We start from the raw sequence: 115,343 nt of genomic DNA on the forward strand, positions 1-115,343 counted from the left end.
GAGAAGAGACTCTGTCCAATCCCGTCATGCAGTTCACGCGAGATCCGGCGTCGTTCCTCTTCCTGAATATTCATCACTTGGGACATCATCTTTTGCAATTCGGCTTCGACGGATTTCAGCTTGGTGACCTCGCTGCGTACAGCTAGGTATTGATATGGCTCCCCGTCGTTATCAAGGAAAGGCACGATGGTGGTGTTGACCCAATAATGACTGCCATCTCTGGCACGATTGAGAATTTCCCCGTTCCATACCTTACCTGAGGATATCGTTTCCCACAGGTTTTTCATAAAGCTTTTGCCATGGTATCCGGAATTAATGATTCGATGATCCTTACCGATCAGTTCCTCGCGCTCATACTGCGAGATTTCACAGAATTTATCATTCACATACTGGATTTTCCCCTTGCGGTCTGTCAGGGCTACAATGGAGGATTCATCCAAGGCAAATTTCAGATCACTCAGTTGATGCAGGGAACCCTTCAACCTGCTGCGAAATTCATTATCGGTAATGTGATCATCGATTTCGTTCAGCAGGAGGCGTACGGGCTGGTCTGCGAGTCCACTTAATCTGTTCTTGCGTGCACTACTCAAAGTTCAGCAACCCCTTTTTCATGGCGAATTTCACCAGTTCCGGTCGTGTACGCAGGCCAAGTTTCTCCATCAGATTGCTTTTGTGGGATTCAACCGTTTTGACACTGATGATCAGATGTTCGGCGATTTCCTTGTTGGCGTAACCCTTGGCAATCCAGGACAAAATCTCTTTCTCCCGCTCGGATAACGTGTCATACGGTCCGGCGTTTTCCTGTTTGGCTTTGTCCAGGTATTCACTCATCAGCCGCTTGGTTGCACTGGGGTACAGATAGGCGCTACCCTCTGCTACGGAACGAATCGCAGCAAGCAATTCTTCATGCGGCGCACTTTTGAGTATATATCCGGATGCTCCCGCGTGGATGGCGCGGAACAGATATTCTTCATCGTCATGCATGGTTAGTATCAAAATGGAGACATCTGGCATCAATTTCTTCAATTCAGCCGTAGCGGTCAGACCGTCTTTGCCTGGCGGCATGCTGAAATCCATCAAGACCACATCTGGTTTCAACTCTTGAGCCTTGGCAATGGCTTCATCGCCATCTGCGGCATCTCCAACGATATGTATATCATTCTTTCCTTCAAGTAAGGCGATCAGCCCGGAACGCACGACAACATGGTCGTCTACAACTAATAGTTGAATCACATGATTTCCCCCTGTCCGCTTCCTTAGTTCTATCTATATCATAACAAAAAAAGAAGCCATTCAGAGCTTTAATCTCCGAATAGCTTCTCTCACGCTCTAGTTCAAACTTTTATCCAAACACCTTCGGCTGAAGATGTAGAGCGATTTGCTCCGTCTGCCGGATCATGTCCGGTGAGAAGGTGCAAGGCAATCTGCTGCCAACGAGCAGCACGGCGCCAGGCACACTTCCTTCCTGGAACACAGGTACCGCTATGGCACATACCAGCCGCTCAGCAAGCATTAACGGGCAACGACCGGGTGTATGCTCCCCGGTGGATTGTGCATCAGATCGGGCTGTGCGTCCAGTCCGAAGGGCTGTGCCCACCAGATCTTGTCCGGCGCGCATTTCCATGCGTTTCACCCGTTCATTACTAGCCCCAGAGGTATACTTCCAGCGTAGCATCGTCCCGTTCAGACAGGCAAGTCCACAGAAGTCGCTGGATGTGTTCAGGCGCAGGCCGTCGATCATCTCCTGAATGCCAGATGGCAGTTCATCATGCATGAGAGGACACTTCCTTTTTCAAAATTATAACGTACGTGACGTGTAATTATTATCATTAACCTTTGAACAGGATCATCTTAAAGTAAGGGTATTACAATGTTAATTCTATTGTAGACCCTTTCTCGTACGTTGTAATTCAGGGAAAACCCCTATTTCCGTTCTATAATCTACTGAACTTGGGCAGTGGAGGGCTCCTGAGTCAGGTGCACCAAGGGATTGAAGAAATGCGAAGGATGAGGCATATCGGTGAAATGTGACTTTTCTCACAGCAAATTCAGGGAGTTTCTCGTTAATGATCAGGTAATCCCCCGATAACCCTCGCGCTACTTTCGCGGTATGATGGATACATAAGGAATCACCGAGGGGGACGAAGGTTATGGGTACAGTATTTGTAGAAAGAACAACCCAAAGAGCAGAGCAGAAACAAACGGAGGCGGGCAAAATGACACGAGAAACAGGCGGAATCCTTTCGTTCGTTACATCTGAGCAATGGGGCCTGATTGAAGCAAAAATGCAGCCCAAACGGGTGAAGTCGGGGTATAGTCTCTTTCTCGAAGGCGATGAAGCCGGATATCTGTACTACATTCGTTCGGGACGAGTGAAAATGACCAAGTCGACGGAGGATGGCAAGGAAATTATTTTATCCATTCAGCAAAGCGGCGATCTCATCGGTGAATTCGGCGGCATCGGCGGATTGAATCATAGCTACAGTGCAGAGATGGCGGAAAAAGGGGAACTGGCCATTATCTCGCTTAGCGATCTGGAAAGTATACTCAGCAAACATGGCGACCTTGCCTTGAAATTCTTGCAATGGATGGCACTGTCGCAGCGGATCACCCAGTCGAGATTCCGTGATTTGCTGCTCTATGGCAAGGCGGGTGCGCTCGCTTCGACACTGATCCGTGCCAGCAATTCGTATGGCAGGGTTACACCGGATGGTATTGTGCTGGACATGAAGCTGAACCATACCGATCTTGCCGAGATGATTGGAGCGACCCGGGAGAGCGTAACGCGGATGCTGGGGGCATGGAAGGAACAAGGTACGCTGGATATGATGGACGGCAAACTGATGATTCGTGACCTGGCAGCCCTGCGCTGTATGTGCGGATGTCCGACATTCCCAAGCTGCCCGGTAGAGCTCTGCCGACTGTAAAATAACTTGTTCCGGTGTTCCGAGTTGAGGGAAGAACAACGGTTGCATCCCTGAGGAACAAATTTGATTTGGATTCCAAATGAGGCTTCAAGGCTTCACCTCCATTGGCGATTGGGGTCGTTACGGAGTAAAAGAAAAGCTGGCGTCCCATATATGGGAGTCAGCTTTTTGTGTTTCTTTGTAATTGTTCACCTGCATATTCCTTTGCAAGAATCGAATAGATCACAGAGTCATGAAAGGAACCTTTGTAGAACCAGTGCTCCCGCAGCAGACCTTCACGCTGCATGCCGATCTTCTTCATGACATTCTCCGAAGCAGTGTTATGCGGACGACATTTGGCGTAAATCCGGTGATTGCCCAGTTCGTTGAAACCGAAGCCTAGTAGAGCACTGGCTGCTTCGGCGGCATAACCTTTCCCTTGGTAAGCGGGGTTAAGGACATAACCGATCTCTGCATTGGTTTTCTCCATCACGTGAATACCGACTCCGCCAAGGAGAGTTCCATCACTTTTCAAACATATTGCAAGTTCAAAGCCCTCTCTTGGATGTGCCTGCTGTGTGTCCAATACAAACTGCACGTATGCTCGTGTATCTTCTTCGGTATTCGGCCCCCACGCTGTATGCTGTGTAACTTCCGGCATGGAAGTATAGGCATGAATCCTCTCCCAATCGGTCTCAAGAATATCCCTAATGATGAGTCGTTCGGTCTCCAGTTGCAACGTTGTTCACTCCTTCACTTTTGAATAACTTTACTGTACATTGTACAACAAAAATAGCCCATAACAGATTCAACGAATGAATCGGTCATGAGCCATAATGTAGATCTATGATGTATGTGGCATGCTATTGTGGTTGTTTACATTGAACTGCGGGATAAGTATAAGCCAGCTTACGGATAATTTCCTTTTGCCATCTCGTATCACCCAGGTTGGTTGCCAGGTTCAGAAGATCCAAATAATCGTCAAGCTGCAGATCAGCCTTTTGCAGAGTTGTATTCATTCGATGTTCGTTCCCCTTTATCTATAAAATCGTAAAATCATATGCAGTAGAAAGTTACAAAGAGACAAGTTCAAGAATGATAATCATTATCATGTTTATATATTCATTATGCAATGAACGTTGGTAAAATGCAATCCCAAGTCCGCATCGAATTTAACTTTTTTCTGAAAATAGGCTCATCCACAGCACATAGGGAATGTATACTCCGAGATATGCAGACGGATACAGGAACCAGCCATTCAACAGGAAATGATGAATCTCGGTGGTGAATGTGGTCATATGAGCATTCGTCGCATACACATCACCAGCAATGACGGTTGCCGCACTATAGAAACAGAGTAGCGCAAGAATATGAAACAATCGTCTAACCATCCGGGAACGAAGAGCAACATAAGCCATAATCAGCGGGACAATCAACAAGAGCAACAAAAATACCAACTTCATCATCGTTTTACTCCTTCGGTAAATGGAATTCTAATGATAATCAGTATGGGCCAATAGACTCAACTTCTAAACTTTTTCATAAACTTTACAAAAAGAAAGAGGAATTCAGCATATGAACAATTAAATTAAAGGAGGATAACCCATTATCAGGTAATTTGGAGGAGGAGAAAGGGAATATGAAGAAGGCGTTATGGCAGCACTGGATCGGGGCATTCCTGGTCTTTATCATGATGGCAACCGCACTGCTGGGGCCGGGTTCGCAAAGTCCGGTACAAGCTGCAGCACCACTTACGATATCTCAGGCCATCGCTGCCCAGAGCGGTGGAGGCACAGCAACGGTTGAAGGAATCATTGTTGGACATGCTACCGGGTCGCTTACCGCGAAGTTTACATCTCCCTATGCCAATGATTTTAATGTTCTGATTGCGGATTCAGCGTCAGAGCGAACCAACGCCAGATTATTGGATGTACAAGTTCCCTCATCTTTCCGTTCGCAATATGGATTGGCGTCCAACCCCAGTCTTGTAGGCAAAAAGATCATCGTAACCGGAACCTTAGGTGCCTACAACAGCTATGCAGGAGTCAAAAACCCAACGTCCATCACACTTTCCTCCGGAACAACCAATCCTGATCCAGAACCAAACCCTGGCACAACACTGCCGGACGGTACCGGCAAGAAAGTATTGTTTGATAATACCCACGCCCAGACAGCAGGTGCTGCCGACTGGATTATTGACGGGGCATTTTCGGATTTTGCCAATGGTTTGCGAAACGCAGGCTTTGCCGTGGATCAGCTGGAACGCAGCATCCCGTATACATTCGGTGAGCAAGCTATCACCTATAATAAATTGAAAGATTACGACGTCTTTGTCATCGGCGAAGCCAACGTGCCGTTCAAAGCGACTGAGCAGGCTGCGCTGGTGCAGTACGTGCAGAACGGAGGAAGTATCTTCTTCATCTCCGACCACTATAATGCAGACCGCAACAAAAACCGCTGGGATTCTTCCGAAGTATTTAACGGCTATCGCCGCGGTGCCTTCCTGAATCCGGCCAAAGGCATGTCCTCGGCTGAAGCCGAATCACCAGCGATGCAGAGCGTGACGAGTTCAGACTGGCTCGCGACGAACTTTGGTGTCCGTTTCCGCTACAATGCCCTTGGAGATGTGAACGCATCGGATATCGTTGCACCTGCACAATCCTTTGGCATTACGACTGGTGTTAATTCTGTAGCCATGCATGCGGGATCGACCATTGCGATTATAGATCCTAACAAGGCCAAAGGCTTGGTGTATGTACCAAGTGGTGTGTCCAAGTGGGGCAATGCCGTGGATCAGGGCGTATACAATGGTGGTGGACGAGCTGAAGGAGCCTATGCTGCCATTGCAAAGGTTGGTGCAGGCAAAGCCGCATTTATCGGTGACTCTTCACCTGTAGAAGACGCGACTCCGAAATATTTGCGTGAAGAGACAGGTGCTACCAAGAAGACCTATGATGGATTCAAAGAAGTGGATGATGCAACGTTCCTTGTGAATACTGTGAAATGGCTCGCGGTCAAAGAGAGCTACACGAGTCTGGCACAAGTGCCAGGACTGACATTGGATACGGCCACAAGCCTGCTTCCTATCGAAGCTCCGGCCGCATCAACCGAGCCACAACTTGAGCCATGGGCTGCACCTGCGGCAGGGTACAAATGGTATGATCCGACTACGTTTAAGGCAGGTTCATACGGAAAAGCACAATAAGTAAAGTAGACAAACACCAAATCATTATGCAAATAGAGTCTGACCGTGGAGTTTTGCGGAGAGGCTCTTTTTTTGCTTGTTATATCAGTTACAATGAAGCTCGTGATTAGCTCCTACAGCCCCGCCATTGCATAAATATGTGCTCCAGAGGGGAAGGTATGGGTACTAATGATGCGGCGTGAAGCCCAACCCAACCAAGGAGGCGGCGAATGATGACCCAGCAAGCAGACTGTGACAGTTCCTCGATGAGGCAGAAGCTTAAGGCAGACCTCCATCGTGTAGCAGAGCGTATGAATCTGACGTTATCCCGATTTGACAATGACAGTGCCTGTCTGCTGGGGCAATTTGCAGAGATTCGAGCGGAGATCAAGCAGATCGAGGTGCTCGCCTCTTCGTTTTATCTGGATTGTTATCTGTCACCCTTTACCGAGAAGTTTGCCGAATTAACATCGAGCGTACAGCATCTATCTGACCGGAGATATGGGGCGTTGATTGTGATTGAACGGGAGATTCCGTTGGAGTCGATCATTCACTCAGGCGTGACTGTGGATGCGAGAGTGACGCATGCGTTGTTGGAATCGCTATTCATTCCTGGTGCGCCATTACATGACGGGGCTGTGTTGATTCGTGGCAATCAGATTGTATCCGCTGGTAATGTGCTGCCGTTGTCGCAAGCGGAAGTGCATGAACGAAAAATAGGCACTCGTCATCGGGCAGCACTGGGACTCAGTGAATTGACGGATGCGGTTGTATTAGTTGTCTCCGAGGAGACAGGACAGGCTTCATTTGCTGTAGATGGCGATTTGCATCCAATCAATGTGGTTGAGACGCTCCCTTAAATGTGAACGATTAATTGGCCTACTCGGGGCGAATAGGTTGATGTAGTTGAGAGAATTGTACCTTTCTCCTGTAAGGGAGAGAGGTTTTTCCATGGATAGACGATAAAATTATAATCTGAAATTCGACAGCTTTGCTCCCGCCATATGAGAAACATCGATCGATGCTTCTCTGACATTGCGATGTGATTTTGCACAAACTGGGTATTCATGGGTACAATAGAGGATGGTCAATGAATAGAGAACAATGCGATTGGATCGCAAAAATGGTTGGAGGAGACGGTTAGCACATGAGTTGGTTTGAAGCAATGGAGCATCACGATTATGAGGAACTGGTTCTGTGCCAGGATCGAAATTCAGGGTTAAAAGCTATTATCGCCATACACGACACAACACTCGGCCCTGCGCTGGGAGGTACGCGGATGTGGACTTACGCTTCAGAAGAAGCAGCCATTGAAGATGCCCTGCGCCTTGCCCGTGGTATGACATATAAGAATGCGGTATCTGGCCTGAATCTGGGCGGTGGCAAAACCGTTATCATCGGAGATCCGCGGCGCGACAAAAACGAAGCGATGTTTCGGGCGTTTGGACGATATATTCAAGGGTTGAACGGACGTTATATCACTGCCGAAGATGTGGGAACAACGGAAGAGGACATGAACCTGATCTATCAGGAAACCGATTATGTGACAGGCATCTCGGCGAGTTATGGTTCATCCGGTAACCCATCGCCTGCAACGGCTTGGGGTGTATATCGGGGGATCAAGGCAGCAGCCAAAGAAGCATTTGGTACCGATCTGCTGGAGGGTAAAACGATAGCGGTCCAAGGTGTCGGCAATGTGGCGATGCATCTGTGCAAATATCTGTATGAGGAAGGTGCACATCTGATCGTTACGGATATCCATAAGGACTCGGTGAAACAGGCTGTGGACCGCTTCGGCGCAACAGCAGTTGATCCCGCAGACATCACGAGTGTGGAGTGTGATATCTATGCACCATGTGCACTGGGCGGCACGATTAATGACGATACGCTCAGAACGCTCAAGGCAAAGGTTGTAGCGGGCTGTGCCAATAATCAGCTGCTGGAGACCCGTCATGGGGATCAGCTGTATGATATGGGCATCGTATATGCGCCTGACTATGTTATCAATGCAGGTGGCGTAATTAACATTGCGGATGAGTTAAACGGTTATAACGCGGATCGGGCGTGGAGCAAGATCGGAGAGATCTATTCCACTCTGGAGAAAATATTCGAAAGCTCACGTACCGAGGGCATCGCAACCTATGTTGCCGCAAATCGTCTGGCTGAGCGACGGATTGAACAGATGAAGAATACGCGCAGTACATTCTTGCAGAATGGTCATCACTCATTGAGTTCCCGGAGATTGCGCAAGTAAACTTAATAGATTCATAAAAAAACTTAAAACGGTCTGTTAGATAACGACAACATCCATTTCCAAGATGGATAGTCGATCTGACAGGCCATTTTTTATGTTGCTATCAGAATTTCAAAAAAGAAAAACAGTGGCAATATCTCCCTAATTGATCAATTTTATTATGGATTTTTCCGATAATGTATGTACATCGTTCAGATGCAGATGGTTCAGGGAAGTGGGGAGAAGGAAATGGGGAAAAGAAAAGGTGTAGGACATAAGATCAAAAATATGTCGCTTAAAATCAAGCTGCCTTTCATGATCAGTGTATTGGTTGTTTTGGTTCTGCTTGGTGCAACGACCACAAGTTATATGATTTCATCTGATGTTGTGGTCAAGAAAAGCAAGGATGAAATGAATGTGATGGCTGACCGCCTTGGGGAAGGGCTTTGGACAGCTATGCAGCTTCAACAACAATTGAGTCATGCGATATCCGTACATAGTACTTTTAAAGAACTCTTAAAGTTGCGTGATACAACTGACATGACGGATGAAGAATTTTTATCGGATGAGAACCCGTATTTCAATAAGGCCAATACGATCTTGACCGACAGTATATCGGAAACGGAAGGAAGTAAGCCAGATCTGTTCGTTTTTGATAAGGAAGGAATCATGGTGGCAGGAACCATGCCAGAAGTCATTGGTCAGTCACGGGGAGATCGGGAATATTTTAAGGAATCTATACAGGGGAAATCCTTCATCAGTGACGCGGTCGTCTCTAAGACTGGCAAGAAGCTCATTATTGTATTCTCGGAGCCTATCACCGATGAAGAGGGGAATAACCTGGGTGTGCTTGCTATGTCGGTGGACAGCAGCTTCTTCCTGGGGCAACTCGGAGACATTAAAATCAATGGTCAAGGCAGAGTTGAAGTACTGAGTCGGAGCGGCATCATTATGTATGATTCACTGGACCCTTCCGTTGTGGGACAAACGCTGGAAGAAGATAAGGACGCGATGGGAATTATCGAGGCTAGAGCCACCGACAAAGTGAAAATCACTTCGATGGATCGAGAAGATACCTACTATCGTATTAATCAGATTCCGGGTGCAGATCTCTCTGTGCTCATTATTGACGATTATGACGATATCAAGCGTCCGATAGAGGATATGCAGCGCCAGATGGTTATCGTGATATTGATCGGGATTGCTCTGGCTATTGGTGTGGGATTGCTGATTTCTCGCAGTATTACAAGACCTATCATACGTCTGAGCGGTTTGTTCCAACAGCTTGCTCAAGGCAATCTGACCGTTAAGGCCAATGGCAAGTATAACAGCGAATTCAAGGATCTGGCGGAGAGCTTCAATGGTATGGTGGAGCAGAACAGGAACCTTATTACCGATATGAACAGTTCGATTCATGTCCTTCAGGCCAGCACTCAGGAGTTGGAGGAGACATCCAGACAGACGGCAAGATCCATTGATGAGACATCGGCAACGTCCATGGGGATTGCCAAAGCCATGGAGGCTCAATCGGAAGATACCGAGCAGATTGCAGGCAAATTCAACAGCTTTGGCGATAAAGTGGCTGCCATGAACAACAGTGCACAGGATGTGAAGGCAAGAGCAGATGAGATCGAAACGGTATTCCACAATGGGAATGAAGTCGTGAATGAACTGATGCGTATCAACGAGGTGAACGAACGGGAAGTGGAGAAAATCTCGGAGATTACCGTCAAACTTCAAACCAGTTCGGGCAGTATTAGTCAGATCACGGAAGCCATCAGCCAGATTGCGAAGCAGACCAATCTGCTTGCATTGAATGCTTCAATTGAAGCATCAAGGGCAGGTGAGCATGGCAGAGGATTTGCGGTTGTGGCCGAAGAGATCCGCAACTTGGCAGAGCAGAGCTCCCGCCAATCCAAGGAAATCTCCAGCATTATCGAGCAGAATCTGGCCGATGTCGCCGAGAACAACCAAAGTGTTGCCGAAATTCACACCATCTCGTCCAGACAGGATGAGCTTGTCTTGCAGACTCGCCAGGCATTTGATGTGATTTTGGAGAAGGTAACGGTCATTAATCAACAGATCGCTACGATGGCAGGACAGATGCAGGAGATGTTACAGAACAAGGATGACGTACTGGAGTCTGCCCATAGTTTGTCGGCTTCAGGAGAGCAGGTATCCGCTTCAGTTGAAGAGGTAACAGCAACCATGATGGAGCAATCTTCAACAGTACAGCAGTTGGCCAACATGGTTGATACGATCGATCAATTGACGCAAAAGCTGGCCGAATCGGCTGCGCGATTCAAGGTGGAGTAAGGGTCTCAGCTTCATTAAAACAAAATAACACGAACAAGGGATGTCCCCTGTCATATTCATGACTTATAGGACATCCCTTTTTTTTTATGCTCTCGATCAATGTGCTCTAGTCCATTTAGTGATCAATGAGATGCAACAGTTGAGGGAGAGGTGTGCGAGGCTTGGGCATAGGCTGATCTTCAGCGTTAAAATACCCCATGTGTAGTGTACCTACTATTTTTTCCTCTGATGTCACACCAATGGCTTCACAGAATAGCGGATTTTCGTTGAAAGGGCTTGTCTTCCATACGACGCCAATGTGTTGTTCCCAGGCCAGCAACTGTATGTTCTGGATCAGTGCCGAGGTTGCAGCAAAAGCCTCTTCCCACGCCTTGGAGGGCAGGTTGGCTGTCATAACCACAACCAGATGCACAGGTGTCTGTGCACAATAGGCCGCTCTGATTTGTTGTCCATACTTTGCTATAAATTCAGGATTGCGTGTACTCAATACAGCGCTTGCGAATGTTTCTCTGCCCTCATTCATAAACAGAATGAAGCGCCAAGGTTCCTTTTTGGAGTGAAAAGGAGCCCATATCGCGTCCTCCAGAATCTCATGAATCGTTTCCAAGGGAATGGGTAGGCCATTAAATTCCTGAATCGTACGTCGTTCGATCACGGTCTGCCTAAGACTTGTTTTGGGTTTCATCATGTCCCTCTATAACTCGAAGGAAGCAGCGATCTCATCAATAATTTTGCTAAGACCGATGGGACCGTATCCTGCAAACCACAGGTTGGCATCACCGATATATACATGATCGTTCTTAACTGCATTCAGATTTGCCCAGATGGATGTATTCATGATGTTATTAAGCACTACCTTGTTTTCTTCCCCTGGACGCAGAATGATAAACAGTCGATCCGGGTTCAGCTCAGGTAGAATTTCCTCGGAAATTGCCACATTCCATGATCCCTCGAAATCTACACTGTCTACTGAAGCAGGGGTTAATCCCAGAGCACCAAACAGAGTGAAGTTATCATCAGGTTTAATCAACTGGAGCTGTTTATCCTGCACACGCATGTAGGCCACCGTTTCGTCTTTGGCTTTTACGGCAAGCTCATCATGGGTTTGGGTCACTTTGGCATCATAGGCATCTTTGACCGCTTGCGCTTCTTTTTCTTTGCCAATAACGGTTGCCGTTTCCATGAATCGCTCCCAGTCTCCTTTTTCTTCATTATCAAAAAGGATCGTTGGAGCAATCTTGGAGAGTTGCTCATAGTTTGCTTCATTTAACGTTTTGGAGGCCAGAATGAGATCCGGCTCAGCCTGGAGCAATGCTTCAAAATTGGGAGACTCGCCGGAACCTACGGCAGTGGTATCTTTCATCTGATCTGCCAGATATTCAGGGAATCCGAGATCGTTATACGTTACCATGGCTGTTGGTTCAATGCCGAGAGCGAGTAACTGGTCAGCAAAGACGTAGAGCATACCCGCAATTTTTTGGGGTTCAGCAGGAATTTCGATATCCCCTTTAATCGTAGAAATGGTGCGTGTATTCTCACTTCCCTGTTCAGCGGTTGATGGCTCTGCCCCACTGGATTCGGGTGAAGGGGAATTCCCACTGTTCTGGGAAGTCCCACAGCCCGCAAGCATGCTGCATAGAACAAGAACGGTTATAAGGAATCGTCCTGATTTGAAAAAGGTAGAGAAGCGTTGGTTATTAGGTAAAGACACGTTGTACACACCCTTTAATTGATTTTGATTATCATTATCAAAATAATTATAGGTCCATTCCAAATCGTAATCCATGGATATTCCTGTTTAATGCATGGACGTTTGGCTCAGGAACAATTGACTAATCCGATTCAGAAACAGATCATGGGCCAAGGAAGTATAACAGGAGTAGGGGGAGGAATCGCCCAATTCATAGACTTGATTCATACGAACCGCCTCCCATTGCTGCCAAATTGAATTTTGCATAAGCGATGCTACAGTGTGCGCACGCTCGTCTGCTTGGCCACTTGTAAACAGAATGAAGTGTTCAATATCCGATTGAACCAGCTGTTCCAGTGACATTATACGGGAATGGGATACGTGGTGTAGGGCTTGGGGTACGGATAACTGCAAATCATCATAGAGTACCGTCCCCAGATTACGGTTGCCGTAGACCCGGAACTGTCCATCTTCGTATTGCGCCACAGCCACAGGTCGGTCATCGATGGCATGCTGTATACTGGAGATTTTTTGTTTGACCGATAGATCATAACGTTCCAGCCATTCTTCACCAGCTGTTATTTTGCCCACGGATTGTGCAATGGAGTACAACTGTTTACGCCAATCTCCTGCAAAAGATATGGTGCAAGTGGAGGCAATATGCCGAAATAATTCGGCTTTTTTGGGCTCTTCATAGTCGGTTCCTTCATACCCAATGATCAGTTCCGGGTGTGCGTTCATTAATAGTTCCAGATCAGGCTGATCTCTGCCCACTTGAATCACATTTTTGAATTCATATGATGTCCTATGGACCGGATTAATCAGTGCCGCATAAGGTTCAATACCAAGGGCAAGCAGATGTCCCGTATAGGGATGGGCAAGTGAAGCGATACGTGTTACGGAGCGATGCTTTTTAATATAAACCATGGGAGACAATCCGGTGGTTGCTTTGAATTTTCGGCTAAAATAGAATTCATCTTCATACCCGACCTGACGGGCTGTTTGTTTGATCGTGTTGTCCGAGGCCAGTAGCAGATCACCGGCTTCCCGGATGCGTAAGGCGTTCAAGTATTCAATGGGGCCTTGTCCAATCATTTTTTTGAACAATCTGGAATAACGGTTGACACTCAGTCCAGCCATTTCAGCCAGTTTTTCGCGTGTGAAGTTATCCTGATAATGTGTATTGATATATTTTTGGCTCTGCCTTACCGCTTCCATGGCGGTACCTTCCTGGGATTTTTGCTTCTTTTGCTTCAATAGGACAAGACAAAGTTCCTGAAAGAGGATCTGACGTGCCATTCCAGCCCATGGATCTTCCTTCTGCCCACCTTCATGGATTTGAATGGCGAGAACGGGAGCTGAGGGAACAACAGCGGCAATGAATTCAAGATGTGGATCAATAACTTGTTGCATGTTGCCATCTAGTTCTTCGTTGTAGACATTGTAGGTTAAGGTGACACATTCAAAATCATGCTGTACCTCGGTGGTTGCGATACAGGTGTGAGAAGGCGGGACGGAAAGGACTTGAGGAGCGCATAGGGAGATGACTTTGTCTTCGACTTTGACGGTTAAGATCCCTTTGATCACAATAAGCAGCGTATGATGTGGACGGGATGGAAGGGACACTTGTTCAGCATTGTTGTCGACACGCCGGGCATCAATGAGCCTATATAAAAGATTCATGAGTTTCATCTGATCTTCTCCTGACTGCTGTGAATGTACATACTATACTGTTGCTTATAAAAGTTCTCTATATCAAAATGTAATGCACTTCTGATTCAGCAGCTTGATGAATTGATCCAGCGCACTACTGACATACCGATCCTCACCGCGGACAAAGGTTGTCGTGGTATGGGTAAAACGATCTGCCAGATCAAATACGGAGAAATCATCCGGTTTCTTGTGAATAACGTTGCACGGCATAATGGTAAATGCGATTCCTGACTCCACACAGCTAAGCAGGTTTTCCATCGTACTCACTTCGATGATATTACGTGCGGACAACCCTTCTTCCTGCAGAAATTCTTCGGTCATTTCACGATACGGACAGCCCTCGGGGAAAACAACCCATGATACTTGGCACAGACTTTCAGGTGGTGTATCCATCTTCTTGGAGATGATATGAACCGTGTCCTGCATCTCATATTCCACCTTCAGACCTTCTTTCACACAAGCCCCGCTGATAAAAGCACCATCAATCTCATCGTCCTGTATTTTCTTGCGTAGTACTTTGGGTGAAGTGGCGTTGACGAGTGAGATGGACACCTTCGGGTAGGTTATCTGATATTCATTCAGGATCTCCATAAAACGGCTGGATGCCGCCGTTTCTACAATGCCGATTTTCAGCGTGCCAGAAGGCTCACCGGGATCGGTCATATCCTGCTTTAGATCATGCAAAAGGTTGTGAATCTGTGTGGCGTACTGGACGAACTGTTCTCCTTTGGAGGTCAGTACAACACCTTTGGGAAATCGGTTGAACAACTGGATTTGATATTCCTGCTCCAGTTTTTTGATACGTGTAGTGACATTGGATTGTGCGTAATTCAGTTCTTTGGCGGCCTGTGAGATTTTGCCTGAACGTGCCACCGCGAGAACAATATCGATATCGGAAAGTTCCATGCTGTCCCCTCCTGAACGTGGATTAACTTCAATTAATTCGGCAAATGGTGATGTTAGGTATCTCTCTGAGAGATACAACTATATATTTAAATCATTTTACGATATATCGGAGCCGCCGTACAATATCCTTAATGACAAAGAGAGTAGGGATATGACATGGATAACATGAATACACGTTCAACATTATTAAGCCCGGTAACGATTCATCAGTGGCAATTAAGGAACCGAATTGTGATGGCACCGTTGACCCGGGGATTTGCTGATGATCGGGAGGGGACCGTGACGGATGAGATGGTGGCGTATTATGAGCAGCGTGCGCGAGATGGTGTGGGGCTGATCATTACCGAGGGCATTAACCCCAATCTGGCAGGCAAAGGCACTTACGGCATCCCCGGTTTATATACAGAGGAACAGACGACTTCTTGGAAAAGGGTAACGGATGCTGTCCACAAACATGGCGGCACCATTATTGCTCAACTGTGGCATGTCGGCAGGTTGTCCCACTCCGATCTGATCGGAACCGCTCCACTGGCACCTTCCAGCCTTGCGGCAGAGGGAAGAGTTCATAAGCTGCATAAACCGTATCAGGTTCCTCAAGCGATGAGTGCACAGGATATAGCGGATACAATTCAGCATTTTCAGACGGCCGCCCGCAATGCAGTTCTGGCAGGGTTCGACGGGATCGAGCTGCATGCTGCGCATGGGTATCTGATCGACCAGTTTATCAATGAGAAGACCAACCAAAGAACAGATGAATATGGAGGAGACACAGCAGGCAGATTGCGGTTCTTGCGGGATATTATTGTGGCTGTGAAAAAAGAGATCAGTGTAGATCGCATATCGGTACGATTTTCCGAGAAAAAGGATGATGATGCATCCTATGCATGGGCAGATAAAGCTGGAATGATCGATGCATATCTTAATTTGTTCCGTGAGACGGGAATTACGATCTTGCATCCTTCAACAGATCAATATACAAAAGCGTGGGAAGAGGAGCAGTCTTTTCACGAGCGGATTCGTAGTCGGTGGGATGGAATCATCATAGGTGTGGGGAATTTGGATGTTCAGACCGCAGAGCACGCGATTGGTAAGGGAAGCATAGATCTGGCTGCGTTCGGCAGACCGTTTATCGCCAATCCAGATCTGGTACAGAGACTGCATGCGGGTCAGCAATTGGTCGAGTATAATGCGAATGCACATTTGCCTGTTTTGGTGTGAAAATAAAGTGGAAAAAAGGGCAGAACAGGCTGCCCTGAGGTTCAGATATTCTTTGAGTGATCCAGCGGTTTCATTTCGTTTCTTCTTGTTGAGCTTTTTTCGATATGCCAGAGAATAATCATAGACAACGCATAGAACAGACTGACAGCCAGAATAATGATCCATACACTTTCCATGTCCATGCTTTTGATGAAAATGCCCGTCAAATATGGGCTAAGTGTATAACCCAGGCAACCTACGAATAACAGCAAGCCATTAAACCGGCCCTGATGTGTATCGGGTACACGCGAAGCAATATACAGATTGATATTGGTCTGCACGAGAATCTCTCCAATGGTCCACAGCACCGTGGATAAGGCGACGATGGAAAAATGGGGGAAGGTTCCGAGCAGGTTCAAGGCTCCAAATCCGATTCCATAAAAGAGTGCGCCTGTGGCTATGGAGTTTAGGGCAGTTAATTTGCGTGTAGCGGACAGGATCACGGTGGTAAGAATAATGACGCTAATGGCATTGATGGTCATGACAGAGCCGTAATATGCTGCTCCGTTCTCGCCAAATGAGTGATTCATCTGGAGTGGGAGGCTAAATGAGTATTGCATATAGATAAAATAGTTAAGAAATGACACAACGATGAAGAAGGCAACAAGTGGATTTTTCAGCAGTAGTCTGAATAACGGCGAAGGTGGTTGGCTCGATCGTTGTTGTTCTTGTTGTCCAGCATGTTCGCTGTTTGTTGATGCCAATTCCTTGCGTGTGCCGATCTTAACTTGGTTGATGATGATAAAGGTAGATATCAGAAACACGGTACCGATACTTATAAAGACAATGTTGACGTGGTCCTTGATAAAAAAACCGGCGATCAGTGGTCCGATGGCTATACCCAGATTGGCCCCCAGATACATGAGGGAAAAGGCGGACTTTCGCTCTTTCTCCTCCGTACACAGTTGAATAATCAGTGCATTATAAGCAGGCCGGGTAATACTGATGAAAAACATGACTGCAATCAGTAGATAACCAACGGTAATGGTGCCTGACCAAAAAGAGCAGCTTATAATCAGGATGGCAGACAACAGTTGCCCGATGACAATAATTGTTTTTTTGCCCATAAGATCGCTTAAATAGCCGCCGAGCAGTACACCGGGTCCGCTAATCAGGGCTGCCATGGACACAAAGATCCCTGCACTGACCACATTCATACCCATCTGCAACGTAAGCACCAAGGTAATCAGGGAGAATACAAAATCTCCCGTGCTGTTAATCGTTCTGGCTAAACAGAGATAATAGATATCGCGGCTCAGACCCGCGTACGTTTTGAATAAAGACAATAATTCCAGCCCTCCCCAAGATAACCGTCACTCCAGACCAAAAACAGTGAGGATCATCCGTACATCTTATACGGTTTCAGCAACCGTTACTTCAATCTTGAAACGATCGTACATATCCAGCAGGGTTTGACGCAATTCCTCGAACGAATCACCCTCCACGATAGCATAGCCTGATCGGGTCATGGTATCGTTGACGTTCCCGGCGCGCTGCCCCACTTGATAGGATACATTAAACTCAATGATGCCAGGGATATCCGCATAATCCTCTATCCCGGATATGTGTTGAATTACCCCTGCGCGTGAAGGGAAGCAGATCATGCCTGTGAATTTATGGCTCGTCTCCTGTTGATTGAATTCATATATTCCAACTTCCAGATCAGTGACGGCTTCGAAGAAATCAACGCCATGGGTGTTCTTGATACAAGGAGGCATAACATGTGATCCCCCGATTCTTGCACCAATTTCTCCAAACACCACTTCTCCTTCCGGAGTCAGAAAAAGTTCGGCATGTGTTACGGATTGATTGATACCCAAGGCAGCAATGACCTGTTCATTGAGTTCTTTGATGTGATGGATAAAATCAGCTTCCGTGCCTTCAGGGAACGTAATACTGGCTGGAGGTTTCTGCTTCGTCGCAATATCCAGGCAGTTATACAGGTATTGGGAAACAGATGCAAATACAACTTTGCCCTTGGACACAATGGAATCACAATGAAACTCCGTACCGTGGATGAATTCCTCCAGCAAATCCCTTTGCTGTGCTTGTCTTGTATGGTGTAGATAATGTACCAGTTCATCCATGCTGGATAATTTGAACGTATTGATACTTCCATATCCGCTGAGTGGCTTCACAATAATCGGAAACCCGTGTACAGCAGTGAAACGAATATAGTCCTGTTCATGTAGAGCAATTGCAATTTCGGATGTCCGAATTCCGCGTTGATGCAGCATTTGTTTCATGATCCATTTGTTGCGAACAGCCTCAGCCTGATTGCGCTGCATACCGGGGATCCCGAACTCGGAACGGAGCTGACCACCGATCTCAATCGCATTCTCACCCGGCGTTAACAGAGCAGAGATGGAATGGGATTCTCGGATCTGCATCATATGCTCCCGGATGGCATCTACGGACTCCAGATGATCGACATATCTAATTTCGTCAAAGAAGTCCCTGAGGACCTCATCATGATGCAAATTATGCCGTTCAATAATCAGAATTTTCTTGTGATCCGTCAATTTTTGCAAAGGTTTAACGAAGTTTAATCCAGTTGGAAGCCTAAAATCAGATATGTATACAATGGTTTTCATACGTTCTCGTATATCCCCTTTCAACAAAATACTAAAAATAGTAAAAATTCATTTCATAACATTATAGCTCAATATTTTCCATTTTGAATACACCTTTTGGTTAAAAATATGAACCAAAATACATATTTATGTTGCGTTAAAGTGTTAATTGACAATAGGAAATTTTTGGTATACGATCTTTAGCGGATTAGAAATAAAAAGGAGGAAATAGAAATAAATGGAGATCGTTAAAGAGAAATATGCCATACTGGGAACGCTGGGAGACGATGAAGGATTCCTGACTTGTAGCATGCATATCGCGAAAAAGCTAGGCAACTCGGAACGTATCAAGCCATACCCTGAATTTGAAGCGGCTGCGGAAGACTTGAGATCAGGGATCATATCCTGCTTGCTTGTCCCCGGGGCGTATCCCAAGCTCAACAGCTTCATCATGGATTCTGAACTAGCTGTGTCTGAGAGCTTTGTGGAGAAAATTCCTGCGCTGGTTCTATCCGGCTTCCATGCGGTATGTCCCGATCAGATCGATATTATCTATCATCATCCAGCAACCACATACTTGTTATCTGAACTTGATACAACCTATAGAGAGAACAGCACCGTATCGTCCAACCCTGAAGCTTGCAGGAAGGTCATGCACAACACGGAGAAGTCCATTGCGCTCACGAATCAGCTATGCGCTGATCATTACGGGCTTGTGACCTACAAAGTATTGCGCGAGGGAATCAATATGCCATGGGTATGTTTTACACAAAATACACAGAGGGTGAATACAGTCATATGAAAAGAATTGCTATTATACTGGATAAAAATCTGGAACCTGGCGCCGCCGCTAATGTGGCTGCCCTGTTAATGGGACAAGCAGCCCTGAATGAGCCGGGGTTATATGCTGATCAACCTGTGCTGGATCATAGCGGCGTTCAGCATGCGGGCATCCGATATAGCACTGTCATTCTGAAGGCCGGGGAGAATCAACTGATCAATCTGGCCAAACTCTGCTCAGATGACAGCGGGGGACTGAGCCATGTTGTTTTTTCACAGACAGGTCAGTCGCTCAACAATGCCTTTGAACAATATGCAGTTGAGATTGCTTCGATGGAATTGGAAGCTACCAAAGTGGTAGGTGTCATTGTATGGGGCGAGGATGATCAAGTTAGGGCAGCGACCAAAAAATTCAGTGTCATGAAATAAGGGAAAAGGGCAGAAGCGGATCTTTAGAGATCACTCTGCCCTTCTTTATATATGAAAGAATTGTTATAGAGGTTGTTCAAAAGTCCGATTTTGATTAGGAAGGATGCCTGAAGGCATCGCACTTATAGATGTTTGCTGACAACGGCAGCTTTCTTTTCCGTAAAGTAATACACCAAAGCGAGCAGCGGCATAATCAGGCCAATCAGCGTTGTGAGACTCCAACCTCCGTTAGCATAAGACCAGCTTCCAAGAGATGAACCAATCGCACCGCCGACAAAAAAGATCGACATGAATATGCCATTCACACGTCCTCTCGCTTCACTTCCTAAGGAGTAGATAATGCGTTGACCCAGCACCAGATTTCCCGAGACAGCCATATCCAGTGTGATCGCGACGATCACAAGCAGTATCAGTGCTAACGTGGAGTGACTCTGGAACGCATAAGCAAGACCAAACGAAGCAGCAGCGATCACCATGGCAGCACCTGTCAGAATACGTGTTAGTCCGCGATCAGCCAGTCTCCCGGCAATGGGAGCGGCAATAGCACCACCGACACCAGCCAGTGCGAACCAGGCAATCCCTTGCTGTGACATATCAAAATCGTTAGCGAGCCTGAGCGGAACCGTAGTCCAGAACAAGCTGAAAGCACCAAACAGACTGGCCTGATAGAACGCCCGGCGGCGCAGCAGCGGCATCGTTCTGAACAGTGTGCCCAAGGACACGATTAATTGCCCGTATTTCAAGGTCGGTTCAGGCTGGCGAGCAGGAAGAGCACGTGATAGGAGCAGCATTAGAAGTGTTATGACAATGGCGGAGAATACAAAGACCGTCTGCCATCCGAAGAGGCTGGTGATAAAGCTTGCGACAGGACGAGCCAGCATGATGCCCAGCAACAGACCACTCATTACATTGCCAACAACCCGTCCGCGCTGTTCCTCGGAAGTAAGATATGTCGCATAGGGCACCAGAATTTGAGCGACAACAGAACCTATACCAATGAACAGAGAGGCAGTCAGAAATACAACAGCAGTGGGCGAGAAAGCCGCAGCAATCAGGGCAACAACCAGTACGATGAGGAAAAGAACGACCAAGCGTCGATTCTCGGTAATGTCACTGAGCGGCACGATAAACAGCAAACCAATGACATAACCAATCTGAGTCAACGTTACGATCAATCCGGCAGCGGCAGAAGACAGACCCGTTGTCATGCTGATCGGACCGATAACGGTCTGTGCATAATACAGATTTGCCACGATCAATCCACAAGCGGATGCCAGCAAAAAAATAATCCAGGTGGGCACAGGTGCCTTCTTCACTTGTTGTCTCATATCCATCATAATCATCCTCCACAGTTCTAAATTGATATTCCCAATAAACAGGTGATATTTAAAAACGTTAATTACTAAACGGTGTGTTCACTAATTACAAATATATAATAAACTAAACGTATAGTATTGTAAATGGGCTCTACATATTTTAATGAGAAAGTTAATGAGGATGAAAAGGTGAGCGTAGGATGGAATTGTGTGTACTCATGGCAGTTTAGTATAATGAACGTATCGTTTTTATGAAAAATACTGATGATTAAATATATTTTATACATCCAGGAGGGTTCAAGATGACTGCCAAAAGAGGACGTCCGCGTAACATGGAAACCCAGAATGCCATTCTTACAGCATCGTATGAGTTGTTGTTGGAGCACGGATTCGGGGCAGTTACAATCGAGAAGATTGCTGAACGTGCACAGGTGAGCAAAGCCACTATCTACAAATGGTGGCCGAATAAAGGCGCTGTCATCATGGACGGATATATGTCTGCTGCAACGGCAAGATTGCCAGTGCCGGATACAGGCTCGGTATTGGAGGATATACGCATACATGCGAGTAATCTGGTTCGTTTTTTGACCAGTCGGGAAGGAAAAGTGATTACACAGATTATTGGGGAAGGGCAGTCGGATGCAGGGCTCGCCGAAGAATACCGTACAAGGTACATCCAACCACGTCGGCGTGAAGCTCGGGGAATTCTGGAGAAGGGTGTGGAGCGCGGCGAATTAATGAGTGGGACGGACATTGGATTATATATTGATCTGATCTATGGGCCGGTGTTCTATCGTATGTTAGTGACGGGGGAAGCGATGGATGATGCGTTTGTAGATGTGATGCTTCGTTCATTGTTGGAAGGCATTCAGTCCAAGTAGATATAGGGATAGTCGCGATACAAGTGGGAGTAAGAGGGAAGAGGGCGATTCGTAGGAATCACCCTGGAAGGAGCACATGTATATTGTACGTGGGAGATTGTTAGACCTGGAATATAGGTGAGATGGCTGTGGGCCACGAATCTGTAGCATTAGAGGAAAGGAAGGATGAGTGCTGGGTTAACACCGGGGGTTCATTCCATACCGAACTGGGCAGTTCGCGGCGTAATACAGGGGCAACTTCCTTGGCAAAACGCTCCACTTGCTCCAACTGCTCGCTATGGGTCAGTCCATCTACGCTGATACTCAGCACCTGATGTCCGTAAGCGGCATGGTAGTCCAGAATTTTCTCAATGACCTGCTCCGGACTGCCGATTAACGCAGGGCCTCGTGCAATGTTATCCTCCAGATCGGTGAAGGGCGATTGGTTATGTTGTGCGGCGGCGGTGGCATGGAACGCTTCATAATATGGCTTATAGCGGCGAATGGCTTCTTCGCCCGTATCCGCAAGATAGAGACTGCCGGCACCAGAGCCAATCACTGCTTGCTGCGGATCATGACCATAATAATCGAGTCGTTCCCGATAATGATCAATTAACGCTTTGTATTTGGCTTGCGGATGAAAAGAATTCGACGTAAAGAGCGGCTCGCCATATTTAGCAGCGAGTTCGGTCGAGACCGTGCTCGACGCGCTGCCATGCCAGATGGGGATGGATTGCTGAAGCGGCCTGGGCCACGTGGTCACTCCATCAAGCGGAGGGCGATACGTTCCCTGCCAGGTTACATTCTCTTCAGACCAAAGCCTTTTTAGCAGATGGTAGCGTTCATCGAGTGAGTCCCATTGTTCCTCTTCGCTTATGCCAAACAGCGGATAGTGCCGAGGGTCATTGCCTTTCCCGATGATCATCTCCAGCCGTCCGCCCGATAATTGATCCAACGTGGCATAATCCTCGGCAACCCGGACTGGATCAAGTATACTAAGAACAGTGACGGTAGTTAGTAACCGAATGCGTGTGGTTGCTGCGGCTATTGCCGTTAATACGACAGGTGGCGAGGAAGATAGAAACGGCGCACCGTGTCGTTCACCGATTCCATAGGCATCGAAACCCAGTCGTTCAGCCAGCTTTGCTTGCTCTAATATATTATGGAATTTCTGCTGAGTTGTCAGAGCTTCCCCGGTTACGGCATTAGGCAGATTCATCATGAGACTAAACAAGGCAAATTTCATCTGACCTTCTCCTCGAACTGAATTGATAGTATCTGTGTCGTATAATCCTATTGAAATAGTAGGATATGTAAGTTGAATTAAATGTATCACGTTCTCACGGATTCTTCTAATGGATTTTTTCTATAAGCGGGAACAGCGAGACCTCCTTGCATAAATGTGAAGGAAATTGCCACGATTTTTATTGACCGCTGTAAAATTTAGGATTAAAATTGTGCTTATCATATAAATTCAAAATTATGGATTTTCATTGTGGAGGTGGGATACATGGAACCTACAACTACGATACGCTCATATATTGAGGACTACATCAGGAAACAGGGGTACACCCTGCAGTATTTTGCCGATATATCGGGAGTTAACGCTGGAACGCTTAGCGCAATTATTAAGGGGACTCGGCCCATCGCTATGGCGCAACTGGATCTGATTACCCAAGGCATGAAGCTGGAAGAGGGGTATTTCTACGAGATTTATGGGGCTGAATGTTTCGTGGAATCGGCACCTCATTGGAGGAGACTGGAACCTTTCCTGCAACGCTGTGCTGAATTGGACAAGCTGGAATGTATTCATAAAGTTATCCAGGAAGTGACGGATGATCGCTCGTATATCTCCGAGTTGTTCGAGATGGCGGAAGGCATGCTTGAACGTGGACAGACGAAGGCTGCACGGATGTTGTACGAATGTGTGTCGGAGTGTGAGAAATACCAACATTCGGAACGTCTGGCTCTGTGCCAGTATCGCATCTTCACCCTCTCGCTTGGTCAGAATCAACATGATAACCTGCGGGCCGCTGTGCACTTTGAGCCATATATTAATCGGCTGGATGAGGAGAGGCAGCTGGATGCGATTAGGGAGCTGGCTAATACATATAGTGGGTTGTGTTATTGGGATAAGGTATTTCAATTAGCCGGTGAACTGGAACAACGAGTAGAATTTTTAGAACAATACAAAAAAAAGAAAAGGGGTTTGGATCAACAGAGGACTTCCAAACATCCTTTATTCACCTATAAATCTTATGCTTATTTATTGATGTCTAATGTGTGGGGTGAGCGTAGGGATTACCAAAAGGCCTTGGATCAGACCGCTCAATATACGAATTTTGAAATTGAAAAACCTACTTCAGAGGATCTTATATTTATTAAGCGGTTTCAAGGTTGGGCTGAAGTTAATACCTATCTCTATAAATTGATGATGGGTGATTACGACGCACTAAATACTTATTTAGATTTTATTGAAGATAACGATAATGAAACCTTACTTGGGTTAGTTAAGATTATGGAAGCTGCCAATTTATACAATCTGAATGTAGACCACGCTCTTAGAAGATTCAATCTATATATTAATATGTTATTTGAGGATCATTATGACGAAAGTAGCTATATTACTCAAATTAAGGATGATAGGTACACTAAATTTTGGGCGGAATTAGCTTTTTATCAGTTGTCTAAGGAACGATATGAAGAAGGATTTAGAAGTCTATTAACTTGTTTAACATCTGCTCATAAAATCAAAGATGATTCTACAATAATATATTGTGTGGGTTTATTTGAAGAGTACAGAGCGCAAGCGACCGAATCAGTAATGTTAAAGTACAAAAGTATTATCAAGGAGGTCTATGGTCGATATGCTAAAAAAAGCAATGTTAGTAGTAATGCTTTGTAGTTCATGTCTGTTGTTCTCTGGGATTAATAGCGGTGTGGAATCTATATTAAATTCTTTTTTTAGTCACGGTACGGGTGGATATTAAAAAGATTTTATATGAATAAACGAACTTCGACATATATTGTTATTATCCAATGTTCTATTTCCTTATCTGGAAATAGAACATTTTTTTGTATTTAATGTTTGACGATTGTTAAATAGAGGATTAAAATTACATTTATTGAATTATGAAGATACATATATACAAATATGGGGGTAAAAGAAGTGATCCTTACACCTACGATAAGCTCACATATAGAAGATTACATAGAACAACAGGGTTATAAGCTTCAGCAGTTCGCTAATGTTTGCAGTGTTAATGTTGGCACGATAAGTGCCATTATTAATGGAACCAGACCTATTGCAATGAATCAATTGGATCAGATTACTGCTGGTATGGGGCTCGAAAAGGGATATTTTTATGAAATGTATGCTGTAGAGTTTCTAGTGAAAACAGCACCAGATTGGAGGCGTTTGGAACCCTTCCTTTATCGTTGTGCGGAACTAAATAAACTTGATTGTATAAAGAAAGTAGTTATAGAAGTGACTGAAGATCGTACATATACTTCTAAATTGTTTAAAGTAGCTGAAAATATGTATAACAAAGACATGAAGTCAGCGGCTTTCGTTTTATACGGATATGTTGCAGATGGTGAGAAATATCAGCACTCTGAACGCTTGGCTTTATGTCAGTATCGTATGTTTTTGCTCAGCTGCTGCAGTGATCAGAAAGCCTCTGAGCGTGCTGCTGCTCGATTTGAACCCTTTGTTGATCGATTGGAGGAAGAGTATAAGCTTGATGCACTCAAAGATTTAGGGGAGTTATATTCGGCTTTGCATGATTTTGATAGGTTGTACCCGTTAACTCTGAAATTGGAGAAATTATCTAAAGTAATGAAAAGCTATAAAAATCAAGGTGAAATTGATGGTAAAAGAATTTGCAAATATCCTATATATGTATATACAGGATATTCATTGCTTATGAGAGCTTCATGTTATTCTAGAATTGGAAAATATAAAGAAGCTTTGCAGTGTACACGTAATTATTATCAATTGGCGGTGCCTTATCCAACAGAGGAAGATATCTTATTTATAGATAAATTCAAAAAATGGAGTGAATTAAATACGTATTTATTCAAGTTAAAGATGGGGCAAAACAAAGGTCTGCAGAATTACATAGAGTATGTTGAAGGTGATGAGGAAGAACTTGTAATTGCCTTATTTAATATATTTCAGGCTGCAAACCGATTCAAATTTGATATTAATTTTGTGCTTAGGAAATATAAGGATCGATTCGAATCTCTTAATATAGATTCGAATCGTAATTATTCTAAACTAAGTTGGGGTACTATTCTGGTTGGTTTTTTCTATGAACTGGCCGTATATCATTTAAGTAGGAGCAATTATAATTCGGGTATGATTTCATTAATAAGAAGTATAGAAATCTCGAAATTTATCAATAATGACTCGGTTTTAATTAAATGTGTGAGTTTGTTTGGTGAGTACAGAACGTTTGCTTCTGCAGAAATAAGAAAAAAATACAAACACATATTACAATAAAATCCTTATGTGTATTTTTGGGTAACAACAACAAATTGTGTTTTGCTTGCTATATAGAGAATCAATTCAAAAAATTTAAATTAGTTTTCCGAAAAATTGATTTTTCGAAATTGCGCAAAAAGGAGTATATTTCTATAAAAGGTTATTATTTAATTTATTAAATAAAATATGTATTTTTTGTTTTATCAACCATTATTATCGAAAAAACAAATGTCTAGGGTTGGGAATAGATCATTGTTTTGGTATTTCCTGAGAAACAGTAGGAGGATAAATTTAATGAAAAAAATTATTTTGCTAATAGCAATTGTTCTTATAACAACATCTTGTAGCAACAAGGAAAGAACAGAAAATAAAACGATTAAAATTATGTATAGTTCTTATGTTGATTTTAAACGAGACTATGGGAGTGTAATTGATGAGCAATTTAGCAATACCAACATCGAAGTAATAGAATACAAGAGTACCATGGGAGAAGGAATTTGGGATGCTATGAAATATGTTCCCGCTGGAGACCGTGATTGGGATATCAAAAAATACATAGACATTATTAAAACGGAGAATCCAGATATTTTGTTTTTTCCGTCCGAGGCTTTTCCAGAGTTACAAAATGAGAATTTGTTGAAGGAACTCAACGTCTTTCTTACAGAGGAAGAATTCACTGCAGGAATAGATGACAATTTACTCGCACTACTTAACGAAATCGGAGGCGGGAAAATATATGCTTTTCCTCAATCCATGACGGCACAGGCTTTATTTTATAACAAGGATTTATTTGAAAAAAATGGGATAGCTGAACCGTCAGACAGAATGACCTGGCGTGAGTTGTTGTTATTGGCCCAGCGTTTCTCTGGTAACTCTGACCTCAAAGGTCTTTATACTCCCTATTATGATTATGCTGATCTTTTAATCGAAATGGGCAAGGCAGATAAACGTAGGTGGTATGATGCTTCACGGCAAGAAGTCCATTTTGGAACGGATTCTTGGAAAGGCTTGATTGCTGATGTAGTCGCTGCATATTCAAGCGGGGGAATGGATGACAACGGAGGTATCCCAATTGACTTATTCAGTCAAGGAAAAGTCGCGATGATTTTAGAAACGCCTTATTTTATGAAGCAAATCCAGAGTATGAATCCGGAGTTGAATTGGGGTGTTGTAACCGAACCCGTGGGTACGGAGAATTCAGATGTCAGTACCACCATAACATATCCAATCATGAGCGGAATAAGCACCAACTCTCAAGACTATGCTACATCTTCTGAAGTTTGGAAGCAACTGAACAATAAAAGAACTGCAGAAATGCGCTTTAATTCAAGCATTGATAAATTCACCACTCCTATAAGAAAACTGAAGCCAGAAACAGATCAAGATGTCTTTTATGTGTTGAATCCAGCAGTCAATATACTTATGGAAAGAGTATCTTTAAATAGGGAATTAAAGCAAAAGACAGATCAGGTTGTGAACGATGGCATACAAAGTGCAATTGTAAACCCAGATTCTCTGAATTCGATTATTGATAAAATGCAGGAGGAATTAAGACATGTACTATATACAACAGAACAAAAGTAATATATTTGCTGTGTTATGGATGGGACTAATGCTCAGCATACTGACGGGTTGTGATTTACTTGGTGAGTCTGTCGATAAAAAAAGCGAACCCGTAATGAATAAGGAACTCACTGTCCTTACTCCTCAGAGCGAGGAGACATTTTATCAATACTACGGAAATCATATCATGAGTAAGTTTCCGGGTTTAACCTTTAACGTTGTTTCATCTAACAATGATAACTTATATGAAGACGAAAGCTTTTTTGAAAATAATCATCCCGACCTTATTATTTCTTATCTGCCAACGTTCCGAGATTTACGTGATTCGGATCGTATAGAGAGCATGAGTCCTTATGTGCAAGATTCCAAAAATATAAAAATTGATGATTATTACGATCAAATGAAGGAGGTATTCTCTAACGAATCAGGAGATCTTATGGGTCTTTCTCCTCAAGTTGTCGTTTCAGGTATTTTTTACAACAAGGATTTATTTGATTCTGTACAAATAGACTATCCAACAGACCAAATGAGTTGGGAAGAGCTTTTGTCCCTTTCCAACCGATTTGCAGATGATGACAGATTCGGATTTGAAGGCGGAGAGGCCGCTCCTCAACATATGATTATGACAATTATTGGAACGAATAAAATTCGGTTACTGGACGATCAAAAAAAAGAACTTATCTTTACTAAGAAAGATTGGCTACCGATGATTGAGCTAGTGATTAATTTGATGAAGCAAGGGAGTTTAATTGAGAGTACTGGAGAAAAATTTTTAGAAGGTGAATCAGCTATGTTATCTTCCAATATCAGTACTATTTCAAAACTACAACAAAAAGGTGATTTTTCATGGGGGCTTATAAGTTATCCGAGTGATCCGCTGAATGCTGATATGAGCTCAGGTTTGCAATTTAATCAGGTGCTTTCCATAAACAAAGAATCAGCAAACAAAGAAGATGTATGGAAAATTATCAGTTACTTAATGAGTGAGGATTCTGTGGAGCATCTTCAATCGCAAGATTTCATAGGGAACACATCAACCCTGAAATCTAGGATAGGAAGTTATGGCGGGATTGATATCAGCAATTTAATCAATAAAAGAGTTGATACAAGAAGAGGCTATTACGATGACCTCTCCCAGGAATTCCAAGGGAAATTTAGCGAAATGCTGAAATCAGTTTTAGAATCCGGTGTGGCTGATGCAAAAAGTGCAGATCAGGTTTATGAAGAAATCGTTACTCAGGGGAGTAATATTTATCGTGAGGAGAGGTTAAAGAATGAGTGATCACAGAAGGTTCCTGAAAAGTTCAACTACCTCTTATGAAGTTGGAGATTACGTCCCTAAGCAAATTCAGCTTTTTCAGAATGAAGTTCCAGTGGACTTGTCTTGGATTTATAAATCCCGTCAGGGTAGTGCTCTCTTTTTTTTAAGTGGTGGTTGCGAAGCTTGTGATATTAACCCTATAAAAAAAACGATAGAGAATTATCCTGATTTTGACTATGCAATTTTTTATGAGGGTCCAACACGGGAAGACGAAGAATATTTTAATGAAAAAAAGGTTCGATATTACTACTGTGATTTAGCCAAAATAGAAAAAGAACTCTTTGTGAAAGTTGCTCCCTTTCAACTCGTAGTAAACAAGATTGGACAGGTTGTCACTGCCGGTGTCTGCAATCACGAAGAGCATATTGGAAATCTCTTGTCACCGCTCATGCGGGTATCAACCAACAATAAATTATGAAATCATTTTGGGAAATTACAATTGTAACACTTAAGGCCTTCATGAAGCTGATTCGTTTTGATCCCGTTTCCTCCATAATAATTATAGCCATTATTTTATATGGAGCTTTCGAATCATATTTAAGCATATTGATTTCAAAACAAGTAGTGGATCAAATATTTGAAAAAAATAACTCTTATTTCGTTGTTAACATTCTCATTCTGTTGGGGATACAGTTATTAAATCTATATTTACAAGCAATATCCTCTTCTAGAAATAGTAAGCTACAGATAGAATACAGTAATCATACTGATGAGACGTTAATTCATAAAATATCTAAGATGGACTTAACCAGCAAGGAAAACCCAGCATTTAATGCAAATTTTTCTTTTCTAAGATTTGCATCAGGCAGAACATATGAAATGTTCCTTCTTTGCAACCAACTCTTGCTAAGAATTATTACCTTAGTGCTAGGCTTGCACTTTCTTGGATCTACGTTAACTATATTTGCTCTAATTGCGGTAAGTGTTGGTGTAATTAAAGGGTTGCTTTACTACAAAAGTGTGAATAAAAGAACTACATTAAACGAAAAAATAGAGTCTGGTTCAGTAAAGTATCAATATTATTTTAATTTGATTACGGGTGCAGAAGCCCAGAAAGAAATCTCTGCATATAATAGTTACTCCTTTTTGAAAACGAAGTGGAAAGAAGAAAAGGAGTATATAGATAAACAAAAGGTATCGCTAGAAAAGTTAAATGTTACTACAAATCTACGCAGCGAGATGGTTACTGTGGTTAGCACAGCATTGATTATGTTTATGGTCGCCTCACAAATTAGAAACAGTACAATGACTATTGGTGACTACGTAGCCGTAACGATGGCAGTGTCTGTTACGATCATGAATATCTCCCTGTTAATGCAAGATGCTTCTCGTTTGATAGAGAATTATCGTTATATGAATCGTGCAGAAGAGGTGGGTAAGGAACAAGCCAAAGCAGAACTAATTTCTGATGAGAATAATGAAGGTAAGCCCTTTGTTTTTCAGGACAGCATATCTGTAAGGAATATCTCATTTTGTTATCCAAATAGCACCATGAATGCAGTAGATAATCTTAGTATTGAGATAAAAAGAGGAGAAACAATAGCCATTCTTGGAGAGAACGGTTCTGGTAAGTCAACATTTATTAAACTGCTGTTGGGATTATATGAAGCTAATCGGCAACAAGTTTTCTACGATGGTATTCCAATTAGTGAATTGGATATGGATGATTACAGGCAACGCACGGTTGTTGTATTTCAGGATTTTATGAAGTATCACATGACATTAAGAGAAAACGCTGGAATGGGTGATATTCAAAATATGAATAATAACGACCAAAAGATGATAGCAATTTTTAAGAGATTAGGTATTTACGACAAATTCACAAACGGGCTGGATACTAAACTAGGTTACATGGATTCAGATGCAATTAATCTATCAGGTGGTCAGTGGCAACGAGTAGCCCTATCTAGGTTTTATGCAAAAGAAAATGCCGATCTCATTATTTTTGATGAACCAACAGCATCATTGGACCCAATGACAGAATATTTAATATTCAAAGATATTCTAGAACTTTGTAAATCAACTACCTCCATTATTATATCTCACAGAGTGGGGATAGCCAAACACGCCGACAAAATTGTGCTTATGGAGAAGGGAAAAGTCACGGAGTTCGGAACTCATGAGGAGTTAATGCTGCTGAAGAAATCATATTACATGATGTGGAAAACACAAAAAGAATGGTATGAAGATGAGGTGCAACCAAATTATGCGGTCTGATACTCATAAAAAACTTAGGGATCATTTGCAGGATGAAATTTTTTTTAATTGGGATGGATCAGAGTTTAAAATTGCTCCACAAAAGTTAACTGCATATTTTTTTATAACCCTTCATTGTGTTTACTGTATAGATCTGATTCCTTGCCTCAACGAAATTAAAGAAAAATATCCTGCTATCGATATCGTTTTAATCTCTTCGGGTTCACAAGAAGATCACAAGGAAATGGTTGATTATTTTCAGTGGACCTTCCCAGTAGTAGAGATGGAGAAGTTGGAAATGCATAAACACTTTGATGTTACAATGCAGCCTTACATGATGATCGCCGATGCTTACAGAACGATTCACTCTTCTACTGTAGTCTACAACACTGAAGATGTTCTTCGGATTTATAGATCCATAACCTAGAAGTAATATATGTGTCTCATGAAAGGAGGTGAAAAACAATGGCATGTGGATGTTCTAGCGGAACGGCTGCGGGTCTGGTTGATCTGCAAACCTATTGTACTACAGGAAGTTGTCAATCTGGTTCTACCATTTATACCAAAACATTGTATGCAGACAAGAAACAATTCTGCAAACAAAGCAATGGTACAACTACAGAATCAATTTGCACTATTAAAGCGGGCTGCTGCAATTAATCTGAGATTTTTAAAAGAGGGGGATATACATTCACCCTCTTTTTTGCTAGGAGGAATTAATTTGTGGGTTAATATGCTTATTTGTGACAAGATACATATAAATAATAATAAATTTGTTCTGGGGGGGATTATAAACAGGATTGAGGTTCCTACTTATCCATTTATCATCAAATTCTCATGCCTCATAAAGATCGCAGGTCTCCCTGAGTTTAATACTGTGCAGACCGAGCTAAGAATTATCAATTCCGCTCACGAGATTTTAGGAACCACTATGCATATACACAGGAATTATAGGGAACGAAACATGGTTCCTGGTGTAGACCAATATTTTGATTTTAAAATTTTAATGGAGAAAGATGATAATATTTTTATTGAATGTATTGTGGATGGTGAACTGAAATCAAGTTACCCCATTAATATCGATCTCGTTGATATTTCTTGTTAAGAAGGGGGAATCTTACAATGTTTAGATTTATCCTAGATGTCATACTTTCTTTTATTTTCTTTTCCTCTTTTGTAGCCAAGGTCATATCTTTCGGGAATTTTAAATATGAAGTACGCGGATACAAGATATTGAAATTAAGCAATTTTCGACTATTACCCATTCTGATTTTGAGTGCGGAGTTCGCACTCTCTATTCTCTTTTTATTACCAATTAATATAGAAGTTTTTAAAGAGTGCCTTGGGATTTCTTTTTTAATTGTTCTTACCATATTGACTATCAGAAAAGATGGCTTTTCAAAGGAATGTTCCTGTTATGGAAAGAATCATCTACTCAGTAGTTTTCCAATACAGAGGAATATAATTTTTATCTTGATTGTTACTTTAAGTTCTTTTATTCACAAAGTTTATGTGGTTGATTGGTTCCGTTCTTTTCTAGTTTTTTCCATTGTTCTGTTGGTAACATTAGTGTTAGAAAACATACGTCAATTTCAAGAAGTTAGAAAGGAGGGGTAGTACAGTGTTGATTTTTCTTATAGTGATTTTATTGTGCGCGATCAATTATTATATGATTTTGATCAGTAGACACAAAAAGTATTCTTTTTTTAAAAAGAGTTTTGAGCAAGTAGGGAACAGCGTGTTTGATCAAAAATTAAATGGTTTACTATTCCTAAATACAGCGGACCTTATTAAGATTGAAGACCACATTGCTTCGTTGCCTTCGGACTGGGTGATTATATTTAATGGCCCAGAATGGTTGTATAAGGTTAAGTTTAAGAAATGGAGTGTAAGAGTTTTGCATGCTCCAGTAATCGATATTCCGTCCTTAAGACTCATGAAGGATTCTTTTATTGTGATTCGCGAACCTTCAATGAAGAAAGACAGATATACAATCATATACGAGTTGAGAGAATATATTGATTTTCAATTATTAGGTGAACAGTCAAGTATAATTTCTGTTGCACGATAATGATTATTTCTACAGAAAATATGTAATAAACTGATCGTTAAGCAACTGATCCCCCATAAACTCGATATGTAGGCGAATGAAGCAGTACATATCTACATATTGTAGTTATAGCTATTTTTAAAGGGTTAATGTAACAAGCTTGTTTTATGAAAACTACCTTTGTAAACAATCATTTTATTCTGCAAAGGAATATAATATAAATTTTTTGGCAATGTATCCTAAAATGTTATACAAAGAGGGGGTGCATGCTGTGAGTGAACCGGTACAGATCACAGATAAAATCGAACGGAACAGGCAAGAGTTGAGTCGTTTGGCGGAGAATCATGGCATGCAGGACAACAAAGTCCTCCGACAGTCCATGGTACTGGACGAGCTTATTAATGAATATAATCGATTCAAATATAAAAGCCATCTCAGGAACAGACAACCGATTGCATAATGCAGTCGGTTTTTTGGTCTAATTAGTGTTCTAAAGAAATAGCGTAGTCGACTGTAGCGATACAGTCGGCTTTTTGGCGTTCACCCTGAAACCTATGCGGATAACTTGAAATTCCGTACCAATTCCAGGATTGGCAGGATAGCGGATGATCATTAAAACTGGATATGATGACACCAGTTATATCCAGATTGATCTGCGAAGGGGGCTCATACAATGATCGGGAGAGGGAGGGTTGAACGGAAATGATGGACAAGGTACGCATTTTTTTCGGAAAAAACGTAAACCTGCGCACCAAGTTGCTCCTGTTGTTCCTGGCGCTGACGTTGCTGCCGCTAAGTTTACAGGGAGTGATGAACTACAAGCATTTCTCGCAGACGATGGATCGCAAGACCGAGCAGTTCACCATTGAACTGGTTCGCCAGATTAACGCCAATCTGAATCGGTTGCTGAAGGACTTTGAGCGGTTGTCGCTCTTGCCGCTTTACGATCAGATGGTGCTTGGCATTCTAGGGAAATACAACGCTTCAATGGGGTCGGGAACATGGGCGAGGTCGGAGGATTATCTGAAAATGAAGCTTTACACATCGGGTCAAGCTTATGACCGGCCCGAGATTCGGGGAATTCACCTGATCAGCAACAGCGGCATTTTGTTCTCCAATCTCGATTCACTGGCGGTCAAGCCGGTATGGGACAGCAGGCAGGATGACTGGTTTACAGAACTTAACGACTCCGAAGGGACATGGCGCCTGCTTCCTCCGCATGAACCCGGCTATTACACGGGCGGTCAGCAAGAATCGTATATATCGGTGGGCAGAGTGCTTCGAGATCCGGGAACGCTCCAGCGATTGGGTTACATTTTGATTGACATCCGTCTGGAGGCCTTCGGTCAACTGTTATCCAATCTGAATTATGAGCAAGATGCAAGCCTGATGATTGTAGACAGCAAGCAGCGTCTGCTGTTCGAACGGACCTCAATCGGAGGAATGTCTGCGTACGACCAGTTGCTAATGCAGGGACAGCTTCAAAGCTATGCAGGAAACCAAAAAGTTGTTCTGGATGGGCAGCCCTATCTCTATGTACAACACCATTCCAGCTATTCTGGGCTTTCGGTGATCAGTCTTACACCTATTGCTGTGATTCAAAAGGAGTCGGGTGAGATGCTCACCTTCACAATATGGTTCGCAGTGTTGTGTATGGCGGGTATAGCGATTCTGGCGGTTCTTTTATCCTATCGCATCACCCGGCCACTGATTCGACTGAAGCACCACATGATTCGGGTGGAGCAGGGAGATTTTAGCCAGCGTGTAGCATACTTCAGCAGTGATGAATTCGGGCAGATAAGCCGGGGCTTTAACCGAATGATGGAAGAGATTCATCGACTGTTCAATGAGGTGTTTCTGCTGGGCATTCAAGAGCGGGAGGCAGAGTTGTCAGCGTTACAAAGCCAGATGAATCCCCATTTTATATACAACACGCTGGAGTCCATTAACATGATGGCCATTCGCCAGAAGCATGCTGAGGTGTCGGACATGGTGACGGCGCTTGGCAAGCTGCTGCGCTATACGATTGATAAGGTGGACCGGATGGTTCCATTTGGGGAAGAACTTGCTTTTGTACAATCCTATGTACGCATTCAGCAGGTACGTTACGACGGCAAGTTAGAGATTATCTATGACATCGAAGAAGGGATAACGGAGTATTTGATTCCCAAGCTGGTACTGCAACCGCTGGTGGAGAATGCAGTCTACCATGGCATTGAAGGGCAGGAAAATGGAGGAGTAATCTGGGTATCTGCCTTGAAATTTGATCATGAGCTGCTGATTAGCGTGCGAGACAACGGTAAGGGTATGACTCAGGCAAAGATTGACGAGTTAAATGAGTCCATATCAAAACAGCCTTCCAATGAGGCATTACGTTGCCATGCCGGGGACAGTTTGGGGCTTAACAATATCGCTCAGAGGCTTCGCCTCATGTATGGAGAAGGCGGCAGCCTAAGCATTGATGGAAGTCCCGGGCAGGGACTGGTGGTCACGATATCCATTCAACTTCTACCGAAAGGGGATTGAAGCGCATGTATAAAGTATTGCTTGTAGAGGATGAGACAGTCATCCGTCAGGGACTGAGGGAACTGATCGTACAAGTGTCTTCTCAGTTTCAGGTAACGGGCGAAGCATCGAGCGGTACCGAGGCGCTAGATTTTCTGAGATGTGAGGTGCCGGACGTGTTAATCACGGATATCCGCATGCGTGAAATGGACGGACTAACTTTGGTAAGCAAAGCCAGAGACATGTACCCTGAATTGTTAATGCTCATCATTAGCGGCTACGGCGAGTTTGAATATGCACGCAGAGCGATGGGGTTTGGAGTGTTGAACTACCTGTTGAAACCAATCGATCGTTATGAACTGGCATTATGCATACAAAAGATTCAATTGCTACTGGATCGCAGATACGGTATTTCAACCCTTTCTATCCCTGAGCCATCTGGGAAAACAGAACACGCTGCTGGAGATACACGGAAGATTATCCGAGATGTGAAGGAGCACATCAAGCAACATCCCGATGGAGATCTGCGACTTCAGACGATAGCAGATCTTGTTAACTTGAACCCTACTTATTTAAGCCAGTTGTTCAAGAATGAAATAGGCATCAATTATTCCGAATACATCACGGAGGCACGTATGGAGCGGGCCAAGTGGTTGCTGATCAACACGGGTCTCAAAATCTATGATGTGGCACGGTTATCCGGGCATCAGAGCCCCAAACACTTCATGTTGGTGTTCAAGCAGCAGGTGGGATGGACCGCGGGAGAATATCGAGACCGATTCAGTATCTCTTGAAAAACCATACCATTTCTGTAGTTGACGTGATTTTAGGGGGAACGACGCTTTCGTTATACTTTGGTTGCACATGTATACCACGACGTCCATAAGGGGGATTTCCATGAAAAAAGCAGGACTGATACTGGTGTTTATACTCATGATGATGGCTTCAATCGCGTGCACAAGCTCCAATTCCGGCAGTGAATCTGGCAGTTCAAGCGGAGAGAATGGAGAGGTCGAGCTGAAGTTCATGATGTGGGGCAATCAGGCGCATATGGATGTATACAACAAGTTGATTGATGACTTCACAAAGGAAAATCCAGGTATCAAAGTAACGATGGAATCCGTACCTTTCGCAGAATACCAGCAAAAAATCTCGGTGCTTGCTGCCGGAGGCTCTCTTCCCGATCTCGCATGGGTATCGGAGCGAATGGTGCCGCAATTCAAGTCCAATCACATTCTGGCTGATGTATCCGAGTTCAAGGATGATGCACAGTTTAAGCTGGATGATTATATTCCAAGTACATTGGATTTGTTCCGTGATGGCGATGAACTGCTGGGACTACCTTTTTCTACACCTCCGGTGGTCATGTTTTACAATAAAACGCTGTTCGACAAGGCCGGCCTGACTGATCCAAACACACTTGCCACCCAAGGACAATGGACATGGGAACAGTTCGAAGAGTCCGCCAAAGCCATTACCAGCAAGGATGCGACCAACCGAGTCTATGGTGCCAACTTTTTTCGCGACTGGAAGACCTGGGCGGTGCTTTCCTCCTATTCCTGGTCCAATGGAAGCGGTCCATTCGACGAAGGCATGACAACGTTCACCTGGAACGATGCCTATGGCGTACAGACCCTTGAATTGCTGGAACGCATGATGTTCACTGATGAATCACACCCGAAGGCGGGTGAGCAAGTCAGCTTCGATGCGGGTAATGTGGGCATGTTCTTTGATAATTACAGCTATGTTTCCAAAGCAAGAGAAATTACGGATTTTGAATGGAGCATCGCTCCTATGCCTTCCGGTTCTCAAGGCAGTGTGCCGATGCTGGGGCAGGCCGGATATGCCATGTTCAACGACAGCAAACATCCAGAGGAAACGAAGAAACTGTTGAAGTATTTTGCCAGTGAGCAGGGGATTCAGGCGACAGCCACCTACTTTGTACCTCCGCGTACCTCTGTTCTGAACTCAGATGCATTCATTCTCCAGCCAAATAATCCGAGCAAAGAGCATATCGTGCAGGCCGCCATTGATGAAATGCCAAAAGCGCGCTTAATTCCCGGTCATATCCGTTGGCAGGATATCGACAATGCGGTATTGCAGGGATTTGACCGACTGTTTGCCAAGACAGCGACAGCTGAGGATAACCTGAAACAAATGCAGGAAGAGATCCAAAGCGTGTTGCAACCCTAAATCATTCGATCGAAACCGGAGGTGAGAACGATGGGCAAATTCAAAGAATTACTTGAACGGAAACCGCTGTCGCTGGTGGTCAGCCTGCCTGAGAATGATATTGCTTTGGCTCGGGCAGCTATGGAAGAGGGCGCTGATGCACTGAAGGTACATTATAATGTCGGTCATCGCGCCAGCGGGAATCATTTTGGTCCATTGGACATGTACGCCGAGGTGTTTCGGGCGATCCGCAGTGAGTTTGGTGGTCCGGTAGGGGTCGTACCTTCTGGCAGTATAGATGGAGCACAAAGGGAGGATGTGGAGGGGCTTTCCGGGCTGGGTTTTGACTTCTATTCCATCTATGCACATCACTTGCCATCCTTCATGTTGAATGACTTGGGGCTGGACCCAACGTTTGCGATCAATGAAGAATATGATGCTTCCCTCGTAACATCGGCAGCGCACTTCGGCTTCACCGCTCTGGAGGCATCCATTGTGCCTGGAAAAGAATATGGTACACCGCTCAGCTTCGCGGATGTGCTTAAGTATCGCCGTCTGGTCTTGCAAGCCCAGGTACCGGTATTGGTTCCTTCCCAGCGAAAGCTGGTGCCGGAGGATGTTCGAGTGCTGCGCAATACCGGGGTCAAAGCGATTATGCTTGGGGCGGTCGTGACAGGCAACACGGAGGAGCAGTTGCGAAGGGCTGTGAACGGGTTCCGCAATGCGGTGGACAGTCTGAACCGTTCGGACTATATAAGTTGAACTAAAGAATATTTACACTTGCCACTCCGATGCCAGAACAACCTTCCGATCGCTGTTATCCCCAGATTTTTTTGAATCCCATATATAAAGGGGAAATCCGGGGATAAGCATATGCTTCCGATGCAGCTTTCTTCCAGAAAGCTTTTAGGCGACCACTTCGCTTCTTCAGGTTTTTTCTGTCCTCTACGTTCTTGTGTAAATGTATAGTTCACCTTATATAGAATCGTCGCAGAGTTCAGCTTCGGAGGAAATTGGATTAAAAGGGGGAGGCCTGATTGACCCATTCACGCAAGCGCAAAAGAGGGGGGCCGCTCGCCAGAGAGGCCCAGATCGCGGGGTGGCTGTTTGTATCGCCGATGGTGCTTGGGTTTACCCTGCTGCTGTTATTTCCCATGGGTCTCGCGTTATACATGAGCCTGACCGATTGGCCACTGCTGGGGGATCATCATTTTATTGGATTGGATAATTACCAGAATATTATGACAGACGCGATGTTCTGGAAAGTGCTTGCCAATACGGTTTATTTCACAGCGGGGCTAGTGCCGCTTAATATTGTGCTCGCCCTACTGCTCGCGTTGCTGCTATCCAGAAATCTGCGGGGTATCGGAATTTTCCGAACAGCGATCTTTGTTCCGGTCATGACCTCGTTGATCGTATGGGCCATCGTGTGGAAGCTGATGTATGCGACAGAGTCTGGATTGATTAATCAGCTTCTGTTGATGCTGGGCATCAAAGGTCCGGCCTGGCTTTACAATCCGGATTTGGCAATGCCAGCGATTATCGTGACAAGTGTGCTGAAAAATGTCGGTCTGAATATGGTGCTGTTCATTGCAGCGATTCAGCAGGTACCGCGTTCACTATACGAAGCAGCAACATTAGACGGGGCGGGCAAAAGGGGAACCTTCTTTCACGTCACGCTGCCCATGATCACGCCAACCGTGTTTTTGACCGTAGTCATGACCGTGATTGGTTCACTCAAAGTATTCGGGCAGATCTATGTGATGACACAGGGCGGGCCGAGCAACAGCACCAAGGTATTGGTTTATTATATCTGGGAAAAAGCATTCAAATTATTTCAGTTTGGTTATGCTTCTGCTCTCGCATATGTACTGTTCTTTATCGTGCTAATTCTGACGCTGCTGCAATGGCAGCTCCGAAAGAGGTGGGTATTCAATGAAGGCGATGCCTAGTCCTTCGGGGCGGAAGATAGGAAGTACTCTGGGGACGTACTTGTTGCTGACTCTGATTTCCCTCATTATGATTGTGCCATTTATTTGGATGATATCGACATCATTCAAGGAACCCCAGAGCATATTCACCTATCCACCGCAGTGGATACCGGAACCATTCCGATTTCAGAACTACATCGATGTCTTTCGATTGATTCCGTTTCACCGTTTTTATTGGAACAGTATCTACATTTCTGCGTTGGTTGTGCTAGGAACAGTATTTTTTGCTTCCCTCGCCGGTTACGCATTCGCCAAAATTCCGTTTAAAGGACGTAATGTGGTATTTCTCATCCTGCTGAGTGCGATGATGATTCCCCATGAGGTGACGGCGATACCGATGTTTCTGTTCATGCGGCAACTGGGGTGGATTGATACCCATCTTCCGCTAATATTATTGCCGATCTTTGGCGCGGGTGGTGTGTTTGGCATCTTTGTGATGCGGCAGTTCTTCATTACGGTGCCAACGGAACTGGAAGAAGCGGCGATGATTGATGGTTGCAACCGATTCCGGATATATGCGCGAATTATGCTGCCCATTGCCAAGCCGGGTATGGCTACGCTGACGATCTTCACGTTTGTGACGATCTGGAATGAGTTTTTTGATCCGTTGATCTTCATTAACTCGCGTGATCTAATGACGCTGCCGCTTGGATTATCCCTGTTTACAGATGAAGTGGGTACAGCCTGGCAATATCTGATGAGCGCCACCGTCATGGCAACCTTGCCACTATTAGTTGTTTTTTTCCTGGCACAGCGGCGCTTCATTGAAGGGGTTGCCATGACGGGACTGAAAGAGTAAGCCGTGTAATACGTGCAATAGAACGAAGGAGGGACAACATTTGCGTGAACGGATAAGCATGAAAAAGGAAGAAGCAGATGTCGTTATTGTGGGAGGGGGCCCTGCGGGTATAGCGGCAGCCATTGCGGCTGGACGACTGGGTATACGAACAGTGTTGGTGGAGCGATATGGATTCGTGGGCGGGATGTCAACCGCCGCTATGGTCTATCCCTGGATGACTTTCCATACGGAGCGCGGTGAGCAGGTTATTAAAGGTATTGCGCAGGAGATTGTAGATCGTTTGCAGGCACGTGGCGGCTCCCCGGGGCATCTGCGCGATACGGTTGGATTTGTGCATACTGTCACGCCGTACCATCCAGCCATCTTTCAGGTGGTTGCAGCAGAGATGTTGCAGGAGGCTGGTGTCCGGCTGTTATTGCACAGCTTTGTGGACGAGGTGGTCGTTGTAGAGGATCGGGTGGAAGCGGTGCGAGTGACCAACAAATCTGGAAGAAAGGAGTTCCAGGCGAATGTATTTGTGGATGCAAGCGGTGATGCGGATCTGGCTTATCTTGCGGGTGCTTCTGTGGCAAAAGGACGAGACGGCGACCATCAGTCACAGCCGATGACCATGAAATTCCGCATGCGTGGTGTCGATCTTGGACGAGTGAAACAATACATGCTGGAGCACCCGGAGGACTTCTATGTGAAAACTCCTTTTGCTGAACTGGACAGCATTCCGTTAACCGGGGTGAGTGGTTTCTATTCCCAGTGGAAAAAAGCAGGTGTGCCGATTAATCGCGACCAGGTGTTGTTTTTTACCGGACCGGCAGAGGATGAAGTGCTGATTAATTGTACCCGGGTGCAGGGGCTCGATGCGACGGATGCCGAGGATCTGACCTCTGCGGAGCAGGAAGGCCGGAAACAGGTGCTGATGATCGCTGAGTTTTTGCAGCGTGATGTGCCTGGATTCGAACGGGCTTCGATCTCGGCAGTAGCGCCGCAGATTGGTATTCGTGAATCGAGACGGATCATTGGGCAGTATGCATTGACACAAGCGGATGTAGTTGCAGGACGGAAATTTGACGATGTGATTGCCAGAAGTGGTTATCCGATTGATATTCATGACCCTTCGGGTCAAGGTGTTGTGGCTGCCTTTATAGAGGGGGATGGGGCGTACGATATTCCGTATCGCTGTCTGATCTCTCGCAATATCCGCAATCTGCTGGCGGCAGGACGCTGCATCTCCACCACACATGAGGCGCATGCAACGACAAGGTTGACTCCAAGCTGTATGGCTACCGGGGAGGCGGCAGGGACAGCGGCTGCACTAACAGTGAAGATGATGCTGGACCCGGTGGAACTTCCGATCGAGCTTTTACAGGCGGAATTACGTCACAACGGAGCAGCGATCTAGCGGATGAGCTGATTGTGGACGAATTGGGCGAATCGGGCGAATCATTAATAGTGGGAGTGGGTGTTAATTTAATTCGCGGTGGCGTAAGTTTTAACGAACCTGAGACGACTAATATGGGGCTATAAGCTGAAATGAAAAATGTAGCGAATCTCAGTGAAGTTATTTTACTCAAAATCTTGTAATAGGGGGTAAAAGCGGGGTGAATCGGAAGAATAGAGCGTCTACGATTCGTTAGATTAGGAAATGTCCCGAAAAAGGCTAAATAAGCTTCCCTCAGTTCGTTAGAAATGCGTGGGAAGCTCGTGAATTGATGAGCATAAATGTAGCCCCAAAGGCTCCATATCCACTGCATAGGTGGGTTTAGAGTCTTTGGGGCGCTTTCATTTTTTTCATCTATTAGGTTCTTTCCTTCAAGTTCATTTCTTCATATCTGATCAATCATGGGGTCTCGGTTCCGTCATGCTCCTTCATGTTTCGTATTATCTCATGCCTTATTCTCAGCGCTTCATTCATTCAGTCATTCAATTCATCCGTGCCTCAAGTCGTCTTGCGACAATGGATAGCGCGTAGTTGATGGCAAAATACAATACGGCTGCGAGCAGCAGGGCCGGGATAATGTAATCAAAACTTTGACCGCCAAGGATCTGCACGTTGTGCATCAGCTCCGGCAGAGAGATGATGATCGCCAGTGAAGTATCCTTCAGGAGTGAGATGAACTGGCTGACCATCGGCGGGGACATGCGGCGTAGCGCCTGTGGCATGATGATGCCACCGAGGGTCTGCATGTAGCTGAGGCCCGAGGAGCGGGCAGCTTCCACCTGACCGCGCTCAACGGATTTCAGACCGCTGCGGACGATCTCGGCGATCATCGCGCCTTCGAACAGACTCAGTCCAACAACTGTGGACCAGAAGACGGACATTTTAATCCCGAGCTGTGGAAGTACCATGTGGATGAAGAAAATGATGAGCAACAGCGGCAGATTCCGGATCGTATCCACGATCACTGCGACGATCTGTGACAGAACAGGGATACGGGTAAACCGGATCGTACCCAGCACAGTGCCAAGCACAAAGCTGAATATAATGGATAGCCCTGCTACCTGCAGGGTAATCAGGAATCCATGAAGCAGGAAACGAAGGTTGGGCCACGCATAGGCCCCGCTAAAGTCCATATTTTATTAGCCTCCTTCTGTGTGCAGGAATGGAATATCGAAGATCAATAGATGGGGCATGGACAAGCCAATATATTTCCCTAAAAATCTGCGCAGGTACAAGTCAATCTGTTACATGGTGACCTGACCTGTCGGTTTGTTCTTTTTCGGTTTGCCTTTGGTGCTGCGCGCTTCTGCATCGCTCTGTCCAAACCTGCGCTCCATATAATGCACCAGGAAGCTGAGTGGTAGTGTCAGCACCAGATAGAACAGCGCAACAATGGTGTACACACTTAGCGGCTGGAACGTATCCGAGTTAACCAGGTCGGCAAAATACATAAGATCCATACCAGCGACAACGGCAAGAATGGATGAGTTTTTGACCAAATTGATGAACTGATTGCCGATGGACGGCAGTACAATCTTGATGGCCTGGGGCAGAATGATCAGGTTCATGGCCTGTACATAGGACAAACCTGAAGACCTTGCTGCTTCCAGTTGTCCACGCGGCACGGTCTGAATGCCCGCTCGGATTGCTTCGGCAATGAAAGCGGCGGTGTAGATGGTCAAACCCAGAGTACCGGAGACAAATCCATCCAGCGAGATGCCTAGTGCAGGCAGTCCAAGATAGAAGAAAAACACAACCAGTAACAATGGGATGTTTCGGATAAATTCCACAAAAGCCGTGCCGATCCAGTTCAGCGGTTTCACAGGGGATATCCGAAAGATAGCCAGGATCGCGCCAAGGATAAAGCTGCCAATGAGAGCCATAATGCTCACTTGAATCGTATTCAGGAATCCTTCCAGAAAACGATCCGAGTGTCGCATTAGTACGCTGAAATCCAATGTGCCCATATAGGCGAAGCCTCCGTTCTCCAGATGTAGAAACGGCGATTACGTCTGCTCATGCTTCGCATCCAGCAGACGAATTCGCCGCTTACCTATCTTAATTCGGGTTACTCGGGCTTCGCGCCCAGCCATTTCTCATGTAAAGTGTCATATTCCCCACTGTCTTTCATGCTTTTGAGCAGTGCGTTGACTTCCTCCACGAAGGCAGTGTCACCTTTGCGAATGGCCATACCATAAGGTTCGCTTGTGAAATTGCCACCAACCAATTGGAAGCTGTTATCCGTCTGTTGCATACCGATGAGGATGATGTTATCTGTGGTCAGCGCTTCGCCTTTACCTGCTTTGAGAGCAGTGAATGCATCCTGATAGTTATCGAATTCAAGCACCTCAGCATCCGGGGCTTTCTCGCGAATATTCTGAGCGGATGTGGAGCCTTTCACCGCGAGTACTTTTACCCCGCTGAGGCTTTCCAGGCCGGTAATCGCACTGTCGTTTTTCACCAGCAGGGATTGGCCTGCCTCGAAATAAACATCACTGAAATCTACTTGTTCCTTACGCTCATCCGTAATTGTCATCGTGGCGATGATGATGTCGATGTCTCCATTTTGCAGCATGGGAATACGCGTCTTGGAAGTGACCTCTTTCAGTTCGACCTTGGTCTCATCTCCAAGGATCTGTTTGGCGAGTGCTTTGGCGATATCAATATCGAATCCTTCAACGTTGCCACTTGCAGGATCTTTCAAGCCAAACAGCTTCGTATCGTATTTCACACCGGCGATGAGCTTGCCACGTTCCTTAATCCGCTCAATCGTGCCTTTCGCCTCGGCGTCACCACCACCGCTCGCTGAAGGTGTATCTGTACCTGTACTACAACCTGACAATACAAGGGAGAGAATGAGGACAAGCATAAATGATGGCCATTTCAATAATTTCTTCATGAATAAAAGACCCCTTTCAAAATGGAATAGTGGATTATTCTCAATGATGAATCAGACGGCTCAGGAATTGCTGTGCTCGTTCTTCTCTGGGGTTGTCAAAAAATTCTGCAGCGTTGGCCTCTTCAACAATTCGGCCTTCGTCCATGAAGATGACCCGGTCCGCAACTTCGCGGGCGAATCCCATCTCATGGGTAACGACGACCATGGTCATGCCATTATGGGCAAGGGAACGCATAACATCGAGGACTTCCCCGATCATCTCGGGATCGAGAGCAGAGGTAGGTTCGTCAAAAAGCATGATTTTGGGCTCCATGGCAAGTCCTCTGGCGATGGCTACCCGTTGTTGCTGTCCACCGGACAACTGGGAGGGATAACTGTCTGCTTTGTCGGCAATGCCCACCCGGGTCAGATACTTCATTGCTGTTGCGGCTGCCTGTTCTTTGGGTTGTTTGCGCACCTTCATGGGTGCAAGGGTAATGTTATCGATGACTTTTTTGTGAGGATAAAGATTGAAGTGTTGAAATACCATGCCGATGTCACGGCGGAAGAGGTTAATGTCCACCTTTTTCTGATGTAGAGGAATCCCACTGACGACAAGTTCACCTTCGGTAATGGTCTCCAGGCGGTTAATACAGCGGAGTAACGTGCTTTTGCCGGAGCCGGAAGGTCCGATAATGACGACGACTTCTCCTTCTTCAATGTGAAGATGGATATCCTTGAGGACATGAAAATGACCGAAATGTTTCTGGACACCCCTAAATTCAATCAAGAGTACACCCCATCCTTTCTGCAACGTCTGTGTGTAAAAGGAATAATAAGGAATAAATTGAAACTAGTTATTTAATCATACATAGTCATCCTGCTTATGGCAATTGGTTTGTGATAAAACATGACATAAGTAATGGGTTCCCTAGGGCTATAGCCAGAAAATATGTTATATATCTGTCATGTTATTAAACTCCTTGTGACGAATCCTGACAGAAAAATGAATCTATTCTCCTAGTTTCTTTCCAACCTTTGGAATAGTTGTATAGAGTATACTGAAAGTGATGTTTGATTTATGACTCTGATTAACAAAACAAATAGCATCAAGTTCCACGTGTACATGGCAAGAAAGCTCAACCCTACACGTCATGCCATTGATATCATGGAGTGAGAGAGCGTCCGTATGAACGTTAAGTAAGGAAAGTAAAAGCGATGTATTGACCCTATAACAATTCCATTACATGTAGAGAGGATGATTCTGCACGATGAATACATATCACTCCCCAATGTCGACAGGAGCAAGTGCCCAGTCCGATGTTCGAGCTTATGAAGCCAATTTGCCTGTCATTCCTGTACAGGATTTTCAGCTTACAGACTATGGAGCTGTTGGAGACGGCGTAACAGATAATACGGAGATGTTCCGACTTGCCATCGCTTCATGTGCTGAAGCAGGAGGTGGGAGAATCGTAATTCCTGCCGGGGTATGGCTCACAGGTCCGATTGTAATGCGCAGCCGGATCGAACTACATGTGGAAGAAGGGGCACTGGTTACGTTTAGCCGAGATTTTGATCAATACCCATTAATTGCATCAAGCTTCGAAGGTTGGCAAGTGGTACGTTGCCAATCCCCGATCGATGGTGATCAACTGGAGGATATTGCGATTACTGGTGAGGGGATATGGGATGGTGGCGGGGAGGCATGGCGTCCGGTAAAACGCTCCAAAATGACCACTTCACAATGGAACCAATTGATCGCTTCCGGTGGTGTTGTAGAGCAATCCGGCGGAGATGAAGAAATCTGGTGGCCTACCACAGCTGCACTTGAGGGCGGCGCCATCGCAAATCGATTGCATCAGGAGCAGGTGCGTGATGTCGTTGCCTATGAAGAAGTCAGAGACTTTTTACGTCCCAACATGGTCAGTTTACGGAGATGCAAACGGGTACTGCTGGACGGTCCAACGTTTCAGAACTCGCCTGCATGGAATCTGCACCCCTGGGCATCTGAGCATGTCACCATTCGTAACGTGAGTGTGCGGAATCCGTGGTTTTCTCAGAATGGAGATGGGCTGGACGTTGAATCCTGCCGTCATGTGGTGGTCGAGAAGAGTGTATTCGATGTCGGTGATGATGCGATCTGTCTGAAATCAGGCAAGGATGCCGAAGGTCGTGAACTGGGTCTTCCATCGGAGTACATCACCATTCGGGATTGCACGGTGTATCACGGTCATGGCGGGTTTGTAATTGGCAGTGAAATGTCCGGTGGTGTGCGGCATGTGCGTGTGTCGGATTGTACGTTTATCGGCACGGACATTGGACTTCGCTTCAAAAGCGCACGTGGGCGCGGCGGATTGGTTGAGGACATTCAGATTGAGCGCATATATATGAAAGATATCATTATGGAAGCGATCTCGTTTTCCTTTTTCTATGCAAATCAGGAAGGGTCTGCCCGGGGCAGTGATCTATCTCAGGAGATTAGCGAAGAGACGCCAGTGTTCCGAGATATTCGAATATCGGATGTGGTCTGTGCCGGTGCCGACACTGCGTTGCTTGTGAGTGGATTGCCGGAACAGCCTTTGGATGGGGTGATCATCCAGCGTTACAACGTGCAAGCTCGCAGTGGTATCCAATGTGCTCATGCAAAACATCTGCATATCGCTGAATTGCAGGCGCAGATCACTGAAGGTCCGCTGGTTCATTTGCACCAGTGCAAAGGGGCAGAATTAGAGAGCATTCAGGGCAAAGGTGCAGATGGCCGACTTCTGATGGTGACCGGACACGAGTCCGCAGGCATTGTATGTCGTGAAGGCGATGCTGACACAGACGGTCGTCAGATATCTGTGGGTCCCGAGGTGCGAAGTGGCGTGATCATTCGTAGATAAAAAGTATGTAATAGGGTTTATACAAGTTGGTCCAATTCAGCCGTAGTGGTGCAGCCTATAGATCCAGTAATCGTGATGCCTTTTGATATAAGGAGTACGTAATCTCTGGAGCAAGGCTACCCACTCGGCTTTTATATGAAGTTATCTGAAGATCTACCGGTGTTCCTTGCGATAGCGTAGCGGTGTTGTACCGGTAACCTGTTTGAATGTTTTGTTAAAATGAGCCGTATGTTCAAATCCTACCTTCTCAGCGATCATCTGGACACGCTCTTGTGTGGACAGTAATCTTCGTTGTGCTTCCCGGACACGAACAACCCGCAAATATTCGCTAAATCGAAACCCGGTAAACCGGCTGAACATTCGGCTCAGATAGGATGGACTGATATAAAAACGATTGGCTGCACCCTCCAATGTAAGTGGTTCGGTATAGTTTTTATTCACATAAGTGACAATTTCACTGATTTTGTCCTGCATCGGATGCAAGGGACCGGGGCATGACTGCCGGATGTCCTCCTCTACCCGATGGATACGGATCAAAAGTTGGGCAAGCAGACTTCTTACGGCGATCTCATAGTGAGGGCGTCGCTCTTTGCATTCTTGCAGCATCTGCCACAATATACGCTCCATCTCAGGCTGTTCCGCTTCAGGCAGGCGAAGGAGTCTTGAACAATTAAAAGGCAGCAGACCACATATGCCAAGTTCCATCCCCGTTGCAAAAGCAGGAGAAAAACCGATTAATATCCGTTCGAAGCCGGGAATACTTCCTTTGGAGGTGGTATGTACATCGTGTGGATTAATCAGAATAAAATCACCCTTGCGGGCGGACAGAATCTGACCATTCATGGAATACACTCGTTCACCTTCAAGTAAGTAATACAGTTCGTAGAATGGATGAGCGTGAGGTTGTGGCATACCATTCCCATCATGTCTGCGCATATGTTCAATGGTAAATGAATGTTCACCGATTCGGTATTTGGGTCCAATCCGGTCCTCTATGAGACTCATGGTACAGCTCCCCTCTGCTTCACGGATTAACAACGATATCCATATCATAACGGAACATCCATCTTTTTGTAAACGCTATCATTGGAAATGAAATATTTCTTTAATCCTATCGTTAAATACCGAGAGAATGAATTTGGCATGGTACTTATGTGCTGTCAAGGTGACAAAACTTGAATGATGTTTTAGAGTAGGGGGAGAGAGGCGAAACTCTGGTTAAGGAGTGCCTTCAATATGATTTGGAAGGAAGGAAACAGGTTATGACGACACATGAATTATCGCCATTGGTTGCTGCGCTCAATATGCAACCTCACGTTGAAGGCGGTTGGTATAAGGAAGAATGGAAGGCGTCTTATCAGATTCCACAGTCCGTTCTGCCGGATACATACTCCGGTCCACGATTCTCGGCAAGTTCCACGTATTTCCTGCTACACGCACATGAAATCTCCGAGTGGCATACGGTTCTGTCCGATGAACTTTGGCTGTGGCACAGCGGCAGTCCAGTTGAACTGAAGCTGGGTGGCAATGGGGAGAACCCGGAGAACGAGGAAGTTCTTGTTCTGGGGATGGATATTGCTGCGGGGCAATCACCACAGGTGCTCGTTCCTGCCGGCGTATGGCAGACAGCGCGTCCGCTGGGCGATGAGCCTGTACTGGTAACTTGCGTAGTAGCGCCAGGTTTCCACTTTGATGATTTCAAGCTGGTATCCAAAAGCGAATAGGTTTTAATATGTGAAAATCCCGATCCGAGATGCTCAGTGCATCCGAATCGGGATTTTTTTGGATCGAGCGTATAAAGTATGCTGAGGTCTATGCCTAGTTCAGGGATAGATCATTCCCTTTTGAATAAGCATCACTTTTGGCAATGACTAATCACTTCGGATTCTCGTTACTCATCCAGCTGTCCACATAAAACTCCTCATGATAATCCGGTTGCTGAGCGAGTTCTTTGAGCTTCTGTTCAGCTTCTTCAGCGGTAAGATATTCTCCAATAACTGCTGTAAACTCACCAGTGGACGTTTTGAGGAAAGAGATGTCCTCATCCGGATAGGATTCTTTAATTATACCCATCGATTCTCCAAAAGGCATTGATTCTGTGCGGAGAGAGTATACCTTCCGAGGTGTGACCGGTTTGCCGTCGGAAGTCAGTTTCACTTCCAGGTATCCAGGGTTCTTGAATTCCGTTACGGCATACTGTACCCCTTCTTTTAAAACAACTACGAATCCGACGGAAGAGTCGTCTAAAATCATGGAACCATAAACATCTTTCACTAAAGGCTGGGTCATGAAGTCGGCTTTGACTTTCTCTATATCCATGTAACGTGCACCGCTAAAAGTGAAGAGGATGCGATTCGGTGCTTCTTTGTGTACCACATTATAATGGGGTGCATCATTAGTCTGATCTTGCTCGTCGGTACTAAAATTGATTTTAAGCGTATTTTCGGTTGCTTCCGATCCCACAGTTACACCATCTGTAACTTTGCCTCCATCGCCAAATTGCAACACCTGAACAATAGATCCAACCACAGGTATTTTGACCATGGCGTTTGCGACAGTAGGAATGTTGACTATGAACAGAAAAGCGGCACATGCTGCCAGAATGGAAGCGTAGCGAATGATACGGGAGGAGCTTTTGCGAGCGGCAGCCTTTTGCTGGGCTTGACGAATAACGTCAGTAAGTTGAGCAGGGATTTCAATATTTTCGTAACGATCTTTTCCTGTCATACGTTCTCAACCTCTCCTTCAATCAAATAAAATTTTAATTTTTTGATAATACGATAGAATTTGGACTTAACTGTATTTTCCGGTATGGAGAGCACTTCAGCCATCTCTCGAAAAGGCAGATTCACAAAGAATTTTAATATAATATAGGCTCTTTCCTCGGGGATAAGCCGGTCCAGTGCGTCATATAGATCCATTTTTTCTTCTAGCGACGCCCCTCGCTCTGGAGCTACAAACTCCTGCACATGATCCTCCATATAGGTCACTCGCTGGTTGCGTCGAATATGGTCTATCGCTGTGTTAATCACAATTCGTGACATCCAGGAATCAAAATAAGTCATGGACTCCATCTTTCCATAAGCGATGAACCCTTTATAGACCGCTTCGGATACGATATCCAGCGCTTCTTGTTCATTTTTAACATAGCAGTATGCCAGTCGATATAATTTATTTTGAATCTCTGTTATTTTTTCGCTGAACTGTTCTTCTTTTGTCTTTCTATGGTTCAGTCTAATCACTCCTGATCCCCCCTGATCAACCTAAATATTCAAGTCACCGCTCGTTCCAGGCCTGGATTCTATAGAAGTGCTTGAGTTCGCTTGACACTCGTTAGACTGGTGAGGAGAAGAAATAGTTCTAAACGGTCAAAAAAACTTTTTTTCTTTTGGCCCTGAATAGGATAACGAGCCTCGCCTCCATTCTTAACAACGAATAGTTTGCCTATAACATCACATACCAAAACACCCGCTCTTCTAAGATCGAAGGCGGGTGTAATCGAATTAATTTGCTTATATTAGAAGTTAAAGTTGTCTGGATCAGAACCAAATCGTTTATTCTCGTTCAGACTGTTAATCTGCTCTATTTCTTCCGAAGTTAACTCAAAATCGTAGAGATCGGCATTCGCGTGAATACGCTCAGGCGTAACGGATTTCGGTATGGTCACGATGCCGTTCTGCAGATCCCAGCGCAGAATTACTTGTGCGGGGGACTTGCTGTATTTGGCGGCGATATCCTTCAGCAACGGATGATCCATCAGATGACCTTGTCCGAGCGGAGACCAGGCTTCGATCTGAATCTGATGTTTGTTGCAGTACTCACGAAGCTCTGACTGAATCAATAGTGGGTGAAGCTCCACCTGATTAACTGCTGGTTTTATCGTGGCATCGATCATCAAGTCTTCCAGATGGTGAATCTGGAAGTTGCTCACACCGATCGCGCGGATGCGTCCTTCTTTATGGAGTTTCTCCAGCGCTCGCCATGTGTCTTTGTACTTGCCCTTAACCGGCCAGTGGATAAGATAGAGATCCAGGTACTCCAGTTCGAGTCGTTCCATGCTTGCTTCGAAGGCAGCCAGCGTGGATTCATATCCCTGATCACTATTCCAAACTTTAGTGGTAATGAACAGATCCTCACGAGCTACTCCAGATTCACGAATACCCTGAGCGACACCTGTTTCGTTGTTATACGCTTTGGCTGTGTCGATGCTGCGATAACCAGCTTGAATGGCTGTTTTGACAGCATGAACGACTTCGTCTCCGTCTTTAACTTTGAATACCCCAAAACCCAGCCATGGCATTTTGACTCCGTTATAGAGTGTGGTTGTGTCCTGCACGTGTTTCATGGTCCGAAATTCCTCCTCTTATTGATTCATTGTTCCACTATGTAATTACCCTGCTGTTCAGTAGCCAATCGATATCGAAGGGCCGTCTTGATTGATTATACTAAAATCTGCCTGGTCTTGGAAAAGGGAGCGATCCATTTTACGAAGTAAACGCCGCTATTATCCTTTTTCTTCAACCAGAGGTTTGGTTTTGACGCTTGTGGGTGATAAGATGAAGTATACGAAACATGGAAGTCGAGACTTTGCTATGGAGAATTTACATAAGAAACGAAGAAGTGCGGAATCGGGTACAGATCGGACCGTACGATTAACGATAAAGGAGCAAGAATACAATGGCTAAACCTAAACAAACCAAAAAAGCAGCTGCCTGGTCTCTCGTGGTGATGGGAGCGGGATTTGCTGCATCCTTGCCGTTCCAGGGTGTTCCGGTTGGCAAGTTGCTGGTAGGATCATTTGAAGCGGGACTCGTGGGTGGACTTGCGGACTGGTTCGCCGTTACCGCACTATTCCGTCACCCGCTCGGCATTCCCATTCCACACACAGCATTGCTGCCGAAAAATCGCGATAAAATGACGGAAGGTCTGGTCTCCGCAGTAGAGAATAACTTGCTCAACAAAGACAGCATTACCGAGAAAATTGCAGATTTCAAAGCAGCAGAAACGGTGCTCGATACGTTGACCCGTGAGCTTCACAGTGACGGGATCAAGATCATGATTGATACGCTCTGCAAACGAATTCTGGCTGGTCTGCCGTTAGAGCAGATTGCTCCGCTCGTGGCACGTGAGATCAAGTCACAAGCGGGCGCCTTTGATCTGGGTCCAATTCTGGAACGGGCTGCCCACCAGATGACAGAGCGGGGCTACGACGCCAAAGCGCTGGACTATGGACTGAAGCAAGCCGAGGAGTGGCTGGTTAAACCCGAGACGATCATGTTTTTGGGTGAAAGCGGTATGAAAGCCATCAGCGGCATTCAGATGAACGGATTGATGCAGTTTGCGATGAATGCGTTCCTGGGTTATATGAACGAGGAGCGTCTGGGTGGCATTTTACAAGGATATCTCTTCGATCGGGTAGAGGATATGAAACGTGAAGGCAGCGCTCTAAGATACAAGGTGCTTGATATGGTACGTACCCAGACGGTGCGTTTGGCAATGAGTGAGGCTATGCAAGATGGAATCAACAGCTGGAAGAACAATATGTTGGAGGGCTGGAACGCAGAGGAAACGGTGCTGAACAAACTCACCGACCTGAGAGACAAGGCGCTCGCCGCGATGGAAGATGGACAGTATGTAGATACGTATGCATTGCCTGCCATTGAGCGGGTATTGGTTGATCTGCGGGCAGATGACGAGTTGATGACAGGCATGAATGCCAAGATCGTAAATGGCGTCACAACACTGCTGGAGAAAAATCATTCCAAAATCGGTAAACTGGTACGCGAAAATGTGGACAAAATGGACAATGCCACTTTGGTTTCGATGATTGAGGATAAGGTTGGACAGGATCTGCAATGGATTCGGATCAACGGAGCCGTTACCGGATTTGTTATCGGGATTGCGCTGACTGCGCTGCAGATGGCATTGGCATAACCTAAAAGAGCCACCCTTGAAGTAATGGGGCAAGGCTCTTTTTGTTATGCAAATATCAATGGAGATATAGATACGCATCTTTTTTCTATTTAGAGGTTAACTGCTTGGCTTGCCCCGGCAGATCGTCCGCTGTGACCTCTTCCCAGTGTGTAACACCACGCAGCGTGGATACATATAGTTTCAGATAGGCCCCATTTTTGAGTAGCTTACTGGTGGAGAAGCTTAGTGTTTTTGATTTTCCTTCGTCTGTATAGCCGATCAGTTCATAAGCATATCTGCCATTGTCATCCTTGTTGACTGTAGTCTGATTCACAGTGGTATAGTAGGTTGTTTTGCCGGCAGGGTTATCGGGAGTCAATTTAGCAGGGTCCATGAAGAAGAGCCACAGGCAAGTCAGAATAACGAGTACCAATGCGAGAATAGTGAATGCTTTTTTCATGTTCTTGTCCTCCTTTAATCTCGGTAAATTTAGGACGATGCGATGTCTTTATATTTCAGGCGGCGGATCGACCAGGTAGCAAACAGAAGGATAAAGAGACTGTTCATGAAAAGAAAGACGATATTCTCCGAGGATGTCAGTCCCTTTTGACTCAGAACGCCCATACCTATAGTTAACAAGGAGTAGGGGAATAACATGCCGATTTTCAGCACATACATGCCTAGTCCCAGAAAGACTGCACAAAGGCTGATGCCAATTGGCGTCGCAAAGCTTCTTATCCGGATCGACAACCCTAGTTGCAGTGCAGCAATAGAGATAGAGGCAAACCATCCTCGCAGGCTCCATACGACGGTCTCCATCGGGAACGGACCCGGAATGACGAACAGTTTGCCTGCTGCCCAGTACATGAGCATGAAGAAGGCTTGAGCCGAGAAGATCAATATGCCAACAATGACCAACTTGGCAACAAATAGGCTGGTGACTGACACTGGAGAAGCCAGAATCATATTCCAGTTGCGATTGCTGTGTTCCAGGCGGCATACAAAGGCACAACAGATAGCGATCAGGATGGGCAGGAAGAATTCTCCGTAAAACAAACTGACCTGTGTCCACAGGCTGTACCACCCGTTTTGTAAAGCCGCTTGATTGAAATAAAAGTTAAAGCATCCGATAAGCAGACTGATAATAGGCAGAATGGCCAGTACCAGGCTGATCAGGGAATGCCGAAGTTTAAGCCATTCTGCGGAAATGCTCCTCAGCATGTGTTCCCCTCCTCAAATCTCTTGTCTTGAAGCATGAATATTCCCTGCAAAATAGAAGATGGCAGCCATCAACAAGGCGGCTAAGAAAAGACCGACAGGCAGCATACCCGATACATAGGTACCCGAAGATGCGCTGTAAATATAAGTGACTGGATTCAGATCCATGTAGTAAGACCAGATGAAAAGGTGACGTACACCTGCTGGAAACAACCCCGATGTTGTTCCGATGAATCCGCCCAGCATACCCAGACATAATGCAAAAGCCTGATTGCGTACTGTAAGAGACAACCATTGCTGAAGAGCGGTGATGGCGAGTGTAGTTAGCATTGTGCCTATAGCGAACTGCACAAGCAGGGAAAGTGGCAGCGGACCAGAAATATTTTTGGATAAACCGAAACCGACAATGAACACAGCTTGCGCAAGGATACCATAAAGGATCAGGCTGTTCGCACATATGTATTTGGCTGTGTAGACATGATTACGTCCGGTGTTGGTCGTCATTAGCATCTTCCAGGTGTTCCCCTTATGCTCCATATCACAGATGCGGGATACAACGATAGCCGATATAATGGGCAGAAACAGACCGTTCATGGAAGCGATGCTGAAGATCAAGGCTTCCCAGCTCGCATTGGTTGCACTTCGGGAGATGGAGATACTCATGGACATGGAGGCCCAGATCATCTCAGCGGCTAGAAAAAGAGATAGCATGACCCAGATCTTTTTGCGGCGGATTTTAAAATACTCTAGGGATAGAGCTTTCATTACAGGCTCCGCTCCTTTCCGGTCAGATCCAGGAATATACCTTCCAAACTTTTCTTGTATTCCTCGATACGAATCACAGGAATATCGTGTTGTACCAGCACTTTATTCATCTGCGAGACTTCTTCGTCACGAAGGTAGTCGAACACCAGTTGTTTGCCCTGGACTGTAGGCATGTAGCCTTGAGTCAAAAGGATTTTCTCTGCTCTTGCCGTATCCGTCGTCTGAAAACGTATGGTAGCCTTGTTATTGGCCTGAAGACTCTGCATGCTTCCCTGAAACAGAAGTTTGCCATCACTGATAATGCCGACTGAGGTAGCAATCTGTTCGATCTCTGATAACAGGTGGCTGGATAGCAGGACTGTTATGCCGTATTGACCAGGAAGGGACTTGATCAATTCCCTGATCTCACCGATCCCGGACGGATCAAGTCCGTTCGTAGGTTCATCCAGAATAAGCAGGCTTGGAAAGGCAAGCAGGGCCATGGCAATACCGAGTCTTTGCTTCATCCCCAGCGAATACTGATCGGCCTGTTTATGTTTTTGATTTTCAAGTCGAACAATTTTGAGAGCTTCATCAATATTTTTATTCGGTACGTTCCGTAGTCGCTGCATGACTTTCATATTCTCAAGTCCAGTCAAGTGGCCGTAATAAGATGGAGATTCGATCAGTGAACCTGTCTGATTCAGAATGGAAGGGCGATGTTTATTCAGATCTTTGCCAAACACCTTTACAGTGCCTTCGGTAGGTTTGATCAAACCCAACAGCATTTTTAATGTGGTTGTTTTGCCTGCTCCGTTAGGACCCAGGAAGCCAAAAATCTGTCCCGTCTCAACTGCCAGATTGACCTGATGTACGCGGTTAGTACCGCCATAAGATTTGGACAGGTTATGCGTTTCCACGATGGGGGAACTGTTTATCATTGATCTCAACTCCATTTCACTAATGTCTCTGTTGCTCTAAATATAGATCAGGCTTCTTGCTCGTAGCTGAAGATAACCTTACAATTACCTTAAATGGAAATGGAAGATATAGGATTAATGCCTTTATGATGTATAATAAAAAGGGTGATATCAATGGAATTATTGAAGAATAAGAAAATATTGATCGTAGATGATGAGCCCGAAATACGGGAAATGATTGAACGTTTTTTACGGAAAGAAGGTTTTTTTCGGATCTATACGGCTGGTAACTTCGTGAATGCCTTGGCGGTATGCAGACTTGAAAAGCCGGATGCAGCTATTCTGGATGTGATGCTTCCGGATGGAGATGGGTTCTCTCTGCTCTCTTCGATCCGGTCATTCTCGGACATGCCTGTTCTGTTCCTGTCTGCACGTGGTGAAGATGAGGATCGACTGCTCGGTCTGGGGCTTGGAGCAGATGATTATATGGTCAAGCCCTTTCTGCCAAGAGAGTTGATTCTCCGGCTTATGGCTATTCTGAAGCGGGTATATGCTTCCAATACGGTGGAGAGATTGCCTGTATTTCGTTTGGGTGGACAAACCATTGATCTGGAGAGCGCTGTTGTACAGAGGACAGACAGGGAGCTTCCATTGACAGCTAAGGAGCATGCCATACTGATCAAGTTGTATGAGAATCAGGGCCGAATTGTAACCAGTGATGCTCTGTGTCAAGCCGTCTGGGGAGACGAGAGTTATGGGTATGAGAATACCCTGATGGTGCATGTTCGGCGAATCCGGGAGAAGATTGAGGAAGATCCATCCAAACCGATATTTCTGCTGACGGTACGGGGACTTGGTTATAAATTGATGGTTCAGGAGTCTAGGTAATGGATGGCGTTGTTCGAATTCTAAGAAGGTTCGTCGGATCAACCATTCTGGTATCTGTGGTGCTGTTACTATTCAATCTGATTCTGCTAGGTTCGCTGATCTTCAAGGAAATTCATGAAGGGCCTTCCCCTGGTGCGGTTGTGAAGCAGATGGCTAGTGGCCTGAGCAAGGGAGAGCAGGGGGAATATGCGCTGGACAGCGATGGAATGCAATTGCTGGATACATATCAGGCTTGGGCGATGCTGCTTGATCCCCAAGGTAAGGTACAGTGGAGCGAACAGCTTCCGGCTGAAATCCCGCGCTCTTATAACGTGACGGATGTTGCGAAGTTCTCCCGATATTATCTTATGGAATACCCGGTGTATGTGTGGGAGCGTAAAGACGGATTATTGGTCGTAGGCTACCCCAAGAACACGTACGGAAAATACCAGTTCGACTTTTTGGCAGAGTGGCTTAAGTCATTACCTGTTCGGATCATCCTATTATTGGTGTGTAATGTGGCTCTTGCTCTTCTGGTCTCCGTATTAATTGGAACACGGGTAATCCGTAGTATTCGACCGTTGATCAATGGCATTCATGCGCTGGCAAAGGAAGAGCCTGTTCATGTCGAGACCAAGGGTATATTTAATGATCTGTCTCAAAGCATCAATTCAACATCTCGCATGCTTCAGGATAAGGATGATGCTCTTAAAGCGAGAGATGAAGCTCGATCCAACTGGATCGCAGGCATTTCTCACGATATACGGACGCCATTGTCCATGATTCTGGGTTACGCGAGCGAGTTGGAAGAGCAAGTGGATTTGCCAGCTGAGCAAAAACAGCAGGCATCCATTATTCGTCGCCAGGGTGAACGTCTGCGGTCACTGGTCAGTGATCTGAATTTGGTGTCCATGCTGGAGTATGAGATGCAGCCCTTGCAGTTGAAGTCGATTCGACTCTCTGTTCTGGCAAGACAGGTCGTGTCGGATTTTCTGAACAATGGCCTGGATGAACGTTATCCGATCTCGCTTCATGTTCAGGACGAAAGTCTTCAGGTTATGGGGGATGAGCGATTACTGTATCGTGCAGTAACGAACCTGATACATAACAGTATCAGGCATAACCCGGATGGATGTGCAATTGTGCTGGAAACGAGCCGTTCAGCGGAGGATTTATGTTGTGAGTTTGTGGTATCTGATGATGGGATAGGAATTCCAAAAGAGTATCTGGACGATGTGGTGGTACTCCCTTATGCCGCAGGACGTGTACGGCCCTCCCGCCAGGGACATGGCTTGGGGCTTCCAATGGTATCAAGGATTGCAAAGGCTCATCGGGGAAGGCTTATTCTCACGAGTGACAGTGGGGAAGGGTTTAGAGCTGTATTGCAGTTGCCTGCTACTTAGAAAAACACCTGCCTTGGACAGGTGTTTAAAACTTTATACATGTAACAACGAACTATCGCAATTTTGTCATCGTCATAGTAAAAGTAATGTTTCATGTCAAAATGACGCGAAAATCCAAAGAATGGATTTACAAAAAATAGCAAATTGTGCTAGGATGAATATAGTAAATAATTACATAAATTAAATATTTTGGGATTGTAAAGACTTGAATTCAACCTTGGTGTTTAGCTTTTTTTAAGCTATACATATAAAAAAAATTGAATGGAGGTTTTTTCAATGAAACAATTCAATCTCGAAGCATTGGGAGCAATCGAGGACATCAGTGATGATGAGCTGATGGTCATTACAGGTGCGGTATCTGTAATTGATGTTGAAGCAAGCGGCGGTGTATTCTGTACGGTAAGTCATGAATGTCATTATAATTCGGTTTCGCCTTCTTCTTGGCTGACTTGTTGTTAATTTTTACTCTTATCTTCGGGCACATAGCTGATTTCAGTTATGTGCTTGATTTTGTTATATGAGGTTTTGGGCACGAACCATCCAATAGAAGGGGAGATAAAACGATGAGCATACAGGAGCGGTTACATGACTCCCGGTGGAGTGATGCACTCTACTTAACGGAGAAATACAAGCAGTTTGTGCAGCGATATGCTGCCCAAGTTCCCAATGATCTCTTATTTAGCGAGGAAATTGCTGTTGATATAAATGAAAAAAATATAACTGCTGACGTTCAGCATGGGGACATGCCTGTGGAGCACACTTCCGAGTCGGAAAGGATGCAGAAATGGCTTGAAAAGTTTTTTCAGGACCAGGAGCTATTGTCCAATCGCTTCCGGGCTGAATCCATGAATATGGAGACGGTGCAGGCTATGTTTAACGATACAGGCTTCATGTACGACTTTGTGCAGATGCCTTGGCATCAGGAACTCTGCAGCACATTTCTGGAGAATGAGCATTTGGAGATCGAATATTTTATTGAGGGGAATACGGAAGAAATCCCGTTCTTTGAGTTTTCTAGACCCTTCCTGCAACGATCCATTCAGATCATGACGGACGGCTTGAATGATGGATATGAATGGCTGGACAAACGACGTGTTACTGGGCTTGTTCTGAAGACCGTCTCGGATAAAGTGTTCCACATGTCTGCCAAGACACTAATCTATGAATTAAATAAAGCGAGATTGCAAGATGAATTGAGAGGTGAGGATTCCCGGCAGCGGTATCTGCACTTTGTGAACCAGAACATGCAGTCCAGAGATCAGATTCTCTCCTTACTACTGGAATATCCTGTTCTTGCACGAGGACTTGTCGAGCACACTCTTCGGATCAGTCTGAATATGATGCGTGTTCTGGAGCGGCTGACAAGAGATCGTCGTGAACTGGAATCTTTTTTTGATTTCAAGCTGGATAAGCTGGAGGATATCGTATTTCTCGGGGATTCCCATAACGGTGGAGCTAGTGTATTGCGGTTGGCATTTGCCGAAGGGGTCAATGTCATGTACAAACCTAGGAACATGGCCATCGACACCGCTTTTGCCAGTCTGTTGCAATGGTTTAACGATCAGCGAATAGGATTACCCTTCCGTATTGCCAAATCGCTGGATCGCACCGAATATGGCTGGCAGCAATTCATTCCCTATGAGGAAGTCACCAGTCTGGAGGGAGCGGAACGCTTTTTTGAACGGCAGGGGCAGTATCTCGCTATTTTGTATGCCGTTAATGCAACAGACATGCATATGGAGAACATTGTTGCTCAGGGCGAGCATCCCTTCTTCGTCGATCTGGAATCACTGTTGCATAATCAACCTTTCAAATATGAGGAGGAGAAGGCACACTATACAGCACTGGAGAAGACCCTTTCGATATTGAATGATTCCGTGTTAAAAACGAGCATGTTACCAACGTTGGATTCCAACGCTTTGTATCACAGTGATCTGAGCGGACTTGCAGGGGATGTGGATCAGGTACTCAATACGTATGAGATTCATGATAAAAACACCGATACCATGAGAATCCAACGAAGCAAGGTGAGTGTGAGTCGATTTAGTCATTTGCCTTCATATGAACATACACCCATTAAACCTGAGCGATATATCCAAAGTTTGAAGGAGGGTTTCTATCGCATATACAGTGCTATTATGGAGCAAAAGGAGTCATTTATCTCAACAGTCCGCAATGACTTCCATGGTTGTGCTGTACGTACCATTGTTCGTCCGACCGTTACGTATTTTACGCTGATTGAAGCCAGTTCCCATCCGAAATATCTCAGAGACGGGTTGGATAAGAATCTGTTGTTCGACATGATGTGGATGATTGTGCGGCAGGATCGTGATCGTGAAAAACTGGTGAGATATGAGTGCCATGATCTATTGCACGGCGATGTACCCATGTTCCAGACGTTTATCGGTGAGCAAATGTTGTTCCACCACTACGACAACCAAGCGATTGACGGCGTGTTTTCCTCCGATATTTTAACGCAGACCGCGGATAAAGTGCAGGCGATGAATCCCAAAGACATGGATATGCAATGGGAGTTTACCGAGCGTACAATTCAGACTAAATATGTCCTGGAACGCTCATTCGCCATGGAGAAAAGCACGGAAAGCGTCCGACCGGAAATATTGAATGAACATCAAATACACATGACCAAAGAAGAATATTTGCAAGAAGCCGTGAGGATTGGGGAGTACATAAAAGATATTGCTATTATGGGAGATGAAGGTCTTTCGGTGTCATGGATCAGTATGGGTATGGATGCAGACGAGAAGCTGATCTACAAATCTTCCGAGTTGGGGTTATATAACGGGGTAACCGGTATTGCCTATTTCTATCTGTATCTGAGTCAGGAGACAGGTGACCACAAATATATGCAGATGGTTAATCTGTGCATTCAGACTGCCTGGGAAATGATTCGCAAAAACATCGACAAAAACATCTCATTGTTCACTGGCTACGGGTCGCTTCTCTATCTGCTGGTGCATAAAGCTAACGTATGTTCCGAGCCGGGGATCAACCCGGATACGCTGGAATTACTCGATATCTTGGACGATATGATTGATAGTGATCAGCAATTGGATGTGATCTCAGGTTGTGCGGGCACATTGATGGCATGTGTAGACATGTATACGAGCTTCCAATCGCAAAAAGCGCTGGATGTGGCTGTGCGATGCGCAGACCGATTGCTGGATCTTGCCCAGCCGATGGATCAAGGTATGGCTTGGGTGACGTCAGCGATCAATAAAACGCCACTTAGCGGTATTGCACATGGCAACGCAGGTATCTGTCTGAGTCTGGCTCGTCTATACAGTGCTACAGGCAACAAAGCCTATCTTGAAACTTGTATGGAAGGACTGAAGTATGAGGAAGCCCTCTACAGCCCTGAAGTAAACAATTGGAAAGATCTGCGGTTCACCGATGGCAACATGCCGGAAGAACACTATGTTATGTACTGGTGTAATGGCGCACCCGGTCTAGGGATCGCCCGCGTAGGGATAGCGCAGCAATTGAGGTCATTGGGAGCTATGGATACGATAGAGACAGATATCCGCAGGGCGTTAGCCAAGACGATGGAAGAAGGGTTTACAGAAGTTAGCTATTCGCTCTGCCATGGGGATATGGGCAATCTGGAGCTGTTCCTTCTCGCAGCCGATTACTTGCAGGATGAAGAGTTGAAAGAGTTCTCGGTTCAGATGGCAAATTACATTGTGACACAGGTGAGACGTGATAACCATCATTGGAGATGCGGCATTCCGGGTCGTCAGCAAATCCCAGGACTGATGCTAGGGCTTGCCGGAATTGGATATCAATTGCTCCGACTGTACAATCGTGACCTGCCTTCAGTACTGATGATGGAAGGACCAAAGGGCAAGGGGATAAGGGATATGGCTCAGACATACGCTATGGAAACGGCGTCCGCTCAGCAGCAGATGACTACTATGGAGCAGTCATCCCATATGGGGCAACATCATGCCTGAACGGCCTGTATTCCGTCTGCGCCGGAAGAGACAACGCAAAATCCCTGTCAAACTGCAAATGAATCAATATGATTGTGGTCCCAGTTGCTTGCACATGTTACTCGCATATCATGGCTATGAAGCTGATTTCACCGATCTGAGGGAACGTTTTGCAATGCTGGGAAACGGCAGGGATGGTAGCTCCATGCTCAAAATGAAAGAGGTTGCTCAGACCTATCACTTGAAAGGGATAGCCAAAAAAGCGCCTGTTGAATCACTTAACAATGATTTTCTGCCAGTCATTTGTTTCTGGGAGGACAATCATTTTGTCGTGCTTGAGCGGATCAAGACGAGTGGGCACTTCATTATTGTTGATCCGGCTTTGGGAAGGCTGGTTATCAGTGCGCAGGAGTTTGCGGAGAAATATTCAGGTATTTTTTTGCTCGTATATCCGGATGAGGGCTTTGTACCCTTGTCCGAGAAAAAGATTAGTAAAGTGGCGTACTTCAAGGATTTGATTCGCAGTAACAAAAAATATTTTGGTTGGACCGTTCTACTTGCTCTGGGGCTGCAATTGGTTTCGGTGGCCTTTCCGTTCTTGATGCAGGTTTCGATTGATGCGGCCACTAGCGGTGAGGGCTACTCGTTATTTCCTGTCCTGATCACCAGCATTGTGCTGTTAACCCTATTTCAGATCGGTTTCAGTTATATGAAGGATATGTGCATCGTACGGCTTCAGGAATTGTTGGATTCCCAACTGACGACAAACTTTGTCTCTCATATGCTCAAACTGCCTTATCAATATTTTGAAATTCGTTCGCGCGGGGATTTGATGCTGCGGATTAATAGCAATACGACCATTCGAGAGATTTTGTCCCAGAAGATGATCTCTACGCTGATCAATCTATTTTTAATTGTTGTGACCTTCACGTACATTGTAATCCAGTCCCGTTTGATCGCTTTTACACTGCTTGGTGTTGGACTGGTTCAAATTCTTGTTTTTGTATACACACGTAGCAGATTCAAGAAACTGACACAGACCCAAATTGTTGCCCAAAGTTTGGCTGGATCATTCATGACGGAAGTGTTGGAAGGCATCTCGACCATCAAATCACTTGGGATTGAAGAGCGTACCGGGGAAAAATGGAGAGCACTATTCATGCGTCAGCTTGCAACGGTCAAGGAAAAAGCTATTTTTCAGACAAGAGTAAATACCGTGACGAATACGCTGAGTTTTATGACTCCGATGCTCATTCTGCTGGTGGGACTATATCAGATTATGCAGGGGAATATGACACTTGGTATGCTCGTTTCATTCCAGTCCCTGGCCGCGCTGTTTCTGGGGCCGCTGAACTCGCTTGCTTTGATGCTGAACGAGTTCGTGATGGCGGATGCGCTGCTGGATCGTATCTATGATGTCATTCAAGCCGAGGAAAGTAATAAATTCAAGAAGAAAACACCGACCCTCCGAGATGTAAAGCTGAATGGGGATATTACAATTGATCAGGTCAGTTTCAGGTATACCGACTACGGGGAAGATGTGCTGAAAAATATTAATATTACGATTAAAGCAGGCCAAAGGGTCGCTCTGGTTGGCAAATCAGGCTCAGGAAAGAGTACCTTGGCGAAATTGCTGGTAGGGCTGTATACGCCCACACAGGGTAATATCTATTTTGACGGCGTGGTTGTAGAAGAACTGGAGCAGCAGGATATTCGTAGCCAGATCAGTATCGTGCTTCAGGATAACTTTGTGTTTAACAACACCGTGTATGACAACATCAGGCTACATGCAGAGGGTTCAACGCTGGAGGATGTAATGTTCGCAGCGAAGCTGGCGGATATTCATGACGATATTGAGAAGATGCCAATGAAGTATAACACACTGATCTCTGAAGCGGGTTCGAATCTTTCTGGAGGGCAGAAGCAACGTGTCGCTCTCGCGCGAGCATTGGTAAGCAGACCCAAAGTTCTTCTGTTGGATGAGGCAACTAGTGCTTTGGATACTGTTACAGAAGCGACGATTGCCCATAATCTGAATATGTTGAAATGCACCCAGATTATCATTGCTCACAGACTCAGTACCATTCGAAGCGCGGACACCATATATGTACTGGATCAGGGTGTACTCGTGGATGCTGGAACACATGATGAATTGATTGGACGGTGTAAATCCTACAATGGTCTCGTGTGTGAACAACTGGACGAAACCGGGGCCAGACAGTATGGATGAGGCTAGTGAGGATGATGTTGACGGAAGACAAAAGGCTTTCTTTTCTACACAATATGTGTTGAAGAGAATGCTTTTTTGTTATATATGGAAAATCCGAGAAGCTAAACTGATGCAAAATTCAGGAAATCGGGTAATATACACGCGAACACGCGTATGAATCATATTAGGAAGAAAGATACATAAAAACGATGCTCTCAGCCGATGTGGTCATGTTGATTTTGTACTATGATTCAGTTAACAGAAGCAGAAGGCATGGGTGAATGATCCTGATTCATTGGGTGCACATATACATTGAAATCATAAGAAGAAGGTGATTGGTATGAGGCCAATACAAAAAAAGGTATGTGTATTCTTACTAATTGTGCTATCTATCTTTATTTTGGGAGGCTGTCAGAACATGAAAGAAAGTGAGAAACAGGCACTTTTTCAAGAAGCAGAAGCAAAAGCGGTCAAATATTTCAAAGACAAGTATGAGATGAACGTTGTCATTACAAGCAAGGAGTTGCTACCCGAAATGGCACTGGACTCGATTGCAATGGAAGGGCATGTAGTAAAGCAGGAGGATCAGGAGTTCACTATTTCCTATGACTATAATGATAAAAAAATCAAAAATTTTGGAATGAGCCCTGCCATCAAGGCAGCCATCATTGAGAAAGGCTACGATCCTTTTGCCAAGTAGATTGTATTGAATTTTGGGAGGTGAACATAACATGGTGGATACACCAAGAATTGATGATGAAACATACCGTCTGATGTCGGAACTGGCTTATGAAAATGCCAAAGCAGGTACTGAATATGCGAATCTACCAGGCTGGCAAGTGCTTGAGGATACGCATGGCAACGGTTATTCCGGGTTTGACGCAGTGACTTTTTACAATCCGGAAACGGGGCAGGCGGTCATTTCTTACCGAGGAACAGAAGGAAGTGCCGGATGGGATCGTAAAGGGCCTGATTTTCTGGCGGATGGTCAGATTGCGATCCCCGAACTGGGCAGAAAAATTGAACAATCTACCGATTTCACACCCGATTGGTTGTCAGGTGGAATTCAAAAGGTAAAAGACGTCACCGGGCTGACTCATTTGGATAATGCGGTGGGTGAGCTGGATAGACAGATTGATAAAAAGCTGAATCCTTTTCCAAATCAAATGTACGAAGCAGAAGACTACGCGAAGGATATGCAGAACAAATACAAGAATTTAGACTTCTCTCTGACAGGGCATTCATTAGGCGGCGGAAATGCTCAGTATGCAGCAGCGCATACGGGAATGACGGCAGTAACCTTTAGTGCGCCATCTGTAATATCCAGCTTGACTCCATCACTGAAACGCAAGGCAGAAGAGGGTGGATTCGATAATCAGATCGTAAACTTTGGTCACCCGGGTGACTTTGTCGCCAGTGGATTCTTTGGTGGCTATGATCGTCATGTGGGTTCCATGTATTACATCAACTCTAATTACAAGGACATGAATGACAACATGAGCATGGGAGATAAGATGGGTAACACCTTTGGTGGGAAGGAATACCACGACCTGAAGCAGTATCAGTTCGAGAATGGTTATATTTCCAATGATCTATACGACCCTACCACTGGTGAGAAAATCAATAAAACTCCCCGTGAACCTTCCAATATCATGACGGAGCTTGCGGATGTTATGCGTAGCTTTGGTGTGCAGACTAGCAAGATGGTTGCAGGTGTTGGCTCAGTGGGGGGAGCTTCCGGACTAATTCAGGTAACGCCGGAAGAACTGAAAAGTGTCGCTTCACGGTGGAAGCAAAATGCACAACAGTGCAATGCGGAGCTGAATCAGGTGCGAACCCGCATGGCCCAATATCTGCATACGAGCCGCAGTCGCAGACTGGAGCCAATTGTCACCCAATTGGACGCATCCATTCATGAGCTTGGCACATGGCATATGAAACACACCAGCCAGTTCCTGAACTTTATTGATGAGAAGGCGGATGCTTTCCGGCAGGCTGACGAGAGTCCGGTTCATTTTTAATTAGGATTTCTGGGTGGCTAGCGTTGATATCACGTACATAGGGGAGGGGAACACGAGTGGGTGGACAATTGCTGGTGGAATTGAATGATCTTCGGATTGCGGAAAAAGAACTGACACAGCTGCTTGCCCGTCTGCAAGCCGATGAACAGGAAGCGCGGGCGCTATATAGTCGGCTGAACGATTGGAAAGGCCAGTCCGCAGATCATACAAGACAGCAGATTGAAGAGTTTTTTGCGGGCCTGTCCAGACGTATTCAATCCATTGAACAGCAGAAGAAAAGCTTGCTGCAATACATTGAGATCATGATCCAGACGGATCAGGAACGCTAAAGGGTGGTAAGGCTGATGCCAAATTGCGGATGGTAATCAGCGTGGATAAGAGTGTGACCGTGGAGCGGCATGATTAGTGCCTTAACCACGGATTGTAAAGAACATGGGTAGCCAATCAAAATGATGATAGCTAAAAAGCCTACGGCATATCGGGTTTGAACCCGTATGCCATAGGCTTTTTGTTATCTGAATTTTTCTCAGGTTTTCGTAAAACTGTAAGTTAGTTCTTAACGTTTTTTGCGACGTGTAGCCAACGCAATCCCCAAGAAGGACAAGATCAGGGCCAGAATGGATACGATCAATGTTGCTTGTTGAAGCTTCAGCGTACCCGGGTCTGTATCCGTGTTGTTTGGTTCACCTGTAACGGTGTCATTGAGTGCATCGCCCAACGTAGTGTCATCGTTTGCTTTGCTATCGTCGGTAGCTGCATTATCCCCAGTGGCTCCTTCTGTACCTGCACTATCATGTCCTCCACCTGCCGTAGCATTATCAGCAGCAGCCGGATCTTCACTAATCGTTGTGATACTGTGCGGGTTGGCATCACTTGGTTGGCCTGTCCATTCTACGATGCTGCCGTCGCTGTAGTATTGGAAGGCATCCCAAGCTACTTCAGCTTCCGCCTTAGGGTTCTGTGCAACGAAGTTGAACTGCTGGAATTGTCCTGCCAGAATGCCTTCGTTATCGCCGTCAATCTCCCACGTAATCGATGTTACTTCATTGGAATCGTTCTTCTCTGTAGTGATTTTCCAGCCTGCCAGTGGTTGATATTGCTTGAATGCAACACCTTCTGGAACTTTCATCGTGATTTTGGTTGTAGGCAGTTCTTTCTCGGATGGAATCTTAATGGTGTACGTCTGCCATGCACTTGTCTGTGCAACGGATGGGCTAACGGTAACGTGAGCGCTCGCGAATCCGGCGAATAACATGAATGCTGCGGTACCTGTTGCAATAGTGGATGTTAGTTTGGAAATCCATGATGTTTTCTTCAAAATAAATAACCCCTCTCAGTTCTTATCATATATGATGCGGCCCATTTTCTTAAATGAGTGTCTACGTTCTGCAAAGACACCGCTTCGGTTACGATTGGTTCTTTCGAGTGATTAAAAGCTTACACTTGCTACTTCGATGACAGAATAACCTTCCGATCGCTGTTATCCCCAGATTTTTTGATTCCCTTTTCTTAAAGGGTAAAATCTGGTGATAGCATATGCTTCCGAAGCAGCTTTCTTTCAGAAAGCTTTTAGGCGAACGCTTCGCTTCTTCAGGTTTTTTCTGTCCTCTCCGTTCTCGTGTAGATCAGAAAGCTTTTAGCTTCGCTTCTCCAGAATCAATTCGTTCCCTTTACTACATTTGCAGTTTGTAGAAACACTCATTTTAGATTGGGTCACTTTTCAATATAAACGTTGTGTAACTATGGCTTGGCGGTATCGATCTCAAATTCGGCATCCAGTGCATCCAACGTCTTGGTCAGGAGATGTACCTTGATATTCCAACGTCCAGGCATGGAGATGTAATCTTCAGCCTTGTACACACCGGTGTCGTTTTTCGGAATGGTAATCTCATAGATCCCCATATCCATGTCCAGATGTGTGAGTGACAGTGTGATCTGTTCCAGATCGTTAACGATACTTCCATCTGCCCGTTTCACATCAACTTCGAATTGGTTCTCTCCCGTTATATTGGGACTCGCCTGAAGTGTGATCGCCGAGCCGTCTTCTGTAGTCTTTGTCTCCTGATACGGTCCGACCGCAGCGGGTTGTCCTGGAGACAGGTGTGTCAGTACGGCAGCAAGAGCGAGAATGACAGCACCGGTGGCAAGTTCCGCTTTCAGGCTGCCGGATAATCTGCTTCCTGTTGCTGCTCTTGCCAATCTGGCATGACGCCAGGCGAAGACAAGCATTACAATAAGCAGGACGATCTTGCCGATCAGGACAAGGCCATAAGCTGTAGTGAACAGGGAAGTCAGCACAGGTGCTGGTAGAATAATCAGACTGCTGTATATCCCTGTAGCAACCAGAGCGGCTACGGCGCCAATTCCCCAGGCGGTAAACCTGCGAATAGCAACCCAGTAGACCTCTCCTCGCACCTTCGATGGCAGCTTATCCGCCAGTGGAGGCAAACATATCGCCATGGCGGTTAGTGCGCCAATCCAGAAAGCGGCACCGATCAGATGCACGAAGTCCATGGCAATCGCGAGAGCACGTTGATCCGCCGCAGCCGGATGTCCCGTCATGGCATGCGTGAACAGCCATCCAAGCACGAGCACAAGTGAGCCATAGGAAGACCAGATGCGAGCACGGATGGATCGATCGCGATCATATCCGGAGAGAATCGTGACGGCCAGCAACATTACAATGAGTATTTGTAACATCCAGATCTGACCAAAGGATGTCAGCTTGAGCGCACTTCCGATCAGTGCCCAGCTTAGTTCGTTCAGAGCCACACCAGATTCATATAACGTATTCAGTGGCAGGCTGACCAGAGCGGCAAAGGAAGCAGCAGCATAACTGATCCATAACAATCTGTAGCTGCCCGGAACGTCCATAGGTTCTCTTGTCATGGATGTCGGTGCGATTCGCAGCAGTAAGAATGCAAGTGTCCCCAGAATGACAGACAATCCGAGATACTGAATCCAGTCTGTCAGGGATACAATCCATTTCAGCGGCCCACCTGTTGAACCGGAACCGGATGTAAGATCACTCAGTCCGGCAGGAGAACCGGATGGTTCACCGATATGGAAAACATACGCCCCTTGAATTGGGTGTCCATCGGCAGATACAGCTTTCCAGTTAACGGCATAAGTCCCGTTCCCGAGTCCAGCTTGCAGGCCAGTCTCCAGAATATGAGGGCGATCCACATCAATCTTTACATTTCCATCGTCTGCCTGATTGCCGTCAGGGCCGGTTATTTTGATATCATAAAAGGCCGTCTGCAAGGATTCGTTGAACTCCAGCGTCAGCCGCTCCGGAGCAGCTACGAGGATCTCATTTTCTCCTGGCGAAGCCTTAACAATATAAGCATGGGCAGATGCCCACTGTGGCATAACAAGGCAACATACGAGCAACAGACAGGTGACCAATGCCCAGTGCCGTTTGCCCCATTTCAGGGTAAAGCGTGTAAAAATCAAAAAATCATCACCCTCAGGTTATAGATTTGTAGTCATTCATGGTCCTTAAACACAATCTAAACCATTATAACTTTGTCCAAAATGACTGCGTATGACTACATTGGGCTATAAAAAAACGGTTTGGTCTACATAATTGTGACAAAAGCATGAATGCTATGTCATTTCTCACCTATGTCGGAAGCATCATTGACTCCGAATTAACAATGTTTATTTGCGAAGTTTACGTCCTGCAAGCCCGCTTTCTAGTGCGTAGCGGGTGAGTTGTACCCGGTTTTCAAGCTGGAGCTTCTGCAAAATGTTTTTGAGATGATTCTTCACCGTCTGGTCTGAAATACCGAGTTGATCGGCAATCTCCCGATTGGTATATCCCGCAGATACCCATTGCAGAATCTCAAGTTCCCGCGCCGTTAGCGGGTTATCTTGCACATCTTCACTGCGTGGTGCGGGGAACTCCTGCAAAATCCGGTAGGCCAGTTCTTTACTGAGCGGTGCGTCGTCACTGACGATGGCGCGCAGGTATTCAAGCCAGGTGGAAGGCGTTAGATTTTTGAGCAAATAGCCTTGAGCGCCTTGTTTCAGTGCTTCGAACAGAAACGTCACATCATCCGATACCGTGACCATAACAACAATAACATAAGGGAATCGCAGCTTGATCTGACGGGTGGCTTCCAGCCCATCCATGCCCGGCATCTGCACGTCCATCAGGATCAGGTCGGGCATCCATTGTCCGGTGAGCTCCAGCGCTTCCTGTCCATTCGAAGCTGTACCAATCACTTCAAACAGGCTGTCCTCGGATAAAATGCTACAGATCGCTTCACGCGCATGCGCATGATCATCAACAACCAATACACGTACATGTTCCATATTAAGCATGCTCCTTTCCTATCGTCATTCGTGTATGCCCCGGTCTTGAATCGAGGGTGAAAGACCAACCCATCTCGGCAGCACGCTCCTTCGTAATTCGCAGTCCGTACCGATCCTTCAGATGAAGAGGATCTCCACTTAGTCCATTCCCATTATCCTGAATATAAATGAACCAGGCAATTGGGTTACCTTCCGCGTGAACCTGAACGCGGGTAGCCTGCGCATGTTTGCGTACATTCAGTAGTCCCTCCCGGATACAAGCGAGCAGTTCCACTTGTTCCTTGGCAGAGAACGTTACACCCTTGAGGTCCCAATGAATCTGTGCACCAGGTACCGTTTCCTTGACAAGCACTTCGACCTGCGCATGCAGTGAAATAATTTCTGATGTTACCGTAGAGGCAGGAACAAAACGCAACTGGGCAATAGCTTGCCTTACATATGTATTGACTTCATGCACGGTTTTTTGAATCTCCTGGATCTCATGCTCATGTCCGCTGCCTGCCAAACTACGGCCTGCTTTATCGGTCTTCACTGAGAGCAGGAAAAGAGACTGAGATATGCCGTCGTGAAGTTCTCTTGCCAATTGGTCACGAGCTTCCAGCGCTGCTTTTGCTGCACGTTCCTGCTCCAGAGCAGCCCTGGCACCTTCGAGCATGTGGAACAATCGGCTGAGCAGTGTCACGCTGACGAGGTAAACGATGACGGGTGTTAACCAGTTTCCAGCATCCATCGAAAGGTATGGCATCAGAAACTGATGGCGAATGTATTCCCAGATGCCAACCGTGAATGTGGGGATCAGCAGAATCATCCATTTAATTTGTTTATAGGACATGAATGCAGAACTCCTTTGATCTAGGATTAGCTTATTTAGGTACTTTAATTTATACAGGGATGGGATCATTATAACCCAAGCTTGTCCAAGACCCTAGTCTGTGTCTTTGGAGAAAGCTGGGGAGGATCAGGGAGTATTTAGAAGGATATCTAAGAACGACAAGGGGTGAAATGTTGTCACGCTAGGTGAGGGTTGGTGTGACCAGCTGAGGAAGGCTGAGTCCGTTTTCCCTATCGGAGAAGGTCCTCTATACTTAATATAGAACGTGAATTCATTACAAAACATGTTAAGGAGTGAAGCAACAACATGAGTCAAGAAGTATTGGAACGTCGCAGTGAATTGCTCAAAAAGAACATTCATCAGATGCTTGTTCAAGACAATCAGCACGGTATCAGTCGCCAAGACAACATGTTTTTGCAGCAGATGATTAAAGAGCTGCATCAGACCTCACATGAGCTGAATACCAAATCTTAATGTAGAATCTGCACGAGAATGAAGTTGTCTGGTGTACGATTCATTCCATGAAAATGAAAATGGCGCTATCTCCGATCAGACCGGGGATAGCGCTTTTACTTTTTCTGGGCTTATAGAAGAAGTTCTGTTTATTTTACTGCAACTGTTGCTGAGCGGTTCTTTTCTCAATATATTGAATGAACAACTCGGCAAGCTCCGGATCAAACTGTGAACCCGAACATGAGCGTAGCTCCCGAATGGCTTCTTCCACGTTCTTGGTTTCCTGATACGGCCGCTCTGTCGTCATGGCATCAAAGGAGTCAATCACGGTCAGCATCCGGCAGAGCCGGGGAATCTCGTTACCCTTCAGGCCGTAAGGATAGCCTTTGCCATCATAGCGCTCGTGGTGAAGTTCAATATAAGGAATCAGATCGGCGAAGCGATCGTTCGTGATCACCATTTTTTTGCCCCAGGTGACATGTCCTTTGATCGTTTCCCATTCTTCTGCGGTGAGCTTGTCCTTTTTGTTCAAAATGGACCAAGGAATCTCCAGTTTGCCGATGTCATGAATCAGTGCTCCCAGGACGAAACGACGTTTTTCCGCATTGTCCAGTGCGAGCAATTCACTGATATCCAGTGCATATTTGTAGACCCGTTTGGAATGTTTAAACGTATCCATATCCTTGTATCTGAACAGATTGAGTTGCTGTTCGATGTCACGAACGTCCTGTACCAGATCAATCTCGTGTTCCATGCCATCATTGCTGCCGTGGCGGTGCACGTTGTTCTTGCCCTGTTTCTTCGCATAATATAGTGCTTTATCCGCCTGATCCACAAGCTGGGATTTGTTATACATATCCACCTGATAGGGCGCGACGCCAGCAGAGAAGGAGAGACAACCGTGTGGAAACACTTCAACGCCTTCAAACGGCGTGTCGTTCAGTTGTTTACGCAGCTTGTTCATAAACCTGTAGGATTCGTCCAACTCCATGCCTGGCATGAGCAAAGTGAACTCTTCTCCTCCATAACGAAAGGCGGTAACAGGTGTGCCTTCCGTCTTTCGCATTAGAAAATCCCCCAGCAGGGCTAGCAGACTGTCACCTTGAAGGTGGCCAAACCGATCGTTATACTTTTTGAAATCATCAATATCAATAAGCCCCAGACAGAGCTGGGTTCCCTGCGTTCGAGCGTTAGTCAGTTCGCTTTCTAACATGCTTTCGAAATAACTATGGTTGAACAGACCCGTACGTTGATCCGTGTTGGCCTTTTCCTCAATCGTCTGATACATCACGAACAACTGCCTGAATGCATGGGAGAGCAGAATGCTAAGACTTAGATACAACAACAGGCCAAGTACGCCATTGTGCACAACCAGAATTGTCAGGACCAGCGCCAGAATCAGCGTACACAGATAAACCAGCAGGGATTCGGTAACGAATGCCCGCTTCATCTGCTGTAATGCATCCTTTGTTGAGAAATGAAAGAATAAGCCAAGTGTGATTGTGTTGATGATGAAGTAGGCTGCGAGTGCTGCAAAATAAGGAATCAAGTTATAGTCGTCCAGAGTTCCCGATTGCCCGCCAGTCCACTCAAACACGGCTGCTGCTCCCGTAATCATGATACTGTAGATGCTGAAATTGACAATATGTTTCCACCAGGTGAGCTTGCGCTCTTTGATTAACAAAATGATGGAGACAGGTAGCAGTACAGATAAACTGAAAGCTCCGCCAAACATGAATATACAGGCAAGGTATACCGATGAATCCATGGATTGCTGATTACCTTTGGGTGGAATCTGGAACGTGAAATAATCCAGAATTAACGCCGCACCCAGCATGGTGTAGACCATAACCCAATCCGCCGTGGTTAGATGAAGGTAAGACCACTTGTTCATGTATAAAAAAACACCGATCCCGGTACAACTAAGCAAAATAACATACATACTGCTTCGATCTGCCTTATGGATAAGGTTACGAATAAAGTTCATAAAAAATCTCCTGCTTGAGTTTAGTCTACTCTTGATGTGTATATAGTTGGTTTTCTTCTATAGGGATATACTATATAGATGTATAACATACCAAGTTGCCTGCCAAAAATCCAGACAGAAAAAACAGGCCGCTGGCAGCCTGTTTGTCTTGTTTGGCGGTATGGATACTAGCCGCCCAGCTTGTATCCCGAAGTTAATGCTACAACGACAGAAGCCACGATGATTGCGTTGATGACAATGCGGGAATATTTCACACCTTCAAATTTTTTCATGGAGAAGACCTCCCTTCCTTGGAGTCTACCTGTTTTCTTCAAGCCTGATGAGTTTTAGCAGGTTGCACAGCCTTTTTGTCCCGATTCACCATCATGTATTGAATAAAAAGGAATATGCCAATATTCATGACCACATCACCGATGCTGATGACCTGAGTCCGTGGATAAGGGCTGGAGAGTGGGATGATATCACCGAGAAAAGGCAGATTTGTAGATGCATCCATCATAAAATGCTTTGATACGGCGCCGCCTTCCCTGAGCATGTCTACATAGTAGGGGCCCAGTACAGCGGAGGCTTCCACAGAAACAGGCATGCGCCCACCGTTTACAGCCATAACGGCAAAATTGAGAAATACCCCAATCCAGATGAGCATGAAACCGGTATGGTGTCTGTTGAGCCACAGGAAAGCGAGCCCTGTAATGTAGACGGCAGCAAAGAGATATCCATTAATGGATGCCACCCATTCGAATCGTTCCTGGAGATAGAAAATAAAGAACTGGATTAGTAGCAATACAGGGAAAATCCAGCCACTTCGCAGCTTGAGTGCTGCAAACTGGTTGAGCCCATGCCGCAACCCGCCCCGAAAAAATCCAACGATCAAGCCTAGTAGAATACCGTCATATACCATGGAGTAACTCCTGTTCGTGCGGAGATATGCAATATGATTGCGTGTTTGTGTACATAAAGGATTCGACCTTATATTGGTAATTCCTGCATGAGAAAAATGATTTTGTAGAAGAAATTTGCAAAATGCTGAACAAAAAACCGCCTTTACGAATCTAGGGGTCGAACCCCTGTAAAATTCGGTAAGGACGGCTACTTATGGTGCCAAAATACGAGCTTTAATTCGGTTGAAGACGGAATTTATTTTATTCAGATCCACCGTTCAGATAGTTGAAGAAAGGCTGGTCCACCCAGAAGTCATACGTCGTAATGTCCGCATCAGGTGCCAGTTTCAGGAAACCTTCCCGAATGGATTTGGCATTTTCTTTCAGAGAGAAGGACTGAGCATAGTAATTGCCAAGCGCGATCTTATTATTGGAAATGACAGGGTAGTTCGCCAATGCGGTTGGTGAATAATACAGCGGTTGCCACCAGGAGCTGAGAATCAGTGGAGATGTACTGTCACTATTCTTTTTGGCATATTTCAGCACAATGTCGTTGAAGCGAACTTTGTCTGCCACATTGTTGAACTCGAACTGAATATCATATTCCTTCGCAGAAGCAATATAGTTACCGTTCTCGATCTGTGTCACTTTATAGTCTGGCGTTTCCTTCGGCTCGCCCCATTCCTTCAAATAAATGAAGGCAGATGTCTTCGGCTGGAATTGCACATCAGCATCAATACCTTCGCTACGCAGCAAACCAACCAACTGTACAGCATGTTGAATATTATCGTGGCCGTAGGTAAGTGTCAGTTCATCGATAAAGTTGGAATCAAAGCGGCTATCCTTCAGATTGTAACCTGTTACGAGATCATCTCGCAGCGCCTGATCCACAATCTTTCTCAGCTCAGGTGATTCGATCAGATCCGCTGTGCGATATGCAGCATACAATTTGGAATAGATGTCCGCATCGCCGGAACGCCCAATCTCATGTTTGTATTTCCCTTGACTGACCAGTACACGTCCAAGCAAAGTATTAGCGAAATCTTTACTTGCTACGCCACCCTTAAGGAGAGCGGGGTATAGGCTTTCAGGAATCAGGCCTGTATCGATCGCAGCAGCCAGCTCCTGTGCGGCTTGTCCCTGAACACGGTTTGGGCTAATGCCAGCTTTGGCAAGCGCTTTGGCTGTTTTCTCTGCAGGATAAGTATAAGCCAGTTCCTTGAATCCGGCTGCTTTCACCGCGATGAAGACCGCTGCATAAGTGCTCAGTTGATCCTTGGCACGTACTTCTGTACCCGTAAGAACCCCATTATTGTATAAGGATACGGCAGCATCATATGAAGAATCACCAGAAGACAGATCGGTAAAGACAGGAGCTTTGGCTTCACTGTCACTTGCTTGAGTTGCTTCCGTGATGGCTGCAATGGCTTGAATGAAATCACCTTTGGTAATCTGTTGCGGCAATTGAATGTTGTATTTCGCTTGCAAGAATTGAGCAAAATCCGCTGCGCTTTCCGTATAGGCAACTGGCGCCTGAGCTACCGGTCCTTTGACACTTTGTGAGGTGGCGGGTTTAGCCGGAGTTGCAGATGCTGCAGAAGTGGAAGCGGGCAAGCTAAGGCTGCCGAGTGTTACCGGAGCGGCGAGTAGGGCCGCCAAAGTGATCTGGGTGATTTTTTTCAAATGAATAGCCTCCTTAAAATGGGTTGGAAAATAATCAGCTTTGGGTCATAATTCTGACAATTCCTATAAGAATAGAATAATTGGATTGACTTTAGCACGGAGACGCGCTGGATGTCAACGAAAAAAAGCTTGATACAGAACGGTTTCCAAAGCTTGGTAGAAAGCGAATTGTCAATTATATTCTATTTGAGTGTATACGCTCAAAGATTTATTGACAAGGATCGACAGTATCCGCTAGGATAAGAAAAAAGAATGTTGAAAAGGGGTATTTTCAAAATGAAAAGAGGTTTATCGTTCGTCTTATCGATCATCATGTTGGCTATTTTGTTGGCAGCTTGTGGGAATTCGGCTTCCAAAGACGAACAATCCGCCCAAGGCAGTGATTCGGAGAAATCTCTTCGGATGGCCCTCGTACTTCCCGAAAAAATAGGGGTTAACCCTTTCTTTGTACAGATGGATGAAGGTTTCAAAAAAGCAGGCGAAGAATTCAAAGTAGATACCAAGACGATTGAATCGACAGACCCGGCAGCATTTGAACAAAATCTGCGTGCTGCGGTTGCCGAGAATTATGATCTGATTATTACAGCAACTTTCCAGGCAGAAGATGCATTGAAGAAAGTCGCAGCAGAGAATCCGGACAAGTCCTTTGCGATTGTAGATACAACCGTTGATCTTCCTAACGTTCGTAGCGTTGGTTTCCGTGAATATGAAGGGGCGTACCTGCTCGGTGCAGCTGCTGGATTGTCCACCAAAACAGACAAAGTCGGCATGATCGCAGCAATGGATGTACCATTGATCAAGAAATATACGGAAGGTTTCAAAGCTGGATTGGAATCCGTGAATCCGGGTGCAGAATTCCTCGTGAACTATGTAGGTGGATTTAATGACCCAGCCAAAGCAAAAGAATTGGCGCTGGTACAATTCGGCAAAGGCGCTGACTTCATCGCTGGCGCATCCGCTGTAGGTGATCTCGGCGTGTTCGAAGCAGCCAAAGAAAAAGGCTTCTACACTTCCGGTCAGGATACGGACCGTACTGTTGAAGACCCGGAACATATCGTATTGTCTCAATTGAAGTCAACCGATACGGTTGCTTATGAGACTGTGAAAGATTTTGTAGAAGGCAACTTCAAAGCAGGCGCAGTTAACTACGGTTTGAAAGAAGACGGTGTAGGCCTGACGTACGTTACACGTGACAGCGAATCTCCATTGAATGCTTTTGTCGGACAAGAAGTGATCGACAAGGTTAAAGCAATCAAGGATGATATCGTATCCGGCAAAATCGTAGTCAAAGATCCATTGCAACAATAGTTTTGAATGTTCTTTTCAATGAATGAGTGATGGAAATGATCAGCCGGCTGCCCGATCAGGCAGCCGGTTTTGCTGCTATTAAATGACCGAGACCGAGAGGAGCGAACGCAAGATATGCTGTTGGAGATGGAGCAGATTACGAAGAAATACGGCAGCTTCACCGCTAATCGTGACATCCGTTTTAATTTGCGTGAGGGAGAGATTCATGCCCTTGTCGGTGAGAACGGGGCCGGTAAAACAACCTTGATGCGTATGCTGTATGGTATGGAACAGCCCACGTCAGGCACAATCAAAGTCCGTGGACGTGAGGTGAGCTTTGCCACGCCGTCCCAGGCGATGGCAAGTGGCATCGGTATGGTGCATCAGCATTTCATGCTGTTCCCTTCCTTTACGGTGGCGGAGAACATCGTGATTGGACGCGAACCGGCTAAGGCATGCGCATTTGACCGCAAAAAAGCAGCGGCTCAGGTGAACGAGCTTGGCAGACAATATGGCATGCCGGTTGACCCATGGAAAAAAGTGTCCGAGTGCCCACTTGGCATGCAGCAGCGAGTTGAAATTCTCAAGGTGCTACATCAGGGCGCAGACATCATTATATTGGATGAACCTTCGGCGGTACTGACACCGCTGGAAGTGAAGGAACTGCTGGCGAACATGAAATCGCTCGCCAAGCTGGGCAAAACCTTTGTACTGATCACGCACAAGCTGCAAGAAGTCATGGATGTAGCAGACCGGATCACGGTGCTTCGGGATGGTCAGGTGACAGGTACGTTGGAAGCCAAAGATACACATGTGGAGGAATTGTCCCGTCTGATGGTTGGTCGTGAACTTGTGCGTATGGACAAGCAACCATCGGTACCAGCGGAAGCGGTGCTTCAGGTGGAAGGGGTTAATCTGTCCGGAGCGAAGGATCGTTCGGCGCTCAAGGACATCCATATGGAAGTTCGTAAAGGTGAGGTCGTTGGCATAGCAGGCATCTCAGGTAACGGCCAGTCGGAACTGATTCAGGTCATTGCTGGACTGCGTAAGGCGGATAGTGGTCGCGTTGTACTCTCCGGGCAGGATACAACCAACTGGCCGGTACGGCGCATTCGGGAGCATGGACTTGCTCATATCCCGGAAGATCGTTACATGTGGGGAGCGGCCAAGGATGCGAGTGTTCGCGAGAACGGGCTGATGGGACACCATCATCGCTTGCAGTCACGCGGTATTATCAAAGCCAAAGCAGCAAGAATAATGGTAGAGAGTTGGATCCAACAGTTCAGCATCAAGACGGGTTCTGCGGAGACCAAGGCACAGTTTCTGTCTGGAGGAAACTTGCAGAAGCTGATTGCTGCCCGTGAATTTGCACAGGATACACCGTTTCTGATTGCAGCCGAACCGACTCGTGGTGTGGATATCGGAGCGATGGAGACAATCCATGCTGAATTGCTGCGCAAACGTAGCGAGGGCGCGGGTATTCTGCTCATTTCATCGGAGTTGTCCGAAATTTTGCAATTATCTGATCGGATTATTGTCATGTATGAAGGCGAAATTGCCGGAGAACTGAGAGCAGAGGAAGCAACTGAGGAACAGATCAGCTTGTTAATGGCAGGAGGGAAAGAGCGGATATGAATCGGGTAAAAGAAACACTTCGCGGACTCGTGCAGCCGCTGCTTGCCGTATTCATCGGTCTGATTGCAGGGGCTGTGGCAATTCTGATCGTTGGCGGTAATGTGGTGGATACGTATGCGGAGATGTGGAAAGGGGCCTTCGGCAACTTCTACTTCTTCACCAATACGTTGGCTCGTTCCACACCAATCATCTTGGCGGGGCTTGGCGTAGCATTGGCATTCCGTGCCGGATTCTTCAATATGGGAGCCGAAGGCCAGATGATTCTTGGCGGGCTTAGTGCCGCGCTCACGGCGCTCTATCTGCCAGGGCCAGGCTGGTTTGTGTGTATTGCTGCGATTGTGGCAGGTATTATTGCCGGGGGAATCTGGTCCCTGTTTGCAGGCTGGCTGGATGCACGCTTCGGGATGAACTTGTTGATCACAACCTTACTACTTAACTATATTGCCATTTATTTCGGGGGCTACATGGTCTCCTATCCATTTAAGGACCGCACAGGATCTGCAGCAATGGCTCAGACACCCATGATTGACCAGAGTATCTGGTTGCCGAAGTTGTTCCAGGGCATGGGGCTGCATGCAGGCTTCATTATTGCCATTGTAGCGGCCATTCTGATCTACTGGTTCACACATAAAACGGTGACCGGTTACGAGATCCGCATGCTCGGAAGCAACCCGTCCTTTGCAACCTACGGTGGTGTTCGCCGCATTCGCATGATGATGCTGTCCATGGTCATCAGTGGTGGACTTGCTGGACTCGCGGGTGCGGGGGAAGTGCTCGGTACACAGTACCGTTTCCTTGATGGCTCATTGTCATCGGCAAGTTACGCATGGAGCGGCATTATGGCCACGTTGCTTGCCCGCTCGCATCCACTCGGTACAGCTGTAGCAGCTATTTTGCTGGCTGCGCTACAGACGGGTGCCATGGGGATGGAACGGAACACGGATGTACCGCTGGAAGTTGGCAGTGTCATCCAAGCTGTATTGACGTTATTTGTATCAGCTCAGATCGGTTATTCATTCCTGAAGCGGAGAAAGGAGAAAAAGTCCAATGCAACAACTGTTTGATGCAGCCATGTTTGGCTCAACCTTGCGGATTATGACTCCAATCCTGCTTGCAGCGCTCGGTGGGGCTTTATGTTCTCGTGTCGGTCTGTTTAACGTGGGTCTCGAAGGACTGGTGCTGATAGGTGCGTTCTCCGCTATTGTCGGTAATTATCTGTTTGGCAATGTGCTGCTGGCGGTACTCTTTTCCATTATAATTGTGATGTTATTCTCGGCGCTCTTTGCCTTTATAAGCATTAATCTGAAAGCCAACGCCATCGTGGTCGGGATCTCGCTTAACTTCCTGGCTGCGGGGGTGACGACCTTTGCATTGCGTGCGATTTTTGATGTAAAAGGTGCATACTACGACAAAGACATGGTGGGACTTCCCAAGTGGGATATTCCGCTGATTAAGGACATTCCGTGGGTCGGCGATGTAATATCGGGACATAGTCCGCTGGTTTACCTCGGTATTGTGCTCGTGATTGCACTACAATTTTATCTGTTCAAAAGTGTATCCGGCTTCCGCCTGCGCTCCGTCGGTGAGAACCCGATTGCAGCACAGAGCATCGGGATCAAGGTACGTGGCATCCAGTATGGTGCCGTTCTGATGTGCGGTGTGTTGTGCGCTCTGGCTGGAGCACAGTTGTCGCTCGGTCAGGTGACGATGTTTACCGAAGGCATGACTGCTGGTCGTGGTTTTATAGCGCTGGTGGCAACAATGTTAGGACAAGCGAATCCGCTTGGCGTGATGGGCTCCAGTGTACTGTTTGGTTTCATGGAAGCATTGAGTATTCGTCTGCAAGGATTCTCCCTGCCAACGCATTTCACGTTGATGCTGCCGTATATTGTGACGCTGGTCGCGATGTTCTTTTTCAAAGACCGTACCTATGCACAGGATGCACTGAAAGCGGGCGGAAGCTCGCGTTAATTCTGAATGTCTATGTTAGAGACAGTAAAAGAAGGAGGAATTCCACTTGCATAACAAGGCTGAACGTTTGAAAAAAAGTAAAACCCCGGCACCCAAAACAGGTAACGATCACGGAGATCGGCTGCCGCCAGGACAGATGCTGACGGAGAAATTCCCGATTCTGCATGAAGGGGAAGTGCCGGAATATGACCTGTCCACCTGGGACCTGAAGGTATTCGGCGAAGTGGAAGAGGAAAAGGTGTTCTCCCTGGCTGAGTTGCAGGCGATGCCACAGGTGAACACGGTGAGTGATATTCACTGTGTTACCCGTTGGTCGAAATTCGATACGCCCTGGGAAGGTATACGCTTCTCCGATTTTGTGAAACTTCTGGGGGTTAAGCCAGAGGCAAAATACGTCATGATCCATGCAGATCATGATTATGAAACAAATGTACCGCTCGAAGAATTGATGCATGATGATGTATTGCTTGCATTCAAATATAACGGTGAGCCACTTACTCCCAAGCATGGTTTTCCACTGCGTATGGTTGTGCCACAACTTTACTTCTGGAAGAGTGCCAAGTGGATACGTGGTCTGGAGTTTATGACAGAAGACCGTAACGGATTCTGGGAAGTGAATGGTTTCCACCATTTTGCCGATCCGTTCAAGGAACAACGCTTCTCGGGTGAAGATCTGCCGATTCCGGAAGACGAGTGGACGAAGAAGGAGTTTGATTGATATGTTGATGCCTATTTTGCAGATTCATTCGGAAGACATGCCGGCATATGCCATCGTCTGTGGTGATCCGGCACGTGCGGAGAAGATTTCCCGTAAACTGGAGCAGGCGAGAGAACTGGCGTTCAGTCGGGAGTATCGTACATTTGTTGGATTGTATGAAGGGGTACAGATCGCTGTGGTCAGTCATGGTGTAGGTTCGCCTGGAGCAGCTGTGTGTTTCGAGGAACTGATTCGGGCGGGTGTAACAACTCTGATTCGTGTAGGTACAGCGGGATCGTATACAGCGGATTATCCGGCAGGCAGTGTGCTTGTGAGTACAGCCGCTGTTCGTACGGACGGGTTGACTTGCCAACTGGTGCCGGATGGTTTTCCAGCGGTAGCGGACATTGGGGTGACACAAGCGTTGATCGAAGCTGCTCGTGAGCAAGAAAGCGCGGATGCTGCAACCTTTGCAGGCAAAGTGGGCGTTGGTATTACCGTAACACTGGATGCATTCTTTGCAGGCGTGGAAGAGATTCCACACCGCAAGTACAAGCAGGCTGGAGCACTTGCGGCTGAGATGGAAATTGCGGCACTCTACATCGTCAGTACCTTGCGTGGCGCTCGCGCCGGAGCCATTGTCGCGATCGATGGATTCGCGGACAGTGACCTGGCAGCCGAGTATGATCCGCATACGGATGCGGTTGGACAAGCGGTGGAGCGCGAGATTAATGCAGCGCTACGCGCACTAGCCGCGCTTGCTCGCCAAGATCAGGCGTAGGTTGGTTAAGGCAAGTATACATTTTTGCTCATTGTTACAAGCAAAACAGTAGATGATGTCCATTTGAGGTGGACAATATAAAAAGGGCGTCCCGTAAGGTCATGAATATGACCCAAGGGGCGTCCTTTCCTTTTTAAGAGGGGGATGCAGGTACAGTGGCGAATTGTATTTGCATGGCATGTCATTAAATTAGGAGAGTGATTAAATATGGGCTGGAGTGAATTACGTGAAATTCCTAATGAATACAGCGATGAGGTACAGCGGATTGATGAGCAACTTTTGAAACTGGTTGCAGCCAGAAAGGACATAACCGGAGCAGTCCAATACCAACCCCCTCAAAATACCATCGATGAATGGGTGAGCTTACTGGATATGAAGGAGGAAGATATCCGATATGTTCTCCGTAGCGTGCAACCGATGCCGCAAAGACACTACTTTCCAAGTGAACCTCTTCAATTGACGAGTGTGGTGCCGATTATGAAGAAAATGATCAAAGATTCGTGTGAGTATATGATCACGCATTCGATGCAATATGAAGGCGAAAGCCTCGTTTATGTGGAGATTCAATATAAGGGGAATGAAGCTGAGCGTATACAAATGGTTCCACATTTGGCTCTGGAAATATTCAGCGAACAGAGACATATCACCATGAGACATGGCAGTCGTGGAGGAGGTGGGGAGACGCAAATTAGTTTCCGAGTGATTCCTGCTCTTCCTTCTTCTCTGGAAAACGTTCGATTCTCCTTGATTCCCTCAATACCAGAGATGGAATACAAAGTAGAGGAAATCATTTTGGATAAACAGGTTGATTTCGATTAACGAAAGGGTTTAGAGATAGATTTAGCTTAACTTGGGGAAGGCCTGATCCTCGAAGAGAATGATAATGCAGAAAGTGGGCACGTTATATAAAGGAACATCAACATGAATACGAAAAAAGGGAGGACTCTATGATGACACAGAACAATCAACCTCAGGACGAGGCGGAAATTCGCAACAAGCTGGATGAAGACGGGGATTCCTTGATGGAGAAAAAGAAGATTTTGAGCGGAGTAGACATTGAGCCGCAGGCGGACGAATGGGCAGCGAAGCCATCACCTGTTGCTTTTAATGAAGGAAATACTTCTTCGAAAAAATAAACAACATGAGCATCATATTCGCTTTGTGGAATGAAAATAAATTAAGCGAAGCAGGTACCCTTATGGTATCTGCTTTTTGGTTGTATAATAATGTAAAATTCAGTAGACGAAAGAGTGATTGGGATGAGTACAGGTACGATTAACATCCGAAAGGCAGAAATGAGGGACTACTCTGGCGTGTCATTGTTGATGGATGAGCTGCACCAGATGCATGTCGAGGCGCGGCCGGATCTATACAGAGCGTTGGAGACTAGAATGGAGAAAAAGGAGTTCATCGAACTGCTGGAAACGGACAAGCGTTACCTATATGTTGCCGAGTCTTCCGAAACGGGTTTGATTCTGGGTTACGGGAGTGCGCAGTTAAGTGTCATTCAAGATAACTCATTGATGGTGGATCGCAAGATGTTATACATCCATGAACTTGTAGTGGATAACAAACATCGGGGCCAAGGAACAGGTAAACAGTTACTACAAGCATTCATCGAGTTAGGGAGAGAGCTTCAGGCAGATAGCGTGGAATTGTCCGTGTCGACGTTTAACTCTGGGGCACAGGCTTTCTATGAACAGATGGGTCTTGTTGTCCGCAGTAGCAGGATGGAGTATACCTTGTAAGATGCATCGCTCTATTTAATTAGGATGGATTCATCCATTTTTATCAAAATATCAGAATACTCTTGAATACCCCCATGGGGTATGTTACTCTTAGAAAAGAACGAAAGAAAAGGGGTGTTCATGATGGATCATCAGAGCCATCCCGAGGAACCTTTGCAATCCTCCAAGTCAGATTCAACGGAAGCTTTGGCTACAGTCCAAGAAGAGGTATCCTGTCATGCCGAGGGCAGTGATGGGAAGCATGTGCGCAAGAGTCACCATTCGCAGGAGATGAAGAGTAACCTGGTTTCTCGTTTGAACCGTGTGGAAGGTCAGATTCGCGGGATCAAGGGATTGATCGAGAAGGATACGTACTGTGATGATGTGCTGACGCAGATTGCGGCGGCTCAGTCTGCTCTTAATTCAGTAGGTAAACTTTTGCTTGAAGGCCATATGAAGAGCTGTATCGTTGAGCGTATTCAGGCTGGTGAACATGAGGTTGTGGATGAACTGCTGGTTACGATGCGGAAGTTAATGAAGTAATCTGAAATTATTTACCAAATAAAGTTATCATTTTAATATACCCCAAGGAGGAATTTACAATGTCTAATGTTACATTGAACGTTACGGGAATGTCTTGCAATCACTGCGTGAAATCAGTTGAAGAAGCTGTGAAGAATACCGGTGCGAGTGGTAAGGTTGATCTGGCAGCGGGAACAGTAGCTGTGGAATATGATGAGCAGACGGTGAACGTGGATCAGATCAAAGCTGCGATTGAAGATCAGGGATACGATGTAGTCTAAAGGGATCACAGGCTTAAACCGAACATGCTCATGGGCGAAAAAGAGGTCAGAGTACCTTTTCCCAAGAGTCAGGTTTAAGCCTAATTTTCTGTCTGGTATATACCCCTTGGGGGTATAAAACAATAAATTGAATTGACATGAAAGGAGCTGACATGATGGATAACTCAACGAATAAACCAATGGATAGATCATCCGAACCCACACCAATGCCACCTATGGCAGACGCACCAGGACTAAAGACAACACTGCACATCACGGGGATGACCTGTGCTGCATGTTCGACACGAGTGGAGAAGGGATTGTCCCGCATGGAAGGGGTGCAGCAGGCCAATGTGAATCTGGCCATCGAACAGGCAACCGTATCTTATGATCCAAAGACAACCAACGTGAATGCGTTGCGAGATAAGGTGGAAGCATTGGGCTACGGTACGTTGTCCGAATCCGTTGATCTGAACATCACAGGTATGACGTGTGCTGCCTGTTCTGCCCGGATTGAAAAAGGTCTTTCCCGACTACCTGGGGTATCTCAGGCGAATGTGAATCTGGCGCTGGAAACAGGGCATATCGAATATGCCGCTGGTACATTGAAACCTTCGGATATTACCGCCAAGATCAAGCAGATGGGCTACGGTGCTAAACTACAATTGACACAAGAAGAGACCACATCGGTTCGTGAACGTGAGCTGCAACGCAAAAAGTGGAAATGGATGATATCTGCGTTGTTATCGATTCCTTTGCTGTGGGCAATGGTGGGGCATTTCTCGTTCACATCCGGAATCTATGTCCCCGAACTATTCATGAACCCTTGGTTCCAGCTACTGCTGGCAACGCCGGTACAGTTCGTGATTGGATGGCAATTCTATGTGGGGGCGTACAAAGCCTTACGTAACCGCAGTGCCAATATGGACGTTCTCGTCGCATTGGGTACCAGTGCAGCGTTTTTTTACAGTCTCTATCTGACGTTATCCAGTGGGTACTTACCTTCTACAACCATGGATCATGGGGCAATGGGAACGAGCACAGCCGCCATGCCTTCGGTAGAACTCTATTATGAGACAAGTGCAATTCTGATTACGTTAATTCTACTTGGAAAATGGTTCGAAGCTGTGGCGAAAGGTCGCTCTTCACAGGCGATCAAAAGCCTGATTGAACTGGCTCCACGTGAAGCCCGTGTCATCCGTGATGGACAGGAAGTTATGGTTCCTGCCGCATATGTTGCGGTGGGTGACTTGGTTCTGGTGAAGCCGGGTGATAGCATCCCGGTGGATGGTATCGTTGAAGAAGGGCAATCCTCAGTAGATGAATCCATGCTTAGTGGAGAGAGCCTTCCCGTGGATAAAAAGCCAGGAGATCCCGTTACAGGTGCTACGCTGAACAAAAACGGGGTATTACGACTGCGTGCGACCCGAGTGGGCTCGGACACGGCTTTGTCCCAGATTATTAAAGTAGTCGAGCAAGCTCAGGGCTCCAAAGCACCGATCCAGCGGATCGCAGATGTCATTTCAGGCATTTTTGTTCCGATTGTTGTCGGCATAGCTGCGCTGACATTCCTGATCTGGTATCTGTTTGCAAGTCCAGGTGACTTCGCTGGTTCCCTTGAAAAAGCGATTGCCGTGCTTGTCATTGCCTGTCCATGTGCACTGGGGCTGGCAACGCCGACCTCTGTCATGGCTGGATCAGGACGTGCGGCTGAATATGGCATTCTGTTCAAGGGGGGAGAACATCTGGAGTCGGCACAACAGATTCAGACCGTGGTGCTCGACAAAACAGGTACAGTAACCCAAGGTAAACCGGTCCTTACCGATGTTGTTATGGCTCCGAATTGGACGGAATCCGATCTGCTTGAGCGAGTGGGAGCGGCAGAACAGAGTTCAGAGCATCCGCTGGCAGAGGCGATTGTTGCTGGTATCCTTGCCAAGGGTCTGGAGCTAACCCCAACAGAGAAGTTCGAGAACATACCGGGATACGGCGTGCGAGCTTCAGCAAAAGGGCAGGAGATTCTGGTCGGCACGCGTCGTTTGCTTGCAGATGCACAGGTGAATGTCTCTGAGGAAACCGTTCAGCAGATGAACCGTCTGGAGGAACAAGGGCGTACAGCGATGCTGGTAGCGGTAGATGGTCAGTGGGCAGGGATCGTGGCTGTGGCTGACACCATCAAGGATACCTCTCGTGAAGCCATCGGTCGTCTTCAGGCGATGGGGATCGATGTCATCATGATTACGGGAGACAATGAGCGAACAGCTCGCGCTGTAGCTGAACAGGCAGGGATCGGTAAAGTACTGGCTGAGGTTCTGCCGGAGGGTAAAGCTGCGGAAGTGAAGAAACTTCAGGAGAGTGGCCTGAAAGTCGCGATGGTAGGTGACGGCATTAATGATGCTCCGGCACTCGCTACAGCGGATATTGGGATGGCGATCGGAACAGGAACGGATGTAGCGATGGAAGCGGCGGATATTACGTTGATGCGTGGTGATCTGAACAGTATTGCAGATGCCATTGAGATGAGCCGGCGCACGATGGGGAACATCAAACAAAACTTGTTCTGGGCACTCGGATACAACGTGATTGGTATTCCCATTGCGGCAGTTGGCTTCTTGGCTCCATGGCTGGCAGGGGCGGCAATGGCGTTCAGCTCCGTGTCGGTTGTACTGAATTCGCTGCGTCTGCAACGCATGAAGCTGAAGAGAAATGACTGACCGACCTTTGTTTGGAGATATATTCAACGCCTCAATGTCAATGAAGTGAGGATGAATAAATACGCGGTTCGCTGCGGCGGACCGTGTTTTTTGTTGAGAAAAATACAGTTGAGCCGCCAGAAAATAAGCCTGAATCGTTGGTATAGATGTTCTTTTCTACGGAGAAAGGATAGCATAATGCTCTTTTGTGAAAATGGATCGATTGTATTCATGAATAAAGCTTACGTTTTCTGAATTTTTCAAAAAATGAGTTGACAATATGGACATATTCACATAAAATTTAAACGATCGTTTGATTCAAACAACTGTTTAAATCAAATTAGAACTATTTGAGTAATGGAGGACACCTTTTATGTTACAGGCTTTACGTACATTGTTTAAAAAACCGCCAGTGATTGTAGGGATCGTAACAGCACTTATGTTCCAAGTGATCTTTAGCGTGATCTGGATGACCGCATATTCTGGAGTAAATGACCGTGCGAAAGAATTGACGGTTGCGATTGTGAACGAGGACGGCGAAATGTCCAAAGGAATCGCGGATTCGCTCGCAGGAACACTGCCTTTCCATACCGTATCCAATCTAAGCGCGGCTGAAGCGTTGGATCAGCTGAATCATCACCAAGTACACATGGTGCTGGATATCCCGGCTGGGTTTAACGAATTGCTTCAGACGGCTGGCTCAACCGCCGAGATTAAATACACCATTAATGAAGCGAACCCGGTTACGATTAAAAGCATGATGCAAGGTGTATCACAAAGTGTGACAAACACGATTAACAAACAAGCTACAGCACAAGGGGTACAGACGGTATTGACCGCTTCAGGTGCACCTGCCGATCAGGCTGCTGAAGCCGCTACAAACCTGACTACCCGAGTGGAGGGAACGACAACGTCCATCAACCCGGTTAACGGGATGAATAATCAGATGGTGCCAATGATGATGGTACTGGCTTCCTATGTAGGTGCCATGATCATGGGGATGAATCTCCAGACAGCCATGGGTATGCTGTCATCCACTTATTCCCGATTGACTTTGTTTGGCGCGAGAGTAGTCATTAATGTGGGTTCCGCATTGGTTGTTTCCTTGCTGGGATCATCACTGATCGTGGCACTGGGAGGACAGATTGCACAAGGATTCGTTGCATTCTGGTTGTTCCAGGCGCTCTTCCTGTGCACGTTCATGTTCTTCTCCCAGTTCTTCCTGATCTGCTTCGGACCAGCGGGAAGTCTGTTCAACATCATCTCACTGTCCTTGCAACTGGTATCCTCCGGTGCTATGGTACCGCGTGAATTGCTGAACAGCTTCTATAGCGGCATTGGGCAGTACCTGCCTGCAACATACGCCGTTCAGGGTATTCTGAGCGTGCAGTTGGGAGGCCCAGGAGTTCAGTCTGCTGCGGGCTCTATCGTGATTGTACTGTTGGTTGCCGTTGCGTTGTCACTGGTCGTGACGTTGTTGAAAAAACAACGCATGCCAGCTATGGCTCCAAGCCCTGCTCAAGCAAACAACTAATACAGCAGATGTATACCATTGCATCATAGGATAGGACAAGCACCCCGATGATTTTCATCGGGGTGCTTGGTGTAATATAATAGACAGATGATTCGCTGGCTACAGTCCTTGAGCTGGAGCGAATGAGATGAACGGACAAGAGGGAGCGGGACGGAATGACTGAACCGGAGTTGGATATCAAAACGAGGATATTGCTTGCAGCCAAGAAGCTTTTTGCACAGCAGGGGTATGACGGGACGAGTGTTCGTCAAATATGTGATGAGGCAGGTGCCAATGTGTCGCTGGTGTCTTATCATTTTGGGGGCAAAGAAAAGGTGTTCGAAGCATTATTTGAGCATTTCTTCCCTGGGTATATGATGAACGCGCTGGCTGAAGAGTCCATGTCCTCGCCTGTGGAAGGTATCCGACGAATTATTGGTGAAGTTGTGAAGTTCACGATGACGGATCGGGAGATGAGCGATATTGTGCAGCTTGAAATTACACTGCGTACACATCGTACAGCAACCGTATTTCGTTTTCTAGACCCTGTATGGACCCGAGTGAGGGACCTGTTGCAAGAAGGAAAAGACCAGGGATTGTTCCAGGTCGAGTCCGTATCTTATGCGATGCTTCAGGTTATGGGTGTGGCTTTGGCGCACAAACGGGCCAAGAATTCACGATTTGGCTTTGATTATCAGGATATGAATACAGACGAGCTTGCTGAGCAGACAATTGAGTTCGTACTACGAGGATTGGGAGTGAACAGCCATGAATGAAACCATTGAGTTGATGATGAAACACCGCTCTGTACGCAAATACAAGCCAGACCCGGTAAGTGATGAGCAGCTTGCAGCTATCGTAGCGGCTGGGCAGATGGCTTCCTCTTCAAGTAGTGTGCAAGCATATACCGTAATTGCTGTGACTGACTTAGAGCAAAAAGCCAAGCTGGCTGAATTGGCAGGTAACCAGGCCTATGTCAATGAATGTCCGGTATTTCTTGTATGGTGTGCTGATCTGTATCGGCTGAGTGATGCTGCGAATCGTCATCTTCCTGAGAAGGAATCGTATGCCGATTCAACCGAGAATTTCATGGTAGCCACGATTGATGCTGCACTTGCTTCCCAGAACGCCGCTCTTGCAGCGGAGTCACTAGGGTTCGGAATCGTATATATTGGCGGGCTTCGTACCCGGATTGAGGAAGTTGCTGAGCTGTTGGAATTGCCGGAAGGGGTATATCCGGTGTATGGCATGTGTATTGGTGTTGCAGATCAGGAAACGGGAATTCGCCCGCGTCTGCCACTTAATGCAGTTCTGCATCGTAATCGTTATAATGCCGAGCAGAGCATCAAAGGTGTTGAGCAGTATGATGAGACAACGACGGCGTACATGAAAGAACGGACTAATGGTGAAAGAACGACTCCATGGTCCGAACTGATGGCGAAGCGCCTGACTGAGCCGACACGGTTGCAAGTGAGACCGTTCCTGGAAGGCAAAGGATTCTTGAAGCGTTAAGTTGAACTGAAGGTAGTTACACTTGCCACTCCGATGACAGAACAACCTTCCGATCGCTGTTATCCCCAGATTTTTTGATCCAATTTTTGTGAAGGTGAAAATCTAGTGATAGCGTATGCTTCCGAAGTAGCTTTCTTTCAGAAAGCTTTTAGGCGACCGCTCTGCTTCCTCAGGTTATTTCTGTCCTCTACGTTCCTGTTTAAAAATTTAGTTCAACTGATATATAATAGTAGACTAGAAGTCAGTCGGGGCGAAGCCGACTGGCTTCTTTGTGTTGTGCTGGCAGGACAAGCGATAGTACTTGCTGTTACCTGATTGTACTCAAGTTAAGCCATAGAAACGCTTTGTGTTCTGATAAAAGAGCCGGGCGGCCCGCTCGGTTCCCATGCCAGTGATTTCGCTCCATGCCTGGATGACCTGTCTGGTCATGGCCGGGTGTGTCATTCGTCCCTGAAATGGTCCTTCGAAGGGCCACGGTCCGTCGGTCTCGGCCATCACTTGTTCCGATGGATATTGCCGGGCGAGTTCACGAATCTCTTCTTCATACCGAATATCCGGCGTGAAGGAAATGAAATAACCGTTGTCCGCCATGCGCCTTACGGTTTGGCGAGAACCTTTGAACCAGTGGAAATGAGCACGTCGGAACTGATATTGCTCCAGCAAATCACAGACGATATCCGCATCATCGTATACCGCATGAAGGACAAGTGGTTTGTTATGCTTTTTGGCAAGTTGGATGAAACGTTCAAGCAGTTCAATGTACCCGCTCTGATCGAATCGCTGCCCTGCCTGCTCAGCTTCCAAACGGTTGTAATAGGGAAGGCCGACTTCTCCGATGGCTGTGGCTTGTCCCATGTGCTTCTCGATCCATTGGAAGAATAGGTCCATTTCTGCAATGGACAGCAGTTCCTGTTCCGGATGGAAACCGAAGGCCGGATAGATATTACGTGGATGTTGTTTGGCAAGCTCTAGATTGGCCTGAGCAGAAGCGAGATTCATTGACACGGCAATGACTGCCTCGACTTGCTGAGACGGGAAAGATAGCAGCATCTCGCGTTGTTCGTCAGGGGTATACTGATCGAAGTGAATATGAGCATCAATTAATGGTGCAAAAGCTTGAGAATGCACGAGGGAATTCCTCCTTGTGTTCAGTTATATTCTAACTATGTTACGCAGAATTTCTTATGGCGGATCACCCATTAAAGGAAATAAATAACTTAAAAACCCGCACTATCAAGATAGGCGGGCTTTCTGCTGTTCTTCTCGCATCCACTGTGCAATCTGCCGTTTACGCTCCAGGAAAGCGGATTCCTCCGTAATTTCTTCTCGTCTTGGGCGATCAAAAGGAACATGTACCTCGTGCAACACCGTTGCAGGTCGGTTGGATAATACATAGACCCGATCTGCAAGTAGCAATGCTTCTTCGATATTGTGGGTGATGAACAGCACCGAGCGGCGGTTCTGTTCCCAGATATCGAGCAGCCAGCGTTGCATGTCGCTACGTGTCAGTGCATCCAGTGCGCTGAAAGGTTCGTCCAGCAGCATGAGTTCCTGCGGACTGAGCAGGGCACGCAGAAATGCAGCACGCTGCTGCATTCCGCCCGACAGCATATGAGGATAGGCCTGCTCGAACCCGGCAAGACCCACGCTGCTTAACCACTTTCGAGCCTCTGCAAGTGCTTCGGCCCGAGGTGGAGCACTTGAAGCTACTTCACCAGCAAGCAGTACATTATCTTCAATGGTACGCCACGGGAAAAGGGCGGGCTGTTGCGGCATATAACTAATCTTGCCACGCTGTCCCGTTACATTCTGACCGTTCATAAGCACTTGGCCTTCCTGTGGCTTCAGCAGACCGCCGATGATATGGAACAGGGTGCTCTTGCCACAGCCAGAAGGTCCAACGATAGCAACAAACTCGCCTTGCTCCACAGTCAGGGACAGGCCGTTCAGAACCGGTAGCTTGCTACGCCGTTCACGGAATGATGCATGAACATTAACAACGTCCAGTGCAGGTGGAACCGGAGCAGGAGTCGTGTTGGCAGGTCGATCAGGCGTAGCCGAGTTAAACTTTTCACCGTGCGTTGGCTCCATTACACTTGCTCCTCGTCCAGGCTGGACTTGTTCATCCTGTTGCAGATTCATATGGTCATCACTTCCTAATATACAGATTACTTCTTTACTACCGCTTTTGTGGCCGCCAGCGCACGAGCAGCTTCTCCAGCAGGGCAATGAACAGGAAGAGCAGCAAGCTGAGCGCGACAATAATCATGATCGCCACGAATAGGCGGTCCGTACGATAAGCCGACTTTTGCAACATCATATAATAACCAATACCCTTGTCTGCACCAATCCATTCGGCGATGATGGCGCCCATCACGCTATAGGTAGCGGCGATTTTGACACCGGAGAACACGGATGGCAGCGCATGGGGGAGCTCCAGCTTCCAGAAGATCTGATGACGTTTCGCACCAGCCATGCGCATATAGTTCATCATCGCCGCGTCAGTACGGGTCAAGCCATCCATGGCCGCCACTGCAACGGGGAAGAAGCAGACCAGAATGATCGTAATCAGCTTGGGCAGTAGCCCGAATCCGAACCAGATTAACAGGAGCGGCGCGAGCGCGATGGTCGGAATATTTTGACTAAGAATAAGTAAAGGATACAGGGCTGACTTGAGAAAAGGGACTAAATGTAGCACCATCGCAATCAGTAATCCAACCGCTGTTCCAGCGGCGAATCCAATCAGCGTTAACTGAATGGTTGCGGAAGCGTGCATGCCAAGCCGTTCGGCCTGGGTTGCCGCTTCGCGGGCGATGTCGGACGGTGCAGGCAGCATCCATTTCTCAATATGGAAGAGGGAGACGGCTCCCTGCCATATCGCTATAAAGAGAATAACCGCCACAATGGGCGGCCATACACTTTTGAAATAGGCAGGCATTAGCGATACTTCTCCGTCAGGGTATCCATGCTGAAGCCGGTAGGGCTATGGGCGATTTTGATCTGGGAGATGATGCTTGGGCTGCCAGCCTCCACGAGTACCTCGTGCATTTTACGGACAACTTCCAGCAGTTCCTCTAGTTCCCCCTCCATCGTGGTGTCGAGCGCGTTCACCTGATATTTCAGGCCGGATTGCTGAATAACTTCAATGGCGCGATCAACGTAAGGATAAGAGTTCTCGCCATTTGGCGTTTTCGGGATAACCTGAATACTAAGTAGTGTGCTTGCCATGAGAGATCACGGCTCCTTTCGTGATATATAAAATGAACTAATGACTGTTACACTTGCCACTTCGACGACAGAATAACCTTCCAATCGCTGTTATCCCCAGATTTTTTTGATTCCCTTTCTCTAAAGGGAAAATCCGGTGATAAAGGCGACCGCTTCGCTTTTTCACGTTATTTCTGTCCTCTCCGTCCTCGTGTAAAATTTAAGTTCGTTTTATATGAGAAATTTTATTGGGGTAAAAACTCGTTTGTATATGCTTTGCTCACATCGATCTGTTCATCAAGCAGTTTTTTGCTAAACATCCAGTCGGTGTAGTTCTGCCACACTTCCTGTTTTTGCTCACCCCAGCGCGGGGCGTCATCCGTGTATTTCGGACTGAGCCATTTCTGGCTTGCCAGTACGAGGTCTTTGTCCAGATCCGGTACGGCCTTGATCAGAATGTTTGCTGCGTCTTCGGGATGATCAATTGCGTATTGATACCCTTCGGAGGTGGCTTTCAGGAATGCTTTCACCAACTCAGGGTCGTTTTGGATCGTCTGCTCGTTTGTTACGAGGACAGGCGTGTAGTAATCCAATGCATCTGAATAATCCTTCACATATAACATGTCGATGGGCTCCCCGCGCAGTTCGGCTTCAATACCCGTCCAGGCGTAGAAAATCCATGCAAAATCAATGTCCCGTTTTACTGCGGTGAAAAAGTCGGCGTCACCCATATTAATGTTTTTGACTTTGGATACATCGGCTCCGTCGCCTTCCATAATGGATTGCATCACGGCTTCTTCGACTGGGGAACCCCAACCGCCATAGGTTTTACCTTCAAAATCTTTCGGTGACTTGATATTCCGATCCGCCGGAGCAGCGAACCCGGATGTATTATGCTGAATAACTGCTGCGATGGAGACGAGTGGAACACCCTGTGTGCGGGCTTGAGTTACACTCTCCTGATAACTTACGCCAAAAGGTACTTCATTGGAGGCAACCATTGTATCTGCGCCACCGGCACCTGGTTGTACAATCTCCACGTTCAAGCCTTCGGCTTTATAAAAACCTTGATCTACAGCTGCATACAGGCCTGTATGATTCGTATTTGGTGTCCAGTCGAGCACCACTTTAATATCTTTCAGGGCGGCAGTGTCACCTTCGTTGCTGCTTTCCGCATTAGTGTTGTTGTTCTGTTCTGCCGGGGCAGCTTCTTTACCGCCACATGCGGCTACAGTCACCATAAGCACGCACAAGAGCAACAATCCCATCGTTTTACGCCATTTCATCTGTGGTTCTCTCCTTCGGTATGTCCGGCCGATTGGCACGGGGTACTCCTTGGCTTCATATCCAATCATCTTGCATAAATCGACAGATTTATACCAGTTGAGATCCGGATGACGTTATTTTTGAATAAGTAAAACGTCCATCGATGTCATTCAAGGAAGCCAGACTGCGCTTAGCGGCAGTTTTTCTTGCAATATCAGGAAGGTGATGCTTCCAAACTTATACTTTCTGATAGTAACAAAAAAAGCGCCCCGTATTCCGGGACGCGTGCAGGCGTTAGAGAGGTGGCGTTCAGCCATAGGGCTGTGCCATTTCGATATACTCCGATTCCTACGCTGGCATGATCCAGATCAGGTCTAAGGGTTAGTATCTTGGTGGGATACACTCTCAGCCGGCCAATTCCGACTCCCCTGGGAAACTATGAAGTTACGGGCATTACTAGGTGTAATTATAGGCCAGAGGGTAGGACCTGTCCAGTCATGAACTGGATAGGGACACGTATAAGTTATAAACAGGCCGTTATACATATGTATAACAGCCTGTTTGGATGTGTTATTTTCAATAATTATCGTGGGGAATCATATAAGGCAATCTGACTGAGTGCAAAAGCATCGGATTTTGGGTCATAACCTACCTGTTTCTGAGTGGTTTCCAGATTTAATCGTTTAAACCGATTATTCGAGATCCCATGCAGTATGGTGAAGGGTTCCAGATCGGTAGTTGTAATTGCTTTGAACATCAAATCACACAAGTCAGCCGGACTAATATACGCGCTCATATCCCTTGCCTCCAGCACGGGTCCGTCCGGTTGAAAATCATCATATGCACCTATACGTATTGCTACACTTTGTAAACCTTCGGTATACGCAAAATAGGAAGCGAGCGATTCTCCAAAACATTTGCTAACCCCGTACAAATTCCGTGGGCGTGTCGGCATGTCCGGATAGACCTGAGCATCAATGGGATACCCCTCGATCGTCTGTGCACTGCTTGCCAGAATGACTCTTCGTACACTTTGGTCCTTGGCTGCACGGAATACATTAAATGTGCCTTTGATATTGATGTCCAACAACGATTCATAAAATCCGGCATGCGGGGAAGGATCTCCCGCCAGATGTACAACCACATCCATGCCTTCGCAAGCATGCTGACAGGCTTCGGGGTCTGTCACATCCAGTGTCATGATCTCATGGCCTGTCCCTTGATACGTATGCAGTCTGTCGATATTCAAATCCGTTAGTCGCAGGTGAAATGTCTCTGACAAGTGTTGGGACAAGTCACGTCCAATTTTTCCGGCTGCGCCGGTAATTAAAATGTTCATGAAATCAGCTCCATTTCTTAGCGCTGGAAGAACTCAATCCATTCCTTTTCAGGTCCATAGATGAAGAAATAGCGGTAACCGTTAGGCAGTGTAATAATCTCTCCATCGATAAATTCGGCTTCGGTGGATTGAATGCGTTTGTACTCAGAATCAAGATCATCCACGTGGATCGCAAAATGGTGCACCGTACCTTCGGAAGGCAGCTTGTCGCTGTATCCTTGAATTAGCTCAATCTCAGTCTCGTTACTTCCATTGAAGCCGAGAAAGGCGAGCTGAATGACGCCGTTAGTATGGGTTACCCGGTCTTTCAATTCAAGACCAACAATCTCCGTATAGAAACGCAACGTGGTCTCCAGATCACGCACGGCAATGCCGACGTGGTCAATGCGTTTTTGAAAACTCACAATCAAAAACCTCCTTATGTAGTGAATGTTTCTACCATTTTAAGGGATATCATAGGGCTGTACTACATGGTTGTCAAATATAGTTTTAATTTGGAAAAATCAGATTTGTTCACAAAATGTTCACTTATGTGAAGGGTTTCCTCATCTCTATAATTACGAAGGTAAACAGAGAGGATGAGAGAATTGCCAACCAGCAAGAAGGAACAAATTATTTTCGGATTAATGATGTGTATAGGAATGGTCTTGGTCATGATGTTCTTCAATCTATGGCACAGTGGGTTACTCGGCAAGATGTCCCCGCTTGAAATACTGCTTCAATTCATATTATGTTTTGTCATTGCGTTTCTGGTGGAGTCTTTCATTGTTGGTCCTGTGGCGAGAAAGATTGCATTCTCCTTGCCCTTCGACAAGTCCAATAAGATTTTAGGTGTGCTCGTCATTTCATTTTTCATGGTGATTGGCATGGTTCTGATCATGTCTATGTATGGAATGATCTCGGCATATCTCGCTGATCAATTAAGTGGGTCATCCGTAATCCGTACGTATCTCCATACAATCGCTCGTAACTTCAGCCTGGCGCTTCCATATCAGTTGATTGTTCTGGGACCACTCGTCCGATATGTATTCGGTAAATTCATCAAGGATAACGGGCCTGTATTGCCTGTTGTTAATAAAAGTGTGTGATTTGGTTGACCATAAGTATTTCCTGGGCAATCTTGTGCAAATGAATAGATATTATTCTCACCTTTAATGAAAGGTGATGAGAGAGGCAAAGATAGGGCACTGCCGCCATATTACAGCGCTAACGAATCGAGGACACCTTATTAGGCAAGTTCCTAAGGGAATGAAAACCTAACGAATCTCAGCAGTGTTATTATGCAAAAAACCTCCAACGAGGCATTTAATTGATACTAATTATCTATAATAACGTCTCTAGGATTCGTTAGATTTCAAACATGCGGAAATGGAGGGGGATAGCGTGTGCTAGGTTCGTTAGAACAGAGTAACGCTACAAAAAAATGTCCACCGTCAGGTCATGGCGGTGGACATTTCAATTTCTTTAATAGGTATTTCTAATCCTCAGGACTGGATCAACACAGAACTGTTAAGTCGCAGAATTGGCTATATGTTTGTTCTGCCATTGAAACGTGATTACGCTAATGACAAGCAGGCCAACTGCAAAAATCGCAAGCATCCATGCAGACTGATTAACCGCCAGATGATCAAGACTCCATCCCGTAGTCAAAGGCAGAATGGCACCGCCAACCCCACCTGAGGCAATCAAAATGCTGGGTGTGGATTCTTCTGTTCCGGGCAGCAGTTTACTGGCGAAGACAAGGGCAATGGAGAATATCCCTGACATCGCAAGTCCAAGCAGTAAGATGATGAGAAATGCAGACCAGATTTGGTTTGTAAATGGAAATATCATTAACAAGAGAACAGATGCAAGACAACTGTACAGGACATATACGCGGTATTGGAATTTCTCTGCGATATAACCGGCGAAGAGCCGTCCCACGGACATGGCAATCCAGAAACAGGTGACACTAAGGGCTGCTCCGGCTTCCTTCATGTTCATTTTCTCAATCAGGATCGCCGGCATGAAGTTCGCAAGACTCATCTCTGTGCCAACATAGAGGAAGAAGAACAGGACGAATAATACCAGAAGAGTCCTGTTACGGCCACGATAGGTTGGACTGGATGTACTTGCAGATGCGGGATGCATCTCACCCGATGTCCCAGCAGAGTGCGTATTTACGGAAGCATGATTTGAACTCTGTCGCTCCAGAAACTTATCGAGTTCACCGAATGATCCTTTCGCCCAGAAAACAAAGGTCAGCGCTGCGCAGATCGCAACAACGAGAAAGGAGAGACGCCAGTATCCGGCAGCAATCAGACCGCTGGCAATGAGCGGCATGACCATCGCCCCAATCCCGAATAACACTTCCAGTCGACTCATAGCAACGGCTGTATTGTCTTTGATTGCAGCGATGATAATGGTGCCAATAACAGCTTCAACCATTCCGAATCCAAAGCCGGCAGCGGGTGCAATGACGAACATCCAGCCCCATGGTGGCAGCAGCATGTAGGATAATTCTGCAATACAGAGCAACGCTGTGGCGATTAACAGGCCTCCCCGTTTACCAAAGCGTCTGTTCAGCCATGGAGATAACAATACACCACCCAGGAATCCGGCAAATTGGGCAAAGATCAGCGTTCCGCCTTGGCTATAATCTTTGCCGTAATGTTCAAGTGCAACCGGTAGAATGGAACCGAGCACAACGTGGGCAAGTCCAATCAGGAAATAGGACAGACATCCGATCCAAAGTAATTTTTTCATAAAGAACTCCTTCTACTTATATACATAAATTGAGGATCACAATAAAGCGCAATCTTGAAGACAAAGTCTATCATAACAGGACATGTTACGTTGTACCATGAATTCCTGATCGATACAGAAGGTTGCAATCTGGTCCGGCGTTCGTATATACTGAGACCAACAATTACAGATCGGACCATGCCGTTGAAGAGCATCCAACTCGGAGGCGTTTTCGCCAGGGGAGCGATATTTCCCCAAGTTAACCGGAACCGCCCGTTATCGCGGACCAAGAGGCTGGAAGCAGGATATCCTGATTCAGCAAGTTGGGTGGCACCGCGAGCAGAGCGCTCCTCGTCCCAAGGGATGAGGGCGCTCTTTGTATTTTTACAGCCAAAGGAGACGGTGACCATGTTAGAAATGAAATGGATTCGGGCACATGCAGAAGAGGTTCAGGCAGCGGCAGACGGGAAAAAAATCAAGATCAACATTCGCACATTGTTAGAGCGGGATGAGGAACGCAGGGCACTTTTGCAGGAATCGGAAGAAGGACGCAGATTGCGCAATACGTTATCCGCGGACATTGGCAGACTCATGCAGGCCGGGAATCGGGAACAGGCCGAGGGTTTGCGGGCTCAGGTGAAACAGATCAATGAACAGTTGGAACAGGTGGAAGCGAGGCTCGCCCCTGTGCAGGAGGAAGTAACCAAGCTACAATGGCTGGTACCCAATATCGTGTCCCCGGATACCCCCAATGGCTTGTCGGACGTAGACAATGTAGAGCTACGACGTGTGGGAGAGGTGCCAACGTTCGAGTATAACACCAAAGATCACGTGGAACTTGGGGAGTTGCATGATCTCATCGATATTCCCCGTGGAGTTAAGATTGGCGGTACGCGAAGCTATGTATTAAAAGGCGCTGGCCTGTTATTACATCGAGCAGTACAGCAACTTGCGCTTGATTTGCTTCTGAAGCACGGCTTCACACCGATGGAGGTTCCGCTGATGGTCAGGGAGGATGCACTGGTGAACACCGGATTCTTCCCAACCGGTCGAGATCAGGTCTATGAACTCGAAGGGGAGAACAAGTGGCTGGTGGGAACTTCTGAAGTGCCGCTGGTCTCGTATTATGCGGATGAGATTGTTGATGTTCAAGAGCCTGTGAAGCTGGCCGCGGTATCGACGTGTTTCCGCAGTGAAGTTGGCTCCGGCGGACGGGATGTACGCGGATTATACCGTGTGCACCAATTTGCCAAAGTTGAGCAGGTCATTCTCTGTGCTCCTGATGCGGAAGAATCGGAGCGCATGTTGCAAGAGATTACAGGACACGCCGAAGAATTGCTGCAATTACTGGAACTGCCGTATCGTGTTGTCGCTGTATGTACCGGAGATATGTCGCAGAAAACGTACAAACAGTATGACATCGAGACCTGGATGCCAAGCCGCGGTGCATATGGAGAAACACATTCGTCGTCGAATCTGCATGATTTTCAGGCTCGCCGATCAAATATTCGTTGCCTCGATGCCGAAGGCAAGTTGGCGTATTGTCACACGCTCAATAATACGGCGGTGGCATCGCCGCGTATCCTGATTCCGTTGCTTGAGAATCATCAGCAGGAGGATGGAAGCATTCGCATTCCGGTAGCCCTGCGGCCATATATGGGCGGCGCCGAGAGCTTGATTTTGCCAGAGCAGGATGAAGTGAAGTAGAGAGGTTAGGTAACACTTTAGTAATTCAAAAAGGGGATGTTCCAAACGTCATGTTGCATGTGACGATGGGCATCCCATTTTCAATGGTAACACTATTTAACGAGCCAATTTCCTACTATGTTGTGCTGAACTGATCCGGTAAGTGCTTGAACCTCAGATATAGCTTGCTTCTTTGATTAAAATTTCTTCGTTTATGTAAGTAAATAAAATTATTTCTTAAATGTCAACGCAGCTTCCATTCACGCTCGTTAATGATTTCAATTTGTCCAGATTCAAGGGCTTTTTTGAAACGATTGCGGGCTGTTTTCATCAATAGAACCATTTCGTCTTCAGGACGAATCTTGGTGGATGTCGAAGTGACGATAGCTTTCATACGTTTACGGTTATTTTTAGGTGAAACCATATCAAGCAAATTCTTTTCGATCATACAATATCCCACCCCATTTTTTAGGTTTATTAAAACAGTATTACGCGACCTTCCCATATTATACAATGAAAATCATGAATTGTTCCAAGACTCTCACTTATGTTATTCAACTTTATGCAATTCGTATCCGATATAATATAATAGAAGTAAAATATTGGATTATGGGAGTTGGAAATTAAAAATGAATAGAATCAAACTGGCGCTTCGAGGCACACTTGCTCTAATGATTGCATTGACCGTACTGGTCCCTTCGTTGGCTTTGGCGGCTACCGGTGACGTGACATCGATTGAAATTACCAATAGCAGCCCGCAGAAGATGAGTGTCTCCGAAACAGCTGCGCTTCAGGTGATGGCAACGGTAGAAGGTTTTGATAACAAGCAGGATGTTACCCAAGGCGTGACTTGGTCCACCAGTAATGCAGCAGTCGCGACGATGGTGAAAGGCAAAGTCAAGGCTGTGGCCGCGGGCGAAGCAACCATTTTTGCACAGGTAGACGGGGCTAAAGCTCAGTTGGTTGTCCAAGTTCAGGAGAAGATCAAAAGCATCAAAGCTTCACCGAAATCCTACAGTTTTGTTAAAGGCAGTGAAAGCACCCTTCCGAAAGTAAGCATTACCCGTGCGAATGGTAAGGAAGAGGATGTGACATCTGAGATTGTGTGGTCCGTATCCACTTCTTCGGCTGTGCTGGAAAACGGTAAAATCAAAGGCGTTACACCTGGCAGAGTATTGCTGCAAGGCAAATATGGAACAACGATCGTGAAAGTCCCCGTTGCTGTGACGGACGAGATTACCAAAGTCGAGGTTACCCCTGCAACTATGCAGCTGAATATCAAGAAGTCCAAAGCGTTGAAGGTTATCGGCACCTACGCGAATGGCAAAACGATCAACCTTTCGAAACAAATCATATGGACCTCTTCCAACACAAATGTAGCTATCGTGAAAAATGGAGCCGTTAAGACACTGACAGAAGGACAAGCCACCTTGACAGGAACTTATCAAAATCAGACAATAAAGGCAGAGGTTACCGTTGTACCTTTGCTCAAAAAGCTCATTACAGGCCAGAAAAAACTGGTTTTGTCCCCACAGGGAAGTACAACGCTGAGTGTGATGGCACAGTATGATACGGGCAAGACCACTGTTGTGACCAACAGTGCGGTGTGGAGCAGCACAAAGCCGGGCGTAGCGACAGTAACAAATGGCAAGATTGTGGCTGTAGGCAAAGGGAAAACGTCCATCACGGCCAAGTGGGGCAACAAAAAAGTGACGATCCCTGTTACGGTAAAATAAATCTTCATATAATAAAGCATCTTGCATGATCCAAAAATTAGTTTCAGTACATGACATCGTTAAAATCATCAAGGTAACAGACAACTAGGGGCGTAGACATACGCTCCTTTTTTGGATATATAGAAATATGTATCTGAAATGCCTTCTGCTTCAACAACTATATAAGGGGATTGGATGGGATGAATATGAAAGCTTCGATTATAAGCTCAGACTCTAACTCTAGTGATCTGGCTTACCTGAAATATCTTTTTCTATCCCTAAGTTCCATACTTACATTTCAACGGAGTACTACGATTAAGCGCATGAAGCAACGCACCTATGAAAAATACAGAGAAGGTTACCATTTAAAATGTCATGGTGAAGAGGAGATACCTGAATGAAAGATCCAATTCAACCGGAAAATTGGCCTGCCTGGGCGACAGAGTCGGTAGAGATTGCTCCGGCCAACCCCAATTGGGATGCGCAGGCTCAGGATGAAATCCGGCAACTCAAACGTCTTCTAGAGCAGTTTAATATTCATCAATTCGAACATATCGGAAGCACGTCCATTCCAGGGTTACCCGCCAAGCCCATTATTGATCTGATGGCAGAGGTACAGTCATGGGATGACATGGATCTGATTGCGGATCAGCTGAATCCGTTGGGCTGGAAGTACGTTCCGCCTGAACTGGATGGACGGGAGTACAGACGATTCTGGGTCAGGGTTAAGGATGGCAAGAGAGCTGTACACCTTCATCTGATGCGCCCGGGAGAAGAACGCTGGGATCGTCAAATTCGGTTTCGGGATGTGCTGAGAAAACGCCCAGATCTGGTGGAAGCTTACGCCGTCCTGAAGACAAAGCTTGCTGATGAGAACAAGGAAGATAGGGAATCGTATACCGCTGCCAAAACGCAATTTATTTTACAAGTGCTTGATGAAGGCGTGTGATTGATTGAAAAGCGTACTTATCAAAGACAGGCTGATCTATTTCTTCGCAGTCATGATGACCATGGCGGCAGGACTCGCATCCAGACACTTTGGTGATCGATTGCCGGATTGGGTGCATGAACATTTCGGAGATGCATGTTGGGCGGGCATGATTTATTTCGGAGTACGCATGGTGTGGCCTCATCGCAGCTTGGTATGGGCGATGTGTTTGAGCTGCGTATTCAGCTGGATGATTGAGTTCTCGCAGTTGATTCAGACGCCTTGGCTGATTGAGATACGCTTTACCGTATTAGGTGCTCTTATTTTGGGACATGGTTTTCTGGTGATCGATCTGATTCGATATACGGTCGGTATTCTGTGCATGGTTATGATAGATCGTTATTTCCTGAGAAATAAGATGGCTGGATCATGAACTCAAGTGAATCATGGAGGTGTGCTACATGAATGTAGAAAAACTTTTTGCCGAATTGCCCGAATTCGAAACACAGCGGTTAAAACTGAGGCGGCTTACGATGGATGATCTTGATGAATATTATGCGTTTGCCTCTGATCCGCGAGTGAGTCAGCAAAGCTTGTGGAACTGCCATGAGACGGTGGAGGATTCAATTCAATATATTCAGCGGGTGCTGGATAATTATGAACGGAAAACGGTACATATCTGGGCTTTTGTTTTAAAGGAAACAGGGACCTTGATCGGGAGGGGTGGCATTTTTCATCTCAACGAACCCATGCAGAGTGCTGAACTAGGGTACGCGATAGCCAGCAGTCACTGGGGTAAGGGGCTCGCAGCAGAAGCGATGCAACCCATCGTGGATTATTGCTTTCAGGAATTGGACTGCAATCGGTTGGATGGGAAATGTAATGCAGGCAACATAGGCTCTGCACGCGTAATGGAGAAGCTGGGCATGTCGTACGAAGGTTTGTTACGCAAACAGTTGAAGATCAAAGGTGTATTTACGGATCAAAAATTGTACTCCCGTATCCGGGATGATCTATAATACTTCCAATGACACATAGGGTACATCGCAGAAATTGAAGGAGGCGGAACCATGATCTACAGTATTATTTCCCGTTCGTTGTGGGAGCAAGTGTCAAAAGGGACTGAGTATGCACCAGATAGCCTGGAGACAGACGGATTCATTCATTGTTCCACTAAGGAACAGATCCCATGGGTAGCCGGGCAATATTATGCAGGCCGCACGGATCTGTTATTACTTAGTATTGATGAGAAGGCGTTGAAGCCGGAACTGGTGTATGAGGATCTCTACGAATTGAATGAACTATATCCACATATCTATGGTGAGCTCAATCTGGATGCGGTTCGCAAAGTCATTCCATTTGAACCGAATGCAGACGGTACATTCTCATTTCCTGAATAAATAACATGTGACGCTTCTATTTGGACGTGATCTGGGGACATTATACTTTTTCGAAGGGTGGTTAACGGATGGATATGAATCAGGTTTTTCTGGAGACAGCCGAGAAGCAATTCCTGTATTATAAGCAGCTCGGGGAAAAAGCCATGGCACAACTGGATTCCGAGCAATTGTTTCAATCTTGGAATGAAGACGCGAACAGCATTGCGGTAATTGTAAAACATCTATGGGGCAATATGCTGTCCCGCTGGACGGATGTACTGACAACAGATGGTGAGAAACCGTGGCGTGAACGGGACGCCGAATTCGTGAATGATATTTCTTCCCGGGAAGAGTTGCTCTCCAAATGGGAAGAAGGCTGGAATTGTCTACTCGAATCCATTCGTTCATTTACCCCGGAACAATTGTCTCATATCATATATATTCGGAATGAAGGTCATACCGTCATGGAGGCCATTATTCGGCAATTGGCGCATTATCCGTATCATGTTGGGCAGATTGTATTTGCCGCGAAAATGCTTAAAGAAACAGCTTGGGACAGTCTCTCGATTCCGAGAAATGGGTCAGATCAATATAACGGCGGCAAATTTGCCAAACCGAAGGCACGCAAACATTTTACAGAAGATGAACTTCATATAGAAAAAGGTGAGGAACAACAATGACTCAAATTGCATTGATTCGCCATGGAAGTACAGCGTGGAATAAGGAAAAACGTTCGCAGGGACAGACGGATAATCCGCTGGATCAGGAAGGCAGGGAACAGGCGGTATTACTTGCCGCGAGACTGGCCGACGAATCCTGGGATGCCATCTATGCAAGTGACTTGGAACGTGCAAGTGAGACAGCTCGCATCATTGGTGATCGCTTGGGCATTCAGGAGATTCATCTGGACCCTAGACTTCGCGAGATGGGCGGAGGACAGGTCGAAGGAACGACGGAAGAGGAACGGTTAGCCAAGTGGGGAGCGGATTGGAGTACTCTGGATCTTGGACGGGAGCTTGCAGATGCAGGGACTGTTCGAGGCAGTGCGGTGCTTGAAGATATTGTACAGCAGCACCCCGATGGAAGAGTGATCGTTGTCAGTCACGGAGCCGTTCTGCGGAATACACTGCGAGGTCTGGTGCCTGAACTGGATATCAGTGTGAAGCTGTCCAACACATCCATTACCCGGATCGCCAAGAATGAGAATGTGTGGCAATGCGAACTGTACAATTGCAGCGTACATTTGGATTCGTCCAGGGAGTCTTAATAGATGGATGCTCTGACGTTAAAACAAAAATTACAGCATATTCAGTCGTCTAATCATTCCATTGATCACGAGGAACAGCCTTACGAATTGGCACTGCATATGATGAAGCATATTGGTAGTACTGATCCTGTCCTGCGGGATGAATTGATCTATGTTGCGTTTGCAACATGGATTGGACAGGGTGTATTTTCGGAAGATCAGCTAAGGCATATGTTGCAGTTGGCGCTGGACGATCAGCACCTGTTCTATGGGATCGGAGAGCAGGGGACGGATAGTGTGTTTACGCGGACGTTCTCCGTATTGTTACTGCCTCCCATTCTGAATGTGGATCGTCAGCGTCCTTTCCTGGACAAAGAGGATATCGCAGGGATTCATCATCGGTTGACTACATATCTGGAACGTGAAAAAGATGTTCGCGGCTACGCCGATAACAAGGGCTGGGCGCATGCCCCTGCACACGCGGCGGATGCGGTTGAAGACTTGGCACAATCGCCATATCTGGAGCGAACGGATCTGCTGGAACTTCTGCATGCACTCGCTGTAAAAATAACGGAATCAAGTGTGGTTTACATCCATGATGAAGATCAGCGAATAGCGCATGCTGTGATTACCATTCTGCGTCGCAATCTGTTGGAGCCAAAGGATATTACGACGTGGATCGATTCCCTTCATCAAGGAGACCAGGCGGTGAACAGATCACTTCTGGAAACCAGTCATAGGAACCTGAATGTGCGTCTGTTTTTGCAGACACTGTATCTTGCGATACGTACAGAAGAAGATGAGCCGTTTCCGGATTTTTGTTCACTAGTATTGCAGGCATTGGAGAGAGATAAATAACGATACGCTAAACGTTTGGAAAAAGGGGGAGATGGCGCATGACTGAATTGACGTATGCATGGACGGAGGAGATCCTATCTCCGCTGGGTGAGACAGCGGTTATCATCCAGTGTGGAGATCGTTTGTCTGAAGCGGTGCAGCGCAGAGTGATGTCTGTATGTGCTTTGCTGGAAAAAAGCACTCTGTCAGCCATGATCGAATGGGTACCTTCATATACGTCCGTTACGCTATTTTATGATCCGTTCATCTCCCCGTACCCCGAGTTATGCCGGATTCTGCTTCAGCAGTTGAATCAAATGAAGGAATCCGTACAAGACAACAAACCCAGAACGGTCACCATTCCCGTATGTTATGGTGGCGAGTGGGGCTCTGATCTGGACTATGTTGCCAGTGAACATGGACTGACCCCAGAAGACGTTATTGCGATTCATACATCCGGGGATTATCTCGTACATATGATTGGGTTTGCACCGGGTTTTCCGTATCTCGGCGGTTTGTCTGAACAGATTGCTACGCCCAGACGGGCAACGCCAAGGCTTCGGGTTGAGGCGGGCACAGTAGGTATCGGTGGCAAACAGACAGGAATCTATCCAGTGGATACACCCGGGGGATGGCAATGTATTGGACGAACGCCACTCCGGTTGTTTCGGCCGGAAGAGAACATACCGAGTTTGCTGGTAGCAGGTGATCGGGTTCGATTCAAACAGATTACGATGCAGGACTATCTGGCGTTGAAGCGGAAGGAGGGCGAACGATGAGTATTGAAGTGATTCGCCCTGGTCTGTTATCTACCGTTCAGGATGAAGGCAGAACCGGTTATCGCCGGTATGGTATTCATCCTGGCGGGGTCATGGACACCTTTGCAGCCAGAGCAGCCAATATGCTTGTGGGCAACTCCCGACATGCGGCAGTACTGGAGATGACGATGACGGGGCCAGAGCTTCGATTTCAGGAGAGCCAGCTAGTCTCATTATGTGGAGCCGATCTGACGGCAACGGTGGATCATCTGTCTATACCTTTGTGGCGTCCTGTGTTGGTGCGGGCAGGAAGTGTACTGAAGTTTGGTCAATGTCGTCATGGCTTGCGTGGTTATCTGGCGATTGCGGGTGGAATAGCTGTGCCTGAAGTGATGGGCAGTCGAAGTACAGACCTCAAGACAGGTCTTGGCGGTATGGATGGGCGAGCCTTGCGCGTGGGGGATCTGTTATCCAATGGTGAACTTTCTGTCGAAGCGCAAGGTTGGATGCAACGTATGGAGCAGCAGGTAAAGGAGAGTGAGCGGGACCACCGAATATTGGCGCCTGCGTGGCTTTTATCTGAACGTGAAAGACCTGACTATTATGGGCAACCTGTTATTCGTGTGATGGAGAGCAAGGATAGTTTTCTGTTCAGCGAAGAGAGTCTTGCACAATTCTATGCCGAAAAATACGTGATCTCTCCACAATCCGATCGGATGGGCTATCGCTTGCAAGGCTCCATAATGGAGCTGGATCAGCCCCTGGATCGGCTGTCTGAAGCCGTTACCTATGGCACGGTGCAGGTGCCACCGGATGGTCAGCCCATCATCTTGATGGCGGACCATCAGACGATTGGAGGTTATCCTGTCATTGCACAGGTAGCTCGGGTGGATATACCTATCCTGGCTCAGGCTAGGCCAGGAACCCAAATTTCTTTTAAAAAGATTATGCATGATCAAGCTGGACAGTTGTATTTGCAACAGGAAATCAGTATGCAGCTCATGGATAAGCTGATACGCAGAAGAATGGCAGGAATGGGGGGCGCTTAATGAATACCTCGAAAACTCTGGATATCAATTGTGATCTGGGCGAAAGTTATGGTGTATATCGCACGCTATCCGATGAGTCCATTCTACCCTTGATTACATCAGCCAATATTGCCTGCGGGTTTCATGCAGGAGACCCGGCTACAATGCGGCTGACGGTAGAGAGGGCATTGGAGCATCAGGTGGCAATTGGAGCCCACCCCGGGTTGCCGGATTTGCAAGGGTTTGGCAGAAGACGTATGGACATTACGCCACGGGAAGCATATGACATGGTGGTGTATCAGATTGGTGCGCTGGATGCCTTTGTCCGGGCAAGCGGAGGGCGAATGCATCATGTAAAACCACATGGTGCCTTATACAATATGGCCGCAGAAGATGCGAAGCTTGCTGAAGCCATCACCGAGGCGATCTATCAAGTGCAGCCTGAACTGTATCTGTATGGTCTGGCGGGCAGTGAGCTGATTCATGCCGCGGATCGCATCGGTCTGCGTAGTGTGAGCGAAGTGTTTGCGGATCGAACCTATGGGACGGACGGAAAGTTAACTCCTCGCAGCCAAGCTGGAGCCCTCATTGAAGAATCGGGAAAAGCGATTGCTCAAGTGTTTCGGATGGTGAAAGACGAAGTCGTTGTATCCACGGACGGTACGTTGGTTCCCATTAAGGCAGAGACGGTCTGTATCCACGGTGACGGAGCGAACGCTCTCGCATTTGCTCAAGAGATTCGTCGTGTGCTGGAATCGGAAGGCATTAAGTTATCCGCGCATACCACGGGATGATATTAATGTTCAGCAGAACAATAGTAGTATCAGGTTGTTCGGATTGAACTTTGAAATTTTGGAATGACAAGGAGTGAATGAACAGAATGAAACCCATACGCAACTCGGCAAAGGCTGTCATTGTGCAGGATGGACGATTGCTGGTCATCCGGCTGGAAGACCAATATGGTACCGCTTATGTGTTCCCAGGTGGAGGACAGGAGAAAGGTGAAGAACTCAAGGATGCGGTCGCACGCGAATGTCTGGAGGAGATTGGTCAGGCCGTGAACGTGGGAGAGCTGTTACATATCCGGGAGTATATCGGTAAAAATCATGAATTCGCCGAGTGGGATGCAGATATCCATCAGGTTGAATTTTATTTTGCGTGCAGCCTGATCGATCCGGAGGCAACCGTTTTTGAAGGCTCCAATCCAGATGACCACCAAGTCGCCGTGGAATGGATTGCACTTGAAGAGCTGTCCAACATTCGTTTATATCCAAAAACAATTGGCGAATTGCTTCTTAAATCAGGCTCTTCTTCAATCTATCTTGGAGATCTGAATTAAATCAGCCAAGAAGAAATATCGTGCTAACCCCTTTATGTAAACAATTTTATAAAGAACTTTTCCAATTTTGTCACGTTAACGTATCGGTTCATGGATTCACCATAGGTGAGGTGGGTACACTATAAGTACAGGCTTATTACAAAAGCATTTGCATTAAGCTGTCTCTAGTAATAAGGGATTAATGAACTGTCATTAAACACAAAGAGGTAGTAACAACTACACTTCTCTTGTACTTTTTATTATTCACCCTTAATTGGAAGAACAGTAGACGTAGTGGAGGGGACGGAATCGATTCTGAGGAAGCAAAGCGTTCGCCTTTATCACCGGATTTTCCCTTTGAGAAAAGGGAATCAAAAAAATCCGGGGATAACAGCGATCCAAAGAACGATCCGTACCCGGAACGGCCGCCTACAAGAGTTCTTCAAATATCCCCCAAACCGAAAGGAGCACTTCCCATGAACCAGACTGAATTGGAACAAAACATTGTAAAAGCATTGGAAAACAACCCTTTTTGCAGTTTCTCCACTGTGGAGAATGGTAAACCGAAATCCCGCTATATGGCGCTTTTCAACGATGGACTGAACATTCATCTGGCAACGAACCGCCGTACACACAAAGTAGAGGAACTGGAGAATAATCCGAATGTTAGCCTGCTACTTGGTTATGAAGCTGGTGGTTCCAAGGAAGTAGTTGAGATCGAAGGAACCTGTGAAGTGACGAAGAACGAAGGATTGCGTGAGCAAGTGTGGAACGATGAACTGAAGGCGTGGTTCGATGGACCTAATGATCCGAACTATGTCATTCTGGACATCACCCCGGCTCGTATCGAATATACAGGGAAAGATCATGAACATCATGTGTGGGAACAATAATCCGAATATGAACATAACCTCTGCAAAGTAGCGTCCTTATGCGAAAATACGCGCAGAGTTTAATCCAACCGTGAAAGCCATTAAGGTTTCACGGTTTTTGGTATGGATGAATAACGCTGAATTGGATATACATGTAAGGCACATGTAATATACGTATTTTAAAGATAATAAGCACTAAATACCTACTAAAATGTTGAAAAAAATGTCGAATTCACGCATGATAATGTAAACTCGCCTAGGTATGTGCGGGTAATGTAAAAAATAATGCTTTTCAATGACTGAACATTGCGTTATGATTTGGAATGTAAACGACAAGCACAGACATAAATAGATGTTCATGTGAGATAAACTTACCTGAAATTCCGATGCATGTCATCAGAGCGTCAGTACGCACAACCCATGAAATCTATCTTTTTTCTGCGCTCTTCGTTTGCCCATTAATGCATGATTCAATGTACATAACCGGGAGGGGTTATTTTGAAAATGAGAAAAAAAGTATTATCAAGCCTGACTGCCGCTTTGGTTGCATTAAACGTGCTTGCGGTATTTCCGGTACCTGTGTCGGCTGCGGATGCTACCAAAGTTAAACTGCGGATCATGGAGACCACAGACATTCATACCAATCTGGTTAACTATGATTATTATTCCGACAAAGAGACAGACCAATATGGACTCGCTAAAACAGCAACACTGATTAAGAAAGCCCGTGACGAAGCGAAGAACAGCCTGCTGTTTGATAACGGGGATCTAATTCAGGGGAATCCGCTGGGAGACTACACTGCCAAAATTGATCCATTGAAAAAGGGTGAGACTCACCCTGTATATAAAGCGATGAATCTGCTCGATTATGATGCAGGTAACATCGGTAACCATGAGTTCAACTATGGTCTGGACTTCCTGGACATGACGCTCGAGGGAGCGAACTTCCCTTACATTAATGCCAACGTCTATGTAGACGATGGTGATGATGATGAGACAAATGACAAGAACTATTTCACACCGTATGAGATTTTGGATAAAAAAGTAACGGATGAGACGGGCAAAGAACATACGATCAAAGTAGGTGTGATCGGATTTGTACCGCCACAAATCATGCAATGGGACAGCGCTAATCTTGAAGGTAAGGTCATCGCCAAAGACATTATTGCTACTGCAAAAAAATTCATTCCTGAAATGAAAGCCAAAGGTGCCGACATTATTGTAGCTATTCCTCACTCCGGATTTGAGGAAATTCCTCAAACGGATCTGATGGAGAACTCCGTTCTGTATCTGAGCCAAGTTGAAGGCATTAATGCTATTCTGTTTGGACATGCCCACAAAGTGTTCCCAAGTGCTGATTTTTCCGGCAAAAAAGGGGTAGACCTGGAGAAGGGCACCATTAACGGCGTTCCTGCTGTAGAGCCAGGATTCTGGGGGGATCACCTGGGGATTATTGATCTGGATCTAGAACAAGTGGATGGCAAATGGAAAGTGGTCGATTCCAAAACGGAAGCACGCCCAATCTATGACACAGCCAACAAAAAACCACTGGTAGAGGCTGATCAGGACATCATTGATGCGGTTCATGAAGAGCATGAAGGTACATTGGAGTATGTTCGTGGTCCGGTGGGCGAAACGACTGCACCCATCAACAGCTTCTTCGCTCTGGTTCAGGATGATCCATCCATTCAGATCGTAACGAATGCACAGAAATGGTATGTCGAAAAACATATGCAAGGTACGGAATATGAGAAAATCCCTGTATTGTCCGCAGGTGCACCGTTCAAAGCCGGTGGACGTTCAGGCGCTTCGTATTACACGAATATCCCTAAAGGCACCATTGCCATCAAAAACGTTGCTGACCTGTACGTGTATCCAAATACGGTACATGCTGTAATGGTTAACGGCGCAGAACTGAAAGAATGGCTGGAATGGTCTGCAGGCCAGTTCAACCAGATCGACCCGGCTAAAGGTGGACAACAACAACTGATCAACAATGACTTCCCAACGTACAACTTCGATGTTATCGATGGTGTAACGTATCAGATTGATGTGACACAACCAGCCAAGTATGACGGCAAAGCAACCGTTGTAAATGCATCGGCAAGCCGGATCAAGGATCTGAGTTTTAACGGTAAACCGATTGACCCAGCGCAAAAATTCATCGTAGCGACGAATAACTACCGTGCTTCTTCGTCCAAGCTGGCTAACCCGGACGGTAAACGTATCGTTCTGGCTGCACCGGATGAGAACCGTCAAGTGATCATCGACTACATCCGTGAGAATAAAACGATTAATCCGGCAGCGGACGGCAACTGGTCCCTGGCACCAATTAAGCCATCTGCTGGGTTAACCGCAGCAGCGCTGAACGATCTTGAAGTTGTGTTTGCTTCTTCCCCGGATGCAAAAGATCTGGTTGAAGCAAACCCGGCGATGTCTTTCATTGGTACAAATGATGATGGTTTTGCTGAATACGGCATGAAATTGACTGGAGAAGCAACAACAACTCCGAAACCAGGTACGGAGCCTGCTCCAACACCTACAAAGCCAACTAAACCTACGGAGCCGACTACTCCAACCAAACCAACGACCAA

General features: G+C 46.2%; 112 protein-coding genes and 1 riboswitch (2 of these 113 running past the window's edge). Of the genes, 70 read left to right on the forward strand and 42 right to left on the reverse strand.

Annotated elements, in window-relative coordinates:
* The 3 genes from NST38_RS01935 to NST38_RS01945 form a co-directional block, all read right to left on the reverse strand.
* Positions 1-590: the 5' portion of a PAS domain-containing sensor histidine kinase gene (locus NST38_RS01935; protein WP_076253928.1), read on the reverse strand. The gene continues 526 nt to the left of window position 1, outside the view; the window shows 590 of its 1,116 coding nt (coding positions 1-590); it begins with the start codon at positions 588-590; its stop codon lies off the left edge, out of view.
* On the reverse strand, positions 583-1,233 hold the full coding sequence (locus NST38_RS01940) for a response regulator (protein WP_017691068.1): 651 nt from the start codon (positions 1,231-1,233) through the stop codon (positions 583-585). The genes NST38_RS01935 and NST38_RS01940 overlap by 8 nt, the downstream gene beginning before the upstream one ends.
* Positions 1,234-1,342: 109 nt before the next feature.
* Positions 1,343-1,774: a GAF domain-containing protein gene (locus NST38_RS01945; protein WP_051447438.1), complete on the reverse strand. Its 432-nt coding sequence runs from the start codon at positions 1,772-1,774 to the stop codon at positions 1,343-1,345.
* A gap of 376 nt (positions 1,775-2,150) precedes the next feature.
* Here NST38_RS01945 and NST38_RS01950 point away from each other — a divergent pair, with 376 nt between their 5' ends.
* Positions 2,151-2,927 (forward strand): Crp/Fnr family transcriptional regulator, encoded by a 777-nt coding sequence (locus NST38_RS01950; RefSeq protein WP_235193905.1) that lies wholly within the window; start codon positions 2,151-2,153, stop codon positions 2,925-2,927.
* Between the two features lie 160 nt (positions 2,928-3,087).
* On the opposite strand, the gene NST38_RS01955 is transcribed toward NST38_RS01950, so the two are convergent.
* The 3 genes from NST38_RS01955 to NST38_RS01965 all read right to left on the reverse strand — a co-directional run bounded on the left by NST38_RS01955 (position 3,088) and on the right by NST38_RS01965 (position 4,372).
* A complete protein-coding gene (locus NST38_RS01955) occupies positions 3,088-3,645 on the reverse strand; it encodes a GNAT family N-acetyltransferase (RefSeq protein ID WP_076253927.1) in 558 nt (185 codons plus the stop codon).
* 124 nt (positions 3,646-3,769) lie between these two features.
* A complete protein-coding gene (locus NST38_RS01960) occupies positions 3,770-3,925 on the reverse strand; it encodes a hypothetical protein (protein WP_017691064.1) in 156 nt (51 codons plus the stop codon).
* A gap of 153 nt (positions 3,926-4,078) precedes the next feature.
* On the reverse strand, positions 4,079-4,372 hold the full coding sequence (locus NST38_RS01965) for a hypothetical protein (protein WP_076253926.1): 294 nt from the start codon (positions 4,370-4,372) through the stop codon (positions 4,079-4,081).
* Positions 4,373-4,545: 173 nt separating this feature from the next.
* Between NST38_RS01965 and NST38_RS01970 the strand changes: the two genes are divergently transcribed.
* The 4 genes from NST38_RS01970 to NST38_RS01985 all read left to right on the forward strand — a co-directional run bounded on the left by NST38_RS01970 (position 4,546) and on the right by NST38_RS01985 (position 10,639).
* A complete protein-coding gene (locus tag NST38_RS01970; RefSeq protein ID WP_076253925.1) occupies positions 4,546-6,111 on the forward strand; it encodes a DUF6359 domain-containing protein in 1,566 nt (521 codons plus the stop codon).
* Between the two features lie 209 nt (positions 6,112-6,320).
* A complete protein-coding gene (gene cdaS / locus NST38_RS01975; protein ID WP_047840418.1) occupies positions 6,321-6,950 on the forward strand; it encodes a sporulation-specific diadenylate cyclase CdaS in 630 nt (209 codons plus the stop codon).
* 287 nt (positions 6,951-7,237) lie between these two features.
* A complete protein-coding gene (locus NST38_RS01980) occupies positions 7,238-8,344 on the forward strand; it encodes a Glu/Leu/Phe/Val family dehydrogenase (RefSeq protein ID WP_076253924.1) in 1,107 nt (368 codons plus the stop codon).
* A gap of 228 nt (positions 8,345-8,572) precedes the next feature.
* Complete coding sequence (locus NST38_RS01985) at positions 8,573-10,639, forward strand: methyl-accepting chemotaxis protein (protein WP_083685064.1); 2,067 nt, start codon at positions 8,573-8,575, stop codon at positions 10,637-10,639.
* A 115-nt stretch (positions 10,640-10,754) separates the two neighbouring features.
* On the opposite strand, the gene NST38_RS01990 is transcribed toward NST38_RS01985, so the two are convergent.
* From NST38_RS01990 to NST38_RS02005, 4 genes are all read right to left on the reverse strand, one after another.
* Positions 10,755-11,327 (reverse strand): nitroreductase family protein, encoded by a 573-nt coding sequence (locus NST38_RS01990; RefSeq protein WP_076253923.1) that lies wholly within the window; start codon positions 11,325-11,327, stop codon positions 10,755-10,757.
* A gap of 6 nt (positions 11,328-11,333) precedes the next feature.
* Positions 11,334-12,425, reverse strand: a complete 1,092-nt coding sequence (locus NST38_RS01995; protein WP_083685056.1) for an ABC transporter substrate-binding protein — start codon at positions 12,423-12,425, stop codon at positions 11,334-11,336.
* Between the two features lie 12 nt (positions 12,426-12,437).
* A complete protein-coding gene (locus NST38_RS02000; protein ID WP_076253922.1) occupies positions 12,438-14,021 on the reverse strand; it encodes an AraC family transcriptional regulator in 1,584 nt (527 codons plus the stop codon).
* 63 nt (positions 14,022-14,084) lie between these two features.
* On the reverse strand, positions 14,085-14,948 hold the full coding sequence (locus NST38_RS02005; RefSeq protein ID WP_076253921.1) for a LysR family transcriptional regulator: 864 nt from the start codon (positions 14,946-14,948) through the stop codon (positions 14,085-14,087).
* Between the two features lie 165 nt (positions 14,949-15,113).
* On the opposite strand from NST38_RS02005, the gene NST38_RS02010 reads away from it, so the two are divergent.
* Positions 15,114-16,166, forward strand: a complete 1,053-nt coding sequence (locus tag NST38_RS02010; protein WP_257468224.1) for an oxidoreductase — start codon at positions 15,114-15,116, stop codon at positions 16,164-16,166.
* 41 nt (positions 16,167-16,207) lie between these two features.
* Here the strand turns inward: NST38_RS02010 and NST38_RS02015 are convergent, their stop codons facing one another.
* A complete protein-coding gene (locus NST38_RS02015) occupies positions 16,208-17,491 on the reverse strand; it encodes an MFS transporter (protein WP_076253919.1) in 1,284 nt (427 codons plus the stop codon).
* Positions 17,492-17,557: 66 nt separating this feature from the next.
* Positions 17,558-18,799: an ATP-grasp domain-containing protein gene (locus NST38_RS02020; RefSeq protein ID WP_076253918.1), complete on the reverse strand. Its 1,242-nt coding sequence runs from the start codon at positions 18,797-18,799 to the stop codon at positions 17,558-17,560.
* 217 nt (positions 18,800-19,016) lie between these two features.
* Here NST38_RS02020 and NST38_RS02025 point away from each other — a divergent pair, with 217 nt between their 5' ends.
* A complete protein-coding gene (locus NST38_RS02025) occupies positions 19,017-19,580 on the forward strand; it encodes a hypothetical protein (protein WP_036673091.1) in 564 nt (187 codons plus the stop codon).
* Positions 19,577-19,987 carry a DUF2000 family protein gene (locus NST38_RS02030; RefSeq protein WP_076253917.1) on the forward strand — a complete coding sequence of 137 codons (411 nt, stop codon included), beginning with the start codon at positions 19,577-19,579 and terminating at the stop codon, positions 19,985-19,987. The genes NST38_RS02025 and NST38_RS02030 overlap by 4 nt, the downstream gene beginning before the upstream one ends.
* Before the next feature lie 122 nt (positions 19,988-20,109).
* Here the strand turns inward: NST38_RS02030 and NST38_RS02035 are convergent, their stop codons facing one another.
* Positions 20,110-21,324 carry an MFS transporter gene (locus NST38_RS02035; RefSeq protein WP_036616595.1) on the reverse strand — a complete coding sequence of 405 codons (1,215 nt, stop codon included), beginning with the start codon at positions 21,322-21,324 and terminating at the stop codon, positions 20,110-20,112.
* Between the two features lie 281 nt (positions 21,325-21,605).
* Here NST38_RS02035 and NST38_RS02040 point away from each other — a divergent pair, with 281 nt between their 5' ends.
* Complete coding sequence (locus NST38_RS02040; RefSeq protein ID WP_076253916.1) at positions 21,606-22,184, forward strand: TetR/AcrR family transcriptional regulator; 579 nt, start codon at positions 21,606-21,608, stop codon at positions 22,182-22,184.
* A gap of 100 nt (positions 22,185-22,284) precedes the next feature.
* On the opposite strand, the gene NST38_RS02045 is transcribed toward NST38_RS02040, so the two are convergent.
* On the reverse strand, positions 22,285-23,409 hold the full coding sequence (locus NST38_RS02045) for an LLM class flavin-dependent oxidoreductase (protein WP_076253915.1): 1,125 nt from the start codon (positions 23,407-23,409) through the stop codon (positions 22,285-22,287).
* 264 nt (positions 23,410-23,673) lie between these two features.
* On the opposite strand from NST38_RS02045, the gene NST38_RS02050 reads away from it, so the two are divergent.
* The 18 genes from NST38_RS02050 (at position 23,674) to NST38_RS02130 (ending at position 42,642) form a co-directional block, all read left to right on the forward strand.
* Positions 23,674-25,068: a helix-turn-helix domain-containing protein gene (locus tag NST38_RS02050; RefSeq protein ID WP_076253914.1), complete on the forward strand. Its 1,395-nt coding sequence runs from the start codon at positions 23,674-23,676 to the stop codon at positions 25,066-25,068.
* Between the two features lie 249 nt (positions 25,069-25,317).
* The gene (locus NST38_RS02055) at positions 25,318-26,667 is read left to right on the forward strand and encodes a transcriptional regulator (protein WP_180361876.1); all 1,350 of its coding nucleotides are present in this window, start codon (positions 25,318-25,320) and stop codon (positions 26,665-26,667) included.
* 276 nt (positions 26,668-26,943) lie between these two features.
* Positions 26,944-28,233 carry an extracellular solute-binding protein gene (locus tag NST38_RS02060; protein ID WP_076253912.1) on the forward strand — a complete coding sequence of 430 codons (1,290 nt, stop codon included), beginning with the start codon at positions 26,944-26,946 and terminating at the stop codon, positions 28,231-28,233.
* Positions 28,205-29,494, forward strand: a complete 1,290-nt coding sequence (locus NST38_RS02065) for an ABC transporter substrate-binding protein (RefSeq protein ID WP_076253911.1) — start codon at positions 28,205-28,207, stop codon at positions 29,492-29,494. The genes NST38_RS02060 and NST38_RS02065 overlap by 29 nt, the downstream gene beginning before the upstream one ends.
* Positions 29,487-29,951 carry a hypothetical protein gene (locus NST38_RS02070; RefSeq protein WP_076253910.1) on the forward strand — a complete coding sequence of 155 codons (465 nt, stop codon included), beginning with the start codon at positions 29,487-29,489 and terminating at the stop codon, positions 29,949-29,951. Before NST38_RS02065 ends, NST38_RS02070 begins: the two co-directional genes overlap by 8 nt.
* A 41-nt stretch (positions 29,952-29,992) precedes the next feature.
* Entirely contained in the window at positions 29,993-31,750 is a 1,758-nt protein-coding gene (locus tag NST38_RS02075) for an ABC transporter ATP-binding protein (RefSeq protein ID WP_341343768.1), read from the forward strand.
* The gene (locus NST38_RS02080; RefSeq protein WP_076253908.1) at positions 31,740-32,156 is read left to right on the forward strand and encodes a peroxiredoxin family protein; all 417 of its coding nucleotides are present in this window, start codon (positions 31,740-31,742) and stop codon (positions 32,154-32,156) included. The genes NST38_RS02075 and NST38_RS02080 overlap by 11 nt, the downstream gene beginning before the upstream one ends.
* Before the next feature lie 18 nt (positions 32,157-32,174).
* Positions 32,175-32,834, forward strand: coding sequence for a DUF6941 family protein (locus NST38_RS02085; RefSeq protein ID WP_143781312.1), 660 nt, complete (start codon positions 32,175-32,177; stop codon positions 32,832-32,834).
* Between the two features lie 17 nt (positions 32,835-32,851).
* Positions 32,852-33,346 (forward strand): MauE/DoxX family redox-associated membrane protein, encoded by a 495-nt coding sequence (locus NST38_RS31600; protein WP_076253906.1) that lies wholly within the window; start codon positions 32,852-32,854, stop codon positions 33,344-33,346.
* Positions 33,347-33,350: 4 nt separating this feature from the next.
* Positions 33,351-33,800 carry a hypothetical protein gene (locus NST38_RS02090; RefSeq protein ID WP_076253905.1) on the forward strand — a complete coding sequence of 150 codons (450 nt, stop codon included), beginning with the start codon at positions 33,351-33,353 and terminating at the stop codon, positions 33,798-33,800.
* 250 nt (positions 33,801-34,050) lie between these two features.
* Complete coding sequence (locus NST38_RS02095) at positions 34,051-34,239, forward strand: aspartyl-phosphate phosphatase Spo0E family protein (RefSeq protein ID WP_036616818.1); 189 nt, start codon at positions 34,051-34,053, stop codon at positions 34,237-34,239.
* A gap of 242 nt (positions 34,240-34,481) precedes the next feature.
* Positions 34,482-36,305 carry a sensor histidine kinase gene (locus NST38_RS02100; protein WP_076253904.1) on the forward strand — a complete coding sequence of 608 codons (1,824 nt, stop codon included), beginning with the start codon at positions 34,482-34,484 and terminating at the stop codon, positions 36,303-36,305.
* Between the two features lie 5 nt (positions 36,306-36,310).
* A complete protein-coding gene (locus NST38_RS02105) occupies positions 36,311-37,078 on the forward strand; it encodes a response regulator transcription factor (protein ID WP_076253903.1) in 768 nt (255 codons plus the stop codon).
* A gap of 103 nt (positions 37,079-37,181) precedes the next feature.
* Positions 37,182-38,477: an ABC transporter substrate-binding protein gene (locus tag NST38_RS02110; protein ID WP_076253902.1), complete on the forward strand. Its 1,296-nt coding sequence runs from the start codon at positions 37,182-37,184 to the stop codon at positions 38,475-38,477.
* Between the two features lie 30 nt (positions 38,478-38,507).
* Positions 38,508-39,218 carry a hypothetical protein gene (locus tag NST38_RS02115; protein WP_076253901.1) on the forward strand — a complete coding sequence of 237 codons (711 nt, stop codon included), beginning with the start codon at positions 38,508-38,510 and terminating at the stop codon, positions 39,216-39,218.
* A gap of 275 nt (positions 39,219-39,493) precedes the next feature.
* Positions 39,494-40,408 carry a carbohydrate ABC transporter permease gene (locus NST38_RS02120; RefSeq protein WP_076253900.1) on the forward strand — a complete coding sequence of 305 codons (915 nt, stop codon included), beginning with the start codon at positions 39,494-39,496 and terminating at the stop codon, positions 40,406-40,408.
* Positions 40,392-41,246 carry a carbohydrate ABC transporter permease gene (locus NST38_RS02125; RefSeq protein WP_076253899.1) on the forward strand — a complete coding sequence of 285 codons (855 nt, stop codon included), beginning with the start codon at positions 40,392-40,394 and terminating at the stop codon, positions 41,244-41,246. The genes NST38_RS02120 and NST38_RS02125 overlap by 17 nt, the downstream gene beginning before the upstream one ends.
* A gap of 58 nt (positions 41,247-41,304) precedes the next feature.
* Entirely contained in the window at positions 41,305-42,642 is a 1,338-nt protein-coding gene (locus NST38_RS02130) for an FAD-dependent oxidoreductase (protein ID WP_076253983.1), read from the forward strand.
* A gap of 521 nt (positions 42,643-43,163) precedes the next feature.
* On the opposite strand, the gene NST38_RS02135 is transcribed toward NST38_RS02130, so the two are convergent.
* From NST38_RS02135 to NST38_RS02150, 4 genes are all read right to left on the reverse strand, one after another.
* On the reverse strand, positions 43,164-43,814 hold the full coding sequence (locus tag NST38_RS02135) for an amino acid ABC transporter permease (protein WP_076253898.1): 651 nt from the start codon (positions 43,812-43,814) through the stop codon (positions 43,164-43,166).
* A gap of 111 nt (positions 43,815-43,925) precedes the next feature.
* Positions 43,926-44,648 (reverse strand): amino acid ABC transporter permease, encoded by a 723-nt coding sequence (locus NST38_RS02140; RefSeq protein ID WP_076253897.1) that lies wholly within the window; start codon positions 44,646-44,648, stop codon positions 43,926-43,928.
* A 101-nt stretch (positions 44,649-44,749) separates the two neighbouring features.
* Entirely contained in the window at positions 44,750-45,580 is an 831-nt protein-coding gene (locus NST38_RS02145) for a transporter substrate-binding domain-containing protein (protein ID WP_036673119.1), read from the reverse strand.
* Between the two features lie 40 nt (positions 45,581-45,620).
* Entirely contained in the window at positions 45,621-46,349 is a 729-nt protein-coding gene (locus NST38_RS02150; protein WP_051449904.1) for an amino acid ABC transporter ATP-binding protein, read from the reverse strand.
* A 481-nt stretch (positions 46,350-46,830) separates the two neighbouring features.
* Between NST38_RS02150 and NST38_RS02155 the strand changes: the two genes are divergently transcribed.
* Positions 46,831-48,444 carry a glycoside hydrolase family 28 protein gene (locus NST38_RS02155; RefSeq protein ID WP_083685047.1) on the forward strand — a complete coding sequence of 538 codons (1,614 nt, stop codon included), beginning with the start codon at positions 46,831-46,833 and terminating at the stop codon, positions 48,442-48,444.
* Positions 48,445-48,597: 153 nt separating this feature from the next.
* Here the strand turns inward: NST38_RS02155 and NST38_RS02160 are convergent, their stop codons facing one another.
* Positions 48,598-49,449 (reverse strand): AraC family transcriptional regulator, encoded by an 852-nt coding sequence (locus NST38_RS02160; RefSeq protein WP_036616653.1) that lies wholly within the window; start codon positions 49,447-49,449, stop codon positions 48,598-48,600.
* A 257-nt stretch (positions 49,450-49,706) separates the two neighbouring features.
* On the opposite strand from NST38_RS02160, the gene NST38_RS02165 reads away from it, so the two are divergent.
* Entirely contained in the window at positions 49,707-50,168 is a 462-nt protein-coding gene (locus NST38_RS02165; protein ID WP_017691032.1) for a cupin domain-containing protein, read from the forward strand.
* Positions 50,169-50,319: 151 nt separating this feature from the next.
* On the opposite strand, the gene NST38_RS02170 is transcribed toward NST38_RS02165, so the two are convergent.
* From NST38_RS02170 to NST38_RS02180, 3 genes are all read right to left on the reverse strand, one after another.
* The gene (locus NST38_RS02170; RefSeq protein WP_036616655.1) at positions 50,320-51,171 is read right to left on the reverse strand and encodes a DUF4179 domain-containing protein; all 852 of its coding nucleotides are present in this window, start codon (positions 51,169-51,171) and stop codon (positions 50,320-50,322) included.
* Positions 51,168-51,686 carry a sigma-70 family RNA polymerase sigma factor gene (locus tag NST38_RS02175; protein WP_036616657.1) on the reverse strand — a complete coding sequence of 173 codons (519 nt, stop codon included), beginning with the start codon at positions 51,684-51,686 and terminating at the stop codon, positions 51,168-51,170. The genes NST38_RS02170 and NST38_RS02175 overlap by 4 nt, the downstream gene beginning before the upstream one ends.
* A 275-nt stretch (positions 51,687-51,961) precedes the next feature.
* Positions 51,962-52,789 (reverse strand): aldo/keto reductase, encoded by an 828-nt coding sequence (locus NST38_RS02180; protein ID WP_036616658.1) that lies wholly within the window; start codon positions 52,787-52,789, stop codon positions 51,962-51,964.
* 332 nt (positions 52,790-53,121) lie between these two features.
* Between NST38_RS02180 and NST38_RS02185 the strand changes: the two genes are divergently transcribed.
* Positions 53,122-54,378, forward strand: coding sequence for a DUF445 domain-containing protein (locus NST38_RS02185; protein ID WP_076253896.1), 1,257 nt, complete (start codon positions 53,122-53,124; stop codon positions 54,376-54,378).
* An 85-nt stretch (positions 54,379-54,463) separates the two neighbouring features.
* Here NST38_RS02185 and NST38_RS02190 read toward each other — a convergent pair whose 3' ends face one another.
* The 4 genes from NST38_RS02190 to NST38_RS02205 are packed head-to-tail and all read right to left on the reverse strand — an operon-like array spanning position 54,464 to position 57,260.
* A complete protein-coding gene (locus tag NST38_RS02190; RefSeq protein WP_036616662.1) occupies positions 54,464-54,817 on the reverse strand; it encodes a YxeA family protein in 354 nt (117 codons plus the stop codon).
* Positions 54,818-54,846: 29 nt separating this feature from the next.
* On the reverse strand, positions 54,847-55,578 hold the full coding sequence (locus tag NST38_RS02195) for an ABC transporter permease (RefSeq protein WP_076253895.1): 732 nt from the start codon (positions 55,576-55,578) through the stop codon (positions 54,847-54,849).
* A gap of 12 nt (positions 55,579-55,590) precedes the next feature.
* Complete coding sequence (locus NST38_RS02200) at positions 55,591-56,340, reverse strand: ABC transporter permease (RefSeq protein ID WP_036673138.1); 750 nt, start codon at positions 56,338-56,340, stop codon at positions 55,591-55,593.
* A complete protein-coding gene (locus tag NST38_RS02205) occupies positions 56,340-57,260 on the reverse strand; it encodes an ABC transporter ATP-binding protein (RefSeq protein WP_370511453.1) in 921 nt (306 codons plus the stop codon). The genes NST38_RS02200 and NST38_RS02205 overlap by 1 nt, the downstream gene beginning before the upstream one ends.
* A gap of 153 nt (positions 57,261-57,413) precedes the next feature.
* Between NST38_RS02205 and NST38_RS02210 the strand changes: the two genes are divergently transcribed.
* The 8 genes from NST38_RS02210 (at position 57,414) to NST38_RS02245 (ending at position 68,021) form a co-directional block, all read left to right on the forward strand.
* Positions 57,414-58,127, forward strand: coding sequence for a response regulator transcription factor (locus tag NST38_RS02210; RefSeq protein ID WP_036616668.1), 714 nt, complete (start codon positions 57,414-57,416; stop codon positions 58,125-58,127).
* On the forward strand, positions 58,127-59,509 hold the full coding sequence (locus NST38_RS02215; RefSeq protein ID WP_036616670.1) for a sensor histidine kinase: 1,383 nt from the start codon (positions 58,127-58,129) through the stop codon (positions 59,507-59,509). Before NST38_RS02210 ends, NST38_RS02215 begins: the two co-directional genes overlap by 1 nt.
* 276 nt (positions 59,510-59,785) lie before the next feature.
* Positions 59,786-59,968, forward strand: coding sequence for a type A2 lanthipeptide (locus NST38_RS02220; RefSeq protein ID WP_036616672.1), 183 nt, complete (start codon positions 59,786-59,788; stop codon positions 59,966-59,968).
* Positions 59,969-60,072: 104 nt separating this feature from the next.
* Positions 60,073-63,483, forward strand: coding sequence for a type 2 lanthipeptide synthetase LanM family protein (locus tag NST38_RS02225; protein WP_076253894.1), 3,411 nt, complete (start codon positions 60,073-60,075; stop codon positions 63,481-63,483).
* Positions 63,476-65,692 (forward strand): peptidase domain-containing ABC transporter, encoded by a 2,217-nt coding sequence (locus NST38_RS02230; protein ID WP_076253893.1) that lies wholly within the window; start codon positions 63,476-63,478, stop codon positions 65,690-65,692. The genes NST38_RS02225 and NST38_RS02230 overlap by 8 nt, the downstream gene beginning before the upstream one ends.
* A gap of 397 nt (positions 65,693-66,089) precedes the next feature.
* Positions 66,090-66,371 carry a hypothetical protein gene (locus NST38_RS02235; RefSeq protein WP_076253892.1) on the forward strand — a complete coding sequence of 94 codons (282 nt, stop codon included), beginning with the start codon at positions 66,090-66,092 and terminating at the stop codon, positions 66,369-66,371.
* Positions 66,372-66,402: 31 nt separating this feature from the next.
* On the forward strand, positions 66,403-67,692 hold the full coding sequence (locus NST38_RS02240) for a lipase family protein (RefSeq protein ID WP_083685044.1): 1,290 nt from the start codon (positions 66,403-66,405) through the stop codon (positions 67,690-67,692).
* A gap of 56 nt (positions 67,693-67,748) precedes the next feature.
* Positions 67,749-68,021 (forward strand): hypothetical protein, encoded by a 273-nt coding sequence (locus NST38_RS02245; RefSeq protein ID WP_017691024.1) that lies wholly within the window; start codon positions 67,749-67,751, stop codon positions 68,019-68,021.
* A gap of 227 nt (positions 68,022-68,248) precedes the next feature.
* Here the strand turns inward: NST38_RS02245 and NST38_RS02250 are convergent, their stop codons facing one another.
* The 4 genes from NST38_RS02250 to NST38_RS02265 form a co-directional block, all read right to left on the reverse strand.
* Positions 68,249-69,010 carry a YcnI family copper-binding membrane protein gene (locus tag NST38_RS02250; protein WP_076253891.1) on the reverse strand — a complete coding sequence of 254 codons (762 nt, stop codon included), beginning with the start codon at positions 69,008-69,010 and terminating at the stop codon, positions 68,249-68,251.
* A 422-nt stretch (positions 69,011-69,432) separates the two neighbouring features.
* Positions 69,433-71,148, reverse strand: a complete 1,716-nt coding sequence (locus tag NST38_RS02255) for a copper resistance CopC/CopD family protein (RefSeq protein ID WP_083685041.1) — start codon at positions 71,146-71,148, stop codon at positions 69,433-69,435.
* A 207-nt stretch (positions 71,149-71,355) separates the two neighbouring features.
* On the reverse strand, positions 71,356-72,012 hold the full coding sequence (locus NST38_RS02260; protein ID WP_036616682.1) for a response regulator: 657 nt from the start codon (positions 72,010-72,012) through the stop codon (positions 71,356-71,358).
* A gap of 1 nt (position 72,013) precedes the next feature.
* A complete protein-coding gene (locus tag NST38_RS02265) occupies positions 72,014-72,844 on the reverse strand; it encodes a sensor histidine kinase (RefSeq protein ID WP_076253890.1) in 831 nt (276 codons plus the stop codon).
* Positions 72,845-73,150: 306 nt separating this feature from the next.
* Between NST38_RS02265 and NST38_RS02270 the strand changes: the two genes are divergently transcribed.
* Complete coding sequence (locus NST38_RS02270) at positions 73,151-73,318, forward strand: hypothetical protein (RefSeq protein ID WP_017691019.1); 168 nt, start codon at positions 73,151-73,153, stop codon at positions 73,316-73,318.
* Between the two features lie 133 nt (positions 73,319-73,451).
* Here NST38_RS02270 and NST38_RS02275 read toward each other — a convergent pair whose 3' ends face one another.
* The 3 genes from NST38_RS02275 to NST38_RS02285 form a co-directional block, all read right to left on the reverse strand.
* The gene (locus tag NST38_RS02275; protein ID WP_076253889.1) at positions 73,452-75,284 is read right to left on the reverse strand and encodes a bifunctional diguanylate cyclase/phosphohydrolase; all 1,833 of its coding nucleotides are present in this window, start codon (positions 75,282-75,284) and stop codon (positions 73,452-73,454) included.
* 310 nt (positions 75,285-75,594) lie between these two features.
* Positions 75,595-76,185, reverse strand: coding sequence for a DUF5317 domain-containing protein (locus NST38_RS02280; protein WP_036616686.1), 591 nt, complete (start codon positions 76,183-76,185; stop codon positions 75,595-75,597).
* Positions 76,186-76,426: 241 nt separating this feature from the next.
* The gene (locus NST38_RS02285) at positions 76,427-77,848 is read right to left on the reverse strand and encodes a hypothetical protein (protein WP_083685038.1); all 1,422 of its coding nucleotides are present in this window, start codon (positions 77,846-77,848) and stop codon (positions 76,427-76,429) included.
* Between the two features lie 276 nt (positions 77,849-78,124).
* On the opposite strand from NST38_RS02285, the gene NST38_RS02290 reads away from it, so the two are divergent.
* The 15 genes from NST38_RS02290 to nfsA all read left to right on the forward strand — a co-directional run bounded on the left by NST38_RS02290 (position 78,125) and on the right by nfsA (position 92,446).
* Positions 78,125-79,156: a BMP family lipoprotein gene (locus tag NST38_RS02290; RefSeq protein WP_036616691.1), complete on the forward strand. Its 1,032-nt coding sequence runs from the start codon at positions 78,125-78,127 to the stop codon at positions 79,154-79,156.
* A gap of 114 nt (positions 79,157-79,270) precedes the next feature.
* The gene (locus NST38_RS02295) at positions 79,271-80,770 is read left to right on the forward strand and encodes an ABC transporter ATP-binding protein (protein ID WP_076253887.1); all 1,500 of its coding nucleotides are present in this window, start codon (positions 79,271-79,273) and stop codon (positions 80,768-80,770) included.
* A complete protein-coding gene (locus NST38_RS02300; RefSeq protein WP_036616697.1) occupies positions 80,767-81,834 on the forward strand; it encodes an ABC transporter permease in 1,068 nt (355 codons plus the stop codon). Before NST38_RS02295 ends, NST38_RS02300 begins: the two co-directional genes overlap by 4 nt.
* Positions 81,818-82,741: an ABC transporter permease gene (locus tag NST38_RS02305; protein WP_017691011.1), complete on the forward strand. Its 924-nt coding sequence runs from the start codon at positions 81,818-81,820 to the stop codon at positions 82,739-82,741. Before NST38_RS02300 ends, NST38_RS02305 begins: the two co-directional genes overlap by 17 nt.
* A 46-nt stretch (positions 82,742-82,787) precedes the next feature.
* Entirely contained in the window at positions 82,788-83,459 is a 672-nt protein-coding gene (locus NST38_RS02310) for a sulfite oxidase-like oxidoreductase (protein ID WP_017691010.1), read from the forward strand.
* 1 nt (position 83,460) lies between these two features.
* Positions 83,461-84,219: a nucleoside phosphorylase gene (locus NST38_RS02315; protein ID WP_076253886.1), complete on the forward strand. Its 759-nt coding sequence runs from the start codon at positions 83,461-83,463 to the stop codon at positions 84,217-84,219.
* A gap of 207 nt (positions 84,220-84,426) precedes the next feature.
* Positions 84,427-85,038, forward strand: a complete 612-nt coding sequence (locus NST38_RS02320; protein ID WP_076253885.1) for a hypothetical protein — start codon at positions 84,427-84,429, stop codon at positions 85,036-85,038.
* A 131-nt stretch (positions 85,039-85,169) separates the two neighbouring features.
* A complete protein-coding gene (locus tag NST38_RS02325; protein ID WP_036616704.1) occupies positions 85,170-85,355 on the forward strand; it encodes a hypothetical protein in 186 nt (61 codons plus the stop codon).
* A 123-nt stretch (positions 85,356-85,478) separates the two neighbouring features.
* The gene (locus NST38_RS02330) at positions 85,479-85,967 is read left to right on the forward strand and encodes a GNAT family N-acetyltransferase (RefSeq protein ID WP_076253884.1); all 489 of its coding nucleotides are present in this window, start codon (positions 85,479-85,481) and stop codon (positions 85,965-85,967) included.
* A 123-nt stretch (positions 85,968-86,090) separates the two neighbouring features.
* A complete protein-coding gene (locus tag NST38_RS02335) occupies positions 86,091-86,489 on the forward strand; it encodes a metal-sensitive transcriptional regulator (protein ID WP_256720182.1) in 399 nt (132 codons plus the stop codon).
* A gap of 59 nt (positions 86,490-86,548) precedes the next feature.
* The gene (locus NST38_RS02340) at positions 86,549-86,749 is read left to right on the forward strand and encodes a copper ion binding protein (protein WP_017691004.1); all 201 of its coding nucleotides are present in this window, start codon (positions 86,549-86,551) and stop codon (positions 86,747-86,749) included.
* A 206-nt stretch (positions 86,750-86,955) separates the two neighbouring features.
* Entirely contained in the window at positions 86,956-89,442 is a 2,487-nt protein-coding gene (locus tag NST38_RS02345) for a heavy metal translocating P-type ATPase (RefSeq protein WP_445933722.1), read from the forward strand.
* Between the two features lie 352 nt (positions 89,443-89,794).
* A complete protein-coding gene (locus tag NST38_RS02350; RefSeq protein WP_036673157.1) occupies positions 89,795-90,955 on the forward strand; it encodes a YhgE/Pip domain-containing protein in 1,161 nt (386 codons plus the stop codon).
* A 155-nt stretch (positions 90,956-91,110) separates the two neighbouring features.
* Positions 91,111-91,710, forward strand: coding sequence for a TetR family transcriptional regulator (locus tag NST38_RS02355; RefSeq protein WP_076253883.1), 600 nt, complete (start codon positions 91,111-91,113; stop codon positions 91,708-91,710).
* Positions 91,703-92,446 (forward strand): oxygen-insensitive NADPH nitroreductase, encoded by a 744-nt coding sequence (gene nfsA, locus NST38_RS02360; protein ID WP_076253882.1) that lies wholly within the window; start codon positions 91,703-91,705, stop codon positions 92,444-92,446. The genes NST38_RS02355 and nfsA overlap by 8 nt, the downstream gene beginning before the upstream one ends.
* A gap of 321 nt (positions 92,447-92,767) precedes the next feature.
* Here the strand turns inward: nfsA and NST38_RS02365 are convergent, their stop codons facing one another.
* The 7 genes from NST38_RS02365 to NST38_RS02395 all read right to left on the reverse strand — a co-directional run bounded on the left by NST38_RS02365 (position 92,768) and on the right by NST38_RS02395 (position 98,662).
* Positions 92,768-93,574 (reverse strand): TatD family hydrolase, encoded by an 807-nt coding sequence (locus NST38_RS02365; RefSeq protein WP_083685036.1) that lies wholly within the window; start codon positions 93,572-93,574, stop codon positions 92,768-92,770.
* A gap of 105 nt (positions 93,575-93,679) precedes the next feature.
* Entirely contained in the window at positions 93,680-94,588 is a 909-nt protein-coding gene (locus NST38_RS02370) for an ABC transporter ATP-binding protein (protein ID WP_076253880.1), read from the reverse strand.
* A 37-nt stretch (positions 94,589-94,625) separates the two neighbouring features.
* On the reverse strand, positions 94,626-95,384 hold the full coding sequence (locus tag NST38_RS02375) for an ABC transporter permease (RefSeq protein WP_036616724.1): 759 nt from the start codon (positions 95,382-95,384) through the stop codon (positions 94,626-94,628).
* Positions 95,384-95,674 carry a thiamine-binding protein gene (locus NST38_RS02380; protein WP_017690996.1) on the reverse strand — a complete coding sequence of 97 codons (291 nt, stop codon included), beginning with the start codon at positions 95,672-95,674 and terminating at the stop codon, positions 95,384-95,386. Before NST38_RS02380 ends, NST38_RS02375 begins: the two co-directional genes overlap by 1 nt.
* 224 nt (positions 95,675-95,898) lie before the next feature.
* Positions 95,899-96,939 (reverse strand): ABC transporter substrate-binding protein, encoded by a 1,041-nt coding sequence (locus NST38_RS02385; RefSeq protein WP_076253879.1) that lies wholly within the window; start codon positions 96,937-96,939, stop codon positions 95,899-95,901.
* A 307-nt stretch (positions 96,940-97,246) separates the two neighbouring features.
* A riboswitch (TPP riboswitch) is annotated at positions 97,247-97,359 on the reverse strand.
* A 143-nt stretch (positions 97,360-97,502) separates the two neighbouring features.
* Entirely contained in the window at positions 97,503-98,258 is a 756-nt protein-coding gene (locus tag NST38_RS02390) for an NAD-dependent epimerase/dehydratase family protein (RefSeq protein ID WP_076253878.1), read from the reverse strand.
* Positions 98,259-98,275: 17 nt separating this feature from the next.
* A complete protein-coding gene (locus NST38_RS02395) occupies positions 98,276-98,662 on the reverse strand; it encodes a VOC family protein (protein ID WP_076253877.1) in 387 nt (128 codons plus the stop codon).
* 174 nt (positions 98,663-98,836) lie between these two features.
* On the opposite strand from NST38_RS02395, the gene NST38_RS02400 reads away from it, so the two are divergent.
* Entirely contained in the window at positions 98,837-99,346 is a 510-nt protein-coding gene (locus tag NST38_RS02400; RefSeq protein ID WP_306068815.1) for a hypothetical protein, read from the forward strand.
* Between the two features lie 421 nt (positions 99,347-99,767).
* Here NST38_RS02400 and NST38_RS02405 read toward each other — a convergent pair whose 3' ends face one another.
* The gene (locus tag NST38_RS02405; protein ID WP_076253875.1) at positions 99,768-101,003 is read right to left on the reverse strand and encodes an MFS transporter; all 1,236 of its coding nucleotides are present in this window, start codon (positions 101,001-101,003) and stop codon (positions 99,768-99,770) included.
* A gap of 387 nt (positions 101,004-101,390) precedes the next feature.
* On the opposite strand from NST38_RS02405, the gene serS reads away from it, so the two are divergent.
* On the forward strand, positions 101,391-102,689 hold the full coding sequence (serS, locus tag NST38_RS02410; protein WP_076253874.1) for a serine--tRNA ligase: 1,299 nt from the start codon (positions 101,391-101,393) through the stop codon (positions 102,687-102,689).
* Positions 102,690-102,912: 223 nt separating this feature from the next.
* Here the strand turns inward: serS and NST38_RS02415 are convergent, their stop codons facing one another.
* Positions 102,913-103,116 (reverse strand): hypothetical protein, encoded by a 204-nt coding sequence (locus NST38_RS02415; RefSeq protein ID WP_076253873.1) that lies wholly within the window; start codon positions 103,114-103,116, stop codon positions 102,913-102,915.
* Between the two features lie 181 nt (positions 103,117-103,297).
* Here NST38_RS02415 and NST38_RS02420 point away from each other — a divergent pair, with 181 nt between their 5' ends.
* The 14 genes from NST38_RS02420 to NST38_RS02485 all read left to right on the forward strand — a co-directional run.
* A complete protein-coding gene (locus tag NST38_RS02420) occupies positions 103,298-104,404 on the forward strand; it encodes an Ig-like domain-containing protein (RefSeq protein ID WP_076253872.1) in 1,107 nt (368 codons plus the stop codon).
* A 376-nt stretch (positions 104,405-104,780) separates the two neighbouring features.
* Entirely contained in the window at positions 104,781-105,332 is a 552-nt protein-coding gene (locus NST38_RS02425) for a GrpB family protein (RefSeq protein WP_076253870.1), read from the forward strand.
* 4 nt (positions 105,333-105,336) lie between these two features.
* Entirely contained in the window at positions 105,337-105,744 is a 408-nt protein-coding gene (locus NST38_RS02430) for a ribosomal maturation YjgA family protein (protein WP_076253869.1), read from the forward strand.
* A 28-nt stretch (positions 105,745-105,772) separates the two neighbouring features.
* Positions 105,773-106,330: a GNAT family N-acetyltransferase gene (locus NST38_RS02435; protein WP_076253868.1), complete on the forward strand. Its 558-nt coding sequence runs from the start codon at positions 105,773-105,775 to the stop codon at positions 106,328-106,330.
* Between the two features lie 51 nt (positions 106,331-106,381).
* A complete protein-coding gene (locus tag NST38_RS02440) occupies positions 106,382-106,711 on the forward strand; it encodes a DUF952 domain-containing protein (RefSeq protein ID WP_036673184.1) in 330 nt (109 codons plus the stop codon).
* A gap of 68 nt (positions 106,712-106,779) precedes the next feature.
* Positions 106,780-107,370 carry a DUF1572 family protein gene (locus tag NST38_RS02445; protein WP_036616755.1) on the forward strand — a complete coding sequence of 197 codons (591 nt, stop codon included), beginning with the start codon at positions 106,780-106,782 and terminating at the stop codon, positions 107,368-107,370.
* Positions 107,367-107,957, forward strand: coding sequence for a histidine phosphatase family protein (locus NST38_RS02450; protein WP_036616758.1), 591 nt, complete (start codon positions 107,367-107,369; stop codon positions 107,955-107,957). The genes NST38_RS02445 and NST38_RS02450 overlap by 4 nt, the downstream gene beginning before the upstream one ends.
* Positions 107,958-107,960: 3 nt before the next feature.
* Entirely contained in the window at positions 107,961-108,794 is an 834-nt protein-coding gene (locus NST38_RS02455) for a DUF2785 domain-containing protein (protein WP_083685030.1), read from the forward strand.
* A gap of 38 nt (positions 108,795-108,832) precedes the next feature.
* The gene (gene pxpB, locus NST38_RS02460; RefSeq protein ID WP_076253867.1) at positions 108,833-109,552 is read left to right on the forward strand and encodes a 5-oxoprolinase subunit PxpB; all 720 of its coding nucleotides are present in this window, start codon (positions 108,833-108,835) and stop codon (positions 109,550-109,552) included.
* A complete protein-coding gene (locus tag NST38_RS02465) occupies positions 109,549-110,580 on the forward strand; it encodes a 5-oxoprolinase subunit C family protein (RefSeq protein ID WP_076253866.1) in 1,032 nt (343 codons plus the stop codon). The genes pxpB and NST38_RS02465 overlap by 4 nt, the downstream gene beginning before the upstream one ends.
* Complete coding sequence (locus NST38_RS02470; RefSeq protein ID WP_076253865.1) at positions 110,580-111,353, forward strand: LamB/YcsF family protein; 774 nt, start codon at positions 110,580-110,582, stop codon at positions 111,351-111,353. Before NST38_RS02465 ends, NST38_RS02470 begins: the two co-directional genes overlap by 1 nt.
* A gap of 86 nt (positions 111,354-111,439) precedes the next feature.
* The gene (locus NST38_RS02475; RefSeq protein ID WP_076253864.1) at positions 111,440-111,898 is read left to right on the forward strand and encodes an NUDIX domain-containing protein; all 459 of its coding nucleotides are present in this window, start codon (positions 111,440-111,442) and stop codon (positions 111,896-111,898) included.
* A gap of 455 nt (positions 111,899-112,353) precedes the next feature.
* Entirely contained in the window at positions 112,354-112,770 is a 417-nt protein-coding gene (locus NST38_RS02480; RefSeq protein ID WP_017690978.1) for a pyridoxamine 5'-phosphate oxidase family protein, read from the forward strand.
* A gap of 477 nt (positions 112,771-113,247) precedes the next feature.
* Positions 113,248-115,343, forward strand: the 5' portion of a protein-coding gene (locus NST38_RS02485) for a bifunctional 2',3'-cyclic-nucleotide 2'-phosphodiesterase/3'-nucleotidase (RefSeq protein WP_445933715.1). 178 nt of this gene lie beyond the right edge of the window; 2,096 of the gene's 2,274 nt are visible here — the first part of the coding sequence; it begins with the start codon at positions 113,248-113,250; its stop codon lies off the right edge, out of view.

This window comes from Paenibacillus sp. FSL H8-0104 (genome assembly GCF_038050215.1).
In the GTDB taxonomy this organism is placed as follows: domain Bacteria; phylum Bacillota; class Bacilli; order Paenibacillales; family Paenibacillaceae; genus Paenibacillus; species Paenibacillus amylolyticus.

Coding starts and splice junctions, on each gene's coding strand:
- NST38_RS01960 (WP_017691064.1), bottom strand. CDS start 3,925: ATGAATACAACTCTGCAAAAGGCTGATCTGCAGCTTGACGATTATTTG.
- NST38_RS02340 (WP_017691004.1), top strand. CDS start 86,549: ATGTCTAATGTTACATTGAACGTTACGGGAATGTCTTGCAATCACTGC.
- NST38_RS02220 (WP_036616672.1), top strand. CDS start 59,786: ATGAAACAATTCAATCTCGAAGCATTGGGAGCAATCGAGGACATCAGT.
- NST38_RS02005 (WP_076253921.1), bottom strand. CDS start 14,948: ATGGAACTTTCCGATATCGATATTGTTCTCGCGGTGGCACGTTCAGGC.
- NST38_RS02305 (WP_017691011.1), top strand. CDS start 81,818: ATGCAACAACTGTTTGATGCAGCCATGTTTGGCTCAACCTTGCGGATT.
- NST38_RS02115 (WP_076253901.1), top strand. CDS start 38,508: ATGGGCAAATTCAAAGAATTACTTGAACGGAAACCGCTGTCGCTGGTG.
- NST38_RS02290 (WP_036616691.1), top strand. CDS start 78,125: ATGAAAAGAGGTTTATCGTTCGTCTTATCGATCATCATGTTGGCTATT.
- NST38_RS02025 (WP_036673091.1), top strand. CDS start 19,017: ATGGAGATCGTTAAAGAGAAATATGCCATACTGGGAACGCTGGGAGAC.
- NST38_RS02390 (WP_076253878.1), bottom strand. CDS start 98,258: ATGAACATTTTAATTACCGGCGCAGCCGGAAAAATTGGACGTGACTTG.
- NST38_RS01985 (WP_083685064.1), top strand. CDS start 8,573: ATGGGGAAAAGAAAAGGTGTAGGACATAAGATCAAAAATATGTCGCTT.
- NST38_RS02065 (WP_076253911.1), top strand. CDS start 28,205: ATGTACTATATACAACAGAACAAAAGTAATATATTTGCTGTGTTATGG.
- NST38_RS02050 (WP_076253914.1), top strand. CDS start 23,674: ATGGAACCTACAACTACGATACGCTCATATATTGAGGACTACATCAGG.
- NST38_RS01995 (WP_083685056.1), bottom strand. CDS start 12,425: ATGGATTACGATTTGGAATGGACCTATAATTATTTTGATAATGATAAT.
- serS (WP_076253874.1), top strand. CDS start 101,391: ATGTTAGAAATGAAATGGATTCGGGCACATGCAGAAGAGGTTCAGGCA.
- pxpB (WP_076253867.1), top strand. CDS start 108,833: ATGACTGAATTGACGTATGCATGGACGGAGGAGATCCTATCTCCGCTG.
- NST38_RS02440 (WP_036673184.1), top strand. CDS start 106,382: ATGATCTACAGTATTATTTCCCGTTCGTTGTGGGAGCAAGTGTCAAAA.
- NST38_RS02235 (WP_076253892.1), top strand. CDS start 66,090: ATGAAAGAAAGTGAGAAACAGGCACTTTTTCAAGAAGCAGAAGCAAAA.
- NST38_RS01950 (WP_235193905.1), top strand. CDS start 2,151: ATGGGTACAGTATTTGTAGAAAGAACAACCCAAAGAGCAGAGCAGAAA.
- NST38_RS02190 (WP_036616662.1), bottom strand. CDS start 54,817: ATGAAAAAAGCATTCACTATTCTCGCATTGGTACTCGTTATTCTGACT.
- NST38_RS02385 (WP_076253879.1), bottom strand. CDS start 96,939: ATGAAATGGCGTAAAACGATGGGATTGTTGCTCTTGTGCGTGCTTATG.
- NST38_RS02045 (WP_076253915.1), bottom strand. CDS start 23,409: ATGAAATTTGCCTTGTTTAGTCTCATGATGAATCTGCCTAATGCCGTA.
- NST38_RS02185 (WP_076253896.1), top strand. CDS start 53,122: ATGGCTAAACCTAAACAAACCAAAAAAGCAGCTGCCTGGTCTCTCGTG.
- NST38_RS02470 (WP_076253865.1), top strand. CDS start 110,580: ATGAATACCTCGAAAACTCTGGATATCAATTGTGATCTGGGCGAAAGT.
- NST38_RS02295 (WP_076253887.1), top strand. CDS start 79,271: ATGCTGTTGGAGATGGAGCAGATTACGAAGAAATACGGCAGCTTCACC.
- NST38_RS02165 (WP_017691032.1), top strand. CDS start 49,707: ATGACGACACATGAATTATCGCCATTGGTTGCTGCGCTCAATATGCAA.
- NST38_RS02260 (WP_036616682.1), bottom strand. CDS start 72,012: ATGGAACATGTACGTGTATTGGTTGTTGATGATCATGCGCATGCGCGT.
- NST38_RS01965 (WP_076253926.1), bottom strand. CDS start 4,372: ATGATGAAGTTGGTATTTTTGTTGCTCTTGTTGATTGTCCCGCTGATT.
- NST38_RS02130 (WP_076253983.1), top strand. CDS start 41,305: ATGAAAAAGGAAGAAGCAGATGTCGTTATTGTGGGAGGGGGCCCTGCG.
- NST38_RS02145 (WP_036673119.1), bottom strand. CDS start 45,580: ATGAAGAAATTATTGAAATGGCCATCATTTATGCTTGTCCTCATTCTC.
- NST38_RS02330 (WP_076253884.1), top strand. CDS start 85,479: ATGAGTACAGGTACGATTAACATCCGAAAGGCAGAAATGAGGGACTAC.
- NST38_RS02035 (WP_036616595.1), bottom strand. CDS start 21,324: ATGATGGATATGAGACAACAAGTGAAGAAGGCACCTGTGCCCACCTGG.
- NST38_RS02225 (WP_076253894.1), top strand. CDS start 60,073: ATGAGCATACAGGAGCGGTTACATGACTCCCGGTGGAGTGATGCACTC.
- NST38_RS01990 (WP_076253923.1), bottom strand. CDS start 11,327: ATGATGAAACCCAAAACAAGTCTTAGGCAGACCGTGATCGAACGACGT.
- NST38_RS02060 (WP_076253912.1), top strand. CDS start 26,944: ATGAAAAAAATTATTTTGCTAATAGCAATTGTTCTTATAACAACATCT.
- NST38_RS02230 (WP_076253893.1), top strand. CDS start 63,476: ATGCCTGAACGGCCTGTATTCCGTCTGCGCCGGAAGAGACAACGCAAA.
- NST38_RS02205 (WP_370511453.1), bottom strand. CDS start 57,260: ATGATAAACAGTTCCCCCATCGTGGAAACGCATAACCTGTCCAAATCT.
- NST38_RS02110 (WP_076253902.1), top strand. CDS start 37,182: ATGAAAAAAGCAGGACTGATACTGGTGTTTATACTCATGATGATGGCT.
- NST38_RS02270 (WP_017691019.1), top strand. CDS start 73,151: ATGAGTCAAGAAGTATTGGAACGTCGCAGTGAATTGCTCAAAAAGAAC.
- NST38_RS01970 (WP_076253925.1), top strand. CDS start 4,546: ATGAAGAAGGCGTTATGGCAGCACTGGATCGGGGCATTCCTGGTCTTT.
- NST38_RS02425 (WP_076253870.1), top strand. CDS start 104,781: ATGAAAGATCCAATTCAACCGGAAAATTGGCCTGCCTGGGCGACAGAG.
- NST38_RS02140 (WP_076253897.1), bottom strand. CDS start 44,648: ATGGGCACATTGGATTTCAGCGTACTAATGCGACACTCGGATCGTTTT.
- NST38_RS02070 (WP_076253910.1), top strand. CDS start 29,487: ATGAGTGATCACAGAAGGTTCCTGAAAAGTTCAACTACCTCTTATGAA.
- NST38_RS02240 (WP_083685044.1), top strand. CDS start 66,403: ATGGTGGATACACCAAGAATTGATGATGAAACATACCGTCTGATGTCG.
- NST38_RS02405 (WP_076253875.1), bottom strand. CDS start 101,003: ATGAAAAAATTACTTTGGATCGGATGTCTGTCCTATTTCCTGATTGGA.
- NST38_RS02020 (WP_076253918.1), bottom strand. CDS start 18,799: ATGAAAACCATTGTATACATATCTGATTTTAGGCTTCCAACTGGATTA.
- NST38_RS02200 (WP_036673138.1), bottom strand. CDS start 56,340: ATGAAAGCTCTATCCCTAGAGTATTTTAAAATCCGCCGCAAAAAGATC.
- NST38_RS02155 (WP_083685047.1), top strand. CDS start 46,831: ATGAATACATATCACTCCCCAATGTCGACAGGAGCAAGTGCCCAGTCC.
- NST38_RS02450 (WP_036616758.1), top strand. CDS start 107,367: ATGACTCAAATTGCATTGATTCGCCATGGAAGTACAGCGTGGAATAAG.
- NST38_RS02335 (WP_256720182.1), top strand. CDS start 86,091: ATGGATCATCAGAGCCATCCCGAGGAACCTTTGCAATCCTCCAAGTCA.
- NST38_RS02210 (WP_036616668.1), top strand. CDS start 57,414: ATGGAATTATTGAAGAATAAGAAAATATTGATCGTAGATGATGAGCCC.
- NST38_RS02350 (WP_036673157.1), top strand. CDS start 89,795: ATGTTACAGGCTTTACGTACATTGTTTAAAAAACCGCCAGTGATTGTA.
- NST38_RS02415 (WP_076253873.1), bottom strand. CDS start 103,116: ATGATCGAAAAGAATTTGCTTGATATGGTTTCACCTAAAAATAACCGT.
- NST38_RS02030 (WP_076253917.1), top strand. CDS start 19,577: ATGAAAAGAATTGCTATTATACTGGATAAAAATCTGGAACCTGGCGCC.
- NST38_RS02445 (WP_036616755.1), top strand. CDS start 106,780: ATGGATATGAATCAGGTTTTTCTGGAGACAGCCGAGAAGCAATTCCTG.
- NST38_RS02055 (WP_180361876.1), top strand. CDS start 25,318: ATGGGGGTAAAAGAAGTGATCCTTACACCTACGATAAGCTCACATATA.
- NST38_RS02400 (WP_306068815.1), top strand. CDS start 98,837: ATGAGAGAATTGCCAACCAGCAAGAAGGAACAAATTATTTTCGGATTA.
- NST38_RS02105 (WP_076253903.1), top strand. CDS start 36,311: ATGTATAAAGTATTGCTTGTAGAGGATGAGACAGTCATCCGTCAGGGA.
- NST38_RS02000 (WP_076253922.1), bottom strand. CDS start 14,021: ATGAAACTCATGAATCTTTTATATAGGCTCATTGATGCCCGGCGTGTC.
- NST38_RS01980 (WP_076253924.1), top strand. CDS start 7,238: ATGAGTTGGTTTGAAGCAATGGAGCATCACGATTATGAGGAACTGGTT.
- NST38_RS02315 (WP_076253886.1), top strand. CDS start 83,461: ATGTTGATGCCTATTTTGCAGATTCATTCGGAAGACATGCCGGCATAT.
- cdaS (WP_047840418.1), top strand. CDS start 6,321: ATGATGACCCAGCAAGCAGACTGTGACAGTTCCTCGATGAGGCAGAAG.
- NST38_RS02075 (WP_341343768.1), top strand. CDS start 29,993: ATGAAGCTGATTCGTTTTGATCCCGTTTCCTCCATAATAATTATAGCC.
- NST38_RS02280 (WP_036616686.1), bottom strand. CDS start 76,185: ATGGTATATGACGGTATTCTACTAGGCTTGATCGTTGGATTTTTTCGG.
- NST38_RS02480 (WP_017690978.1), top strand. CDS start 112,354: ATGAACCAGACTGAATTGGAACAAAACATTGTAAAAGCATTGGAAAAC.
- NST38_RS02475 (WP_076253864.1), top strand. CDS start 111,440: ATGAAACCCATACGCAACTCGGCAAAGGCTGTCATTGTGCAGGATGGA.
- NST38_RS02040 (WP_076253916.1), top strand. CDS start 21,606: ATGACTGCCAAAAGAGGACGTCCGCGTAACATGGAAACCCAGAATGCC.
- NST38_RS02320 (WP_076253885.1), top strand. CDS start 84,427: ATGGGCTGGAGTGAATTACGTGAAATTCCTAATGAATACAGCGATGAG.
- NST38_RS02160 (WP_036616653.1), bottom strand. CDS start 49,449: ATGAGTCTCATAGAGGACCGGATTGGACCCAAATACCGAATCGGTGAA.
- NST38_RS31600 (WP_076253906.1), top strand. CDS start 32,852: ATGTTTAGATTTATCCTAGATGTCATACTTTCTTTTATTTTCTTTTCC.
- NST38_RS02370 (WP_076253880.1), bottom strand. CDS start 94,588: ATGAATCTGCAACAGGATGAACAAGTCCAGCCTGGACGAGGAGCAAGT.
- NST38_RS02180 (WP_036616658.1), bottom strand. CDS start 52,789: ATGAAACACGTGCAGGACACAACCACACTCTATAACGGAGTCAAAATG.
- NST38_RS02355 (WP_076253883.1), top strand. CDS start 91,111: ATGACTGAACCGGAGTTGGATATCAAAACGAGGATATTGCTTGCAGCC.
- NST38_RS02380 (WP_017690996.1), bottom strand. CDS start 95,674: ATGGCAAGCACACTACTTAGTATTCAGGTTATCCCGAAAACGCCAAAT.
- NST38_RS02215 (WP_036616670.1), top strand. CDS start 58,127: ATGGATGGCGTTGTTCGAATTCTAAGAAGGTTCGTCGGATCAACCATT.
- NST38_RS02135 (WP_076253898.1), bottom strand. CDS start 43,814: ATGGACTTTAGCGGGGCCTATGCGTGGCCCAACCTTCGTTTCCTGCTT.
- nfsA (WP_076253882.1), top strand. CDS start 91,703: ATGAATGAAACCATTGAGTTGATGATGAAACACCGCTCTGTACGCAAA.
- NST38_RS02125 (WP_076253899.1), top strand. CDS start 40,392: ATGAAGGCGATGCCTAGTCCTTCGGGGCGGAAGATAGGAAGTACTCTG.
- NST38_RS02300 (WP_036616697.1), top strand. CDS start 80,767: ATGAATCGGGTAAAAGAAACACTTCGCGGACTCGTGCAGCCGCTGCTT.
- NST38_RS02465 (WP_076253866.1), top strand. CDS start 109,549: ATGAGTATTGAAGTGATTCGCCCTGGTCTGTTATCTACCGTTCAGGAT.
- NST38_RS02375 (WP_036616724.1), bottom strand. CDS start 95,384: ATGCCTGCCTATTTCAAAAGTGTATGGCCGCCCATTGTGGCGGTTATT.
- NST38_RS02100 (WP_076253904.1), top strand. CDS start 34,482: ATGATGGACAAGGTACGCATTTTTTTCGGAAAAAACGTAAACCTGCGC.
- NST38_RS02435 (WP_076253868.1), top strand. CDS start 105,773: ATGAATGTAGAAAAACTTTTTGCCGAATTGCCCGAATTCGAAACACAG.
- NST38_RS02275 (WP_076253889.1), bottom strand. CDS start 75,284: ATGAACTTTATTCGTAACCTTATCCATAAGGCAGATCGAAGCAGTATG.
- NST38_RS01945 (WP_051447438.1), bottom strand. CDS start 1,774: ATGCATGATGAACTGCCATCTGGCATTCAGGAGATGATCGACGGCCTG.
- NST38_RS02010 (WP_257468224.1), top strand. CDS start 15,114: ATGAATACACGTTCAACATTATTAAGCCCGGTAACGATTCATCAGTGG.
- NST38_RS02325 (WP_036616704.1), top strand. CDS start 85,170: ATGACACAGAACAATCAACCTCAGGACGAGGCGGAAATTCGCAACAAG.
- NST38_RS02265 (WP_076253890.1), bottom strand. CDS start 72,844: ATGTCCTATAAACAAATTAAATGGATGATTCTGCTGATCCCCACATTC.
- NST38_RS02080 (WP_076253908.1), top strand. CDS start 31,740: ATGCGGTCTGATACTCATAAAAAACTTAGGGATCATTTGCAGGATGAA.
- NST38_RS02085 (WP_143781312.1), top strand. CDS start 32,175: ATGAAAGGAGGTGAAAAACAATGGCATGTGGATGTTCTAGCGGAACGG.
- NST38_RS02345 (WP_445933722.1), top strand. CDS start 86,956: ATGCCACCTATGGCAGACGCACCAGGACTAAAGACAACACTGCACATC.
- NST38_RS02170 (WP_036616655.1), bottom strand. CDS start 51,171: ATGACAGGAAAAGATCGTTACGAAAATATTGAAATCCCTGCTCAACTT.
- NST38_RS02420 (WP_076253872.1), top strand. CDS start 103,298: ATGAATAGAATCAAACTGGCGCTTCGAGGCACACTTGCTCTAATGATT.
- NST38_RS02195 (WP_076253895.1), bottom strand. CDS start 55,578: ATGCTGAGGAGCATTTCCGCAGAATGGCTTAAACTTCGGCATTCCCTG.
- NST38_RS02455 (WP_083685030.1), top strand. CDS start 107,961: ATGGATGCTCTGACGTTAAAACAAAAATTACAGCATATTCAGTCGTCT.